This window comes from Billgrantia sp. C5P2, from assembly GCF_051062895.2.
The window spans coordinates 57,149-169,843 of the sequence record NZ_CM128542.1; the positions used below are offsets into that span (position 1 = coordinate 57,149).

Annotated in this window: 103 protein-coding genes (1 of these 103 running past the window's edge); 61 read left to right on the top strand and 42 right to left on the bottom strand. The window is 65.6% G+C overall.

The annotated features are described in order from the left end of the window. Positions 1–42: 42 nt before the first annotated feature. The 3 genes from ACRWQA_RS00260 (at position 43) to ruvX (ending at position 2,161) form a co-directional block, all read left to right on the top strand. Positions 43–948, top strand: coding sequence for an energy transducer TonB (locus ACRWQA_RS00260; RefSeq protein WP_434229662.1), 906 nt, complete (start codon positions 43–45; stop codon positions 946–948). Positions 949–976: 28 nt separating this feature from the next. Beyond that, positions 977–1,549: a YqgE/AlgH family protein gene (locus ACRWQA_RS00265; protein WP_263581915.1), complete on the top strand. Its 573-nt coding sequence runs from the start codon at positions 977–979 to the stop codon at positions 1,547–1,549. A 159-nt stretch (positions 1,550–1,708) separates the two neighbouring features. Continuing rightward, positions 1,709–2,161, top strand: coding sequence for a Holliday junction resolvase RuvX (gene ruvX / locus ACRWQA_RS00270; RefSeq protein WP_434229659.1), 453 nt, complete (start codon positions 1,709–1,711; stop codon positions 2,159–2,161). Positions 2,162–2,218: 57 nt separating this feature from the next. Here ruvX and ACRWQA_RS00275 read toward each other — a convergent pair whose 3' ends face one another. The 3 genes from ACRWQA_RS00275 to ACRWQA_RS00285 form a co-directional block, all read right to left on the bottom strand. Then, positions 2,219–2,866: a hypothetical protein gene (locus ACRWQA_RS00275; RefSeq protein WP_263581925.1), complete on the bottom strand. Its 648-nt coding sequence runs from the start codon at positions 2,864–2,866 to the stop codon at positions 2,219–2,221. A gap of 192 nt (positions 2,867–3,058) precedes the next feature. Then, on the bottom strand, positions 3,059–4,087 hold the full coding sequence (locus tag ACRWQA_RS00280; protein WP_263581926.1) for an aspartate carbamoyltransferase: 1,029 nt from the start codon (positions 4,085–4,087) through the stop codon (positions 3,059–3,061). Positions 4,088–4,168: 81 nt separating this feature from the next. Then, on the bottom strand, positions 4,169–4,885 hold the full coding sequence (locus ACRWQA_RS00285) for an IclR family transcriptional regulator (RefSeq protein WP_434229656.1): 717 nt from the start codon (positions 4,883–4,885) through the stop codon (positions 4,169–4,171). A 154-nt stretch (positions 4,886–5,039) separates the two neighbouring features. Between ACRWQA_RS00285 and ACRWQA_RS00290 the strand changes: the two genes are divergently transcribed. From ACRWQA_RS00290 to ACRWQA_RS00300, 3 genes are all read left to right on the top strand, one after another. After that, on the top strand, positions 5,040–7,385 hold the full coding sequence (locus tag ACRWQA_RS00290; RefSeq protein WP_434229654.1) for a cytochrome P450/oxidoreductase: 2,346 nt from the start codon (positions 5,040–5,042) through the stop codon (positions 7,383–7,385). An 83-nt stretch (positions 7,386–7,468) separates the two neighbouring features. After that, positions 7,469–8,524, top strand: a complete 1,056-nt coding sequence (locus ACRWQA_RS00295; RefSeq protein ID WP_434229652.1) for a TRAP transporter substrate-binding protein — start codon at positions 7,469–7,471, stop codon at positions 8,522–8,524. A gap of 161 nt (positions 8,525–8,685) precedes the next feature. Further along, positions 8,686–9,111, top strand: coding sequence for a hypothetical protein (locus tag ACRWQA_RS00300; protein ID WP_434229650.1), 426 nt, complete (start codon positions 8,686–8,688; stop codon positions 9,109–9,111). A gap of 16 nt (positions 9,112–9,127) precedes the next feature. On the opposite strand, the gene chrA is transcribed toward ACRWQA_RS00300, so the two are convergent. Both chrA and ACRWQA_RS00310 read right to left on the bottom strand, forming a co-directional pair. Continuing rightward, positions 9,128–10,492 (bottom strand): chromate efflux transporter, encoded by a 1,365-nt coding sequence (gene chrA, locus ACRWQA_RS00305; RefSeq protein WP_434229648.1) that lies wholly within the window; start codon positions 10,490–10,492, stop codon positions 9,128–9,130. 117 nt (positions 10,493–10,609) lie between these two features. Beyond that, entirely contained in the window at positions 10,610–12,541 is a 1,932-nt protein-coding gene (locus tag ACRWQA_RS00310; RefSeq protein WP_434229647.1) for a sigma-54-dependent Fis family transcriptional regulator, read from the bottom strand. A 239-nt stretch (positions 12,542–12,780) separates the two neighbouring features. On the opposite strand from ACRWQA_RS00310, the gene ACRWQA_RS00315 reads away from it, so the two are divergent. The 3 genes from ACRWQA_RS00315 (at position 12,781) to qhpG (ending at position 17,021) form a co-directional block, all read left to right on the top strand. Continuing rightward, complete coding sequence (locus ACRWQA_RS00315; protein ID WP_434229646.1) at positions 12,781–14,265, top strand: aldehyde dehydrogenase family protein; 1,485 nt, start codon at positions 12,781–12,783, stop codon at positions 14,263–14,265. Between the two features lie 93 nt (positions 14,266–14,358). After that, positions 14,359–15,672, top strand: coding sequence for a hypothetical protein (locus ACRWQA_RS00320; protein ID WP_434229645.1), 1,314 nt, complete (start codon positions 14,359–14,361; stop codon positions 15,670–15,672). Next, positions 15,672–17,021 (top strand): flavin-dependent monooxygenase QhpG, encoded by a 1,350-nt coding sequence (qhpG, locus tag ACRWQA_RS00325; protein WP_434229644.1) that lies wholly within the window; start codon positions 15,672–15,674, stop codon positions 17,019–17,021. The genes ACRWQA_RS00320 and qhpG overlap by 1 nt, the downstream gene beginning before the upstream one ends. On the opposite strand, the gene ACRWQA_RS00330 is transcribed toward qhpG, so the two are convergent. From ACRWQA_RS00330 to peaA, 6 genes are all read right to left on the bottom strand, one after another. Beyond that, positions 16,946–17,605 (bottom strand): S8 family peptidase, encoded by a 660-nt coding sequence (locus ACRWQA_RS00330; RefSeq protein ID WP_434229643.1) that lies wholly within the window; start codon positions 17,603–17,605, stop codon positions 16,946–16,948. The two genes, qhpG and ACRWQA_RS00330, sit on opposite strands and share 76 nt — an antisense overlap. Further along, positions 17,596–19,287 carry an ATP-binding cassette domain-containing protein gene (locus ACRWQA_RS00335; protein ID WP_434229641.1) on the bottom strand — a complete coding sequence of 564 codons (1,692 nt, stop codon included), beginning with the start codon at positions 19,285–19,287 and terminating at the stop codon, positions 17,596–17,598. Before ACRWQA_RS00335 ends, ACRWQA_RS00330 begins: the two co-directional genes overlap by 10 nt. A gap of 72 nt (positions 19,288–19,359) precedes the next feature. Beyond that, positions 19,360–20,448 carry a quinohemoprotein amine dehydrogenase subunit beta gene (gene peaD, locus ACRWQA_RS00340; RefSeq protein WP_434229640.1) on the bottom strand — a complete coding sequence of 363 codons (1,089 nt, stop codon included), beginning with the start codon at positions 20,446–20,448 and terminating at the stop codon, positions 19,360–19,362. An 11-nt stretch (positions 20,449–20,459) separates the two neighbouring features. Next, positions 20,460–20,813, bottom strand: a complete 354-nt coding sequence (gene qhpC, locus ACRWQA_RS00345) for a quinohemoprotein amine dehydrogenase subunit gamma (protein WP_263581939.1) — start codon at positions 20,811–20,813, stop codon at positions 20,460–20,462. Further along, the gene (gene peaB / locus ACRWQA_RS00350) at positions 20,810–22,237 is read right to left on the bottom strand and encodes a quinohemoprotein amine dehydrogenase maturation protein (RefSeq protein ID WP_263581940.1); all 1,428 of its coding nucleotides are present in this window, start codon (positions 22,235–22,237) and stop codon (positions 20,810–20,812) included. Before peaB ends, qhpC begins: the two co-directional genes overlap by 4 nt. A gap of 21 nt (positions 22,238–22,258) precedes the next feature. Continuing rightward, entirely contained in the window at positions 22,259–23,818 is a 1,560-nt protein-coding gene (gene peaA, locus ACRWQA_RS00355) for a quinohemoprotein amine dehydrogenase subunit alpha (RefSeq protein ID WP_434229670.1), read from the bottom strand. Between the two features lie 642 nt (positions 23,819–24,460). Between peaA and ACRWQA_RS00360 the strand changes: the two genes are divergently transcribed. Both ACRWQA_RS00360 and ACRWQA_RS00365 read left to right on the top strand, forming a co-directional pair. Further along, positions 24,461–25,519 (top strand): TRAP transporter substrate-binding protein, encoded by a 1,059-nt coding sequence (locus ACRWQA_RS00360; RefSeq protein WP_434229638.1) that lies wholly within the window; start codon positions 24,461–24,463, stop codon positions 25,517–25,519. A 176-nt stretch (positions 25,520–25,695) separates the two neighbouring features. Continuing rightward, the gene (locus tag ACRWQA_RS00365; protein WP_263581942.1) at positions 25,696–26,079 is read left to right on the top strand and encodes a hypothetical protein; all 384 of its coding nucleotides are present in this window, start codon (positions 25,696–25,698) and stop codon (positions 26,077–26,079) included. A 48-nt stretch (positions 26,080–26,127) separates the two neighbouring features. Here the strand turns inward: ACRWQA_RS00365 and paaZ are convergent, their stop codons facing one another. The 9 genes from paaZ to paaG all read right to left on the bottom strand — a co-directional run bounded on the left by paaZ (position 26,128) and on the right by paaG (position 34,951). Further along, positions 26,128–28,173: a phenylacetic acid degradation bifunctional protein PaaZ gene (paaZ, locus tag ACRWQA_RS00370; protein ID WP_434229637.1), complete on the bottom strand. Its 2,046-nt coding sequence runs from the start codon at positions 28,171–28,173 to the stop codon at positions 26,128–26,130. Positions 28,174–28,256: 83 nt separating this feature from the next. Then, entirely contained in the window at positions 28,257–29,336 is a 1,080-nt protein-coding gene (gene paaE / locus ACRWQA_RS00375) for a 1,2-phenylacetyl-CoA epoxidase subunit PaaE (RefSeq protein WP_434229636.1), read from the bottom strand. 12 nt (positions 29,337–29,348) lie between these two features. After that, the gene (paaD, locus tag ACRWQA_RS00380; RefSeq protein WP_434229634.1) at positions 29,349–29,924 is read right to left on the bottom strand and encodes a 1,2-phenylacetyl-CoA epoxidase subunit PaaD; all 576 of its coding nucleotides are present in this window, start codon (positions 29,922–29,924) and stop codon (positions 29,349–29,351) included. Continuing rightward, entirely contained in the window at positions 29,908–30,684 is a 777-nt protein-coding gene (gene paaC, locus ACRWQA_RS00385; RefSeq protein ID WP_434229632.1) for a 1,2-phenylacetyl-CoA epoxidase subunit PaaC, read from the bottom strand. The genes paaD and paaC overlap by 17 nt, the downstream gene beginning before the upstream one ends. A gap of 11 nt (positions 30,685–30,695) precedes the next feature. Further along, positions 30,696–30,977 carry a 1,2-phenylacetyl-CoA epoxidase subunit PaaB gene (gene paaB / locus ACRWQA_RS00390; protein ID WP_263581947.1) on the bottom strand — a complete coding sequence of 94 codons (282 nt, stop codon included), beginning with the start codon at positions 30,975–30,977 and terminating at the stop codon, positions 30,696–30,698. 13 nt (positions 30,978–30,990) lie between these two features. Next, positions 30,991–31,986, bottom strand: coding sequence for a 1,2-phenylacetyl-CoA epoxidase subunit PaaA (gene paaA / locus ACRWQA_RS00395; protein WP_434229630.1), 996 nt, complete (start codon positions 31,984–31,986; stop codon positions 30,991–30,993). 274 nt (positions 31,987–32,260) lie between these two features. Beyond that, positions 32,261–33,574: a phenylacetate--CoA ligase PaaK gene (gene paaK / locus ACRWQA_RS00400; RefSeq protein WP_263581949.1), complete on the bottom strand. Its 1,314-nt coding sequence runs from the start codon at positions 33,572–33,574 to the stop codon at positions 32,261–32,263. A gap of 93 nt (positions 33,575–33,667) precedes the next feature. After that, positions 33,668–34,135 (bottom strand): hydroxyphenylacetyl-CoA thioesterase PaaI, encoded by a 468-nt coding sequence (gene paaI / locus ACRWQA_RS00405; RefSeq protein WP_263581950.1) that lies wholly within the window; start codon positions 34,133–34,135, stop codon positions 33,668–33,670. A gap of 24 nt (positions 34,136–34,159) precedes the next feature. After that, the gene (gene paaG, locus ACRWQA_RS00410; protein ID WP_434229628.1) at positions 34,160–34,951 is read right to left on the bottom strand and encodes a 2-(1,2-epoxy-1,2-dihydrophenyl)acetyl-CoA isomerase PaaG; all 792 of its coding nucleotides are present in this window, start codon (positions 34,949–34,951) and stop codon (positions 34,160–34,162) included. A gap of 643 nt (positions 34,952–35,594) precedes the next feature. On the opposite strand from paaG, the gene paaY reads away from it, so the two are divergent. Next, positions 35,595–36,203, top strand: a complete 609-nt coding sequence (gene paaY, locus ACRWQA_RS00415) for a phenylacetic acid degradation protein PaaY (RefSeq protein ID WP_263581952.1) — start codon at positions 35,595–35,597, stop codon at positions 36,201–36,203. Positions 36,204–36,237: 34 nt separating this feature from the next. Here the strand turns inward: paaY and paaX are convergent, their stop codons facing one another. Together paaX and ACRWQA_RS00425 are read right to left on the bottom strand one after the other, a co-directional pair. Beyond that, complete coding sequence (gene paaX / locus ACRWQA_RS00420; RefSeq protein ID WP_434229626.1) at positions 36,238–37,164, bottom strand: phenylacetic acid degradation operon negative regulatory protein PaaX; 927 nt, start codon at positions 37,162–37,164, stop codon at positions 36,238–36,240. Between the two features lie 177 nt (positions 37,165–37,341). Further along, a complete protein-coding gene (locus tag ACRWQA_RS00425) occupies positions 37,342–38,127 on the bottom strand; it encodes a helix-turn-helix transcriptional regulator (RefSeq protein WP_434229624.1) in 786 nt (261 codons plus the stop codon). A 102-nt stretch (positions 38,128–38,229) separates the two neighbouring features. Here ACRWQA_RS00425 and ACRWQA_RS00430 point away from each other — a divergent pair, with 102 nt between their 5' ends. The 3 genes from ACRWQA_RS00430 to ACRWQA_RS00440 all read left to right on the top strand — a co-directional run bounded on the left by ACRWQA_RS00430 (position 38,230) and on the right by ACRWQA_RS00440 (position 40,694). Next, positions 38,230–39,909 (top strand): FAD-dependent monooxygenase, encoded by a 1,680-nt coding sequence (locus ACRWQA_RS00430; RefSeq protein WP_434229622.1) that lies wholly within the window; start codon positions 38,230–38,232, stop codon positions 39,907–39,909. 1 nt (position 39,910) lies between these two features. Next, the gene (locus ACRWQA_RS00435; RefSeq protein ID WP_434229620.1) at positions 39,911–40,129 is read left to right on the top strand and encodes a DUF2783 domain-containing protein; all 219 of its coding nucleotides are present in this window, start codon (positions 39,911–39,913) and stop codon (positions 40,127–40,129) included. A 118-nt stretch (positions 40,130–40,247) separates the two neighbouring features. Then, a complete protein-coding gene (locus ACRWQA_RS00440) occupies positions 40,248–40,694 on the top strand; it encodes a hypothetical protein (RefSeq protein ID WP_434229619.1) in 447 nt (148 codons plus the stop codon). A 27-nt stretch (positions 40,695–40,721) separates the two neighbouring features. On the opposite strand, the gene ACRWQA_RS00445 is transcribed toward ACRWQA_RS00440, so the two are convergent. Beyond that, entirely contained in the window at positions 40,722–41,075 is a 354-nt protein-coding gene (locus tag ACRWQA_RS00445; RefSeq protein WP_434229618.1) for a MerR family transcriptional regulator, read from the bottom strand. A gap of 98 nt (positions 41,076–41,173) precedes the next feature. On the opposite strand from ACRWQA_RS00445, the gene ACRWQA_RS00450 reads away from it, so the two are divergent. Further along, on the top strand, positions 41,174–42,079 hold the full coding sequence (locus tag ACRWQA_RS00450) for an alpha/beta hydrolase family protein (protein ID WP_434229617.1): 906 nt from the start codon (positions 41,174–41,176) through the stop codon (positions 42,077–42,079). A 1-nt stretch (position 42,080) separates the two neighbouring features. Here ACRWQA_RS00450 and ACRWQA_RS00455 read toward each other — a convergent pair whose 3' ends face one another. Continuing rightward, positions 42,081–43,511: an aminotransferase-like domain-containing protein gene (locus tag ACRWQA_RS00455; RefSeq protein WP_434229616.1), complete on the bottom strand. Its 1,431-nt coding sequence runs from the start codon at positions 43,509–43,511 to the stop codon at positions 42,081–42,083. 167 nt (positions 43,512–43,678) lie between these two features. Here ACRWQA_RS00455 and ACRWQA_RS00460 point away from each other — a divergent pair, with 167 nt between their 5' ends. Both ACRWQA_RS00460 and ACRWQA_RS00465 read left to right on the top strand, forming a co-directional pair. Then, positions 43,679–43,843, top strand: a complete 165-nt coding sequence (locus tag ACRWQA_RS00460; protein ID WP_434229614.1) for a YjiS-like domain-containing protein — start codon at positions 43,679–43,681, stop codon at positions 43,841–43,843. A 55-nt stretch (positions 43,844–43,898) separates the two neighbouring features. After that, on the top strand, positions 43,899–44,327 hold the full coding sequence (locus tag ACRWQA_RS00465; protein WP_263581962.1) for a SpoIIAA family protein: 429 nt from the start codon (positions 43,899–43,901) through the stop codon (positions 44,325–44,327). On the opposite strand, the gene ACRWQA_RS00470 is transcribed toward ACRWQA_RS00465, so the two are convergent. The 8 genes from ACRWQA_RS00470 to ACRWQA_RS00505 form a co-directional block, all read right to left on the bottom strand. Then, complete coding sequence (locus tag ACRWQA_RS00470; RefSeq protein WP_434229611.1) at positions 44,322–45,530, bottom strand: MFS transporter; 1,209 nt, start codon at positions 45,528–45,530, stop codon at positions 44,322–44,324. The two genes, ACRWQA_RS00465 and ACRWQA_RS00470, sit on opposite strands and share 6 nt — an antisense overlap. Before the next feature lie 2 nt (positions 45,531–45,532). Next, the gene (locus ACRWQA_RS00475) at positions 45,533–46,747 is read right to left on the bottom strand and encodes a multidrug effflux MFS transporter (RefSeq protein WP_434229610.1); all 1,215 of its coding nucleotides are present in this window, start codon (positions 46,745–46,747) and stop codon (positions 45,533–45,535) included. Between the two features lie 142 nt (positions 46,748–46,889). Beyond that, complete coding sequence (gene maiA / locus ACRWQA_RS00480; RefSeq protein WP_434229609.1) at positions 46,890–47,534, bottom strand: maleylacetoacetate isomerase; 645 nt, start codon at positions 47,532–47,534, stop codon at positions 46,890–46,892. Positions 47,535–47,567: 33 nt separating this feature from the next. Further along, positions 47,568–48,587 (bottom strand): fumarylacetoacetate hydrolase family protein, encoded by a 1,020-nt coding sequence (locus tag ACRWQA_RS00485; protein WP_263581966.1) that lies wholly within the window; start codon positions 48,585–48,587, stop codon positions 47,568–47,570. A 124-nt stretch (positions 48,588–48,711) separates the two neighbouring features. Further along, on the bottom strand, positions 48,712–50,019 hold the full coding sequence (gene hmgA / locus ACRWQA_RS00490; protein WP_263581967.1) for a homogentisate 1,2-dioxygenase: 1,308 nt from the start codon (positions 50,017–50,019) through the stop codon (positions 48,712–48,714). 13 nt (positions 50,020–50,032) lie between these two features. Continuing rightward, positions 50,033–50,254 (bottom strand): DUF2783 domain-containing protein, encoded by a 222-nt coding sequence (locus tag ACRWQA_RS00495; RefSeq protein ID WP_263581968.1) that lies wholly within the window; start codon positions 50,252–50,254, stop codon positions 50,033–50,035. Then, entirely contained in the window at positions 50,241–51,953 is a 1,713-nt protein-coding gene (locus ACRWQA_RS00500) for an FAD-dependent oxidoreductase (protein ID WP_434229607.1), read from the bottom strand. Before ACRWQA_RS00500 ends, ACRWQA_RS00495 begins: the two co-directional genes overlap by 14 nt. Positions 51,954–52,047: 94 nt before the next feature. Beyond that, positions 52,048–53,016: an MBL fold metallo-hydrolase gene (locus ACRWQA_RS00505; protein ID WP_263581970.1), complete on the bottom strand. Its 969-nt coding sequence runs from the start codon at positions 53,014–53,016 to the stop codon at positions 52,048–52,050. A gap of 382 nt (positions 53,017–53,398) precedes the next feature. On the opposite strand from ACRWQA_RS00505, the gene ACRWQA_RS00510 reads away from it, so the two are divergent. From ACRWQA_RS00510 to ACRWQA_RS00525, 4 genes are read left to right on the top strand one after another with little or no spacing between them, the layout of a single operon-like run. Then, on the top strand, positions 53,399–54,454 hold the full coding sequence (locus tag ACRWQA_RS00510) for a TRAP transporter substrate-binding protein (protein ID WP_434229606.1): 1,056 nt from the start codon (positions 53,399–53,401) through the stop codon (positions 54,452–54,454). 27 nt (positions 54,455–54,481) lie between these two features. Next, a complete protein-coding gene (locus ACRWQA_RS00515) occupies positions 54,482–55,036 on the top strand; it encodes a TRAP transporter small permease (protein WP_434229604.1) in 555 nt (184 codons plus the stop codon). Continuing rightward, complete coding sequence (locus ACRWQA_RS00520) at positions 55,029–56,324, top strand: TRAP transporter large permease (RefSeq protein ID WP_263581973.1); 1,296 nt, start codon at positions 55,029–55,031, stop codon at positions 56,322–56,324. Before ACRWQA_RS00515 ends, ACRWQA_RS00520 begins: the two co-directional genes overlap by 8 nt. Before the next feature lie 34 nt (positions 56,325–56,358). Continuing rightward, a complete protein-coding gene (locus ACRWQA_RS00525; RefSeq protein ID WP_263581974.1) occupies positions 56,359–56,877 on the top strand; it encodes a MarR family winged helix-turn-helix transcriptional regulator in 519 nt (172 codons plus the stop codon). Between the two features lie 13 nt (positions 56,878–56,890). Here ACRWQA_RS00525 and ACRWQA_RS00530 read toward each other — a convergent pair whose 3' ends face one another. The 3 genes from ACRWQA_RS00530 to ACRWQA_RS00540 form a co-directional block, all read right to left on the bottom strand. Further along, positions 56,891–57,400 carry an Lcl C-terminal domain-containing protein gene (locus ACRWQA_RS00530; RefSeq protein ID WP_263581975.1) on the bottom strand — a complete coding sequence of 170 codons (510 nt, stop codon included), beginning with the start codon at positions 57,398–57,400 and terminating at the stop codon, positions 56,891–56,893. Next, the gene (locus ACRWQA_RS00535) at positions 57,397–58,242 is read right to left on the bottom strand and encodes an IclR family transcriptional regulator (protein ID WP_263581976.1); all 846 of its coding nucleotides are present in this window, start codon (positions 58,240–58,242) and stop codon (positions 57,397–57,399) included. Before ACRWQA_RS00535 ends, ACRWQA_RS00530 begins: the two co-directional genes overlap by 4 nt. A 144-nt stretch (positions 58,243–58,386) precedes the next feature. Next, on the bottom strand, positions 58,387–59,178 hold the full coding sequence (locus tag ACRWQA_RS00540; RefSeq protein WP_434229603.1) for an enoyl-CoA hydratase: 792 nt from the start codon (positions 59,176–59,178) through the stop codon (positions 58,387–58,389). Positions 59,179–59,297: 119 nt separating this feature from the next. Here ACRWQA_RS00540 and ACRWQA_RS00545 point away from each other — a divergent pair, with 119 nt between their 5' ends. After that, the gene (locus ACRWQA_RS00545; RefSeq protein ID WP_434229601.1) at positions 59,298–60,536 is read left to right on the top strand and encodes an amino acid deaminase; all 1,239 of its coding nucleotides are present in this window, start codon (positions 59,298–59,300) and stop codon (positions 60,534–60,536) included. Here ACRWQA_RS00545 and ACRWQA_RS00550 read toward each other — a convergent pair. Next, positions 60,533–61,435, bottom strand: a complete 903-nt coding sequence (locus tag ACRWQA_RS00550) for a DMT family transporter (RefSeq protein WP_434229600.1) — start codon at positions 61,433–61,435, stop codon at positions 60,533–60,535. The two genes, ACRWQA_RS00545 and ACRWQA_RS00550, sit on opposite strands and share 4 nt — an antisense overlap. 142 nt (positions 61,436–61,577) lie before the next feature. On the opposite strand from ACRWQA_RS00550, the gene ACRWQA_RS00555 reads away from it, so the two are divergent. Together ACRWQA_RS00555 and ACRWQA_RS00560 are read left to right on the top strand one after the other, a co-directional pair. Then, positions 61,578–62,324: a maleate cis-trans isomerase family protein gene (locus ACRWQA_RS00555; protein WP_434229598.1), complete on the top strand. Its 747-nt coding sequence runs from the start codon at positions 61,578–61,580 to the stop codon at positions 62,322–62,324. A 65-nt stretch (positions 62,325–62,389) separates the two neighbouring features. Further along, entirely contained in the window at positions 62,390–62,731 is a 342-nt protein-coding gene (locus ACRWQA_RS00560) for a hypothetical protein (protein ID WP_263581981.1), read from the top strand. Positions 62,732–62,829: 98 nt separating this feature from the next. On the opposite strand, the gene serA is transcribed toward ACRWQA_RS00560, so the two are convergent. Beyond that, positions 62,830–64,080 carry a phosphoglycerate dehydrogenase gene (gene serA / locus ACRWQA_RS00565; protein ID WP_263581982.1) on the bottom strand — a complete coding sequence of 417 codons (1,251 nt, stop codon included), beginning with the start codon at positions 64,078–64,080 and terminating at the stop codon, positions 62,830–62,832. A gap of 199 nt (positions 64,081–64,279) precedes the next feature. Between serA and ACRWQA_RS00570 the strand changes: the two genes are divergently transcribed. The 25 genes from ACRWQA_RS00570 (at position 64,280) to ACRWQA_RS00690 (ending at position 97,787) form a co-directional block, all read left to right on the top strand. After that, entirely contained in the window at positions 64,280–64,576 is a 297-nt protein-coding gene (locus tag ACRWQA_RS00570) for an exodeoxyribonuclease VII small subunit (protein WP_263581983.1), read from the top strand. Next, complete coding sequence (gene ispA / locus ACRWQA_RS00575) at positions 64,560–65,450, top strand: (2E,6E)-farnesyl diphosphate synthase (RefSeq protein ID WP_263581984.1); 891 nt, start codon at positions 64,560–64,562, stop codon at positions 65,448–65,450. Before ACRWQA_RS00570 ends, ispA begins: the two co-directional genes overlap by 17 nt. Before the next feature lie 36 nt (positions 65,451–65,486). Further along, positions 65,487–67,397 (top strand): 1-deoxy-D-xylulose-5-phosphate synthase, encoded by a 1,911-nt coding sequence (gene dxs / locus ACRWQA_RS00580; RefSeq protein ID WP_263581985.1) that lies wholly within the window; start codon positions 65,487–65,489, stop codon positions 67,395–67,397. 501 nt (positions 67,398–67,898) lie between these two features. Further along, positions 67,899–68,408 carry a type VI secretion system contractile sheath small subunit gene (gene tssB, locus ACRWQA_RS00585; protein WP_263581986.1) on the top strand — a complete coding sequence of 170 codons (510 nt, stop codon included), beginning with the start codon at positions 67,899–67,901 and terminating at the stop codon, positions 68,406–68,408. A 66-nt stretch (positions 68,409–68,474) separates the two neighbouring features. Next, positions 68,475–69,956 (top strand): type VI secretion system contractile sheath large subunit, encoded by a 1,482-nt coding sequence (tssC, locus tag ACRWQA_RS00590; RefSeq protein ID WP_263581987.1) that lies wholly within the window; start codon positions 68,475–68,477, stop codon positions 69,954–69,956. 15 nt (positions 69,957–69,971) lie between these two features. Then, the gene (gene tssE, locus ACRWQA_RS00595; protein ID WP_263581988.1) at positions 69,972–70,403 is read left to right on the top strand and encodes a type VI secretion system baseplate subunit TssE; all 432 of its coding nucleotides are present in this window, start codon (positions 69,972–69,974) and stop codon (positions 70,401–70,403) included. Between the two features lie 38 nt (positions 70,404–70,441). After that, positions 70,442–72,205, top strand: coding sequence for a type VI secretion system baseplate subunit TssF (gene tssF / locus ACRWQA_RS00600; RefSeq protein ID WP_434231724.1), 1,764 nt, complete (start codon positions 70,442–70,444; stop codon positions 72,203–72,205). Beyond that, on the top strand, positions 72,169–73,188 hold the full coding sequence (gene tssG, locus ACRWQA_RS00605; protein ID WP_263581990.1) for a type VI secretion system baseplate subunit TssG: 1,020 nt from the start codon (positions 72,169–72,171) through the stop codon (positions 73,186–73,188). The genes tssF and tssG overlap by 37 nt, the downstream gene beginning before the upstream one ends. A gap of 4 nt (positions 73,189–73,192) precedes the next feature. Further along, entirely contained in the window at positions 73,193–74,575 is a 1,383-nt protein-coding gene (tagH, locus tag ACRWQA_RS00610) for a type VI secretion system-associated FHA domain protein TagH (protein WP_263581991.1), read from the top strand. A gap of 26 nt (positions 74,576–74,601) precedes the next feature. After that, positions 74,602–75,168: a type VI secretion system lipoprotein TssJ gene (gene tssJ / locus ACRWQA_RS00615; protein WP_263581992.1), complete on the top strand. Its 567-nt coding sequence runs from the start codon at positions 74,602–74,604 to the stop codon at positions 75,166–75,168. After that, entirely contained in the window at positions 75,168–76,502 is a 1,335-nt protein-coding gene (tssK, locus tag ACRWQA_RS00620; RefSeq protein WP_263581993.1) for a type VI secretion system baseplate subunit TssK, read from the top strand. The genes tssJ and tssK overlap by 1 nt, the downstream gene beginning before the upstream one ends. A gap of 3 nt (positions 76,503–76,505) precedes the next feature. Beyond that, complete coding sequence (gene icmH, locus ACRWQA_RS00625) at positions 76,506–77,348, top strand: type IVB secretion system protein IcmH/DotU (RefSeq protein ID WP_263581994.1); 843 nt, start codon at positions 76,506–76,508, stop codon at positions 77,346–77,348. A gap of 8 nt (positions 77,349–77,356) precedes the next feature. Then, the gene (gene tssH, locus ACRWQA_RS00630; RefSeq protein ID WP_434231730.1) at positions 77,357–80,092 is read left to right on the top strand and encodes a type VI secretion system ATPase TssH; all 2,736 of its coding nucleotides are present in this window, start codon (positions 77,357–77,359) and stop codon (positions 80,090–80,092) included. A gap of 3 nt (positions 80,093–80,095) precedes the next feature. Beyond that, entirely contained in the window at positions 80,096–81,697 is a 1,602-nt protein-coding gene (locus tag ACRWQA_RS00635) for a sigma-54 interaction domain-containing protein (RefSeq protein ID WP_434231733.1), read from the top strand. Further along, the gene (vasI, locus tag ACRWQA_RS00640; protein WP_434231735.1) at positions 81,694–82,350 is read left to right on the top strand and encodes a type VI secretion system-associated protein VasI; all 657 of its coding nucleotides are present in this window, start codon (positions 81,694–81,696) and stop codon (positions 82,348–82,350) included. The genes ACRWQA_RS00635 and vasI overlap by 4 nt, the downstream gene beginning before the upstream one ends. Positions 82,351–82,357: 7 nt before the next feature. Continuing rightward, positions 82,358–83,788 (top strand): type VI secretion system protein TssA, encoded by a 1,431-nt coding sequence (gene tssA / locus ACRWQA_RS00645; protein ID WP_434231738.1) that lies wholly within the window; start codon positions 82,358–82,360, stop codon positions 83,786–83,788. Positions 83,789–83,840: 52 nt separating this feature from the next. Beyond that, positions 83,841–87,506 (top strand): type VI secretion system membrane subunit TssM, encoded by a 3,666-nt coding sequence (gene tssM / locus ACRWQA_RS00650; RefSeq protein ID WP_446326236.1) that lies wholly within the window; start codon positions 83,841–83,843, stop codon positions 87,504–87,506. Continuing rightward, on the top strand, positions 87,490–88,065 hold the full coding sequence (locus ACRWQA_RS00655) for a GNAT family N-acetyltransferase (RefSeq protein WP_434231744.1): 576 nt from the start codon (positions 87,490–87,492) through the stop codon (positions 88,063–88,065). The genes tssM and ACRWQA_RS00655 overlap by 17 nt, the downstream gene beginning before the upstream one ends. Before the next feature lie 36 nt (positions 88,066–88,101). Then, on the top strand, positions 88,102–89,016 hold the full coding sequence (locus ACRWQA_RS00660; protein ID WP_434231747.1) for a type VI secretion system PAAR protein: 915 nt from the start codon (positions 88,102–88,104) through the stop codon (positions 89,014–89,016). Further along, a complete protein-coding gene (locus tag ACRWQA_RS00665) occupies positions 89,010–89,489 on the top strand; it encodes a hypothetical protein (RefSeq protein ID WP_263582002.1) in 480 nt (159 codons plus the stop codon). Before ACRWQA_RS00660 ends, ACRWQA_RS00665 begins: the two co-directional genes overlap by 7 nt. 54 nt (positions 89,490–89,543) lie before the next feature. Then, positions 89,544–91,661, top strand: a complete 2,118-nt coding sequence (locus ACRWQA_RS00670; protein ID WP_446326237.1) for a type VI secretion system Vgr family protein — start codon at positions 89,544–89,546, stop codon at positions 91,659–91,661. Beyond that, a complete protein-coding gene (locus ACRWQA_RS00675) occupies positions 91,658–92,464 on the top strand; it encodes a DUF4123 domain-containing protein (protein ID WP_434232303.1) in 807 nt (268 codons plus the stop codon). Before ACRWQA_RS00670 ends, ACRWQA_RS00675 begins: the two co-directional genes overlap by 4 nt. After that, a complete protein-coding gene (locus ACRWQA_RS00680) occupies positions 92,461–96,015 on the top strand; it encodes a hypothetical protein (RefSeq protein ID WP_434232301.1) in 3,555 nt (1,184 codons plus the stop codon). Before ACRWQA_RS00675 ends, ACRWQA_RS00680 begins: the two co-directional genes overlap by 4 nt. After that, on the top strand, positions 96,005–96,997 hold the full coding sequence (locus ACRWQA_RS00685; protein ID WP_434232298.1) for a hypothetical protein: 993 nt from the start codon (positions 96,005–96,007) through the stop codon (positions 96,995–96,997). The genes ACRWQA_RS00680 and ACRWQA_RS00685 overlap by 11 nt, the downstream gene beginning before the upstream one ends. Positions 96,998–97,193: 196 nt before the next feature. Further along, complete coding sequence (locus ACRWQA_RS00690) at positions 97,194–97,787, top strand: hypothetical protein (protein ID WP_434232296.1); 594 nt, start codon at positions 97,194–97,196, stop codon at positions 97,785–97,787. A gap of 634 nt (positions 97,788–98,421) precedes the next feature. Here ACRWQA_RS00690 and ACRWQA_RS00695 read toward each other — a convergent pair. Next, on the bottom strand, positions 98,422–99,282 hold the full coding sequence (locus ACRWQA_RS00695) for a dienelactone hydrolase family protein (RefSeq protein ID WP_263582009.1): 861 nt from the start codon (positions 99,280–99,282) through the stop codon (positions 98,422–98,424). Between the two features lie 122 nt (positions 99,283–99,404). Beyond that, positions 99,405–100,751 carry an acyltransferase family protein gene (locus ACRWQA_RS00700; protein WP_434232294.1) on the bottom strand — a complete coding sequence of 449 codons (1,347 nt, stop codon included), beginning with the start codon at positions 100,749–100,751 and terminating at the stop codon, positions 99,405–99,407. Positions 100,752–100,919: 168 nt separating this feature from the next. Here ACRWQA_RS00700 and ACRWQA_RS00705 point away from each other — a divergent pair, with 168 nt between their 5' ends. The 4 genes from ACRWQA_RS00705 to ACRWQA_RS00720 are packed head-to-tail and all read left to right on the top strand — an operon-like array spanning position 100,920 to position 104,140. Next, on the top strand, positions 100,920–101,489 hold the full coding sequence (locus tag ACRWQA_RS00705; protein ID WP_434232293.1) for a diguanylate cyclase: 570 nt from the start codon (positions 100,920–100,922) through the stop codon (positions 101,487–101,489). After that, on the top strand, positions 101,486–102,589 hold the full coding sequence (locus ACRWQA_RS00710) for a beta-ketoacyl-ACP synthase III (protein WP_434232291.1): 1,104 nt from the start codon (positions 101,486–101,488) through the stop codon (positions 102,587–102,589). Before ACRWQA_RS00705 ends, ACRWQA_RS00710 begins: the two co-directional genes overlap by 4 nt. Positions 102,590–102,591: 2 nt before the next feature. Next, complete coding sequence (locus ACRWQA_RS00715; RefSeq protein WP_434232288.1) at positions 102,592–103,275, top strand: iron-containing redox enzyme family protein; 684 nt, start codon at positions 102,592–102,594, stop codon at positions 103,273–103,275. Beyond that, positions 103,268–104,140 (top strand): DUF6999 family protein, encoded by an 873-nt coding sequence (locus ACRWQA_RS00720; RefSeq protein ID WP_434232285.1) that lies wholly within the window; start codon positions 103,268–103,270, stop codon positions 104,138–104,140. The genes ACRWQA_RS00715 and ACRWQA_RS00720 overlap by 8 nt, the downstream gene beginning before the upstream one ends. On the opposite strand, the gene trhA is transcribed toward ACRWQA_RS00720, so the two are convergent. Continuing rightward, a complete protein-coding gene (gene trhA / locus ACRWQA_RS00725; RefSeq protein ID WP_434232283.1) occupies positions 104,110–104,796 on the bottom strand; it encodes a PAQR family membrane homeostasis protein TrhA in 687 nt (228 codons plus the stop codon). The two genes, ACRWQA_RS00720 and trhA, sit on opposite strands and share 31 nt — an antisense overlap. Before the next feature lie 23 nt (positions 104,797–104,819). Beyond that, on the bottom strand, positions 104,820–105,455 hold the full coding sequence (ribA, locus tag ACRWQA_RS00730) for a GTP cyclohydrolase II (protein WP_263582016.1): 636 nt from the start codon (positions 105,453–105,455) through the stop codon (positions 104,820–104,822). A gap of 167 nt (positions 105,456–105,622) precedes the next feature. On the opposite strand from ribA, the gene hemE reads away from it, so the two are divergent. Both hemE and ACRWQA_RS00740 read left to right on the top strand, forming a co-directional pair. Next, on the top strand, positions 105,623–106,705 hold the full coding sequence (gene hemE / locus ACRWQA_RS00735) for a uroporphyrinogen decarboxylase (RefSeq protein WP_263582017.1): 1,083 nt from the start codon (positions 105,623–105,625) through the stop codon (positions 106,703–106,705). Continuing rightward, positions 106,698–107,087, top strand: coding sequence for a VanZ family protein (locus ACRWQA_RS00740; protein WP_434232281.1), 390 nt, complete (start codon positions 106,698–106,700; stop codon positions 107,085–107,087). Before hemE ends, ACRWQA_RS00740 begins: the two co-directional genes overlap by 8 nt. Before the next feature lie 96 nt (positions 107,088–107,183). Here ACRWQA_RS00740 and ACRWQA_RS00745 read toward each other — a convergent pair whose 3' ends face one another. Further along, positions 107,184–107,705, bottom strand: coding sequence for a peptidylprolyl isomerase (locus ACRWQA_RS00745; protein ID WP_434232306.1), 522 nt, complete (start codon positions 107,703–107,705; stop codon positions 107,184–107,186). 366 nt (positions 107,706–108,071) lie between these two features. On the opposite strand from ACRWQA_RS00745, the gene ACRWQA_RS00750 reads away from it, so the two are divergent. The 5 genes in view from ACRWQA_RS00750 to ACRWQA_RS00770 are tightly spaced (at most 8 nt apart) and all read left to right on the top strand, a layout consistent with a single transcriptional unit that may run on beyond the window. Further along, positions 108,072–110,072: a heme lyase CcmF/NrfE family subunit gene (locus ACRWQA_RS00750; RefSeq protein WP_446326238.1), complete on the top strand. Its 2,001-nt coding sequence runs from the start codon at positions 108,072–108,074 to the stop codon at positions 110,070–110,072. 8 nt (positions 110,073–110,080) lie between these two features. After that, positions 110,081–110,632, top strand: a complete 552-nt coding sequence (locus ACRWQA_RS00755; RefSeq protein WP_434228839.1) for a DsbE family thiol:disulfide interchange protein — start codon at positions 110,081–110,083, stop codon at positions 110,630–110,632. Next, on the top strand, positions 110,629–111,120 hold the full coding sequence (locus tag ACRWQA_RS00760; RefSeq protein ID WP_434228841.1) for a cytochrome c-type biogenesis protein: 492 nt from the start codon (positions 110,629–110,631) through the stop codon (positions 111,118–111,120). Before ACRWQA_RS00755 ends, ACRWQA_RS00760 begins: the two co-directional genes overlap by 4 nt. After that, on the top strand, positions 111,117–112,046 hold the full coding sequence (ccmI, locus tag ACRWQA_RS00765; protein ID WP_434228843.1) for a c-type cytochrome biogenesis protein CcmI: 930 nt from the start codon (positions 111,117–111,119) through the stop codon (positions 112,044–112,046). Before ACRWQA_RS00760 ends, ccmI begins: the two co-directional genes overlap by 4 nt. Next, positions 112,043–112,695, top strand: partial view of a Crp/Fnr family transcriptional regulator gene (locus tag ACRWQA_RS00770; RefSeq protein ID WP_263582024.1) — the 5' portion only. It continues 112 nt past the right edge of the window; only the first 653 of its 765 coding nucleotides appear in the window; its start codon is at positions 112,043–112,045; the stop codon falls past the right edge of the window. The genes ccmI and ACRWQA_RS00770 overlap by 4 nt, the downstream gene beginning before the upstream one ends.

Genomic DNA, 112,695 nt, shown 5'->3' on the forward strand with positions numbered 1-112,695 from the left:
TAAAACCAGCGTTCTGTTAGGAAAGGAGGTTGGGCTCCATTCATGGCGGCCTCGATCAGCGACTCCATTCACTACGCTCCGGTCACGCGGCCCTACCGCCGCTGGCTGGCGCTGTCGGCCGCGCTATTGCTGCATCTGGCACTGATCGGCGTGGTGGCGAGCTGGCAGTTTGCCCCGGCTCCGGCCGAGCGCACGAGCCTTGACGTGGTGCTGGTGACGCGCCCGGCGGAGGCGCCGGTGGAGGCCGAGGCCATCGCCGAGGCGGATCAGCAGGCGGCCGGCGAGCAGGCCGAGGAAACTCCCGCCGAGCGCCGGGCGGCACCGCTGGACGAGCTACCCGTACTCGAGTCGCCGGAAAGCACCGTGGAGCCGGCCACGCCAGCAGATGTCGAGACAGCTGAGCGCCCTTCCGCCGAGCCCGAGCCCGCCGAATCCGAGCAAGCCAGTGAAGCAGCGTCGACGGAGCCGCGCGAGAGTGAGCCCCAAGCGTCGGAATCGGCCTCGGCGCCGACCGCCGCAGCGCCTTCGGCCTCGGGGCGTGACCTGCTGGCCCAGGCCACCAGCAGCATTCGTCAGCAGGGGCTCGACGCCGGCCTCGCCGGTTCGGCCGACGACTCGCCACGCTCGGCGGCCCAGCGCGCTGCCGAGGCGCGCTACATCGACGACTGGACACGGCGCGTCGAGGATTACGGCAACCGCGTCCATCCCGCCCCGCTCCACCTGCACGGCCAGTTGCGCATTCGCGTAGTGATCGGACGAGATGGTCAGCTTCGCCAGGCGGAGGTGGTACAATCCTCAGGACATACCGAACTCGATCAGGCGGCACTGGATACCGTGCACGGTGCCGGGCCCTACCGGCCCTTCGACAGCACCATGGGGGAGCTGGACAGTCTCTCCATCACCCGCGTCTGGCGGTTCGGGGAAGGTAATCATTTTGGCGTGCGCTAGGGTCATTGGTTCGCCGCCCGGGAGTCCCATGCAATCCGTGCAAAACCTAGGCTTGAGACATCATTTTCTGCTGGCGATGCCGCATCTGGAAGATCCCAACTTTGCCGGCACCCTCAGCTATCTCTGTGACCACGACGAGAACGGCACCATGGGCGTGATCGTCAATCGGCCGCTGGAGATCAACCTGGATGCGTTGTTCGAACAGCTCGAACTCGACGGTGAGGAGAGCCCGCATCGCAGTGCGCCGGTCTACTACGGCGGCCCGACCCACAAGGATCGCGGCTTCATCCTGCACCGGGGCTCCAGCGAGCCTTGGGATTCCAGTATCCAGGTGGACGACGACATCGCCCTGACCACCTCCATGGACATCCTGCTGGCACTGGCCGCCGGCAACGGGCCGGAGGAGTTCCTGGTGTGCCTGGGCTGTGCCGGCTGGGAGGCGGGCCAACTCGAGCAGGAGCTCAAGGACAACGCCTGGCTCACCGTCGAGGCGGAGGGCGACATCCTGTTCAAGATACCGCCGGAGCAGCGCCTGAGCGCCGCCGCCGGCATCCTCGGTGTGGACCTCAACTTGATGTCGCGGGAGGCCGGGCACTCGTGACATTCGCGCTGCAACGGCCTGCACTCGGCCATACTGCGTTGCTCAGAGACAAGAAATGCTCATTTACACCCAAGTAAACTCCGCTTCCTTGCCTCTGAGCGCCTTGTCTGACCTTCGTTCGTCGCGTTGCAGCATCGAATGTGGGGTCGAGGGGGCAAGATGTCCGGCCAGCGCCTGATCCTGGCCTTCGACTTCGGCACCCGCCGTATCGGCGTGGCGGTGGGCAACGAACTGCTCGCCAGCGCCCGCCAGCTCGAACCGCTGCCGGCCCGAGACGGCATTCCCGACTGGAACGTCGTCACGCGGCTGGTCGAGGAGTGGCAGCCGGACCTGTTCGTGGTGGGGCTGCCGCTCAACATGGACGGCAGCGAGTCGGAGATGAGCTTGCGTGCGCGCAAATTCGGCAAGCGCCTCTATGGCCGCTACGGCAAGCCCTGCGAGATGGTCGACGAGCGCGGCTCCACGCGAGAGGCCAAGGCCATCGCCCGCGAATCGGGGTTGCTGCGCAACCCCAACAAGAGCTACCGCGACGAAGGCGTCGACGGCATCGCGGCGGTGCTGATCCTGGAGAGCTGGTTCGCCCGCCGGGAGGGTCTGCCGTCGCGGTGGTGACGGCAGGCCTGGGTAGAGCCCTTGGAGCTTAGTCAGAGCCCCTGTTAGAGGATTGACTCAGGTCGTCAGCACCTGCTCTTCGTCGTACTGCGCGGCGATGTCGCTCACCGAGATGCAGGTGTACTTGATGATGAAGAAAGCCAGGGTGGCGGGGCAAGTGAAGCTCTCCTCGAAGCGCTCTACATGGGCGCCTCGTCCACGGGTGACGCTGGCGCGGTAGCTATTGCCCGCCTTGGTCAGCCTGACCGTGGCCTGGCTGTCGGCTTCCTGCTTCTCCAGCACCAGCTCGCGCTGCCTGGCCAGCAGCTCGTCGAGCATCTTGCCGCCCTCGCGCTCCTCGGGCGTAGCCCATACCTCCTGGTCGCGCTTGCCGTACTGGAACAGCATGATGGCCGGCAGCACCGAGAAGATGGCGCCGGTCAGCAGCCAGGTGAGCTCGGCGCCGGGAGGGTGCAGCGCGAATACGGCGAACATCTGCACCAGGAAGCTGGCTGCTAGAATGCCAGCCAACGGGCGCCACATGCGCGGGTTCATCACCGGCTTGCCGAGGGTGTGGCCCCACAGGCCGGCCGCTACCAGTGCCCCCAGCACGACCGATGCCACCCCCCAAAGAGGGCCGCCGCCCACCAGCAGGGCAATGACGCCGATCGCCACCAGGACGCTGTAGAACACCGCCAGCAGTATGTACGCTCGTTCCAGGGTCATGCGTCGCATCTCCTTTCTACCGGTTGCCTGGGCGGCAACGCCGTTGTTATTCGAGTTGGCTATCCGAGTCGTCGTTCGTCAGTCGGCTCTCTCGAGCCTTGTCGTCAAGGGTGGCAGCCAATGGCTGCCATGACAGCTTCGCATATTCCACGATCGCCATCAGCATAGCGATGCCCAGCGTTGGCTGCATAGTCACAGGGCGGGATCGTCCACCCCGACCCGCTCGGGCACGAACCAGCGCACCTGGCGCAGGTCCTTCTCGATCAGCTCCTCCACTTGGAGCAGGGTGGCGAAGATCGCCATGCGTACCGGGATGCCGTTGTCGGTCTGGCGGAAGATCGCCAGGCGCGGGTCGCCGTTGAGGTCGACGTCGAGATCGTTGGCATCGGGACGGCTGTCGCGCGGCAGCGGGTGCATGACGATGGTATTGCGGCCGCAGCGCTTGTCCATGAAGGCACGGTCGACGGTGAAGTCGCGCGACAGGCTGAAGCCCTCGCTCATCTCCGCGGTGAAACGCTCCTTCTGGATGCGGGTGGTGTAGACCACATCGACGTCCGCGTAGTCATCGCTCAGGCTGGCGCGCTCCTCGATGCGGTGGCCGCGGGAGGCGACCAGGTCGACCAGGTAACTCGGCATCTCGAGCCCGGGCGGCGCCACCAGGGTGATGCGCATGGGATCGTAGAGCGACAGCAGCTTGATCAGCGAATGCACCGTGCGGCCGTACTTGAGGTCGCCGGTCAGCAGCACGTGGGCGCCGGCAAGCTTCTTGCCCAGCCGAGTGAACTCCTTGTCGATGGTATAGAAGTCGAGCAGTGCCTGGCTGGGGTGCTCGCCGGGGCCATCGCCGCCGTTGATCACCGGCACGTGGGTGGCGGCGGCGAACTCCGCCACCGAGCCCTGGTCGGGGTGGCGCATGACGATGGCGTCGCAGTAGCCGCTCATCACCCGGCTGGTGTCATAGAGCGACTCGCCCTTGGCCATCGAGGAGAAGGTGAAGCCGGTGGTGTCGCACACGCTGCCGCCCAGGCGGCAGAAGGCCGCGTGGAAGCTCACCCGGGTGCGGGTGCTGGCCTCGAAGAACAGGTTGCCGAGTACGGCCCCCTCCAGCACCCGGGTCACCTGGCGGCGTTGGGCGATGGGCTCCATGCGGGCGGCGACGCGCATCAGGTGGTCGACGCGATCGCGGGACAGGGAATCAACGGAGAGCAGGTGGGGACTCATCGAAGGCCTCGAAGTGGCAGCGAAGGGTGGCTCGTAGTGTAACGCTACCGGCCCCTCGCTTCACGAGGCGCGATGCTGCGCTCAACGGCCGACCAGCTCGGCCAGCCTGAGTGCGTGAGCCTTCACTTCGCGAATCGCCCGCTCGGTATCGAGGTCGTCCATCGCCACTACGCCCACGCAGGCCTCGACGCCGGGGCGGAACTGCGGCGTGGCGATGGGGCTCGCCACGCCTACCGCGCCACGCTGCAGCTGGCCCCGGGTCAGGCTGTAGCCGTCGGCACGGGCCTGGCGCACCTCCTCGCTGTCGTCGTTGCGCGGGGCGCGTCCGGCCAGTATGGCGATACCGGCGGCCCCGCGGCTCAACGGATGGCGGCTGCCGACCCGGTAGCTCACGCGCAGCAACCCCTCCTCCGGTTCCGCCACGAGAAGCACCACGCACTCCTCGCCCTGGGCCACCGAGACGAAGGCGGTGGCTCGTGTCGCCTTGGCCAGCGCTTGCAACAGCGGCTGGGCCACGGCGCGCAGCTGTGGTTCGAAGCGTGAGGCCAGCAGTGAGATGCCGGCGCCCAGGCGCAGCGAGCCCTCGCTGGAGCGTGCCACCAGTCCGTGCTGCTCCAGGGTGGTGACGATGCGGTAAGCGATGGCGCGATGTACCTCAAGCTGCTCGGCGAGCTCGGCGACGCTGATGCCATCGGCATGTTCGGCGACGAGTTCCAGCGCGCGCAGGCCGCGATCCAGGGTTTGCAGGGTAGTGGCCATCGAACGGCAGCCCTCGAGTCGTTGGTGATGGCTGGGCATGGTAGCGCAGACGTCCGGGATTGACGTCCCCGTCGAAAGTGCCTATGTTCAGCCATGTGTTCGCTGAACGATACCAAGTGTGCGATAAAAGTAAAACAAGGCACTGCAACACATGACAGTCACGATTCCGGATGACAGCCCCGCGGGAGGCCCCATGACATCAGCCATTCACCGGACCCAGGCCGGTGCCGTCGGCTGCCCCTTCCACTCACCAGGAGAGCCGCCGCTGGCGCCCAACGGCTGCCCCGTGTCGCCCCGGGCGGCGGCCTTCGACCCCTTCGACCGCCCTTACCAGCTCGACCCCGCCGAGGCGCTGCGCTGGTCCCGCGAGCAGGAGCCGGTGTTCTACAGCCCCAAACTCGGCTACTGGGTCGTGAGCCGCTACGACGACATCAAGGCGATCTTCCGCGACAACCTCACCTTTTCGCCGTCGATCGCGCTGGAGAAGATCACCCCGGCAAGCAAAGAGGCCCAGGCGGTGCTCGAGCGTTACGACTATGGCATGAACCGCACCCTGGTGAACGAGGACGAGCCGGCCCACATGGCGCGGCGGCGCGAGCTGCTCGAGGCCTTTACGCCCGAGGCGCTGGAGGCTCATGCGCCGATGGTGCGCCGCCTGGTGCGCGAGAAGCTCGACGCCATCATCGACCGCGGCCGTGCTGACCTGGTTGCCGAGATGTTCTGGGAAGTACCGCTCACCGTGGCGCTGCACTTCCTCGGCGTGCCCGAGGAGGACATGGAGCAGCTGCGCCGCTTCTCCGTCGCCCATACGCTCAATACCTGGGGACGCCCCTCACCGGAGCAGCAGATCGAGGTGGCCGAGGGGGTCGGCAAGTTCTGGCACTACTCCGGCGAGGTACTCAGGAAGATGCAGGCCCGGCCGGAGGGTCACGGCTGGATGTACGACATGATCGAGAAGAACCGCCACAAGCCGGACATCGTCACCGACAACTACCTGCACTCGATGATGATGGCGATCATCGTCGCCGCCCACGAGACCACCGCGCTGGCCACCGCCAACGCCTTCCGCCAGCTGCTCTCGCGTCCCGCGGTGTGGGCCGATCTGTGCGACAACCCCGAGCTGATTCCCGCCGCGGCCGAGGAGTGCCTGCGCCACTCCGGCTCGGTGGTGGCCTGGCGGCGCATCGCCACCCGCGAGGTGGAGGTGGGCGGCGTGACCATTCCCGGAGGCGGCAGGATCCTGATGGTCACGGCCTCGGCCAACCACGATCCGGCCCACTTCGAGAACCCCGACGAGCTCGACATCTACCGCGACAACGCCGTCGACCACCTCACCTTCGGCTACGGCAGCCACCAGTGCATGGGCAAGAACCTGGGGCGCATGGAGATGCGCATCTTCCTCGAGGAGTTCACCCGCCGCCTGCCGCATTTGGAGCTCGAGGAACAGGAATTCACCTTCCTGCCCAATACCTCCTTTCGTGGCCCCGAGGCGCTGTGGGTGCGCTGGGATCCGGCACAAAATCCCGAACGCCGCGACCCGGCGGTGCGCAGCGCCCAGCGCGATTTCCCGGTGGGGGCGCCCTCGCGCCAGGACATTGCTCGGGAAATGGTCGTCGCCAAGATGCAGGCAGCGGCGCAGGGTGTGCTGCAGATCGCTCTGGAAGATCCCCGTGGGCGCCGCGTGCCGGAGTGGAGCCCCGGCTCCCACGTCGAGCTGGTCGTGGGCGACTACGTGCGCAAGTACTCGCTGTGCGGCGAGGTGGACGATCCCTACTGGCTTCAGATTGCCGTGCTGCGTGAGCCCCAGGGGCGAGGTGGCTCGGCCTGGATCCACGAACACCTAGAGCCGGGCATGACCCTGCGCCTGCGCGGGCCCAAGAATCACTTCCGCCTCGATGAGTCGGCCGAGCACTACGTGTTGATTGCCGGCGGCATCGGCATCACGCCGATCCTCGCCATGGCCGACCGCTTGAAGCGGCTGGGCAAGTCCTACGAGCTGCACTATGCCGGGCGCGCGCGGTCCAGTATGGCCTTCGTCGAACGGCTCGCGCGCGATCATGGCAAGACGTTGCATCTTTACCGCAAGGAGGAGGGCGAACGACTCGATCTCGCTGGCCTGCTCGCCGAGCCAAGCGAAGGCACGCTGCTCTACGCCTGCGGCCCCGAGCGGCTACTCGCGGCGCTCGAGGCCGGTACCGCCCACTGGCCGGGGGGTAGCCTGCATGTAGAGCACTTCTCGGCGGAGGGAGCACTGCTGGACCCGGCCAAGGAGCACGCCTTCGAGGTCGAGCTTGCCGACTCCGAGCTAATCGTCGAGGTGGCGCCGGACCGCACCCTGCTGCAGGCGCTGCGCGCCGCCGGTGTCGACGTGCCCAGCGACTGCGAGGAGGGGCTTTGCGGCTCCTGCCAGGTCGACGTGGTAGAGGGCGAGATCGATCACCGCGACAAGGTGCTCACCGCCGCCGAGCGCGCCGGCCAGGACCGGCTGATGAGCTGTTGTTCGAGAGCCAAGGGCAAGAAACTGGTGCTGGCCCTCTAAAGATGGCTGCGCTTGCACGCCTTTCACCATGGCAATGATAAAAGTACGCCAACCCTGACAATCGGGACTCACGAGGAACGACAATGAAAAAACTCGCGACACTGGCCGCGCTCGCCGCGATCTCCCTCGGCGCCTTCCAGGGGGCCGCCGCCACCGAACTGACGGTGAGCACCTGGGCGGGCCCCAACCACGGCGTCAACACCATCGTCTGGCCGACCTGGGGCAAGTGGGTCGAAGAGGCCACCGACGGGCGCGTCAGCGTCAACGTCGTCCACGACATGGGTCCGCCGGGTGCCCAGATGGAGCTGATCGCCGACGGCGTGGCCGACGTCACCTGGCTATTCCACGGCCTGATGCCGGGGCGCTTCGAGCTGACCAAGCTCCCTGAGCTGCCCACCTTCGAGAACTTCTCCTCGGAAGCCGCCTCGGTGGCCTACTGGCGTACCCACAACGAGTACTTCGCCGAGGCCGGCGAGCATCGTGGCGTCGAGGTGATCGGCGTGGGCGTACACGGTCCGGGCTCGCTGTTTCTCAATGAATCGATCGACAGTCTGGATGACCTTCGTGGCAAGCGCGTGCGCATCGGTGGCGGCGTGATGGGCGATATCTCCAATGCGCTGGCGCTCACCGGTGTGGCGTTGCCGCCGGCCAGCACCTACGAGGCGGCGACCCAGGGCGTGGTCGATGGCGCCATGCTGACCCTGGAGGGTCTCAAGAGCTTCCGCCTGGCCGAGGTATTGCCCTATACGGTGCAGATGCCGGGCGGCTTCTACCGTGGCAGCTTCTCGCTGGTGATCAACCCCGACACCTGGGCCTCGCTCTCCGAGGAGGATCGAACGGCGATCCAGGAAGTTTCAGGCGAGCGTCTCTCGCGCCTGTTCGGCTACATGATGGACGTGGTCGACGTCCGCGGCATCGAGTTCGCCGAACAGCAGGACAACACCTTCATCGAACTGCCGGCCGAGGAGATCGAGCGCTTCCAGCAGATGGCGGCCGATCTGCCCGGGGCCTGGATGGAAGCCGCCGGTGCCAGGGGCGTCGACGGCGAGGCCGCGCATGCCTACTTCTTCGAACAGCTTGATGCCGCCGAGGGCGAAGAGGGCCTGTCGGCCGACGAGGTAATCGACCCCGAAGCCTGAGTTGTGGCGTACCTCTATTCAGCGAGCGCGGCCCAGCCGCGCTCGCTGCGTTATGGGTAGGCACATTTTAAGTTTCAAATGAAACTATTTTGACCTCCGTCAATGCTGTCCCGCGGTGGGAGAACGATACTGGGGAAAACACACCGGGAAGGAGAGGCAGCATGAACCAGGCATCCAGGAACTCATGGTGGCACCGTCTCTGCGAGGGCAGCTACCGCGCCTCCACGCGGCGGCTGGTACGCGAGATCGAGACGGAATCGCCGCAGGTCTATAGCGAGATGCTCCGGGATCTCGAGACGCCGCTGGAGCCCGCCTTCGAACGTGAGATGGCACGCCATCTCGATCGCGGCGGCTTTCGCGCCTTCGTCCCGGCCGAGACCCTGATGCCGGTCATGCTGCAGCGCTTCGGTCTCGATCAGGCCAGCGTCGCCGGGCATGCCAGCTACCCGAGCTTGCGCGGCAACTGCAACGCCTGCCCGGTGGCCGGCCACTGCTGGGGTGCCATGCGCCGCGACGCCGGGATCGACGAATGCCGCGCCTTCTGCCCCAACGCAGCGGCCTTCGAGCGGCTGGCCGAGACCGCCTGACGCACCGGCCGGCGGTTTACCGCAGGGCCAGCAGCATGCCGGCCAGGGCGCAGGCACCCAACACCTTGAGCATGCCCATGCCGAAGCGGAAGATCGCCAGCAGGGCGGCCACCGAGAGGGCCAGGGCGGCCACGTCCAGGCTGGCGACGTCGGGAATCAACAGGCGCAGCCCCGCGCCGCGCCATTCGCCTACCTCGGCGAATACCACATGCAGGCCGAACCACACCGCCAGGTTGAGCACCACGCCCACTACCGCAGCGGTGATCGCGGTCATGGCGCCACTCAGCGCGGCATTGTCGCGCAGGCGCTCCACGTAGGGGGCGCCGAGGAAGATCCACAGGAAGCAGGGCACGAAGGTGACCCAGGTGGTGAGGATTGCCGCCAGGGTGGCGGCCAGCCAGGGATCGAGGGGGGCGGCCTCGCGAAAGGCACCCATGAAGCCGACGAACTGCACCACCTGGATAAGCGGGCCGGGGGTGGTCTCGGCCATGCCCAGGCCGTCGAGCATCTCGCCCGGTGCCAGCCAGCCGTAGCTCTGTACCGCGGCCTGGGCCACGTAGCTCAGCACCGCGTAGGCGCCGCCGAAGGTCACCACCGCCATCTGGCTGAAGAAGGTGGCGATCTGACTGAACACGTTGTCCGGCCCCAGCGTCAGCAGCAGCAGAGCCACCGGCGTCAGCCACAGCGTCAGGCAGATGCCCGATACTTTCAGCGACCAGGCACGGTTGGGCCGCGCGTGGTCGGGTAATTCGGCGCCCAGCAGGGAATCGCCGTCGGCCAGGCCGTTCGCCCCCTCCGCGCCATGGCCGCCGCCGACACGAAACAGCGGCGAGCCGGCCTTGCCGCCGACGAAACCGATCAGCGCCGCGCCCAGGATGATCAGCGGGAAGGCGATATCGAGAAAGAAGATCGCCACGAAGGCGGCTGCGGCAATGCCCAGCATCACATTGTTGCGCAGGGCGCGCTTGCCGATGCGCACCACCGCATTGATGACGATGGCCAGCACCGCCGCTTTCAACCCGAAGAACAACCCCTCCACCATGCCCACGTTGCCCAGCGCGGCATACAGGTAGCTGAGCGCCAGAATGGCAATGAAACCGGGCAGCACGAACAGCGTGCCGGCCAGCAGCCCGCCCTTGGTGCGATGCATCAGCCAGCCGATATAGATCGCCAGCTGCTGCGCCTCAGGCCCCGGCAGCAGCATGCAGTAGTTGAGCGCGTGCAGGAAGCGATGCTCGCCGATCCAGCGTTTCTCCTCGACCAGGATGCGATGCATCACCGCTATCTGCCCGGCGGGGCCGCCGAAGCTGAGTAGTGCAATGCGCAGCCAGACGTGAACGGCCTCGCGAAAGGGAACGTCGTGGGGCAGGGGCGGTGGCATGCTGTCTCCAGTCAGGGCAGGGCTCGAGTCGAGGCCAAGCCTATCCTAACTGCTGGGGATGACGGCGTCGTGATGTATGCCCGCCCATTCCCGCAGTAGTGCTAGCACCAAAGAGAACTACCCCAGCCGTCGGTAGAGCGTCGAGCGGCTGATGCCGAGAGCGCGAGCGGCGGCAGTCATGTTGCCGCCGTGGGCCTCGAGGGTGCGTACCATATGGTTATGCTCCAACTCACGCAGCACTTGAGGACCTCCGGTGAGCTCCTCTGTCGCTTTCGGTGCAGCCGTGGGGCTGCCGGTGACGCTTGCCTGAAGTTTGCGCTGCCAGCGCGGCGAGAGCCCTTCCAGGGTCAGGCGGTGGCACTGCGTTTCGGTGCCCACCAGGGCAGCCTCCAGGCAGTGTTCCAGCTCCCGCCAGTTGCCGGGCCATGGGTAAGCGGCCAGACGTTCGACCAGGCTTTCATCCAGGATCACGTCGCGGCCATGGCGATGGCACAGCGAATTCCAGCGTTCACGAATCCGGCCTGCGAGATCGGCTTGCTCGTCAAGGGTGGGAAGCTCCACGACCACCCCGGCCAGACGATAGAAGAGATCTTCGCGGAAGTCACCGGCCGCCACCAGAGCCTCCAGGTCGCGATGGCTGGCGGCGATTACGCGGCAGTCGATGGGCACCTCGCGGTGATCACCGAGCGGTGTCACCACCCGCTCCTGTAGCACCCGCAGCAGCCGGGCCTGTAGCGCCAGGGGCATGTCGCCGATCTCGTCGAGCAACAGGGTGCCGCCATTGGCCTGCACCAGGCGACCGCCGTAACCTCCCTTGCGGGCCCCGGTGAAGGCACCGTCGCCGTAGCCGAACAGCTCCGCTTCGATCAGGCTCTCGGGCAGCGCTGCGCAGTTGAGCGCTACGAAAGGTCGTTGTCCACCCAGGCTGGCGTGCAGCGCCTGGGCCAGTTGCTCCTTGCCGGTCCCGGTTTCACCCTGTAGCAGTACCGGCAAGCCCGCGGACAGGGCTCGTGCGGCGCGGTGTGCCTCCCGAACCAAGGGTGTGGGCCAGCCCGCTATCAGGTCGTCCAATTGTCGGCCAACAGGTGTCGTGGCGGGTTGCGGAGACGGTACGCGAACGACCTCGGCCGGCTGCCACTGCTCGGGAGGATTGAGACGACCGAATAGCCGGCCGCCGGTCAGCTCCAGGCCCAGGAGTTCCGACTGCCCTTCGCACTGCTGCTGAAATGTCGGCCAGGGGCTGCCCAATAGCTCCTCGATCGAGCGTCCGACCAGAGAGGCGGCGGTATGCTCCAGCCACTGAGCGGCCTGAGTATCCACCGCCAGTATCAAGCCGGCATCGTTGATCGCCACCAGGCCGCAGCTCACGCTGTCCAGTTTCGCCAGCGAGGCGTGCACCTGAAGTATCCAGCGCTGCTGGTAATGGTGGAGGAAGAGCCGCTGCTCCAGTGCCCCGGTGAGCTGCTGTACCCGGCGCAGGAAAATCTCGGGTCGCGGATGGTTGGCCTCGAAGGTGAGGTCGATCAGGCCCAGGCAGTCACCGCTGAGGTCGAACAGCGGGGCGGCCACGCAGGAGACCGGGTTGTCGGGGAACAGCAGATGCTCGCAGGACTTGACCAGTACCGGGGCCCGTTCGATAAGCGCCAGGGCCGGCGCATTGGTACCGAACCGGCGTTCGTCCAGGTTGATGCCTGCCCCGATGCGTAGACGTTCGTCGATGACGAAATTGCGACCGTAGCTTTTCAGTATGGTGGCATCCGGGGTGGCGAGCAGCAGCTGGCAGCCGCGCAGATCCTCGGTCATCTGGCTGACCAGAGGGTCGGCCAGTTCGATAAGGTGGCGATGCTGCTCGCATTGGAGGCGCAATTCGCGACTGTCGAGTCGCGGCAGGTCGAGCCGAATGCCCGGGCTAAGGCCATGTTCCAGGCAGCGCTGCCAGGAACGGCCGATGCTGGCATCGAGCAGATCCATTGGCAACTGGCCACGGCTCAGATGCTCACGGGCTTGGCGGATCACGTCGGGGGTTCTCAGGGCGGCTCTGGTGTTCATGGGCCTCTCCCAGCGAGTCGGCGAACTGTCCCAGGATGCGACAGCCGTCGTGTCCGGCGACGCGACCGCGCTGCTGCGATTACCAAGGTGTTCCACAACTCGCTGATAATATTATGTTTGTTCTGTTCGGTTTCAGATGGCACGGGGCTTGCTAACACTTTGCTGGAGACGTCATAAGACCCTGCGGCGCCTGGCATGGTCTTCCGACAATCATAATTCAGCCCCATAGGAGCACAACCATGACGCAGCTCTCCAGCACTATCCAGTCCTGGCTGGACAAGAGCCACGCCCATTTCATCGGTGGAGAGTGGCTTCCCGCTGCCAGCGGGCGAACCCTGGACGTCTACAACCCCGCTACTGCCGAGGTGATCAGTCGGGTTCCAGCGGGCGATGCCGCCGATATCGACGCTGCGGTTGGTGCGGCCCGGGAGGCCTTTCGCGACTGGCGCAAGTCGCGACCGGCGAGGCGCGAGAAGTTGCTGCTGGATCTCGCCGATGCCCTGGAGGCGCGCGCCGACGACTTCGCCCTGCTCGAGACGCTGGACAACGGCAAGCCGGTAACCTTCTCGCGGCATATGGATGTGAACCTGGCCATCGATTTCATTCGCTACACCGCCGGTTGGGCCACCAAGATCGAGGGGCGCAGCATGACGCCCTCGATGCCCTTCGTGCCTGACGACAAGCAGATCGTCGCCTATACCCGGCGCGAGCCCATCGGTGTGGTGGGGGCGATCATTCCGTGGAACTTCCCGCTGCTGATGGCGGCCTGGAAGGTGGCGCCAGCGCTGGCCGCCGGCTGCAGCATCGTGCTCAAGCCCGCCGAGGACACTCCGCTCACGGCCCTGTTGCTGGCCGAGCTGGTCGAGCAGGTGGGTTTTCCTGCCGGCACGTTCAATGTCGTCACCGGGCTAGGCCATGAAGCGGGTGCGGCCCTGGCCGGTCACCCTGGCATCAACAAGGTAGCCTTCACCGGCTCCACACCGGTAGGCAAGCAGATCGGCCATGCCGCGATGGAGAACCTGACCCGCACCACCCTGGAACTGGGCGGCAAGTCACCGGTGATGGTGCTGGCCGATGCGGATGTCGAGGGCGCTGCCGCCGGCGCCGCCCAGGCGATTTTCTTCAATCAGGGCCAGGTGTGCACCGCCGGCTCGCGGATCTATGTTCACGAGTCGATCCACGACGCTTTCGTCGCCAGGCTCGCCGAGCAGGCCCAAGGCCTGACCCTGGCGCCGGGCTGGGAACCAGCCTCTACCCTTGGCCCGCTGGTCTCCGCCAAGCAGCAGAAGCGCGTGCTCGATTATATCGATCAGGCACGCGGCGACGGCGGTATTATCGTGACTGGCGGCGGCACGGGGCGCGATACCGGCTACTTCGTCGAGCCCACGGTGATCACCGGCCTGGCGCAGGACAGCCGCTGCGTGCAGGAGGAGATCTTCGGTCCGGTAGTGGTTGTGCAGACTTTTCGTGAGCTGGACGAGCTGGTGACCCTGGCCAACGATTCGCCCTACGGATTGGCCGCCAGTATCTGGTCCAACGACCTCTCGGCAGTCAATCGCCTGGTGCCGGAGATCGAGGCCGGCAGCGTCTGGGTCAATGGCCATAACCTGCTGGATGCCTGCATGCCCTTCGGTGGCTTCAAGCAGTCGGGTATCGGTCGCGAGCTCAGCGACTCCTTGATCGAGCATTACATCGAGCAGAAGTCCGTCGTCATGATCGTTTGAGATAGGTCGTTGGAGCTAGTTCGTTTGAGATAGGTCGTTTGAGGCAACCGGGCCCTGACACCGGTCGGGGCCCTTCCATGCAAGGGGAAGAGAATGAACAAGAACAACACCTCACCACGTCTGTGCGGGACGCTGGGCGGTATGCTGCTGGCCGCCACCCTGCCTGCTCATGGCTACGAGATGGCCGATCTCGGCCACTCCACGGTGGACATCGACATCCAGGCGCTGCTGGGCGCTTTCCATAGCGATCGGGGCTATGCCAACGGGGCGGCCGAGGCGCGCCGCTACCGCTGGCAGGAGGGTGTGCTGACCCTGGGCGCCGAACTCAACCCCAAGGAGGGCGGCCTCTATGGCCGGGTCAGCACCGTGGGCACCGCCACCTGGGGGGATGGCGATGCCGCCGGCTTCACTTCCGGCAACGAGCGCGAGCTGGAGCTGGAGGACGCCTTCCTTGGCTACCGCAGCGAGTCGCTGGGCGATCCGGGCTCGCCCTGGCGCCTGGATGTGTCCGCCGGGCGCCAGCCGATCACCCTTGGTGACGGCTTCCTGGTGGCAGGCGATGCCACCAGCCTGGGGGACGCCCTGGGTGACGAGCTGGACCGCGGCGGTGCCTACTATCTGGCCGGGCGACAGGCCTTTGACCGCACCGCCATGGTGACGTTGGGTCGCGAGGGCTGGCAGGGCCAACTGGCCTGGTTCGAATCGGACAACACGGCCCAGGCCAGTACCGAGATGGCCGCGCTGACCCTGTCTCACGATCACGGCAGCGGCCTGGTGGAGGCCACCTACCTGCGTGGCCTGGGCGTCGACGAGGCCCAGGCCGACGAGTTCCTGGCCCAGCGCGATGGCATGGACGTCTATGGGCTGCGCGTCGAGCAGCGCCTGCTGGACGAGGCGTTGAGCCTGCGCGGCGAGCTCGCCCACCAGCGCAAGGACACCCGTGAGAATGCCTGGGCCGTTGAGCCGGCATGGACCTTCAGCGAACTGCCCGGCCAGCCTACCCTGTCGCTGCGCTACAGCCGCTTCTCCGAGGGCTGGGATCCGCTCTTCTTCGGCGCCACTCGTGGTTATGGCACCTGGTTCCAGGGCGAGGTGGCGGCCAACTACGCCGGCCCCTTCAACAGCAATGCCGAGGTCTGGCGGCTGGGCCTGGAGGGCTCGGTCAACGAGAGCCTGAACCTGGGGCTGCTGGCCTACGACTTCTCCAGCCGCGATACCGTCGACCAGCCCGACATGGGCGGCCGGGAGTACAACCTCTATCTCGAGTGGCTGCCCACCGACTGGCTCTATGTCTCGCCGCTGCTGGGCTGGTACGCCCCCGACAGAAGCGCGGAGCAGGGCGGCACCCAGCTTGGCGATGACGATACGTCCTTCTATGCCCAGCTGCTGGTGGGGGTTTTCTTCTGATGAACCATGACGCGGCCAGCGAGGTGCTGATCGCCGGAGGCGGCCCTGCCGGGGCCGCCTTGGCGATGTTGCTGCATCGCGCCGGCCGGCGGGTCACCCTGGTAAGCCGCTGCCGCGATTATCGTGCCATCGAAGGTATCTCACGCCGAAGCCTTCAGGCCCTGCAGGGCCTGGGGTTGGCTCGGGCCGCCGCCCATGCAGTGGGGCCCTTGCCGCGCCGGGTTACCTGGGCGGGCGAAGCGCGGGCGCCCAATGCCGAGTGGCTGCTGCCCCGGCCCGATTTCGACGCAGCCCTGCTGGAGGACCTGCGCGCAGCCGGCATCACCGTGATCGAGGGGCGTATAAGCGGACTCGCCAGCAGTGGCGAGAAAGTGCGGCTCACCCTGGCGGACGGCCGGGTGCTGATGGCCGACTGGGGCGTGGAGGCGCGAGGCAGGGCGGCGGCGCGGCACCATTTTCGCGACACTGCTCCTTGGTCGGTTCCGGCCTGGATCCTGCGCGGCGAGGCCGCGGAGGTCGCGCCGGCCAGCGCCGCCTTGTCGCTGCCCGATGGCGGTTGGGCCTGGTGGTCGCGCCTTTCCGGCCAGCAGTACCTGCAGCTGGCGTTACCGGAACCGACCCTGACGCTGGCTCGCCGCGATCCGGCCGTCTGGCTGGCGGCTCAGCCGGCCTTGGCGGAACTCTGGGGCGAGAGCCCCATCCAGCATCACTATCAGCGCCCCAGCATGCTGGGGCGCACCCGCGTGCGGGAGGGTCGAGTGTGGCGGCTAGGGGACGCTGCCATGGCCATCGATCCCCTCTCCGGCCAGGGCATCTTCAATGCGCTCTCCTCTGCCCATGGCCTGGCGCCGGTTCTCAATAGCCTGGTTGAAGGAGCCAGCCTCGCCCCTCTGGAGCGTTTCCACCAGCGGCGTCAGGACGCCCAGTACTGGCGCTTCGCGCGGGCCGGGCGGGACTTCTATCGCCAGGCCATGGCTGCCGACCCCGCCCCCTACTGGGCGGCGCGCTGCCACTGGCCCGATCTCCGGCCGCTGCACGTGCCGGAGCCTTGGGCACACGTTCGGGTCGGCCGCGGGCTGGCTGTCGTCGGCACCCGCCTGGCCGAGCGGGACCTCGTCTTTACCCCGGATCAGCCCTTGGGGATCCAGGCGGTGGCAGGAGTGGCCCTGGCGCCGCTGGTCGGGGGCATGCAGGCCGAGGATAGCGCCCGGGTGGCTGCGCTACTGGCCGAGGCGGGTTCTGCGGCCCCTGCGGTGAGCCGTTGGTGGTCGGATCACCTTGATTGGCCGGCGTTGCCGGCTGTAACCCCTGCCACTGCCGTTTCGCCGGCCGACTCCGTCAGCCAATAGCCCAAGGCGTGGGCCGCGGCGAAGCTGGCACCGCCCAGGGGCGGCGGTGTTCCTGGTGGTGCTGGACCCATCATCCAGGGCTGCCAGGCCGTTTCCCGAGCTCCCCAGACGCAGGCGTACCAGCGTCCGTCATGGCCCTGGCGCGGTGGGCCGGGCGGCAAGCCCGCGGCACCGCTGACTGCCAACACCCCGGGCCAGGCCGCCGGATAGACCGGCGCCCCGAAACGTGGGCTCGCGGCAACGATCCGTGTTCCCGCGGCCTGTAGGCGTTCCACCGCCACCTGCAGCCGCTCGTCGGCACGGGGCAGGCCCAGGCTGCACAGCAGCCAGGCCGGGGGTGCCTCGGCCTGCCACTCGAAGGCCGCTGCCAGGGAGGCAGCATTGGCAGTCAGACGCTCCTCGAAGAGTTTGTAGAGGGCAATTTCCAGCCGTGTGAGGGGCAGGTAATGGCCCAGGGTAGCGAAGATGGTACGACCATGACCCAGGCGATCCTCGGGGCCGTCGCGGGAAGAGTGGAAGCGTGCCAGGGCGGTGCCTGTCGGCACGCCGCTATCGATTACGCCCAAGGTCGGCGTCAGGAGCATGCTGCCGCCTCCATGACGATCAGCCGTCCTCCTCGGAGATGATAACGGGCATCCAGGTTACTGAAGTGCCCCCCCTGGTGGCTGATGATCAGCCGGGTGGTATCGCCCAGCACTTCGTCGAGCAGGATATCGAAGGCCCGCGCGGCCTCGGGATCCAGGGCCGCGGTGGGCTCGTCCAGCAGCACCAGGCGCGGCCGCTTGAGCAGTGCCCGGGCCAGGGCCAGTCTCGCCCGTTGGCCACCGGAGACCTTGCCGCCGAGGTCGCCCAGCTCGCTGTCCAGCTCCTCCGGCAGGGTGGCCAGCCAGTCGGCCAGGCCTACCCGCGCCAGCACCTCGCGCAGTTCGCCGTCGCTGGCCTCGGGGGCCAGGGCGCGCAGGGTTTCCGCCAGACTGCCGCGCAGCAGGCTGGGGTGCTGTTCCACCCAGGCAACCTGCTTCAACCAGTGGCGGCGGGAGAGCGCGGGGAGCGGTACGCCATCCACGTGGATCTCGCCCGCCTCGGGTGTTTCCAAGCCCAACAGCAGACGGATCAGGCTGCTCTTGCCGGCTCCCGAGGGGCCGTCGATGAGCACCTTGCGGCCCGGCGCAAGCGTGAGGTCGACACCGTCCAGCAGCCAGTCGGCCAGTCCCGAATGGCGGAAACGTACCCCTTCCAGACGAAGCGCCCCGGGCCCCGATGGCAGCGCGCCCCGGTAGGGATCGCTCATGGTGGGTTCGGCGAAGAGTTCGGCGAGACGAGTCGCGCTGACCCGGGCTCGCTGCCACCCCCCGTAGAGCCCGAGCAGGCCGCCGATGGGCGCCATTACCATGCCGAGATAGGCCAGCAGGGCCACCAGCTCGCCGAGCTGCAAGCGCCCCTGGGTTACCAGGTAGCCGCCCAGCAGCAGCAGGCCGGCCCGGGCAAGGGAGAGGATCAACTGGGGTCCCAGGTCGCTGAGGAAACCCACCCAGCGGACTGCCAGCAGGCGCCTCAGCTGCTCGTGGCCGAGCCCCTGGAGGCGGTTGAGCCGCGAGGCCTCCAAGGCCTGGCCCTGGAACCAGGGGCCATGCGCGAGGGTGTCCTGCCAGAAGCCGGAGATATCGCCGCTCTGCTCTCTGAGCGCCTGCTGGCGGCGGGTCAGCGCCGGGCGCCAGGCACGCAGCCACAGCCACTGGATCGGCACCAGCAGTGCCACCAGAACCATCAGCATGGGGCTGAAGAAGCCGATCATGGCCAGTGCGCCCACCAGCCCCAGCAGGTTGGAGAGCCCGCTGAGCAGGCCGTCCAGGGCAAAGCCCTGGAGGATCGACAGGTCGCCGTCGAGACGGCTCATCAGGTCGCCCCGCCCCCGGGCCTGCCAACGGGCGGGGGCCAGGCGCAGCAGATGGCGCAGCAGGGAGCGGCGCAGCGACAGCAGGAGCCGGGCGGAGAGCGCCACATGCTGAAGGCGCGTCAGTCCCTGCAGGCCCAACGCAGCGAGCCCTACCGCTACCAGGGCGCCGACATAGGCAGCCACCGTGGTGAAGTCGCCCTGCATCAGGCCGTGATCGATCAGTCGCTGGGTGAGCAGCGGGGGCAATAGCGCAAGCAGGGTAGCCACCAGGCTCAGCGCCAGCAGCCGCACGAGCGCCGGACGCCGCACCCTGAGCGGGTGGTAGAGCCAGCTCCAAGGCAGCGACCGGGACGTCTCAGGCTCGCTCATCGGCATCTCCTCAGCGAAAGTGGCCGGCGACTCTCGGGGAGCCCCGGCCAAAGAGCACTACGCCGCGGCAATCTAGAAGCGTGCCACCTTCAGCGTTGCCGTGCTCATGTCACCGGGCAGGCGGATGCGTCCCAGGTCGTTGAAGTCGTCATCGTAGATGGCGATATCGCTGGAGGCACCGCCCACATAGATGCGCGAGCCGTCGTAGGAGGTATTGATGACATAGTAGGTGTGGTCGAGGTCGATCACCCGGACAATCTCCCGCGTTCTGGCATCCAGCTTGCTGAGCTGGGTGTAGACGCCGTAGAAGACGTCGCGCTCCCGGGGATCCGAGACCATGGAGAAGATGATGAACTCGAAGGGAGCGATCTCCTTGGTCTCGGTCTCGCCGCTGGTCAGGTCGATCCGGCTGATGCCCCAGTGCCAGGCCTCGTTCTCCTCGCCGGGACTCTCCGCCACCGTGTAGGGACGCACGAGCTCGTCCGTGACCTCGCCGATGGACCACATCGCCAGGGAGTCGGGAGGACTGAAGTCGGGGCGATCCCAGTTGCGGTTGGCGATGGCGATCTCGGTGTCGCCGTTCTGCGGGTCGACCCGGTAGATGTCGGCTCCGGCAAGGTAGAGGTAGCCATCTGCGGCGGCGCCCATGGTGGTGACCTGGCGCGGAGCGGGGAAGGTAGCCAGGGGCTTGGCGTCGAGGCCCGCCGAGGTGTCATAGACCGCCAGCTGCGGTTCCAGTACCTCGTAGCGATCGCGGTGGAGACGTACCCGATCCTGCACCGTGTAGAGGCGGCTACCGTCTGGGCTCACTGCCAGTGAGGCGAGCACCTTGGCGCGCACGTCGCCCTCGGACTGCCGGGCGCGGAACACCTCCTCGCAGCTGGTGAGATCGATGCCCACCACGTCCTCCCAGCGGTTGTGCAGCACATAGGCGATGCGCTCGTCCGGCGAGAGCTGCAGGGTGCCGGAGCCGAAGTCGCCCTCCACATCGCAGCTGCGCACCACCTCCCGGGCCTCGGGGTCGATCACGTAGAGCTGGTTGGGGTGAGCCATGGTCACCAGGTACTCGCGCGCCTCGCCGGTACCGGTCTCAGTGGCAAGAAGCGGTTGGGCCGAGAGAGCCAGCAGGCCCGCCAGGGCCAGGTTGAGTCGTTTCGTCACGGAGCTTTTCATCACTTCTCGCCTCCCGGGTAGACGCTGTCGAGCTTGCGCCAGTCATCCTCGGCACGGTCGGCCCCGTCCCCCCAGCGGGGGTAGGTGTTCATGGTGTCCGGCACCTGGGCGGGCCACCAGCAGGGGTCGGCGCAGCCGTAGAGGTCTGCCTCCATGGGCTGGCACAGCGAGGCCACGCCGCCGAAGGGGTCCACCTCCCAGCCCGGGTCGAAGCTGGAGGTACAGCCGGCAATGGTCTGCATGGCCTGGACCTCTTCCAGGGCCTCCGGGGTCGCGGCCCGCTCCATCTCGCGGGCCTTGCGGTTGAGGGGCGCCAGCCCCAGCTCGGTCAAGCTCTTCTTGTTATGAGTCATGCGCTCTGCCTCCCGGCCAGGGGGCCGTCGAGAAAATCGGGGTTGTGACGCAGGATGCGGGCATAGGCCTGGATGCCGAAGTCGACCCAGTCGCGCATCAGATCGCAGTAGTGGTAGGTGGGGGTCATGACATCGCCGTAGCGGGCGTAGCTCTCGTGGTAGCAGCCCCCGGAGCAGAGGTTGCGGATGCGGCAGTTGCTGCAGCCGCGCTCGGAGCGGTCGCTCCTGGCCTCGATGAACTGCTTGAGGCCGGCGTGGTCGAGCCCCTCGCTAACACTGCCGAAGGTGGGCATCTCGGAGCCGGTAAAGCGATGACAGAGATGCACGTCGCCGGCATGGTCGACCGACACCAGCCCCAGCCCGGCGCCGCAGGGCACCGCCTTGCTGCGCCCCTCCCAAAGATCGGTGAGCAGCTGGTTGAAGTTGCCGAAGCCGATGTCGCGGCCCTGGATGGCAGCCTCGACTGCACGCTCGCCGAGCTCGACCATGCCGTCGAAGACCTGCTTGAGCTCCTCTGCGGTGAGGTTGTAGGCGGCCATGTCGCCGGAGGTGACCGGGGCGAAGCCCGCCTCGGCGAAGCCCAGCTCGTTGACCAGATGGTCGTGGATACCGACCACGTCGGTGATGCCACGGGTCAGGGTGACCCGGGCGCCCACCGGCCGCGAGCGGTAACTGGCCAGCAGCGGCGCGATACGCTTGGCCACCAGGTCGTAGGTGCCCTGGCCGTTGACGGCGATGCGGTTCTTGTCGTGGATCGCCTTGGGGCCGTCCATGCTCACCGTCAGGCCGAAGCGGTGGGCGTCGAAGAAGGCGATCTTCTCCTCGCTGAGCAGGGTGGCGTTGGTGGTCAGGGTGAAGTCCACCGCCTTGCCGAGCCCGTGGATGCGCGCCTCGGCCCAGTCGACCACCTGACGGATCAGCGGCATGTTGCTGAGCGGTTCGCCACCGAAGAACACGATGTTGTAGCGGTCCCGCTGCGGAGCCTCGCGCAGCATCATCTCGATGGAGGCCTGGGCGGTGGCCAAGGCCATCTTCTTGCCGTCTCGAGGATTGTCCAGGTCTTCCTTGTAGCAGTAGCTGCAGCTCAGGTTGCAGCCCGTGTTGACGTTGAGCACCACGGTGGAGAGCGGGAACTGCTCCACCTTGACGCTGGGGTTGTAGGCCTGGACGGAGCCGTCGGTGATCAGCTTCAGCGCCTTGAGCTGCTCCAGGCGCGCCTGGATATCGTCGTCGCTGGCGCGGCGGGTCAGGTTTTCCGGCAGTTCCCCACTGTCGAGCCCCTCGCCACGCCCGGCCAGGGCCAGCAGCTCCTCGCTCAGGGCATCGGGGGCGAACAGGCTGGTGGTAGGGATGTGAAACCACAGCGGCTGGCCTTCCACTTCCACCCGATGCAGGTTCTGGGGGATCGCTTGCAAGATTCCCATGATGATCTCCTGGTTCTGGTGTCAGCGAAGCGGGGGATTGTTCCAGCGCTGCACGGTAACGATCAGTTGGGCCTCGTCCTGTATGGCTTCCTGGCCCAAGACGCTGGCGGTGACACGAAGGTTGCCCACGCTGTTGGCGTTGTACTGGCGCAGCGGGTTGGGCCCGGCACCGGCCGGCGAGAAGATGCCGGTGGCGGCGTCCATCACGCCGGCGAACTTGGCGTCCTCGTCGCGCTCGGCGACCTCGTCCCAGGGGGCGACGCTCCAGCGTACCGGCACCTGGCCCAGGGGGATGCTCTCCACGCCTTCACCCAGATAACCCATGGCGCTGAAGACGCCGCTGACCGGCGGGGTCTTGTCATTGCCGATACGTGCCACGCCGAGAGGAGGACTCACCTCGAGGCGATCCACCTGGCGGTAGCCAGCGAGCAGCTGCTCGTGTGTCTGTCCGCCGACACGAAGTGGCAGCCAACCGGGGGTCAGGTCGGCGCTCGCCTCGACGTTCAGCACCAGGCGGTGGTTGCTGCGTTCCACCACCTCACGCACGGTCACGTCCGCGCCGAGGTTGATCTCACCTTCGTCAAGGCCCTGGCCCAGCAGTACCAGGCGGCTGCGCTCGCCGGCCTTCAGCGAGGCGGGAAGGCTGGCCACCAGGCCGGGCTCGTTCCCGTCACGGGGCACCATTTCCACCATCATGCCGACGGCCTCGTCGCGGTCGTCGAAGATGCGTCCGCTGGGCCGCTCGCCGGAGAGGTCCAGCACCTGCTTGAATTCGTGGTCGTTGAGGCTCAGGCTGGCGCGCCACTCGTAGCCGGTATAGACGATGGCCTGGCCCTCGCCGGTCAGCGGGCGGCCGTTGGTAAAGGCGCCGTCAAGACGCATGGAGTAGGCATCCTCGCCCGCGGCGGCGGTGATGGTCACGTCGGCATAGAACTCGCCCTCGCCGGGCCAGTGGCCCCACAGCTGCCAGTCGCCTTCGGGAGAAACCGCCTCGGCCGCCTGCCAGGTGTCCCAGGCCTCGCTTTCAAGGCCCTGGGTTTCGGCCAGCCAGGGGGCGATCTCGTGCAGGGCAATGTCCAACCAGTCCCGGTCCCGGGCCATGGCCTGGTACTCGATGGTCTGGAACTGGCCCACGTGGAAGTGCACCAGGTGCTCCCACTCCTCCAGAGGGCGCTGCTGCAGCTGGGCGCGGCCGCCGGTGTGGCAGCGAGCACACATCTCCTGGTAGCTGGGGTGATCGAAGGACTCGATGCGGTTTAGCCGACGCTCGATCAGCTCGCGCTGGGAGGCGCTCTCTTCAGGGGCGAGCCCCTGAGTGTCTGCCAGGTACTTGACGATGTCGCGGCGCGCCTCGGCGGGTAACTCCAGACCATGCATGATCTGCATGCGCGCCAGCGTCATGTCCCAGCCCTCCGGGGTCTTGCGCTGCTGGCTGATGCGGCTCCAGTTCTCGGGGCCATCCTGGGACTGGTGGCAGGCGGTACAGTAACGATCGATGGCCTCGCTACCGGGGGAGGCTTGGGCCAAGGCCGGTAACAGCAAGGCCAGGCCGCACAGGCTAGCGGGTAGTGCTGGTCTCATCACGGGGAGTTCTCCTCGCGTTGTTATTGTCTTGATGCACGCCTGCAGTCGACGCGGGCGGCACCGGGGTCGAGGTGTAGTGCCTTTGTCCTCCACTTGCACACACTGAGCCTGACAGAAAAAATTATTTAATTTTCAAGATCTTAAGGTTTTTCTTTGGGCTTTCCTTTGCCATTTTCCCGGTTAGCGGGGCTGAGCGATGCTTCAAGCTGCGACAGTGGCGTCTTGCCTTGAGACACTCGGTTTCCTCGCCTCCCACAGTCTGCGTTGGTAGCTCCTCCCTCCGCCAGCAGTGCTTGAGTTCGTCCTGCCTTCGGCTTGCCTGGTGATCTGATACCTATCCATTGAAGCCAATGATTGGCTTCGTGTCTTTTATCTCATGATTTCTCGTGTCGCAGGCATTTTGCCGATGCTGGCCCTTGCCCGTGATCGTCCACCTGAAAGTAGCTCTACCTGGGCTTGCAACTTATGTCTGATGGCGTTGGATGGAAAAGTCGTTGCGCTCGACAGTGTGAGATAGCATCGTTCATTATTGCGTTTCAATAAGAGAAGCAAGAGGTATACTTTCCGTGTCATAACGTGGGCTCTACCATCGCTAACAATGCCAATACCGTCGCCCCGTGGCGAAAGGAGGGAATGACCATGCGCAAGACCGCTAACCTATTGATCGGCGCCTTGGCCGCCGCGTCTCTGAGTGTTGCTGCCCAAGCCCAGACCACCATTACCGTCAGTACCTGGGCGGGGCCCAACCACGGCATCAATACCATCGTCTGGCCTACCTGGAAGGCGTGGATCGAGGAAGCTACCGAGGGGCGTGTCACCCTGGACGTGGTGCACGACATGGGGCCACCGGCCTCGCAGATGGAAATCGTGGCCGATGGCATCGCCGACGCTACCTGGGTTTTTCATGGCTACAACACTGGCCGCTTCGAGCTGACCAAGCTGCCGGAATTCCCCACCTTTGAGGATTTCTCCTCCGAGCACGCCTCTGCCGCCTACTGGCGGACGCACCAGGAGCACCTGGCCCAGGCCGGTGAGCATCGAGGCGTCGATGTGGTAGCAGCCGGCGTGCATGGACCGGGCTGGATCTTCAGTCGTGAGCAGTACTCCACCCTCGATGACTTGATGAGCAAGAGAATCCGGGTCGGTGGCGGGGTGATGGGGGATCTCTCCAATGCCCTGGAGCTGACCGGTGTGGCACTGCCGCCCACCAGCGTCTACGAGGCGGGCTCGCAAGGCGTCATCGACGGCGCGATGCTGGTGCCGGAGGGGCTGCGCAGCTTCCGCGTGGCGGAGGTCTTCCCCCATACCCTCAAGGTGGATGGCGGCTTCTATCGCGGCAGCTTCACCATCGTGGTCAATCCGACGATCTGGGACCGGATCTCGCCCGAGGATCGTGAAGCGATCGAGGCGGTCTCCGGTGAGCGCCTGTCGCGCCTGTTCGGCTACATGATGGATACCGTGGACGTGCGCGGCGTGGCCTTCGCCGAAGAGCGCGGCCATACCTTTACCGAACTCAACGGCAGCGACCTCGATACTCTGCGCGACATCAGCGATGCCTTGGTCCAGGAGTGGGCGGAAACGGTCAGCGAAAGCCGAGGCGTCGATGGACTGGCGGCCATGCAGTACTTCCATGAACAACTGGCCGCTGCCGCCGAGGAGGAGAGCGTGGCCTCGCTGGTGCCGCAAGAGTTCCTGTGAGCCAGTTCCGGGGGCGATCATGTCGCCCCCTTTCCTTTGATGCGATACGTTAATTAATTTGTTGTATAAATAATGGTATCCAATAATGCTCTGTTTTGACTCCGGTCAAATAGGGCTTTTTCTTTTTCGCTATGATGAAAATACAGAAGAGATGATACCAGAGTGGGGAGGGCAAAATGGAAAGGCTGCCGGATTACATTCAGGGTGAGCGCGTGGTGCGCGACCTTCGCCGCCACGCTCCCGAGGCGCTTGAGATGTTGGCCTGTGATCTGGAACAGCCGCTGAATCGGCCGCTGGAGCGTGCCGTGGCGCGCAGTCTCGATGACGGCCGTGTGCCAGCCTTCCGGGCCGCCGAGGTGCTGATGCCGGCAATGATGACGACCTTCGCGGTGTGTTCGGCCGCCATCGCGGAGGAGGTCCTGTCCGAGCTGAAGGCGAGCTGCAACCGCTGCGAGGAGGTCGGCCGCTGCTGGCAGGCCATGCGCAATGACGCAGAAGCCGAGGCCTGCCAGGCGTTCTGTCCCAACGCCGAGGCCTTCATGGGGCTTGGCGGTAAGTAGCATCGGCAAGGGGGCGGAATGCGCCCCCTCATCATACTGATGCGGGGGTTACTGCCGCTTCGCCACCAAAGTCAGAATGTCATAGCTGGCCACCAGCTCGTCATCCTGATTGGTCACTGCCACGTCCCACATCACGACGCCCTGGGGATGCCCATCCGGTGAGGTTCGGCCCTGGTCGATCTTGCGCTTGCATGTCAGGCGGGCGCGGATGGTGTCGCCGGGGGCGACCGGGGCGATGAAGCGCAGGGTGTCCAGGCCGTAGTTGGCCAGTACGGGTCCCTCGCCCGGGTAGACGAACAGGCCGGCCACAGCCGACAGCACGAAGTAGCCGTGGGCGATTCGCTTGCCGAACTGGGTCTTGCGAGCGGCGATGTCGTCGAAGTGCATGTAGAAGTGATCGCCGGAGAGGCAGCCGAAGTTGACGATGTCGGCTTCGGTGACGGTGCGGCGGTGGGTCAACAGGGATTCGCCCACCTGCAGGTCATCGAAATGGCGACGGAACGGGTGTATATCGTTCTCGATCACTCTGGCGCCTCGGACGTATTCCCGGGTAACTGCCGCCAGCATGGTCGGAGACCCCTGAATGGCTGTCCGCTGCAGGTAATGGTGTACCGCTCGGATGCCCCCCAGCTCTTCGCCGCCGCCGGCACGACCCGGGCCGCCGTGCTTGAGGATGGGAAGCGGGGAGCCGTGGCCGGTGGATTCCCTGGAAGCCTCTGCGTCCAGGATCTGCAGGCGGCCGTGCTGGGCTGCCAGTACCGGGATCATTTCCGCGGCGATGGCGGGGTCTTTGGTGGTGAGGGTGGTCACGAGGCTGCCCTTACCCTTGGCGGCAATGGCCAGAGCCTCCTCGATGCCGTGGTAGGGCATCAGGGTGGCGACGGGGCCGAAGGCTTCGATATCGTTGGCACCACCGTCTTGCAGCGGGTTATAGGCGATCAACAAGTGCGGTGCGATGAAGGCGCCGTGTTCCACACCCAAGCCCACAGGCTTGAAGCTATCGTCCTTGCCGTAGACACATTCACAGGTTTCCAGCAGTCGGTTGATGGCGTCCTGGACGTCACGCCGCTGGTCGCAGGATGACAGGGCACCCATGCGAACGCCCTCCTCCTTGGGGTCGCCTGCAACGATCCTGGACAGCCGCTCCTTGATCTTGTCCGCCAATGCATCCAGATGTTCGGCGGGTACCAGCACCCGGCGAATGGCCGTACACTTCTGGCCTGCCTTGGCGGTCATCTCCTTCACCACTTCCTTGGCGAAGATCTCGAATTCCTCGTCTTCAGGCGACACGTCCGGCGCCAGGATGGCGCTATTGAGGGAATCCGCTTCGGCATTGAACGGAATGCTCCGCGCCATGATGTTGGGATGGTTCCTCAGTCTCAGGGCGGTATCGGCGGAGCCGGTAAAGGTGACGAAGTCCTGCTCTTCCAGCCGGTCGAGCAGATCTCCCGTGCCACCGATGATCAGTTGCAGCGCACCTTCCGGCAGCAGGCCGGAGTCGTTGATCACGCGTAAGGCGGCTTCCGCCAGGTAGCTGGTCGCGGTGGCCGGCTTCACGATGCAGGGCATGCCTGCCAGGAAGGCCGGCGCGAACTTCTCGAGCATGCCCCAAATGGGAAAGTTGAAGGCATTGATGTGAACGCATACGCCACGACGGGGCACCAGGATATGGGTGCCGTTGAAGTGGTTGTTCTTGCCCAGTTGGGCGACCGGACCTTCGTGAGCCACGTTGCCGGAAGGCAGTTCCTTGCGGCCGATGGAGGCATAGGCAAACAGGGTGCCGAAGCCGCCCTCGATATCGATCCAGGAGTCCGCCCGGGTGCAGCCGGCATGGTGGGAGATGGCGTACAGCTCCTCCTTGCGGCCTTGGATGTAAATGGCCAGCTCCTTGAGGAGGGCGGCGCGCTGTTGAAAATCGAGAGCCAGCAGATTTTTCACGCCGGTATGACGGGCATAGTCGACGGCTTCACCGAAATCGATGGTTTCTTCGTGGGTATAGGCCACGGTCTCGCCGTTGATGGCGCTGCGCAGTGCCCGGGCTTCGGTCTCACCGAACCAGTGGCCTGCAACGTAACTCTGTAGAACTGACGACATTGGGCGTTCTCCCGGGAATCTGTCGTTATCACGGTAAGCGAAGCCGGCGCTGAGGCCGGCTCTGGGAAGAGGGTGAGCAGGCCTCAGACTTCGTCGTAATCCAGCATCACCCTGTCGCTGATCGGGTAGCACTGACAGGACAGCACGTAACCCGCCTCGACCTCGTAGTCTTCCAGGGCGTAATTGGCATCCATCTCTACTTGCCCTTCGACCACCTTGGCCTTGCACGTGGAGCAGACCCCTGCCTTGCAGGAGAAGGGCAGGTCGGCGCCCATCTCGTTGCCGGCATCGAGGATGCTCTGGGTGTTACGCGTCAGGTCGAAGGTGAGGGCCCGGCCATCGGCACGAACGGTCACTCTGCTTACCGCCTGCGGATCCACGGTGATTTCCGCCCGGTCCTTGCGGGGAGGTTTGCCGCCGCCAACCGGCGTGAACAGTTCGTAGTGGATCTTGGCCTTGTCGAGGCCATGGCGCTGAAGCGAATCACGGACGGTTTCGGTCATGCTCTGGGGGCCGCAGATGAACGCGGCGGTGAGTGCTCCCGCGTTCAGCCAGCGATCAAACAGGGCGTCGCACTTGTTGGAATCGATGCGGCCGTTGTACAGGTCGATGTCCTGCTCTTCACGGCTGAACACGAAGATCAGGTTGAAGCGACTCATGAAGCGGTTCTTCAGGTCTTCCAGGCTCTCCCGGAACATGGTGCTGGCGGTGGAGCGGTTGCCGTAGAACAGGGTGACCTTGCTTTTCGGCTCGGTCTCCAGGGTGGTCTTGACGATGGACAGAATCGGCGTGATGCCACTGCCCGCCGCTACCGCCAGGTAGTCGCCTTCCCGCTCCGGATCCAGCTCCACGTGGAACTGACCCTGGGGCGGCATCACTTCCAGTGTCTGGCCGGGCCTGAGCTGTTCGTTGGCAAGGGTCGAGAAGCGGCCGCCGGGAACCTTCTTGACGGCGATGCGCAGCTCCCGGTCGCCGACACCGGTACAGATGGAGTAGGAGCGACGTACTTCCTCGCCATCGAGGTAAGTACGCAAGACCAGGTGCTGGCCCTGGCGGTAGCTGAAAGTGTCCTGCAGCTCTTCCGACAGGTCGAAGCACAGGGACACGGCGTCCCGGGTTTCAGGCCGGACTTCACGAATGGTGAGAGGGTAGAACTTGTTCATGATTGTTCTGCTCTAGAGGCATTTGAAGTAGTCGAAGGGCTCACGGCAATCGAGGCAGCGGTACAGTGCCTTGCAGGCGGTGGAACCGAACTCGCTGACTCTCTCGGTGTGATCACTGGCGCAATGCGGGCATGAGATGGTCTCCACTACGCCCTTGAGGGTCAGCTTGCTGGCGCTGCCCACCGGGGGCGCAATGCCGAAGGCCTGCAATTTCCGGCGCCCGGCCTCGGTGATCCAGTCGGTGGTCCAGGCCGGGGACAGCACTCGGTGGACTCGGCCATTGCGCAGGCCCGCCAGGCGCAGGGCCGCTTCGATGGACGCTTCGATCATCTCGGTTGCCGGGCATCCGGAATAGGTGGGAGTCACATCCACCACCCACTCGCCGCCCTCTTCGGCAATGCGCCGGACCATGCCCAGTTCCACCACGCTGACCGCAGGTACCTCGGGATCCTTCACTTCGTCCAGAAGAGCCCAGAGCTCTGCCTCGGTAACCGGTTGGCTGCCGTCACGGGCAGGAATGCGATCGCTGGCGATGACCGGCTGGTCGTCCAGCAGCGACCGGGGTTCGGGTCTACCAGGTCTTTGCATCCGGATAAGCCCTCTGCAGAAACTGCATCTCGGCCAGGATATAGCCCAGGTGTTCAGTGTGGTGGCCGGCCTTGGCGCCCCGGTACATCCAGGCGTCTTCAGGCGGCGGAGTCAGGGTGGCTTCGGTCAGAACCTCGTTCACCAGGCCTTTCCAGTCCGCTGCCAACTGCTGCGGGTCGGGGCCGATACCGTTCTCGAACAGGGCCTGCTCGACTTCGTCGGCTTCGATCATCTCTCCGGTGAAGCGCCACAGGTCATCCACCGCGGTCTGCATGCGCCGATGGCTCTCCTCGGTGCCATCGCCAAACCGCTTGACCCATTCCGAGGAGCGGCGCAGGTGGTACCGGACCTCCTTGGCGGCCTTGGCGGCAATACCGGCGATGCGCTCATCCGGTGCCTCGGTCAGGGCGGTGATGGTGAAGTAGTGCCAGGCGTCGTAGAAGAACTGCCGGCCCATGGTGACGGCATAATCGCCGTTGGGCTGTTCTACCAACAGCGCGTTGCGGTAGTCGCGGGCGTCACGCCGGAATGCCAGGTCGTCGGCGCTGCGGCTGTCGTCGATCAGCTCGGCGGCGTACTCGTACCAATTGCGAGCCTGGCCAACGAGATCCAGGGCTACGTTCATCAGCGCCATTTCCTCTTCCAGCGCCGGTGCCTTGCCGCACAGCTCGCACAGGCGCTGGCCCAGGATCATGTCGGAATCCGCCAGGCGTAGCAGAATCTCCTGCAGTGCCTCTTGCCGTGTCATTGCCTTGCTCATGGAAGTCTCCCTTACATGTGCCCGACTTCGTCGGGCAGCTCGTAGAAGGAGGCGTGGCGGTAGATCTTGTCGTCGGCCGGGTCGAACAGGACTTCCTTCTCGTCCGGCGAGGAGGCGGTGATGGCAGACGACGGAACGACCCAGATGGAGACGCCTTCGCTGCGGCGAGTGTAGAGGTCGCGGGCATTTTCCATGGCCATGTCGGCATCGGTGGCGTGAACGCTGCCGACGTGCTTGTGGTTGAGGCCATGCTTGCTGCGAACAAAGACTTCGTAAAGGGGCCAGTCAGCCATGACGCTTCTCCTCTCAGGCAACTTTCTGATTCTTGTGCTGCTGTTTCTCGGCATAGGCCTTGGCGGCCTCGCGTACCCAGCGGCCGCCTTCGATGGCGTTCCTGCGGGTTTCGATGCGTTCCCTGTTGCAGGGACCGTTGCCCTTGAGGACGTCGAAGAACTCCTGCCAGTCGATTTCGCCGAAGTCGTAATGGCCCCGCTCCTCGTTCCACTCGAGCTCCGGGTCCGGCGCGGTACAGCCCAGGAACTCCAGCTGGGGCACGGTCTGGTCGATGAACATCTGGCGCAGTTCGTCGTTGCTCTTGCGCTTGATCTTCCAGGCCATGGACTGCTGGGAGTTCGGTGACTGTTCGTCGGAGGGGCCGAACATCATCAGCGCCGGCCACCAGAAGCGATTGATGGAGTCCTGCACCATTTGCCTCTGCTCCTCGGTGCCTTCACGCATCAGATCCAGCAGGATCTGGTAACCCTGGCGCTGGTGGAAACTCTCCTCCTTGCAGATCCGGATCATGGCCCGTGAATAGGGCCCGTAGGAGGTGCGCTGCAGGACCACCTGGTTGACGATGGCCGCGCCATCCACCAGCCAGCCAACCGTGCCCATGTCCGCCCAGTTCAGTGTCGGGTAGTTGAAGATGGAGGAGTACTTGGCCTTGCCCTGGTGAAGCTTGTCGATCTCTTCGTCGCGGTCGGCGCCCAGGGTCTCCATGGCGCTGTAGAGGTAGAGGCCATGGCCGGCCTCGTCCTGGATCTTGGCCATCAGCTGCAGCTTGCGCTTGAGGGTCGGTGCGCGAGTGACCCAGTTGCCCTCCGGCAGCATGCCGACCACTTCGGAATGCGCGTGCTGGGAGATCTGTCGAATCAGCGTCTTGCGGTACGCCTCCGGCATCCAGTTCTTGGGCTCGATCTTGATCTCGTCGTCGATGCGAGTCTGAAAGGCGCGCTCCTCGGGGCTCATCTCCTCGAGGGTCTTGAGCTTCTTGGTACCGGTCTCGACTAGCTGCGCGTACATGGTGACCTCCGCGTCGTCTCAATCAGGGGAACGCTTGTCGTCTTACCTTGGAGTATAATGACACAGTATTTTTTATCAATTGCGTTTATTACGTGTCGCTTTATACCTTGGCATGACAAGGTGTCGTCATGACATGACAAATAAAGTGATTGAATGAGCAGGCGAGAGTCGCACGGCGTAGCGCTGTCCTAGAATTGATACAAAAAAGCCCCGCGGAGGGGCTAGAAAGAAATGCATTGGCGACAAGCGGGATCGCGAAAGCAGCGTGCTCGGCTCAGCGCAGATCCTTGACGCGCTTGGCCTTGCCCACGGAACGCATGACTTCTTCGACACCGCAAACGTCGACCTGGGTACTGATTCCCACATAGGTCTTGATGGCGTGCTGCAGTTGGCCGGCCAACTGCTCGCAATCGATGGGGTCGCGGGCGACATCGTTGCTGCATGCCTCGACGCGCACGCACACCATGTCCAGGTTGCCTTGACGGCTCACTTCGATTTCGTAATGGGGCGAGAGCCGCTCGATCTTGAGGATCTGCTCCTCGATCTGGGTCGGGAAGACGTTGACGCCACGGATGATCAGCATGTCGTCGCTGCGGCCGGTGATCTTGTCGATACGGCGCATGGGGCGTGCGGTGCCGGGCAGCAGGCGGGTCAGGTCGCGGGTGCGGTAGCGGATCACCGGCAGCGCTTCCTTGGTCAGGGTGGTGAACACCAGCTCGCCGTACTCGCCGTCCGGCAGCAACTCGCCCGTTACCGGGTCGATGATCTCGGGATAGAAATGATCCTCCCAGATGGTCGGGCCATCCTTGGTTTCCAGGCACTCCATGCCGACGCCGGGCCCCATCACCTCGGAGAGGCCGTAGATGTCCAGCGCATCGATGCCCAGGCGCTTCTCCAGCGCGGTTCGCATGTCGTTGGTCCAGGGCTCGGCACCGAAGATGCCGGCGCGCAACGGCAACTGGTGGGGGTCGATGCCTTGGCGCTCCATCTCATCGGCGATGTTGAGCATGTAGGAGGGGGTGACCATGATGATGTCCGGCTGGAAGTCACGGATCAGTTGGACCTGTTTCTCGGTCTGGCCCCCGGACATCGGAATCACGGTGCAGCCCAGGCGCTCGGCGCCGTAATGCGCGCCCAGGCCGCCGGTGAACAGGCCGTAGCCGTAGGCCACGTGCACCTTGTCCTTGCGGGTGCCGCCAGCGGCTCGGATGGAGCGTGCCACCACGTCGGCCCAGGTGTCGATATCCCGCTGGGTATAGCCCACCACGGTGGGCTGACCGGTGGTGCCGCTGGACGCATGCACGCGCACGATGTCGCTCATCGGCGTGGCGAACATGCCGAAGGGGTAGTGGTCGCGCAGGTCGGCCTTGGTGGTGAAGGGGAGCTTACCGAGGTCCTCGAGGCTCTTGACGTCTTCGGGGTGCAGGCCGGCGCTGTCGAAGGAGCGACGATAAAAGGGCACGTTGTCGTAGGCGTGCCGAAGGCTCCACCTGAGCCGCTTGAGCTGGGTGGCGCGCAGCTCATCGATGCTGGCGAGTTCCATCTGATCGAGAGCCGAGTTGTTGAGGCGTTCGACGGTCTGTGTCATCAGGCTTCTCCGGTCGGAGGATTGTTATAGTCGTTGCGCTGTATCAGAGGCACGCCGATGCAAAGGCCTGCTTGGCGATGATCAGGGCGTCTTTCATGCTTGGCTCTCTGCTGCAGTCTCTTCCAGGCGACGCACGCTGCCGCGGATCTTGTAGGAGCGGCCGCGGAACAGGGCGACTTCGTGACCGTGCTGGTTGCGCACGGTGATGTCGTAGATGCCGGTACGGCCGCGACGGCTGCGCTCCTCGGCGGTGGCGGTGAGCACGTCGCCAAGCTGGCCCGGCCCCAGGTAATCGATGCTGCAGCCGGCGGCCACGGTGGCCTCGTCGTAGGTGTTGCAGGCGAAGGCGAAGGCGGAGTCGGCCAGGGCAAAGATGAAGCCGCCGTGGCAGTTGCCGTGCCCCTGCACCATATCCTCGCGCACCGTCATGGTGAGTACGGCTCGCCCCGGGGCCACGCTCTCGATGCGCATGCCCAGCCCCTGACTGGCGTTGTCGCGGGAAAACATGGTTTCGGCGCAGGCCTCGGCCAACTGCTGCGGGTTCAGCTCTGTATCTGACATGAATGGTCTCCGAGGACAGTCATCTCACTTCCCCTTGAAGCTGGGCTTGCGTTTTTCCATGAAGGCGCTGACGCCCTCGCGATAATCGTCGGTGCGACCGGCGAGACGCTGAAGATCACGCTCCAGGTCCAGTTGGGCGTCGAAGTCGTTGTCTGCGCTGGCATGCAGGGCACGCTTGATCAGTGCCAGGCCGCGGGTCGGCTGGGTGGCCAGATGCCGCGCCAGGGTCAGCGCCTCGTCCTGCAGTGCCTCGTCATCCACCACTTTCCAGATCATGCCCCACTGCTCGGCCTGCTCGGCGCTGAGCTTGTCGCCCAGCATGGCCAGCCCCTTGGCGCGGGCCATGCCCACCAGGCGCGGCAGGGTCCAGGTGCCGCCGGAATCCGGAATCAGGCCGATCTTGCAGAAGGCCTGGATGAAGCTGGCCGAGCGTGCCGCCAGTACGAGGTCGCAGGTCAGGGCGATATTGGCGCCGGCGCCGGCGGCCACGCCGTTTACCGCGCACACGGTGGGGAAGGGCAGGTCGCGCAGAGCGCGTAGCATCGGGTTGTAGCGCTTCTCCAGGGACTCGCCCAGGTCCGGTGCTTCAGCGCCGGGGGCCACGGCACGGTCGGAAAGGTCCTGCCCCGCACAGAAGCCGCGGCCGCTGCCGGTCAGCAGCAGAGCGCGCACGCTGTTGTCCTGGCGAACCGCCTCGAGTGCCTCACGCATGGCGGCATGCAGTTCGGCGTTGAAGCTGTTGAGGCTGTCAGGCCGGTTCAATGTGAGGCGGGCGACACCGTCTTCCACGGTATGGAGCAGGGGCGTTTCACTCATTGTCGTTTTCCTGTGTTCAGTGCTCGTTGGTGATGGAGCATCATCCTGCGGCCCACTCTGCTGCCTGGATGGGAGCGTTCAGCCACCTCCGGGCGACGCAGGTTGGTGTGTAGGTGCCCTCGCCTTGGGTACGGATAGGCGCGGCAATGGCTCGCGGCCTGCATGGGCGAGCCGAGCATGGGATCGAGTATAGATTTTTTTTGATACGCATCAACTTTGCTAAGGCATATTAATCGTATCGTTTTTCGATAGAGAGGATTTTTTCTGTCTTTGGGTCAATGGTTTGTCCTGGGCAGCCATCACTGGTGTGGATAAGTTAGACCATGGTCTAAGGCTGGCCGCTCCATGCGACATTACCTCTCTAAACCGTTAATAAGATTATTTTTTACGACGCTTCGGTAGCACTATGCCAGGAGCGGGAGCAGTCGGATGGTTTGATGTTTTATTACGCAATGAATAATCTGCTGTGCTATCTCGTATCGGATTGAGGCAGAGTCGCTCATGCCTCGGCAAGTCCGGCAAATGCTCGGCCGTCACGCGAGATCCTGGATACAACCGTCGATATAGGCGGCCAGGCCTTCGGTTCGCCGCTTCGTGGTGTGCAGGGCCATCGCCGCGGCCAGCTCAACTGAGGAAGCGCGTCATGCCCTGTTATCGACTCGAAGGAGTGACTCCGGTGGTTCACCCCACCGCTTATGTGCACCCCACCGCGGTGCTGATCGGCGACGTCATCGTCGGCCCCGGCTGCTACGTGGGGCCCGGCGCAGTGATGCGCGGCGACTTTGGTCAGCTGGTTCTGGAAGAGGGTGCCAACCTGCAGGATACCTGCGTGATGCACGGCTTTCCCGGTTGTGTCACCAAGGTGGAGAAGGATGGCCATATCGGCCATGGCGCCGTGCTGCACGGCTGCGTGGTGGGGCAGGACGCCATGGTGGGTATGAACGCCGTGGTGATGGACAACGCCGTGATCGGTGCGCGCTCGATCGTCGCCGCCGCGGCCTTCGTCAAGACCGGCTTCGAATGCCCGCCCCAATCGCTGGTGGTGGGTGCGCCAGCCACGGTCAAGCGTGAGCTGAGCGACCAGGAGGTAGCCTGGAAACAGCAGGGCACCCGCGAGTACCAGCGCTTGACCGAGCGCTGTCGGGACAGCCTGGAGCCCTGTGAACCGCTGGCCGAGCTGGATAGCGATCGGCCGCGGCTCAATGCCGGCGATACCCAGCCCAAGCAGCAGACCCTCGGCAAGGAGCGGTAACGCTGCCATGCCGGTAGGCGAACTCGGGCTCGATCTACTCCAGGCCGCCGAAGCGCTGGTAGAAACTGGGGCCGGGGGCCGGCAGTGGGCCTTCGGCGGTTTCCAGGTGGCGATCCAGCCAGCGCTCGGCGCCCTGATAGATCTCACGATAGATGTTGCGGCAGAGCTGGCGAGCGTTGCGCCCTTCCCAGGCGGTGGGCAGCAGCTCTTCGGGTAGCTGAGGGTCGCGCAGTTGCACCTTGCGATATTCGTGGATCAGTAGGGTGCGGGCGATGAAGGCGTCCTGATCGCCTATCGGCTGTGCCTCACCCAGGCTCTTCCACAGCGGCCGGAACTGGGCGAGAAAACGATTGTAGCTCTCCGCCAGCTGATCCAGGTTCCAGCTTTCACGTACCTGCAGGCGCAGCGCCTTGGGGGCCAAGGGCTCGCTGGTCTCGCTATGCAGGATGATGGCATCTTCCGCTATGCCGAGTTCCTGAAGGAGGCCCAGAACCTCACCGCGATGCCGGCGCGGATGAGCCAGTACACCATTGGCGAAGGCACCGAAGCCCAGCCATTCAAGCTCCTCCTTGGCACGGGTGCGCTCGGCTGCGTCCAGCTGACCCAGGAAGACCAAGGTCCAGCCCCCGTCCCAGGCCTCGCCGTTACCGTAGTAGACACGCTTGAAGGCCTGTTCGAAGCGTCTGCGCCCCGGCCCGCTGAGGCTGTAGTAGCTGCGTCGTCCGACCTTTTCCCCCTGTAGCCAGGTTTCCTGGGTCAGGCGATAGACCGACGTTCGCACCAGGCGCTCGTTGACGCCGATGGGCTCCAGCAACTGGGAAATGCTGCCCAGCCACACGGTGCCTCCGCGGGGTACGATGGCATCGCCGTAGAGCGTGATGATCAGCGAGCCTGAGCGCAGCGGCCGACGGCTCTGAAAGTTGTCGATCAGAGAAGCAACGCACTCGGTAGCAGACGACATGGAAAGACGACCCCGGCAAGATGATGGATCCGCCAGTGATACTGGCAAGCAATATTGAAGATCCAGAGAGTATCACAACCAGGCTTACTGAAGATCGGGCCCAGTGCTTGAAGGGAGCATTCCAGCCGAATAAATGGTGATACGGGTGGATAATCGTATCGTTTCTGTTTCTCTCGCTCACCGCCGCCGGCACAGTGCCACCAGCCGCGCCTTGGAGGGCACGCCGAGCTTGGCATAGGCGCGCTTGCGGTAGGTTTCGGCAGTGGAGAGGGCGATATCGAGTTCGATGGCGGCGGTCTTGAGGGTATGGCCACGCAGGAGATACAGGCACAGCTGACGTTCGCGTTCGGAGAGCGGGGCGAGAATGGCGGCTTCCTCGGCGCTGGGTCGCTGTGGTGAGTCGGGGCGGGCCTGGCCGTAGTGGCGGCGGATCAGGCTCGCCAGCAGCGGGGCCAGGGCATCGAGCCGGGCCAGGTCGTCGTGGGTGAATGGACCGGCCGCGCTGCCGCGGTAGAGGTTGAGGTAGTAGACGCTCTGCTCGCCGGGTAGGGTGAGCGAGACTTTGTCGACCAGGTCGGGAAAGGCGAACAGGTGGCTGCGGTAGGCCTCCGGCATCGCCTCGGCCTGCATCGGGGTGACTTCGGCGGCTGCATCTTCGTTGTCCCCACCCATCAGCTGGCGCAGGCGCTGATAGTTGGGGTCCTGGCGGAACAGGCCGCCGGTGTAGAGCTCAGCCAGGCGACCGGCCACCCGCGGCGCCCGCTGGTTGTCGGCCAGCAGGCAGTCGACCTCGTCGCGGCCATCGAAGGCGAACACCATGCACTGCTCGATGCGCACCGCCCGGCGCAGCAGGGCCAGCAGCGCCTCGTCGAAGCCCGCCTCGCCCAGGCAAGCCACGCACTCCGCCATGGCCGGCATCAGGCGCGGCCAATCGGCGCTCTGCTCATCGCTGACTGCTGCCATCTCTTCCTCCGCCTGCAAGCGCCTTGTCCCGGCTTTTACGGGACAGTCGCCGTGCCCCCTTCGGGATAGTCTGTCAGTACGACAACGCCAATAGGAGCTGCCATGCGACCCGCCGGACGCGCCGAGACCGACTCGCTCTACTTCGATTATCCCCACTTTCCATTCGTGCGTCCCGCCGAGCTCGACGGGCAAGCGGCGCGTCACCGCGTTGCCATCGTCGGCGCCGGCCCGGTGGGCGTGACCGCTGCCCTGGAACTGGCGCGCCATGGCATCGCCTCGGTGGTGCTCGACGACAAGGCCACCGTCAACGACGGTTCGCGGGCGATCTGCATCTCCCGCCACAGCCTGGAGATCCTGCAGCAGCTCGGCGTCGAGGCTCCCTTCGTGGCGAAGGGGCTGGGCTGGACCCGGGGGCGCACCTACTTTCGCGACCGCGAGATCTTGCGCTTCGAGATGCCCCATTCCGCGCAGGAACGCTTCCTGCCGATGATCAACCTGCAGCAGCAGTACATTGAACGGTTCCTGATCGACAAGGCTGCCGAGAGCGATCTCGTCGAGCTGCGCTGGCAGAGCGCGGTGACCGCCGTGAGCCAGGATGCGGATGGCGTGATCCTCGAGGTGACCACCTCCGAGGGCGACTATCGCCTCGAATGCGACTACCTGCTGGCTGCCGACGGCGCGCGCAGCGTGGTACGCAAGGCGTTCGGTCTCGCACTGCACGGCGAGGCCTACGAGGGGCGCTACGTGATCGCCGATATCCGCCTGCGCTCCGACTTTCCCACCGAGCGGCGCGCCTTCTTCCACTCTCACGCCCTGCCCGATACCACCCTCCTGGTGCACAAGCAGCCCGACGACATCTGGCGCATCGATTATCAGCTCGGCCCTGACGAGGACCCGGAGCAGGCGGTGGAGGAGGCAAGCATTCGCAAAAAAGTTGGCCTGATCGTGCACAAGGTGCTGGGCGAAGGCGACGACTGGGAGCTGGAGTGGTGGAGCCTCTACAAGGCCCACACGCTAGCCCTCGATGATTATCGGCATGGAAGGGTACTGTTTATTGGCGACAGCGCCCACCTGGTGCCGATCTTCGGCGTGCGGGGGCTCAACAACGGCTTCGCCGACGCCGCCAACGCCGGCTGGAAGCTTGCCTGGGTGCTCAAGGGGCTGGCGCCGGAGCGGCTGCTCGACAGCTACAGCCCCGAGCGGCGCGGCGCCACCCTGGACGTCTTCGCCAACGCCGGCAAGAGCACCCGCTTCATGACCCCGCCGAGCCGCGGCTACCGGTTGATGCGCGATGCCGCCCTGGTTTTGGCCCTGCATAACGACTACGCCAGCGGCTTCGCCAATCCACGCCAGGTCACGCCATACACCTACGCCGAGAGCCCGCTGACGCTGACTGAGGCGGATGACTTCGACACCGGGCCGATGCCCGGCGCGCCGCTGTTCAATCATCGCCTGGGCGAGGGCAACTACCTGCTCGACCACTTGGGTAGCGGCTTCACCCTGCTGCACTTCAACCAGGCTGGTCGGGTCGACGCCGAGCTGGCCGAGCAGCTTGAGGCGCTGCAGGCCCGCGGCCAGCAAATCGGGCTGCTGCGCGTGGCCCGCGAGCCTGGGGCCGAGGGAGCTTTGGTCGACACGGATGGCAGCCTGTTCGGCGCCTATGGCGCCGAGCCGGGCAGTGCCTACCTGGTGCGCCCCGACCGTCACGTGGTGGCACGCTGGAAGCGCCTTGACCCTGTCGACCTGGAACCTGCCCTCGTTACTGCCTTGGGAGGAGAATGAAATGAGCGATACGACACTGAGCGATATGACACTGCCCTTTGCCGACTTGGAGCGGGTCTACGAGCAACTGGCGCAGGCCCTGGACGACCTGCCGGAGGAGCAGGAGCGGCTGTTTCTCGCCCAGTTGGCGCTGGCGCTGGCCCACCGCGTAGGCGACGTCGAACGGGTGATGGCGGCCATCGAGGAGGCGCGGCAGGGAATCGCGGACGTCTCCCGTTGATGGCGACGGCTAGCCTCGAGTAAGTGAGGACTTACTTCTTTGGCCATATATTGAGCGGGGTCAAGGCGAACCATGGCAGAGGCGCTACGGTAAGAACTGGCCGTAGAGGAACGCCTTGATGAGTAAACCTCGACCTCCCCAAGAGTCCCGCCCGCCGCCACGTGACGAGAAGCAGCTGCACGACTTTCTCGAAGGCGAGCGGGCCCTGCTCGAGCTCAGGTGCTGCGAGCCCAAGACACTGAGCGTGCTGATTCATGACTTGGCTCATCCCATGAGTCCATCGCTGGAGCAGGCGATTGCGCGCAGCCTGGCCAGTCGGGAGTTGGCGGATTTTGCTCCCGCTATCTCCCTGCTACCCGTGATGATGCGACGCTTCGGCCTCGATCCGGTCGCCTGCAGCCGCGACCCGGCCATCCATTCCCTGCGTACCGTTTGCAGTGCTTGCCCCAAGGTCGCGACCTGCTGGTTGGCGCTACGCCACGATGCCCCTCGGGAGGAGTGTCGTGAGTTCTGCCTCAATGCCGAGTCCTTGGAGAAGTCGCTACTTCCTCCGCAGAACGATTGAACGGATCGTGAGGCGCATTGCAACGGATCAGGTGGTGACCGCCCCCAGCCGCGCGAGCAAGTCATCAATCATGCCGATCTTGGCCTCGGCCTCACGGATCTGGGCGCGAAACGCTTCTCGCTTGTGCAACAGCCGGGCCTCCAGCTCGTCGCAAAACGGTGGCTCGGGGCGGAAGTGGGGCATCGCTTCGCGGATCTCGTCGATACTGAATTCCAGCTCACGGGCGCGGCGCACGAAGCGCAGCTCGGCCAGAGTCTGCTCGGTGTAGTCGCGGTAGCCGTTTTCGCGCCTGTGCGGGGGTGTGATCAGGCCGCGCTTCTCGTAGAAGCGAATGGTGTCGCGGCCAAGCCCGCTGGCCCTTTCCAGCTCGCCGATCAGCATGTGTAAAAACTCCTTGACTGTGGAGTTGGCTCCACACCTTACCATGGTTTGGCGAGCCCGCACGGTGGCAGCCCCGACATGGCAAGGGAGGCAGCGAGATGGAACCCAGGATCGAGGAGCGGCAGGTAGAGACCAGTGATGGTGTGGCCATCGCCGCCCGCTTCGTCACGCCCGCGGCGCCCAAGGCGGCGGTGTTGATCGCACCGGCCATGGGTGTGTCCCAGCGCTTCTATGCGCCCCTGGCCCAGTGGCTGGCGGAGCAGGGGCTGGCCGTGGCCACCTTCGACTACCGCGGCATGGGGGCGTCGCGTCCTTCGCGGCTGAGCGGCTTCCAGGCCACCATCATGGACTGGGCGCGCTTTGATGCCGCGGCGATGATCGAAGAGCTGGCGTATCGTGCTCCCCAGGTGCCGTTGCACTGGATCGGCCACAGCCTGGGCGGGCAGATCCCGCCGCTGGTGCCAGGACACGAGCGGCTCGAGCGCATCGTCACCGTGGCCTGTGGCAGTGGCTACTGGCGCGAGAACGCGCCGGCGCTGAAGCGACGGGTGTGGCTGTTCTGGTTCGGCGCCGTGCCGCTGCTCACACCGCTGCTGGGCTATTTCCCTGGGAAGCGGCTCAACATGGTGGGTGACCTGCCGCGCGGCGTGGTCGAGCAGTGGCGGCGCTGGTGCCTCGATCCGGAATACGCGGTGGGGGCGGAGCCCGGCGTGCGCGAGCGCTTCGCCGCCGTGCGCGCGCCGGTGGTCTCGCTCTCCTTCAGCGACGACGACTTCATGTCGGCGCGCAACACCGAGTCGTTGCACGGCTTCTATGCCAATGCGCCGCGCACGCTGCTACGCATCCGGCCCCAGGAGGCGGGCCTGGACCGCATCGGCCACTTCGGCTTCTTTCGCGCCGAACACCAACAGGCGCTATGGCAGCGCTACCTGCTGCCGGCACTGCAGGGGCGCGTGACGGAGGCTGCTGCAACGGCGAAAGAGAGCACGATGACGAGACCGTGAGTCAGGCCGGCACTTCCTGGCCCAGCAGTTCGGTTACCGTCTCGCCGACATGCCTGATGCCGGCTTCGACGGAGGGCGTCATCGCGGCGGCGTAGTTCAGGCGCAGGCAGTGGCGGTATTTGCCCGAGGCCGAGAACAGCGAACCCGGTGTGACATGCAGCCCTTCGCCGACCAGGCGTTCCTTGAGGCGTACGCAATCGATATTTCCCGGCAACTCCAGCCATAGCAGGAAGCCGCCCTGGGGATAGCTGACCCCGGTGCCGGCCGGGAAGTAGCGCGTCACCCAGTCGATCATGATGTCGCGATGCTGGCGATACTGACGGACCATCTCGCGCAGGTGGCGCTCGTAGTGACCGTGCTGGACGAATTCGGCCACCGCCAGCTGCGGCAGCGTGGCCGAGGCGCCGGTGGAGACGTACTTCATGTGCAGCACCTGGTCGCGGTAACGCCCCGGTGCCATCCAGCCGACCCGCAGCCCAGGCACCAGGGTCTTGGAGAAGGCGCTGCACAGCAGCACCCGGCCATCGTCATCGAAGCTCTTGAGGGTGCGTGGCCTGGGCGTGTCGAAGGAGAGATCGCCGTAGATGTCGTCCTCGACGATGGCCACGTCGAAGCGCTGGGCCAGGGCGACCAGGGCCCGCTTGCGCGCCTCGGGCATGGTATAGCCGAGCGGGTTGTTGCAGGTGGGCGTGACCTGGATCGCCTTGATCGGCCACTGTTCCAGCGCCAGCTCCAGCGCCTCGAGGCTGATGCCGCTGCGCGGGTCGGTGGGGATCTCCAGCGCCTTGAGCCTCTGTGCCTTGAGGATCTGCATGGTGCCGTAGAAGCTCGGTGAGTCCACGGCGACCACATCGCCGGGCTCGGTCAGGGTGCGCAGGGCGAGTGAGAGCGCCTCCTGGCAGCCGGTGGTAATGATCACGTCGTCGGGATGCAGCAGGCAGCCCGACTTGTCGGCCAGCCGCACGACCTGCCGGCGTAGTTCGAGGCTGCCCTGCAGGCTGTCGTAGTTGAGCCCATGGGCTGCCACATGCCGATGTAGGGTACTCAGTTGGCGGTGCAGGGGGCGCAGGCTGGCGGCATTGAGGTCGGGAGTGCCGCGCCCCAGCATCAGCAGGCGATCCTCAACGGGGGAGCGTGCCACCAGCTCCAGCACCTGGTCCCACTGGGACACGTCCAGCGGACGCTGGGCGGGGCGCGATGCCTTGGGTAGCACACCCGGGGTTGGCCGGGGCAGCACATAGTAGCCCGAGCGCGGGCGCGCTTCTGCGAGGCCGGACTCCTCGAGCCGCCGGTACGCCTCCTGCGCCGTGGAGACACTGACGCCCAACTCGCGGCAGAGCGCACGCACGGAGGGCAGCCGATCGCCGATGCGATACTGCCCTTGCTCGATGCGCTGGGTCAGGGTCTGCGCGACCTGGTCGTAACGCTTCATGACAGTTTCACCGGACTATTCCCCTCTTCAGTACAGAAGGCGCATAAGTGGGCGATACAGCGACAGGATAGACGAATCTGTATCGTAAAACTATTTTTGTTCTGAATCTGTATTGGTTTTCCGCGTAATCATAGCCTGTCAGAACCCACCGACAGGAGATATACGCCATGATTATAAAACGCCTTCTTCATCTGTCCCGTTTATACAGGGACCAGCAGCAGCGCCACCGTTCACGGCGTGATCTGCGCGATCTCGACGATCATTTGCTGGCCGACATCGGGTTGGATCGGGACACAGTCAAGCGTGAGGTGAGCAAACCGTTCTGGCGATAATAGCCGGCACGACGCGGGAACCCCGGGGCGTCGCGGGAAACCTAAGAGTAAGCAGATGAGCGACCCGGCAGCCAAGGAGGAGCCAGCCATGATCGAGATACTGCCCGCCCCCGCGTACGTGGCGGCGTTCCGTATAACAGGCACGCTGCACAGTGCGGACTACGACGAGTTGATTCCTGCAATCGAATCGAAGCTCGAGCACAACGAGCATATCGGTGTGCTGGCCGACATGACCGACTTCGACCACATGACGGCTGGTGCCCTGCTGCGTGACCTGGGCTATGCCATCAGCAAGCTGGGCGAATATCACCGCTTCAAGCGTGCCGCGGTGATCGCCGACAAGCGCTGGATCGAGACCACCACCAAGCTGGCCGGCAAGCTGTTCCCCAATACCGAAGCGCGCCTTTTCCATGCCGGAGAGCTGGAGGAGGCAATGCGCTGGGTCGCCGGCTTTCGCAGCGACTTGATCAACGGCGGGCTATGACAATGCGGTAGCCGCCGCCTGTTCGCTGTGCCATTGGCGCAGCAGCCAGGCGAAGATCAGCCCCAGGGCGAGCAGCCACAGCCCGGCGGCGGCCAGTAGCCATACGCTATCGGCCAGGCGAAGCACCAGCCCGCCGAGGCTGACTCCCACCGACTGGCCCAGGAACAGGCAGCCGGCGAATACCGCCATGGCGGTGCCGCGCATGGCGGGCGCCATCTGGGTGGCGTTGATCTGCAGCGTGCTGTGCATCATGTAGAAGCCGAGGCCGGCGCAGAAGGCGCCGGCGGTGGCCAGGGCCGGCTGTGGCGCCAGTGCCAGCCCGACGAAGCCGAGCCCCATCAGCACGCCGCCGCCCGCGGCCAGGCCCGGTTCGCCCAGCCGGGCCACCAGCGGCCGCGCCAGGGCGGCGAAGATCAGCCCGCCCACGCCGAACAGTGCCACCATCAGTCCCGCCTGGGTTAGCGAGACCTCCAGGCTGTTATAGAGGTGGCTGGCGACGAAGGCCAGGGCGCCGAAGGCGGCGATCCCCTCGAGGAACACCAGTGCCAGGATGCGCCGGGCGCGGGCGATCAGCAGCACCTCGCGAATGCGTGAGAAGAAGGCGATGCGGCCCTGGTCGGCCTTGGGCGGCGACAGGGCTGGCTGGCGCCGCAGGGCTGCGAGCAGCAGCCCGCCTGAGGCGACGAACAGCAGGGTGAGCAGGGCGAATGCGGCCTGCCAGCCCAGCGTGTCGGCCAGAAAGCCTCCCGCCACCTGGCCGCTGATCAGCCCCATCACAGCCCCTGAAAGCATGTGTGCCAGCGTCACCTGGCGCCTCTCGTAGGAGACGTTGTCGCCGACCCAGGCCATGGAGAGCGGGATGATGGCGGCGGCGGTGGCGCCGTTCAAGGTACGAAACGCCAGCAGCATCGGCAGCGATTCGGCCAGCGCCGAGCCCAGCGCGCCCAACGCGCAAGCCAGGGTGGCCAGGCCGATCACCCGCAGGGTGCCGTGGCGATCGCCCAGTGGGCCGTAGGCGAGTTGCATCACGCCGTAGGCGATGGCGAACAGGGTGATGTTCTGCGCCACGTCGGCCACTGGCCGGGCGAAGGCCTGCGACAGCGCCGGCAGCATGGCGTCGGTGACGCGCATCGAGGCCATGCTGGCGAAGCCGGCCAGGGCCAGCAGCAGGATGACCAGGCGGTGAGGGGCGGTGTCACTCATCGCTACGAGCGTGCCTGACTGGCGGCGGCAGCCTGGCTGGCCGGACGTACCAGTATCAGGTAAGCCACCAGGGAGAGCACGCCGCCTAGGCCGATGGAGATGGCCATGGTGAGCGAGGTGCCGTCATGAAACCGGCCGACCAGCGCCCCGCCGAGGGCGGCGATGGTCATCTGCAGGAAGCCGAACAGCGAGGAGGCCGAACCGGCACACTGCGGATTGGGCGCCAGCGCCCCGGACATGCTCTGTGGCATCACGATACCGAAGCCAACCAGGAACAGGATATGCGGACCGATCACCGCCCACGGCGTATAGACACCTGCCGCGGCGAGGCCCGCCATGATCGTACCGGCCAGGGCGCAGATTGCCGTGGCCAGCAATAGCAGGCGATCGCGCCCCAGGCGATGGCTGTAGCGACCGCTGACCAGGGTGCCGCTGAAGAAGCCGGCGACGATCAGGGTGAAGCCGATCCCGTAGCCGAAAGGCGTCATGCCCATGAACTCGATCAGTACGAAGGAGGAGCCGGAGAGAAACGCGAACAGGCCGGCGAAGCCGCTGGCGTTGACCAGCGTATAGCCCATGAAGGCGCGCTGGCCGAGTAGCATACGGTAGTTGCTCAGGATGGTGGCGGGATGCACCGACTGGCGATTTTCCCGCGCCAGCGGCTCCGGCATGAGCAAGGCGAGGACCAGGAGCATCACCGCGGCATACAGCGTCAGCAGCAGGAAGATCGAATCCCAGCCGAAGAACAGCAAGAGCCCCGCGCCGACGATGGGTGCCAGTGCCGGCGCGAGCGCCATGGTACTCGCCATGTAGGAGAGCACGCGCCCGGCCTCGAGGGGGCCATGGATGTCGCGCACCGCGGCGCGGCCCAGCACCGGGCCGGCGGCACCGCCCAACGCCTGAAGGAAACGCCCGGCCAGCAGCCACTCGATGCTGGGAGCGAAGGCGCAGAGCAGGCTTGCCAGCAGGAACAGGCCGAAGCCGGCGACCATGACCGGTTTGCGGCCGAAGCGATCGGAAATCGGGCCGCAGAACAGCTGCGCCAAGGCGAAGCCGGCCATGTACAGGCTCAGCGTCAGTTGAATCTGGTCGGGGCCGGTATCGAGCGCCTCGGCCATCGCCGGCATGGCGGGCAGGTACATGTCGGTCGCCAGCGGGCCCAACGCGGTCAGCGCCGCGAGGGTGATCACCATGGCGGGGGACTTCAGCCTCAGCACATCGATGTCTCCAGAGCGAGTGTCCAGAACCAGTAATCAACGGCCGACGGGCATCGCTCTCCCGGCTCGATTCTCGAGCCCGGGGAAGCGACGCCCGCCAGTCGTTAGCTTGCTTATTGTAGCCGAAATGGGCCGCGATTGCTCAGCCCGCGTCGGGCTGCTCGCTCGGGGCCGCTTTGGCGAAGGCCTCCAGCTCGCGGCAGTGCGCGGTGATGCGCTGGATTCGCGGATAGGCGGAGAGATCGCACTCGAAGCGCTCGGCGTTGAACACCTGAGGCACCAGGCAGATATCGGCGAGCGTCGGGGTGTCACCGTGGCAGAAGTCGCCGCTGCCCGCCTCCCGGGAGAGCATTGCCTCCAGGGCGTCGAAGCCGCCGGTCACCCAGTGGCGGTACCAGGCCAGCTTGGCCTCTTCATCCAGTTTCAATTCGTGGACCAGGTACTTGAGCACCCGCAGGTTGTTGAGCGGGTGGATCTCGCAGGCCACCATCTGGGCCAGGGCGCGTACCCGGGCCCGCTCTGCCGGCTCGAGCGGCAGCAGCGCAGGGCTGGGGTGGAGCTCATCCAGGTACTCGCAGATCGCCAGAGACTGGATCAGGGTGGTGCCGTCGTCGGTAACCAGCGCCGGCACAAGCCCCTGGGGGTTATGTGCACGGAAGGTCTCGCTGCGCTGTTCGCCCTTCACCAGGTTGACCGTGGCCTGGTCGTACTCCAGTCCCTTGAGGTTGAGCACGATGCGCACCCGGTAGGCCGCCGACGAGCGGAAATAGCCGTATAGCGTGGTCATGGTTGCCTCTCCTAGCCGTTCACTTGGGCTGGTTTATTTTGGCTGGTAGGGCACTACCTGCTGGTCGATGGCACCGAAGATGCTGTTGCCTTGGCGGTCGAACATCTCGATGCGTACGCGGTCGCCGAAGCGCATGAAGGGTGTCTTGGCCGCACCGTGCAGGATCTGTTCCACCATGCGTACCTCTGCCAGGCAGCTATAGCCCACGCCGCCGTCCGCCACCGGCTTCCCGGGACCGCCGTCGGGGTCGGGATTGGAGACGGTGCCGGAGCCGACGATGGCACCGGCGCCCAGGTAGCGGGTCCTGGCCGCATGGGCGACCAACTGCGGGAAGCTGAAGATCATGTCGGGGCCGGCTTCCGGCTCACCGAACTTCTCGCCGTTGAGGTGCACCGTCAGCGGCAGGTGGACCTTGCCGTCCTGCCAGGCATCGCCCAGCTCGTCGGGGGTGACGCAGATCGGCGAGAAGGCGGAGGCCGGCTTGGCCTGGAAGAAGCCGAAGCCCTTGGCCAGCTCGCCGGGGATCAGCCCGCGCAGGCTGACGTCGTTGACCAGCATGATCAGCTTGATGTGGCCGGCGGCCTGCTCCGGCGTCACCGCCATCGGCACGTCGTCGGTGATCACCGCAATCTCGCCCTCGAAGTCGATGCCGTGCTCCTCGCTGACCGCCTCGATGTCCTCGGTGGGGGCGAGGAACTTGTCGCCGCCGCCCTGGTACATCAGTGGGTCGGTCCAGAACGTCTCGGGCATCTCGGCGTTGCGCGCCTGGCGCACCAGCTTGACGTGATTGAGGTAGGCGGAACCGTCGGCCCAGTGGTAGCTGCGCGGCAGCGGCGAGTGCAGTTGGTTCTGGTCGAGCGCGAAGGCGCCTGCGGCGCTGCCGTCGTTGAGTTCGGCGTAGCGCGCTTCCAGCTTGGGGCTCACGGCGTCCCAGTGCTCGATCGCCTGCTGCAGGGTGGTGGCGATGTCGGCGGCGGAGACGGCCTGGCTCAGGTCGCGGGAGACCACCAGCAGTTCGCCGTCGCGGCCATTCTTGAGAGTAGCGAGTTTCATCGTCGTTGAATCCTTTTCGTCAGGGGCGGGGCTCGTCGGCCCCGTCCGGTTCGGCTGTCTCGTCGCTCAGCTTTCCTGTGTCGCTCAAGGCTGTCCTGTGTTGCTCAGGGCTGTCCTGTATCGCTCAGGGCTGCTGCGGATCGAAGTGCGAGCGCAGGGTCGACCAGACGTCGACGTAGTCGCGCTGGCGGATGTCCGCGTTCAGCGCCGCCTCGGTGGGATGGTAGACATAGCGGCTCTCGAACATGAAGGCCAGGGTCGCATCCAGGCGCTGCGGTGTCAGCTCGGCGTTGGAGGCCTTCTCGAAGGTGTCGGCGTCGGGGCCATGGGGCGACATGCAGTTGTGCAGGCTGGCACCGCCGGGCAGGAAGCCCTCGGCCTTGGCGTCGTACTCGCCGTGGATCAGGCCCATGAACTCGCTCATCAGGTTGCGATGGAAGTAGGGTGGGCGGAAGGTGTTCTCGGCCACCATCCAGCGTGGCGGGAAGATCACGAAGTCGATGTTGGCCATCCCCGGGGTGTCGGAGGCCGAGGTCAGCACGGTGAAGATCGAGGGGTCGGGGTGGTCGAAGCTCACCGTGTTGATGGTATTGAAGCGCGCCAGGTCGTACTTGTAGGGCGCGTAGTTGCCGTGCCAGGCCACCACGTCCAGCGGCGAGTGGCCGAGCTGGGTCACCCAGAAGCGGCCCGAGAACTTGGCCACCAGTTCGAAGTCGCCCTCCACGTCTTCGAAGGCTGCCACCGGGCTCTCGAAATCGCGCGGGTTGGCCAGGCCATTGGCGCCGATCGGGCCGAGGCCGGGCAGCTCCAGCGGACTGCCGTAATTCTCGCAGATGTAACCGCGCGCGGCATCGGAGCCGGGCGCCAGGCGCACCTGGAACTTCATGCCGCGAGGGATCACCGCGATCTCGCCGCCCTTGACCTCGAGCTCGCCCAGTTCGGTGCGCAGGCGCAGGGTGCCCTGCTGCGGCACGAGCAAGAGCTCACCGTCGGCGTCGTAGAAGAAGCGCTCGGTCATGTCGCGGTTGAAGGCATAGACGTGCACGCCGCAGCCGGCCTGGGTGCCGGCATCGCCGTTCACCGCGATGGTCAGCAGGCCGTCGATGAAGTCGGTGGGCTCGGCGGGAATCGGCAGCGGGTCCCAGCGCATCTGGTTGGGATCGGCGGCGGGTCTGGCCAGCGGAGACGTCGCCACCCGACGGTTATCGAGCGGTGTGTACGCGCTCTGTACCACCGAGGGACGGATGCGGTAGAGCCAGCTACGCAGGTTCTCGTGGCGCGGCGCGGTGAAGGCCGAGCCGGTGAGCTGCTCGGCATAGAGGCCGTAGGCGCATTTCTGGGGCGAGTTCTGCCCTACCGGCAGCGCGCCGGGCAGCGCCTCGCTGGCGAAGTGGTTGCGAAAACCGCTCTGGTAGTCGAGTTTGGTCGTCATGGGAAGGTCCCTCTTATTCGTCTGTTTGCCCGTCAGCTGTCCCGGCGGCCTGGCCGGCAATGGCCAAGGCCTCCTCCAGCACTTGCTGGTCGCCGATGTGATTGGCCAGCAGCAGGATCAGCCGGGCATTGATGCGTTCGCTCTCCGCCTCGCTGCGCTCGCGATGCACTTCGGTCAGCGCGGCATAGAAGGCGTCCGGGTCGGTGAAGTTGGGGTCTAGTTCAAGCCGTGGCATGACGCACCTCCTCGGCATCAAGATGGCGGCCCAGGGCACGAGCCAGCGCTTCGTCGACGGCGCTGGCCGTCACCTCATGCCAGCGGGCAGTGACGTGCTGATCGGGACGAATCAGGTAGCCGGTGCCGCCGGTCAGGCCATAGCGTTCGCCGACGAGGTTTTCCACGTCCTCGATCTGACGGCTGCGCGGCAGCTCGGCCAGCGCGTGGAGGGCGGGTCCGACGATCAGCAGGTCGAGATCGGCATGGCGCTCGAGCAGTGGCTCGAGTTCATTCTTGAGCGCCTCGGCTCGGATGCTGTCGACGCGGCCATCGAGTAGCAGCACGAAACGCTCCCCCAACTGGTTGAGCAGCCAGGCACGCTGGCCGGCGAGGGCGATCGGGGCGTCCTTGGGAGGGCTGCCGGGGCGTAGTTCGAGCGGCAGTGCTTCGGTCTCGTGGCCGTTGAGCGGCGAGTCGTCGTAGTGGCACGGTATCGACAGACGGCCGCTATTGACCAGGCGGCGGGCGAAGGGGTAATGCTCGGCCAGCTCCAGCACGCTGTCGCGGAACAGCCGGCTGATGCGACTCTTCGGCGTGATGAAGTCGGTGGCGCGAGTCGAATTGAGGATGTTCTCGGCGGCGCCGTGCTGACGCTCGTCGTTGTAGGTGGCGAGCAGCGCCTCGGGGGCCTGGCCTTTGAGCACCCGGGCCAGCTTCCAGGCCAGGTTCTCGGTGCTCTGCAGCGCGCCGTTGGCGCCGCGGGCGCCGAAGGGTGAAACCTGGTGGGCAGCGTCACCCATGAAGAACACGCGGTTGTGGATGTAGTCGTCCATCTTGCGGCAGCGGAAGGTATACACGCTTGCCCACTCCAGTTCGAACTCCACATCCTCGCCGAGCATCGCCTGCACGCGGGGCCGAATGTTCTCCTCCTTCTTCTCCTCCTCCGGATCGGCGTCCCAACCCAGTTGGAAGTCGATGCGCCAGACGTTGTCCGGCTGGCGGTGCAGCAGCACCGACTGGTTGGGGTGGAAAGGCGGGTCGAACCAGAACCAGCGCTCGGTGGGAAAGTCCGCCTTCATGATCACATCGGCAATCAGGAAGCGATCCTGGAAGATCTGGCCGCGGCTTTCCAACCCGAGCATGTCGCGGATCTTGCTGTTGGCGCCGTCGGCCACCAGCAGGTAGTCGCAGGAGAGGCGGTAATCGCCATCCTCGGTGCTGACCAGAACCTCGCTGCGCTCGGGGCGGCTGTCGACCTCGGTGACCTTGTGCTTCCAGCGCAGGTCGATGCGATCGGTGAGTTCGTCGGCGCGGTTCACCAGATACTCTTCGAAGTAGTACTGCTGCAGGTTGATGAAGGCCGGCATGCGATGGCCCTCTTCCGGCAGCAGGTCGAAGTCGTAGACCTCGCGCTGCTGGAAGAACACCCGGCCACGCTGCCAGGTCACGCCCTTGTCGACCATCGGCTGGGCGCAGCCCAGGCGGTCGAGGATCTCCAGCGTGCGCTTGGCGAAACAGATCGCCCGCGAGCCGACGCTGACGGTATTGTTGTCGTCGAGCACCACGCTCTCGACGCCCTGCTGGGCCAGGTCGATGGCCATGGCCAGGCCGGTGGGACCGGCACCGACGATCACCACCGGGCAGTGGCGCACGTCGTCACGGTCCAGCTCCGGCGCGCGCCGGTAAGGGTAGACGGGATTGTTATAGGTAGTTGGCATGCTTCCTCCGACCGCGGCTGCTGCGGGGACAAGGCCGTCGCGAATGCTGCGACCTGTCCCCGGCGCCGCTCGCCAGGCATTTTTGAACAGCGCGTTACTGGTTCTCGACGACTTCCTGCAGCGAATGCCACATCTGGGTATCGCGCTCGGCGGTCCAGATGCGCGGGTCGGGGTATTCGCCGCCGGCCTCGTCATAGCAGCGGGTAATATCGAACGGTACGCAGTGATCGAAGATCACCCAGTGGCCGTACTTGGGCTTGAGCAGGGCGTAGGTCTCGGCGTAGCACTCGGAGAGCGACTTGCCGGCGGCCTTGCCCGCCTTGACGCTTTCGTACATGTCGGCGAGGAAGTCACGGGTACCCTGGATCGCTTCCTGGCATTGCTCGGGCGTGGTGAGCGCTTCGCCGCGGCCCGGTACCAGCTTCTGTGGGTTCATGGCCTGCAGGCGATCGAGGGTGGAAGGCCAGTCCTCGTGGTAGGCGTCGCCGGTATAGGGAGTGGCGCCGTACTCGACCAGGTCGCCGGAGAACATCACCTTCTCCTCGGGCAGCCAGACGACGGTGTCGCCCTTGGTGTGGCCGCGGCCGAGGTGAATGATGCGTACCTCGCGCTTGCCCATGAACACCGTCAGTTCTTTCTGGAACACGATGTTGGGCCAGGTCAGGCCGGGCACCGAGTCGACGCCCTTGAACAGGCGCGGGAAGCGGCCGACTTCGGATTCGTAATCCTGCTGGCCGCGCTCGACGATCAGGTCGTAAGTGTTCTGGCTGGCGTAGATGTTCTCGGCATCGTAAGCCGAGGCGCCGAGTACGCGCACGGCGTGGTAGTGGCTCATCACCACGTGCTTGATCGGCAGGTCGGTGACCTCGCGAATCCGGCGGATCACGTCCTGGGCCATGATCGGCGTGGCCTGGGTGTCGATCACCATCACGCTGTCGTCGCCGATGACCACACCGGTATTGGGATCGCCTTCGGCGGTGTAGGCGTACAAGCCCTCCGCCAGCTTGGTGAAGCTGATCTGCTTCTCTTCGGTATCGGCGTGGGAAGCGAATTTCTTGCTCATGTTTCCTCCGGGGTCGTCAGGGGCATCGCATTGAGGACGCACTGGCCAGATTACGGTCCATGGTAGCTCGGGAATGGCTGCAGCATAGTTGTAATTGAAACTATAAGTCCAGCAAGCCACGAGCCAATCGATGAAGCAAGCGGGGCTGGATTGACAAAAATTTGCCTGAGATCATGGGTTTTTGGTGAAATTCATACTTAAGTCTAGTGCCCGTTGGCGCCAAATTAGTTGCAGAAGAGATTAACTGGCGGCATGGTGACAGCGTGAAACGACAGGCTGTCGCGCTCTTGCTTCCACCGTCGGTGAGCGCTCAGCCGCTAACAACAACGCAGGTACACAACGTGGCGCGAGCACGCCTCCCGTGACGACCCAGGAGCACGCAATGAAACACACCAATCGCCTCATGATCGGCGCCGTGGCAGCGTTCGGTCTCAGCCTCACCGCGCCTGTGCTGGCCCAGCAAACCATTACCGTCAGCACCTGGGGCGGCCCCAATCACGGCATCAACACCATCGTCTGGCCCACCTGGAAGGCCTGGATCGAAGAGGCCACCGAAGGCCGCGTGACCGTCGAAGTGGTGCACGACATGGGCCCGCCCGCCGCCCAGATGGAGATCGTGGCCGACGGTATCGCCGACGCCAGCTGGATCTTCCACGGCCATATGTCGGGGCGCTTCGAGCTGACCCAGTTGCCGGAGTTTCCCACTTTCGAGGCGTTCTCGTCGGAAGCGGCTTCCGCCGCCTACTGGCGCACTTACGAGGAGTACCTGGCCCAGGCGGAGGAGCATCGCGGCGTCGACGTCATGGCCATGGGTGTGCACGGGCCGGGGCAGATCTTCACCCGCGATCAGGTCGACTCCCTCGACCAGCTTTCCGGCAAGCGTGTTCGCGTCGGCGGCGGTGTGATGAGCGATCTGGCTACCGCCATGCAGGTGTCCGGCGTGGCGCTGCCGCCGACCGGCGTCTATGAAGCCGCCTCGCAGGGCGTCATCGATGGCGCAATGCTGACTCTCGAGGGGCTGCGCAGCTTCCGCGTGGCCGAGGTGCTGCCGCATACCTTGACGGTGGATGGCGGTTTCTACCGCGGCAGCTTCGCCATCGTCATGAATCCGATGTTCTGGGATCAGGTCTCGCCCGAGGATCGCGAAGCAATCGAAGCCGTCTCCGGCGAGGATCTCTCGCGTCTGTTCGGCTACATGATGGATGCCATGGACGAGCGCGGCGTGGCTTTCGCCGAGGAGCAGGGCAATACATTCACCGAAGCGTCGGATGAGGACATCGAGCGCCTGCGCGAGGTGACCGACGAGCTGATCGCCGAGTGGAATGATGCGGTGCAGAACCGTGGTATCGATACCGAGGCAGCTCTCGAGCACTTCCGCGAGCAGCTCGCCCTGGCCACCGAAGGCGAAAGTATCGCCGATCGTGTCGTGCGCCAGTAAACCCTTTCGACCCGCGGAGGCTTGACCATGCCGACCTCTTCCCCGTTCCTGTTGCGGGTCGGCCGTATCATGCAGCTGATGCTGGAGGGGGTGGCAGGCGCCACCCTCTTCGCCATGATGCTGCTGACCACGGCGGACGTGACCGGACGCTACTTCTTCAATTCACCGATTCTCGGCACCGTCGAGCTGACCCAGCTCATGCTGGCCGCGCTGGTGTTCCTGTCTCTGCCGGTGGTGTGCTGGCGCGAGGAGCACGTCAGCGTCGACCTGCTCGACAGCGTGTTCCCTTCGCGGCTGATCTGGATCCGCCAGGTGATCGTCAACCTGATCGTCACCGGCGCTCTGTGGCTCATGGCCCGGCGGGTGTGGGCGCTGGGCGAGCGCGCCATGCAGTGGGGCGACGTCACCGAGTTCCTGCGTATCCCCAACGGCTACCTCATCTACCTGATGGCGATCATGCTGGCCGCCTCGGCCGCCCTGACCCTGCTGCGCGCGCTGTTCTATCTGCTCGAAGGCGTGGGCGTGATAGAGCGCGGCGGCCCGCTCAGTCCTGCGAAAGACCAGGGAGACAGTCATGACTGAAGCACTCTACGGCTTCGCCGCCCTGTTGATCCTGGCGTTCCTGCGGGTGCCGCTGGCGTTTGCCATGGGCATCGTCGGCTTCGCCGGCTTCTACTACCTGACCGGCAACTGGAACGCCGCCGAGTCGATGGCCGCGCGGCGAGTGATCGACACCGCCATGGACTATGGTCTGTCGGTGATCCCGCTGTTCATCCTGATGGGCAACCTGGTCTCCCACGCTGGCCTGTCGGACGCGCTGTTCCGCGCCTCCAACGGTTTTCTCGGCCACCGCAAGGGCGGCCAGGCCATGGCCACCATCGTCGCCTGCGGCGGGTTCAGCGCCATCTGCGGCTCGAGCCTGGCCACCTGCGCCACCATGGGCCGGGTCGCCATGCCGCAGATGCGCAAGTACGGCTACAAGGACACCCTGGCCTCGGCCTCCATCGCCGCCGGCGGCACGCTCGGTATCCTGATTCCGCCCAGCGTGATGCTGGTGATCTACGGCATCCTCACCGAGACCAGCATCCGCGAACTGTTCGCCGCCGGCTTCATCCCCGGCATCCTCGGCATCGTGCTCTACCTGGGCTCGGTCAAATGGGTACTGTGGCGCGACCCCGAGGCCGGCCCCGCCGGCGAGCGCGTGGCTTGGCCCGAGCGCATGAGGGCGCTCAAGAGCGTCGGCAGCACCCTGGCGCTGTTCGTGCTGGTGATCGGCGGCATCTACCTCGGCGTGTTCACCCCCACCGAAGCGGCCGGCATCGGTGCCATGGGCGCCTTCCTCATCGCCCTGTGGCGTCGCGCGCTGACGCCCCAGGTGCTGATGAACGTACTGATGGATACCGTGCGCACCACCGCCATGCTGTTCGCCGTGGTGCTCACCGCGCTGATCTTCGCCAACTTCATCAACCGCGCCGGGCTGCCCAGCGACCTGCTGGCCTTCGTCAACGGGCTCGACATCGCGCCGTTCCTGGTGATCCTGGTGATACTCGCCATCTACGTGCTGCTCGGCTGCGTGTTCGAGAGCATGTCGATGCTGCTGCTCACCGTGCCGGTGTTCTTCCCGGTGGTGGCGGGGCTCGGCTTCGACCTGGTGTGGTTCGGCATCCTGGTGGTGATCGTGATCGAGATCAGCCTGATCACCCCGCCGGTGGGGATGAACGTGTTCGTGCTGCGGGCGGTGCTGCCGGATGTCTCCACGGGGACGATTTTCCGCGGCGTGACGCCGTTCTGGGTGGCCGGTATGGCGCGTGCGTTGCTGGTGCTGGTGTTCCCGGGTATCGTGCTGTTCCTGCCGCAACTGCTCTATTGACCGCTGCCAAGCGTAGGGTAAGGAGTCTCGAGAAATGAACACGGAAGAGCCCCGGGCCGGCTTCGCCAAGGAGGGCGACGAGAGCCGGGTCGAGCCATCGACGAAGCCGGAGCTGGATCTCAATCAGTTCCTGCCCTACCGGCTCAACAGCCTGGCCGATCGCATCAGCCAGGCGCTGGCCGAGCTTTACGAGGAGCGCTATCAGCTCAACATCGCCCAGTGGCGGGTGCTCGCCTGGCTCAGCCACTGCGACGAGCTGACGGCGAAGAAGATCTGCACCTACACCAACATGGACAAGGCCCGCGTGTCGCGGGCGATCCAGGCGCTGGAGGAGCGCGGTCTGATCAGCCGCACGCCTGCCCCCGAGGACCAGCGCCAGCAGGACCTGCACCTCACCGCCGCGGGACAGGCACTGCTGACCAAGCTGATTCCCGAGGCCCAGGGCTGGGAGGCGGAGCTGGTGGCCACACTCACCGCCGGCGAGTATCGCGACCTGCTCAACGTGATGCGCAAGCTGGAGCGCCAGCTGGAGCGGATAGGCGAGAAGGGCTAGTGGCCCGCCTGGATCATGGCGCCAGGCAGTGGGAAGCGGCGTCACCCAGCGACATCACCGGGCGCAGGTGGAACTGTCCGGCCATGTTGCAACGCGTACGCCCTTCGCCGGCGAAGTCGACGAAGCAATCCTGCTGCGAGTGTCCACCGGCGCTGACCTGATTCCAGTACCAGCCTGAGGGCGTGTCGGGAAAGGCCTCGCTATCGATCGCCACGTCCCGATCATTGCCTGGCTGCATCAGGCCGCGCAGTTCGAAGAAGCGCGGTAGGCGCCATGGGCAGTCGGCCGTGGCCAGGGCGTCGATGCGCGCCTCGGCGTCGCTCAGATGCAGGCGTTCGGCCTCGCCGAGGCAGCCACCATCGCGAAAACGCTGGCCCAGGCTGCAGCGCATCCAGACGAGCTGTTGGCGCGAATCCACCACCAAGCCAGCATGGCGGGTGTCATATCCTGCCGCGCCGTCACCGTGAGCGCTGCTCCAGGCCAGCAGGAGACCCGCAACGAGCAGCGCACGGCTTCGGCTCATGCTTCGACCGAGGCCTCGGTCGGGCTGGGAACCTTCCCGCCCAGGCGGGCGGTGATCTCGGCGGCGGTCTCGCGCACCAGTTCGCCCAGCTCCAGCAGCCGCGCTTCGGGGATGCGCGCCACCGGTCCCGACACCGAGATCGCCGCCAGCGGCGTGCCGTACTGGTCGTGCAGGCAGGCCGCCACGCAGTGCAGGCCGATGGCATGCTCCTCTCGGTCGCAGGCGAAGCCTTGCTGGCGTACTTCGGCAAGGTTGGCGCGCAGCGTCTCGGGGGTGTGCAGGGTGTTCTCGGTGACCCGCTCCAGGCCACGTTCGGCCAGTACCCGATCGAACTCGTCGTCGGGCAGCCAGGCCATCAGCGCCTTGCCCACCCCCGAGGCGTGCAGCGGTGCGCGTGAGCCGAGCCGGGTGATCATGCGCATCATCTGCGGCGATTCGCTCTGGGCCAGGAACACGGCCGTGGCGCCGTCGCGGATGCCCAGGTTGGCGGTTTCGCCGGTCTGGGCGGTCAGGCGGCGCAGGAAGGGCCGGCTGGTGGCCACGAAATCACGCGCCTCGAGGAAGCTGTTGCCGATGCGGAAGGTCTTGACATCGATCTTCCACACGCCGAGTTCACCGTCCTGGGCAATGAAGCCCTGCCCTTGCAGGGCCTGAAGCAGGCGGTGGGTGGTGGAGGGGGCCAGGTCGACCATCTCGGCCAGTTCGGACAGCGCCAGGCCACCCGGCGTGGCCGCCAGCCGCTCGAGCAGGTTGAGCCCGCGCACCAGCGATTGACTGTGGCCGCTGGCGCTCTTGCCGGGGCCGGGCGGGCGCCCCGCCGTTCTGCGTTTGACTTCACTCACCTGCGTACTTCCTCTCCGAATGACCTGGCGGACCTTTCTGCGAAGGCCAGCGACAGGATACCGCCTCGCCGTCGGCTTGTCTCGATTGCGGAAATGCCTTCCACTCTTCTTGCCCAACGGTTCTTGTGTAGCGGAGCTCTGCCTTTACCGGTGTCGCCACTGGGGCGGCCGCTTGTCGACAAAGGCGTCGATGCCTTCGGCCACGTCCTCGGCCAGCATGTTGCAGGCCATGGTTTCGCCGGCGAAGGCGTAGGCTTCGTTCAGCGGCATCTGCAGCTGGCGCTGGAACATCGCCTTGCCGGTACGCAGCGCCACGCGGCTCTTGGCGCAGAGGCTGGCGGTAAGCTCCGCGAGCGTCTCGTCCAGCGCCTCGTCGTCGGCCACGCGATTGATCAATCCCCACTCGAGTGCCTGGTCGGCGTCGATGAACTCGCCGGTGAACAGCATTTCCATGGCGCGTTTGCGGCCGATGCTTCGCGACAGCGCCACGGCAGGCGTCGAGCAGAACAGGCCGACATTGATGCCCGATACCGCGAAGCGCGCCGACCTGGCTGCGACCGCCAGGTCGCAGCTTGCCACCAACTGGCAGCCGGCGGCGGTGGCCAGTCCCTGGACCCGGGCGATCACCGGCACCGGCAGGTTGACGATGCGTTGCATCACCTCGCCGCAGCGGGCGAACAACTCCTGGTAATAGGCCTTGTCGGGGTTGGCGCGCATCTCCTTGAGATCGTGCCCGGCGCAGAAGGCGCGTCCCTCGGCGGCGATGACCACGCAGTGTACCGAGTCATCGTTGGCCAGGCGGGCGAGCTCGCCGCCCAGTGCTTTGAGTATCTCTTCCGACAGCGCATTGAACTGGCGCGGCCGGTTCAGCGTGAGGGTGGCAACGCCGCGTTGATCGCGACGAATCACCGGGCGCTCATCGACGGTTGTCGTCATTGTCGTATCCTGTAGAAACGTGCCCGCCACCAGCCTAGCCTGTCGTGCACGTTTTTCGTCAGCCCTGCGACCAAAGACGATATGGCCCGCGACCTGCGGCTACCCAGCGAGAGCGAAGCATGAACGATTCGATCCCCGACCCCGAGGCCCTGCACAAGGGCATGCCGCAGACGGGCAATCGCCTATTGGCCGATATCAGCCTGCCTGCCGCGGTTATCCACGAGCCGGCGCTGGCCCACAACCTGGCCTGGATGCAGCGCTTCTGCGATGACCATGGCGCACGCCTGGCGCCTCACGGCAAGACCACCATGTGCCCCGAGCTGTTCCAGCGCCAGCTCGCCGCCGGCGCCTGGGGCATCACTCTCGCCACGGCCTCCCAGTGCCGGGCGGCCTTCCGTCACGGGGTCCATCGCCTGCTGATGGCCAACCAGCTCGTCGGCGAGGCCAACATGGCGATCATCGCCGAACTGCTGGAAGCCGGTGCGGACTTCTACTGCGTGGTCGACAGCATCGCCAACGTCGAGCAATTGGCGCGCTATTTCACTGCCCGAGGCCTGCGCCTCAAGGTGTTGATCGAGCTGGGGATACCCGGCGGACGCTGCGGTTGCCGCGATACCGACGAGGTGATGGCGCTGGCCGAGCGCATCGACAGCGAGCAGGCACTGGTGCTGGCCGGGCTGGAGGGCTACGAAGGCGTGGTGTACGGCAATGAGCCAGGGCGATCCGTGCGTGGCTATGCCTGGCAACTGGTCGAGGCGGCCCAGGCGCTGGAGCGCGATGCCCTGATCGAGACGCCGCAGCCGCTGATCACGGCGTCCGGCTCGGCCTGGTACGACCTGATCGCCGGGGTGTTCAGCGAGGCACGACTGGGCGCCCGGTTCGTGCCGGTGCTGCGCCCCGGCTGCTACGTGGTGCACGACCATGGCATCTATCGCCAGGCCCAGCGCGAGCTTCTGGGCCGACAGCCCCAGATCGAGCTCGGGCTGAAGCCGGCGCTCGAGATCTTCGCCCAGGTGATATCGCTGCCCGAGCCGGGGCTTGCCATCATCGGCATGGGCAAGCGCGACATCGGTCACGACCAGTTGCCCGAGCCGCTGCGGCGCTATCGTGAAGGCGACGAGAGAGGTCGTACTTTGCCGGTTCAGGGCTGGCGCTTGACCAAGCTGATGGACCAGCACGCCTTCGTCCAGCTGTCCCCAGATGAGGATGAACCTGGCGCCGGCAATGGCCGGGTACGAGTGGGCGATATCGTCGCCTTTGGCGTTTCCCACCCTTGCCTGACCTTCGACAAGTGGCGGCGGATCTGCCGCGTCGACGAACGGCTCGAGGTGGTCGAGGTGATGCAGACCTGCTTCTAGCCCAAGGGGGAGCGCTCGCGGGCGGCCTTGAGCCGCGCCAACCTGTCGCCGAACAGGTAGGCCCCCAGCGCCACCAGGATCAGCACGGCGCCTGCCAGCATCGACGAGGAAGGCTGCTCCTGGTTGAGCGTCATGCCGAGTCCCAGCGCCAGTATCGGGGTGATCAGCGTGACCAGCGCCACGGTAGCGGCGGTCAGCCGCGAAAGAATCAGGAAATAGCACAGGAAGCCGAGCAGCGAACCGAATAGCGCCAGGTAAATGACCGACCACAGCCCGCGTGGGCTGAGCGGCACCGCCAAGGGTTCGCCGCTGGCCAGCCACAGGATGAAGAAACACGGCAGGCTCAGGCCCAGTGCGCCAAGCGTCTGCTCGAGCGGGCCGAGGCCTGCCGCCACGCGCTGCACGGTGATGCCGCTGGCGCTGAACAGGGTCACGGCCAGGAGCATCATCAGCAGGGCCGGCAACTGGTCACTGCCCAGCACCAGGCTGTCGGCGAATACCACTGCCAGGCCCGCCACGCCGAGCGTGCAGCCGAACCAATGCCAGCGGCGCAGCTTCACGGCACCGGGCAGCAGCTGTAGGATGAGGCCCGAGATCAGCGGCGCCATGCCGAAGATCACCGACATCATGCCGGAAGGCAGCGTCATCGAGGCGTGATAGCTCAATGCCATGGCGCCGAACACCCCGGGAACCGCAGCCGCATAGCTTTTCATGGCACGGACGTCCCGGCGTAGACGCCGACGCATCAGCAGCAGCACTACCATCCCCGCCAGGAAGGCAACCAGCATGCGCAACATCACGCTGCCCACCGGCGCGCCGGCCTCGGCGCTCCATTTGATGGCCAGTGGCGTGGTGGCCCACACCAGCACTACGATCAGGTAGGCGGCGGCAGTCGGCATGCGGGTCTTCCCTGAGAGCGGAGGATGCTTCGGAAAGTAACCATTAGCATAACAAGAACTACCGCGTCGAATCGGCGAGGCTGCCGCAAGACGCCGGTGATGACATCTCAGCCAAACAAGTCATGATCGACGAGAGGTACCGATGCAAAACGCACACTGTCTGGGTATTCTGCTGCCTGAGGACGGCCCGCCCGATTATGAGTGGTACGAACTGAACGAGCGTGCCGGCCTCGGCGAGGCGCTGCCCGCCATCGCGGTAGGAAAGATACTCAGCGACGGCCACCATGAACACACCGCCCTGATGGCGCTCGGCGCTACCGATCGCCTGGCGGCGGTGGGTGAGGAACTGATCAAGGACAGCGGCGCCCAGGCGGTGGTATGGGCCTGTACCAGCGGCAGTTTCATCGGTGGGCTGGAATGGTCCCTGGCCCAGTCGCGTGAACTCTCGCGGTGGCTGGGGGTTCCCGTCACCAGCACCGCGCTGGCGTTTCGCGATGCCCTGTCGGCCTTGCGCTATCGCCGGGTCGACCTGTTGAGCCCTTATCCGCCGGAAGTCACCGAGCAACTGGTACGGTTCCTGCGCGACAGTGGCGTGGAGGTGGAGAACCACCAAGTCCTGGATTGCCCCTATGCGGCCGACTCCCATCGGCTCGATATCGTCGCGGCCGCGCGTGACTTCGCCAGGAGGCATGAATCGGATAGTCCGATACTGGTGCCCGATACCGCCATCAATACTCTCGAGCGGGTCGAGACGATGAATCGCGAGGCCGGCCGAGCGGTACTGACGGCGAATCAGGTGAGCCTGTGGGCGGGCCTGCGGCTAATGAAGCGCCAGGGCGGCCCGGCCCGTTACCTGCAAGCGCTTGCCGCAGTGGATAACCTGGGTTAAGCAAGGGAATCAAGGAGTTCTGCTATGTTCCGAACGAGGCGGGAATCTCAGTCATTGGAGGATGAATGAGCGACGAACTGAGTGAGTTCGAGCAGAGCGTCAAGCGTGAGATCGACGCCTTTTTGAAACCCGGCCACGAGCCTTCCCCAGCCACCGTGCTGCCTGGTGAAAAGCGCTCCGGGAAAAAGCACTCGAAGCCGGTCGGCGGCAAGCAGTCCGCCGAGTCCTACAAGACCGGGCACCTGGTCCGTCTCGCGGTGAGAACGCGCAAGCTGGAAGCCGATACCGTCTTCGAACATCGCTCCACCAGCATTTCCAAGCTGGAAGCCCAGTTGGAGGCCGAGAAGGCCGCCAGGAAAGCCGGCTACCCCATCGTCGGGTACGTGATCGATATCCAGAGCCTCTGAGTGCTTGTCGATTCACTTCGTTGCCGCTGAGCGTAAGCGCCCTCCAAACGAAAGCCGCCGCGCCTGGCGGCGCGGCGGCTCGAGGCACGACGAAGCGTTTATCCCTCGAAATTGGTCTCGGAGTAGAGCACCCGCACGCGCAGAGTATGCTCGACCTTGCGCAGCGCCTCGAGGGCCTGCTCGCCGTAGGCCTTGTCCACGTCGATGACCACGTAGCCGACCTTCTCGTTGGTCTGCAGGTACTGGCCGGAGATGTTGATGCCGCTCTCGGAGAGTACCCGGTTGATCTCGGAGAGCACGCCCGGCACGTTGTCGTGGATGTGCAGCACGCGATGCTTGTCCGGGTGGGCCGGCAGTGCCACCTCGGGGAAATTGACCGAGGTGACGGTGGTGCCGTTGTCGGAATAGGTGATCAGCTTCTCGGAGACCTCGATACCGATGTTCTCCTGGGCCTCGAGGGTGGAGCCGCCGACGTGCGGGGTGAGGATCACGTTGGGGATCCCGCGCAGCGGGCTGACGAACTCCTCGTTGTTGCCCTTGGGTTCCACCGGGAAGACGTCGATGGCGGCGCCGTAGAGGCGGCCGGCCTCGAGCGCTTCGGCCAGGTCCTCGATCACCACCACGCTGCCGCGGGAGGCGTTGATCAGGATGCCGCTGGGCTTCATCAGCGCCAGTTGGTCCTTGCCGATCATCCACTTGGTGGAGGGCAGCTCCGGCACATGCAGGCTGACCACGTCGGCCCGGGCCAGCAGCTCCTCGAGGCTTGCCACCTGGTTGGCATTGCCCATGCCGAGCTTGGTCACCACGTCGTAGAAGATGACGTTGAAGCCGAGCGACTCGGCCAGCACCGAGAGCTGGGCGCCGATGTTGCCGTAGCCGACGATGCCGAGCGTCTTGCCGCGGGCCTCGTGGGAGTTCTTGGCGCTCTTCAGCCAGCCGCCCTGATGGGCACGGGCGTTCTTCTCGGGGATGCCGCGCAGCAGCATGATCGCCTCGGCGAGCACCAGTTCGGCCACCGAGCGGGTATTGGAGTAAGGGGCGTTGAATACCGGGATGCCGCGCGTAAGCGCCGCGCCCAGGTCGACCTGGTTGGTGCCGATGCAGAAGCAACCCACGGCGTTGAGCTTCTCGGCGGCGGCGAACACCCGCTCGTTGAGCTGTGTGCGCGAGCGAATGCCGAGGAAGTGCACGTCGCGGATCTTCTCGAGCAGCGACTCTTCGTCGAGCGAGGTGGGCAGGTGCTCGATGTTGGTGTAACCGGCATTCAGGAAATTGTCCACCGCGCTCTGGTGGACGCCCTCGAGCAGCAGGATCTTGATCTTGCTCTTGTCCAGGGACGTTTTGGCCATGGTCGAATCAACCCCTTCTTGGTGCGCCGCATGCTGGAAAACAGGGCGCTCATGTTAACACAAGCGCTGCGCGCGAAGATGAAAATGCCGCGTCGCGAAAATGAGAACGCTGCACGTTGCACGGCGCAGGCAGACGACCCCCGGGGCAGTGCGTGTATACTGTGGCTCCTGAAAACAGCGGCGACGAGCTAGAGGTGTCATGGCCGAGCGTGACGAGCAAGCGACGGGCGAGATGGCGGCGAGCGATGAGGCCGAAGTCGATTTCGCGGCGACCGTGGAGAGACTGGAACGGCTGGTGGAGCGGTTGGAGTCCGGCGAGCTGACGCTGGAAGGCTCGCTCGCCGCGTTCGAGCAGGGCGTGCGCCTGACCCGTGACGCCCAGCGCCGCCTGGACGAGGCCGAGCTGCGCGTGCGCACCCTGATCGAGCGCCCCGACGGCAGCACCGACTTCGCCCCCTTCGAGGCCCCGGCAGTGGAGGATGACAGTGAACTCTGACTCGCTCGCGGCGCATCTGGCCGCCGACCGGGCGCGTATCGATGCCTTCCTGTCCCGGGCCTTCGAGCAGCGCCAACCTGCGGCGCCGCGGCTGGAGCAAGCCATGCGCCACGGCTTGCTGGTGGGGGGCAAGCGCCTGCGTCCGCTGCTGGTCTACCTGGCCGGTCGAGCGCTGGGCGCCAGCGATGAGGCGCTCGACGCACCGGCCGCCGCCGTCGAGCTGATCCATGCCTATTCGTTGGTGCACGACGACCTGCCGGCGATGGACGACGACGACTTGCGCCGCGGCCAGCCGACGGTACATCGCGCCTTCGACGAGGCCACGGCGATACTCGCCGGCGATGCGCTGCAGACGCTGGCCTTCGAAGTGCTTGCCCAGGCCGCTCACCCGCGGCTGCCGGCGCTGATCCACACCCTGGCCACGGCTGCCGGGCGAGACGGCATGGTAGGGGGTCAGGCGCTGGACCTGGCGGCCGTTGGCGGCCACCCTGACGTCGAGGCCCTGGCCACCATGCATGCCCACAAGACCGGTGCACTGATTCGTGCCGCGGTACGCATGGGGGCGCTGACGGCGGTGGAAGAACAGGATCCTCGCGTCGCGTCGCTGGATCGTTACGCCGAGGCGCTCGGCCTGGCCTTCCAGATCCACGACGACGTTCTCGACGTCACCGGCGACACCCAGACCCTGGGCAAGGCGTCGGGCGCCGACGCCGCGCGCGACAAGCCCACCTATCCCGCCCTGCTGGGGCTGGAAGGCGCCCGGCGCAGGGCCAGCGAACTGACCGAGGAGGCGCTGGCGGCACTGGCGCCGCTGGGCGAGGCGGGCGACCCGCTTGCACAGCTGGCCCGCTACATGATCGAGCGCGACCACTAGCCACATGGCATGACAGCCAGGACGACCGAATCGCACATGAAGCTCTACGACGTAATTCCAGTCGAGCGCCCGGTGACCCCGCTGCTCGACTCGCTGGACACACCGGCGGCACTGCGGGCCATGTCCGGTGCCCAACTGCTGCAGGTGGCCGACGAGCTGCGTGCCTACCTGCTCTACAGCGTAGGGCGCAGCGGCGGCCACTTCGGTGCCGGCCTGGGCGTGGTGGAGCTCACCGTGGCCCTGCACCACGCGCTGGAGACGCCCCACGACCGACTGGTGTGGGATGTCGGCCACCAGGCCTACCCGCACAAGATCCTCACCGGCCGGCGCGAGGCGATGCCCAGCATTCGCCAGTACGGCGGCCTGGCCGCCTTCCCGCGCCGTGCCGAGTCGCCCTACGACACCTTCGGTGTGGGCCACTCCAGCACCTCGATCTCGGCAGCGCTGGGCATGGCGCTGGCCAGTGCCACGCGCGGCGACAGGCGCCGGGTCTGCGCGGTGATCGGTGATGGGGCACTGACGGCGGGCATGGCCTTCGAGGCGCTGGCGCATGCCGGACACCTGGACGCCAATCTGCTGGTGGTGCTCAACGACAACGAGATGTCGATCTCCGAGAATGTCGGCGGCATCGCCAGCTATCTGGCCGGTATCCTGTCCAGCAAGCCCTATCTCACCTTCCGCGAAGAGGGCAAGCGCGTGCTTTCTCGCCTGCCCGGCGCGCTGGAGCTCGCCCGACGCACCGAGGAGCACATGAAGGGCATGGTCAGCCCGGCCACGCTGTTCGAGGAGATGGGCTTCAACTACATCGGTCCGCTCGACGGCCACGACCTGCCCACCCTGATCCAGACCCTGCGCAACATACGTGATCTGGACGGCCCACAGTTCCTGCACGTGAAGACCCGCAAGGGGCGCGGCTTCCTGCCTGCAGAGGCCGACCCCATCGGCTATCACGCCATCACCAAGCTGGAAAAGAATGGCGAAGCGCCAATCAGCAAGCCCGCAGCACCGGCCAAGAAAAAAGCACCCAAGTACTGCAACGTCTTCGGTGAGTGGCTGTGCGACATGGCCGCCGTCGACGAGCGGCTGATCGGCATAACCCCGGCGATGCGCGAAGGCTCAGACCTGATCCGCTTCTCCAAGGAATATCCCGAGCGCTACTACGACGTTGCCATTGCCGAGCAACATGCGTTGACGCTGGCCGCCGGCATGGCCTGCGAGGCGATGAAGCCGGTGGTAGCGATCTACTCCACTTTCCTGCAGCGCGGCTACGACCAGTTGATCCACGACGTGGCGGTGCAGTCGCTCGACGTCACCTTCGCCATCGACCGCGCCGGCCTGGTGGGCGAGGACGGCCCCACCCACCACGGCAGCATGGACCTCTCCTTCCTGCGCTGCGTGCCAGGCATGGTGGTCCTGGCGCCGGCCGACGAGGCCGAGTGTCGCGCCATGCTCAGTGCCGCCTACCACTATCCCGGTCCCGCCGCGGTGCGCTATCCGCGCGGCACAGGCCCGGGGGTCGAGATTCCCACCCATCTCGAGCCGCTGGAGATCGGCAAGGCACAGCTTCGCCGCAGGAGTGGCGCCGAGGCTGGCAAGCGGATTGCGCTGTTGGCTTTCGGCAGCCTCAACGGCCCGGCGGCCGAAGTGGCAGAGACTCTCGATGCCACCCACCTCAACCTGCGTTCGGTCAAACCGCTCGACCGTGAGGCGATTCTGGCCGCTGCCGGCGACCACGACCTCCTGGTCACCCTCGAGGAAAACGTGGTAGCAGGAGGCGCCGGTAGTGGCGTCAATGAGCTGCTCGCCGCCGAAGGTGAGAAGGTCGCCATTCTCAACCTGGGCCTGCCCGATGCCTTCGTCGAGCACGGCAAGCCGGCCGAGCTGCTGGCCGAGTGTGGACTTGACAGCGCCGGTATCGAGTCGGCAATTCGCGCTCGCCTCGGCTGAAATTCGCCTCGATGGCCACTCACGCTACCGGCCGGGCACTGCCCGGCCGAATTTTTTCAGACTCACTCCCTGACGTTTCTCACCCTTTCGGCGCCTCCAGTATGGCGCCTGGCCGAGGTGATTGGCGCATCAGCTTGCCCTATATCTCTTATATTGTTGTAGCTAATTTCCTACACGACTTGTAAGACATTGACGACCTCGCGTGTCGTCCAGAGCCTGCGTCAAGGATTGGACCCGCACCGCTTCGGCACTGGCAGCGGAATCGTGTAAGCCAATGCGGCATCGCGTTATGCCTTTGTAACCGTCATGGGCGCCAAAGTGCCGTTTGGCACATGCGCCCTGGCTGTTTACCCTCTCGCCTCACGAGCAAGGGTGAAACGTTTCTCACTTGACCGCTGACGCATCTGCCCGCATGACGCCGGGCCGGTGCGAATGGCTCGTGGGGCGTTGTCGGCTCTGCAAGGCGATTCCAAACAAGGCGGCTCACCAGGGAGCTTCAGCATGGCGAAGGAAGGAACCGTTGCGCCGAAAGAGCGCATCAATATCAAGTACGTGCCGGCCACCGGCGACCAGCAGGCGGAAACCGAACTGCCGCTCAAGCTGCTGGTGGTAGGCGACTTCAAGGGCGGTGCCGAGGCCACGCCGATCGAGGCGCGGGAAAAGGTCTCGGTAGACAAGAACAACTTCCAGTCGGTAATGCGCGAAGCCGGCCTCGGGTTGACGGCCAGTGTGCCCAATCGCCTCGAGGAGGGCGAGAGCGCCGGCGAGTTGGGCGTCAATCTCGAATTCAAGTCGCTCGAAGACTTCACTCCGGACAGCGTGGCGCGCCAGGTGCCGGAGCTGCGCAAGCTGGTCGAGCTGCGCGAGGCGCTGGTGGCGCTCAAGGGGCCGCTGGGCAACGTGCCGAATTTCCGCGACCGCCTGCAGAAGCTGATGGAGAGCGAGGAGGCGCGTGCCCAACTGCTCGCCGAACTCGAGCTGCTGGATTCCCGGGACGAGTCCCGCGACTGACGCATCCATCGACAACGCACCCGGAGGCGACGAGCCCGGGCAGGCAAAGGATTCGAGGCAAGTACAATGAGCGAAATGGCACAGACGCAGGGGCAGGCCGCCGAGGCCCAGGCCGAGGGATCGCTTCTCGATCAGGTGATGGCGCAGACCCGCATGGCGCCGAGCGAGGAAGGCTACGACATCGCCAAGCAGGGCGTGGCCGCCTTCATCGCCGAGCTGTTGCAGAGCAAGGACGACACCCCGCAGGTGAACAAGGCGGTGGTCGACCGCATGATCGTCGAACTCGACCGCAAGATCGGCAGTCAGGTCGACGAGATCCTCCACGACCAGGGCTTCCAGCAGATCGAGTCGGCCTGGCGCGGCCTCAAGCTGCTGGTCGATCGCACCGACTTCCGTCAGAACATCAAGCTCGACCTGCTCCACGCCACCAAGGAGGAGCTGCTCGAGGACTTCGAGTTCGCCCCCGAGCTCAGCCAGAGCGGGCTCTACCAGCACGTCTATGCGGCCGAGTACGGCCAGTTCGGCGGCGAGCCGGTGGGTGCCATCATCGGCAACTACGACTTCTCTCCCTCGACGCCCGACATCAAGCTGCTGCAGTTCACCGCTGCGGTGGGCGCCATGGCCCATGCGCCGTTCCTGTCCTCGGTGGCGCCGAGTTTCTTCGGCATCGACAGCTTCCAGGAGCTGCCCAACATCAAGGACTTCAAGGCGATCTTCGAAGGACCGAAGTACGCCCGCTGGCGCAGCCTGCGTGAGTCCGAGGACGCCCGCTACCTGGGCCTGACGGCGCCGCGCTTCCTGCTGCGCATGCCCTACGATCCGGTAGAGAATCCGGTCAAGACCTTCCACTACCGCGAGACGGTCAACGAGAACCACGAGCACTACCTGTGGGGCAACACCGCCTACCTGCTCGCCGAGCGCCTCACCGACAGCTTCGCCAAGTACCGCTGGTGTCCCAACATCATCGGGCCGCAGAGCGGCGGCGCGGTGGAAAACCTGCCGGTGCATACCTACGAGGCGTTGGGTCAGCTGCAGGCCAAGATCCCCACCGAGGTGCTGGTCACCGATCGTCGCGAGTTCGAGATGTCCGAAGAGGGCTTCATCTCGCTGACCATGCGCAAGGGTAGCGACAACGCCGCCTTCTTCTCCGCCAACTCGGTGCAGAAGCCCAAGGTCTTCCCCAACACGCCCGAGGGCAAGGCTGCCGAGACCAACTACAAGCTCGGCACCCAGCTGCCCTACATGTTCATCGTCAATCGCCTGGCGCACTACATCAAGGTGCTGCAGCGCGAGCAGATCGGCTCCTGGAAGGAGCGCCAGGATCTCGAGCGCGAGCTCAACGTGTGGATCCGTCAGTACGTCGCCGACCAGGAGAACCCGCCGGCCGAGGTGCGCAGCCGCCGTCCGCTGCGGGCCGCCTCGATCCAGGTCTCCGATGTCGAGGGCGATCCGGGCTGGTACCAGGTGTCCTTGGCCGTGCGTCCGCACTTCAAGTACATGGGCGCCAACTTCGAGCTGTCGCTGGTGGGTCGCCTGGACAAGGAGTAAGGGGAGGACGCGGCCATGACGCTTCACCGTGGCGGCGTACTCGGCAACCGGCTGTTCGAGCGCCTGGCGGCTCCCGGACGGTCGGAGGAAGTCGTCGCCGAGGCCAGCCTTGCCGAGATCGTCGAGTCCATCAAGCGCCACCTGGTCGACCTGCTCAACAGCCACCCGGGGCACAGTGAATGCGCCCCGGAGCTGGGACTGCTCGACTTCAACGACGCGACCATCGGCGTGCTCGATCTGGAGCGCAACATCCAGCGCGCCATTCGCCAATGTATCGAACGCTTCGAGCCGCGGGTGCGGCAGGTGGAAGTGGAGTCGCTGCCGCGCGGCAGCGACCCGCTACAGCTGCGTTTCCAGGTGCATGCCACGGTGGATCTCGGTCGCGACCATGGCCAGGCCACCATCGATCTGCTGCTCAACGACAAACGCTACCAGTGCTTGAACTGAGCACCTAGGCATCCAAGCACTCAGGGAGTGAGAAGCGCATGCTCAATCGTTATTACCGGGATGAGCTCGACTACCTGAAGCTGCAGGGGCGGGAGTTCGCCGAAGCCAACCCCGGCCTCAGCCGCTTCCTCTCCGAGCGCAGCACCGACCCGGACGTCGAGCGCCTGCTGGAGGGCTTCGCCTTCCTCACCGGTCGTATGCGCGAGAAGGTCGAGGACGAGTTCCCCGAGCTGACCCACTCGCTGATCGCCATGCTGTGGCCCAACTACCTGCGCCCGGTGCCGAGCATGACGATCATGCAGTTCACGCCCAAGGAGGGGGCGCTGAGCGGCCGCCAGGACGTGGCTGTCGGCACCACGCTGGCATCGCGACCGATCGACGGTACCGCCTGCCGCTTCCGCACCTGCCACGACGTGGCGCTCTACCCGCTGCTGCATGGCGGCGTCGAGGCTCGCCACTCGCGGGAATCCTCGATCGTCGAGCTCGCCCTCGACGTGGACGGCGACCAGCCGCTCGATGCCCTGGGCATCGATCACCTGCGCCTGCACCTGGGTGGTGGCGGCTATACCGCGCGCAGTCTCTACCTGTGGCTCGGTCACTACCTGTCGCGCCTGGAGCTGGAGATCGACGGCATCGTCATGCCGCTGCCCCGCGACATGCTGGTGCCGGTGGGCTTCGAGCCCGGGCATGCGCTGTTGCCCTATCCGCGCAACGTGCACCAGGGCTATCGCATCCTGCAGGAGTATCTCTGCTTCCCCGAGGCCTTCCACTTCGTCGATCTGGTCGGGCTGGGGCGTCAGCTGCCGGCGCGGCAAGCCTCGCGGATCGTGCTGCGCTTCGTCTTCTCGCGCACGCTGCCGGCCGATGCCAAGGTGCGCGACGAACATCTGGCGCTCTACTGCACGCCGGCGATCAACCTGTTCAGCCACGATGCCGACCCCATCGACCTCAACGGCGAACGCAGCGAATACCGCATTCGGCCCAGCAGCCGTGCGCCGGAGCACTACGAGGTGTTCAGCGTCGACGCGGTGCAGGGCTGGCTGGAGAGCGACAGCGGCAAGATGCGCGGCGAACCGCGCCAGTACGTGCCGTTCGAGAGCTTCCAGCACCAGATCGAGCGCGACCGCGGCCGCGAGGCCCGCTATTTCCGGGTGCGGGTGCGCGACAGCCTGCGCGGCGACGGCTTCGATCACGACATCGCCTTCGTACGTGGCGACGAACAGGCTTGCCTGGGCATGCGCGAAACCATCTCGCTGCGCCTGAGCTGCAGCAATCGCACCCTGCCCGAGCGGCTGGCGGTGGGCGATATCAGTGCCTCCACCGACACCAGCCCGGTGTTCGCCGACTATCGCAACATCACTCGGCCCACGTCGGCGCTGCGCCCGACCCTGGACGGCAGCCTGCTGTGGACGCTGATCTCCAACCTGTCGCTCAACTACCTGTCGCTGCTCGAGCGCGATGCCCTGTGCTCGGTGCTGCGCGCCTACGACTTCCGCGCCCTGGTCGACCGTCAGGCCGAGCGCGTATCGCAGAAGCGCCTGGCCGGGGTAGTGAACATCGAGACCCGCTCCATCGATCGGCTCAAGCGCGGGCTGCCGGTGCGCGGGCTGCGTTCGGTGATGACCCTGGACCAGGAAGCCTTCGGCGACGAGGGCAGCCTCTATCTGTTCGGCAGCGTGCTGGCGCGCTTCTTCTCGCTCTACGCCAGCATCAACTCGTTCCATGAGTTGCACGTCGTCAATCGTCATAACCAAGAGCGTTACGCATGGACCTTACAGTCGGGCCAACAACCCCTGATCTAGCCCCCGTGGCCCTGATCGAGGGGGCCCGGCGCTATGACTTCTACCAGCTCGTCGAGCTGCTGCATCGTCACCACGACGACGACCTCGAGCGTATCGCCAACGTGCGTCCGGGCCGCGAGCGGGTGCGCTTCAGCGCCTCGGCGTCGCTGGGTTTCCCCGGTAGCGACGTGGTGGCGCTCGAATCCCGCCCCAGCGGCGAGTACGCACTGGAGGTCAGCTTCTTCGGCCTGCAGGGCGCCCAGTCGCCGCTGCCCGGTTACTACCTGGAGTCGCTGGCCCACGAGGCGGCTCACCACGAAGGCGTCGCCCGCGACTTCCTCGACTTCTTCAATCATCGCCTGCTGACCCTGGTGCATCGCAGCTGGCGCAAGTATCGCCACTACGTGCGCTACCAGGACGGCGCCAGCGACGGGTTCTCCGCCGCGGTGTTCGCCCTAGTGGGGCTGGCCGATGAGGAGCTGCGCGGCGAGACGCCGATCAACTGGGGCAAGATGCTCGCCTACGCCGGCCTGCTGGCGGGGCGTTCGCGTTCGCCGGAGGTGGTCGAGAGCGTGGTCGGCCACTGTTTCGATCTCGACGACGTGAGCGTCGAGCAGTGGGTACACCGCTGGGTCGAGATTCCCGAGGACCAGCGCAGCCGCGCCGGCCTCTCGGGCATGACCCTGGGCGAGGATATGGTCGCCGGGGAGCGGGTCGCCGACGTGGGCGGCAAGTTCGCCCTGTGCCTGAAGGGGCTCGGCCTCGCCCGCTTCCGCGATTTCCTGCCCGACGGCCGCGAGCATGCGCCGCTCAAGACGCTGGTGAGCTTCGTGCTGCGCGAGCCGCTGGCCTACGACCTGGAGCTGGAGCTGCTGGAGAGCGCGGTGCAGCCCATGCGGCTCGGCGACCACGGCTGCTGTCAGCTCGGCTGGACCACTTTCGTCAATCCCGAATCCGGTGCCGCCTCTCGGCGGCGCCGGGTGCGCATACAGATGACAGGGTAACGCGATGTCTAACTTCACCCGGCCCCAGGTCGCCGCAAGCGCCGTCACCCTGGTGGTGATCAACAGCGAGCGGCTGGAAGGGCGCTCCACCAGCAGTCACGTCTTCCCGCTGGCGGGCGGCACCCTGGGCAGCGCCGAAAGCGACGACTGGCTGCTGCAGGACCACGCCGGGCGTATCCGCCCGGCACATGCCGAGATCCGCCAGATCGACGGCCAGTTCTGCCTGGTCGATCGCAGCGGCCATACCTTCATCAACCAAGCCACGCTGCCGCTGGGCCGCGACCGACGGGTGGCCCTTCGCGATGGCGACGAACTGGGCTTCGGCGAGTATCGGGTGCGCGTGCACCTCGGTGACCGCCAGGCCGGACTGCCTGGCTCCCAGCCGCTCGCCGCGCTGATCGACGAAGAGCAGGAGGCGCTGGCCGGGCAAGGCGTGGTGCCCTACCGCGTCACGCCGGCGGCGGCTTTTCCGCCGCCGCGCCGCGACGACCCCCTCGAGGCGCTGGGCGAGGCCACGCCCGGTGCCAGCCAGCGCGACCCGCTTACGGCGCTATCCCATGAGGGTGAGCTGAGTGCCGAAGACGGCACGCTGCTCGACACCTTGGAGGAGCCGGGCTGGAGCGAGGGCACATCACATGAACTGCAGGCACGGCGCGAGGCGGCGCCGACGATTCGACGTTACGAGGACGACACAACGATGAACCGGGAAATGGACGAAGGGCTGTTGAACGATCTGGAACGCTCGGTCGGCGAGCAGCTCGAGGAGCGCTGGCAGGATACCGTGCCGGCAAGCGCCGGTCCCGCCGGCACCGACCCGCTGCTGCGGGCCCTGGGGGCCGAACTGCGCTTCGCCGACAGCGAGGAGCAGCTCAACTTCGTCGCCGAAGCCGGCCAGACCCTGCGTGCCGCCATCGAAGGCCTGCAGGCGCTCCACCGCGCCCAGGACGACAGCCGCTACCCGCTGCGGGATCGCCGCCTGCAGCCGATCGAGGACAATCCGCTGCGGCTGGGCCAGCCCTACCGCGACACGGTGGAGACCATGTTCTCCGCGCGCCGCAGCCCGGTGCACCTGTCGGCGCCGGCCGCCGTGGCCGAGTGCCTGGCCCATCAAGGGCAGCACCAGGCGGCGGTGGAGGAGGCCATCGGCGAGGCGCTGCAGGCGATTCTCGACGCTTTCGCCCCGGAAGCCCTGTTGAAGCGCTTCCACGCCTACCGCGGCGCCGGCAATCGCCTGGAAGACGAAGGCAGCTGGGCGTGGGAGATGTACCGCCACTACTACCAGGAGCTCAACTCCGGCCGCCAGCAGGGCTTCGCCAAGCTGTTCTGGGAGGTGTTCGAGCAGGCCTACGACCAGTCGGTGCGACGCCAGCAGCGCGAAACAAAATGAACACAACAAGACGGGACGCAGGAAGCATGAGCACAAGACATTTGCGCACTAGCCCGGTTTCAAGACGCACCCTGCTGTGGGTTGCAGTGGTGCTGCTGGCGCTCCTTCTCAGTGGCTGCGCCTCGACCCGCGAGGCCGCCGGCAAGGCCTGGCAGGTGATGCGAGATCCGTCGATCCCGGTGGGTTACCCCGAGGATCGCCCGACCACGGTCGACCTCGCCATGCTGGCCGAGCCGGACGTCAACCCCAACTTCGAGGGCGACGGCACGCCGCTGCGCTTCCAGATCCTGCAGCTCAAGGACGACTCGATGCTGATGGCAGCGGACCACTATCAGCTGCGCGATGACCTCGAAGGCGCCCTGGGCACCAACTACCTGGACCATGACGACTTCACCCTGCTGCCTGGCCAGTGGAAGTTCTACGAGCCGTTCGAGATCGACGAGGAGACCCGCTACATCGGCCTGATTGCCTTCTACAGCGATCCCGATCAGGCCGAGTGGAAGAAGGTGGTGAAAGTGACGACGCGCAGCGAGGACTACCACCTGCTGGTGCACCTGCGAGCCAACGAGGCCGAGCTGAGGAAGGAAGACTGATGGCCAGCCGCAACCGAGTGGTATGGAGCGAAGGGCTATTCATCAAGCCGCAGCACTTCCAGCAGCAGCAGCGCAGCCTGGAAGGGCTTATGGAGGCGCGCCTGCGCGGCGTCAGCCATACGCTGTACGGCTTCCAGACGCTGGAGCTCAACGCCGAATACCTGAGTTTCGGGCGTATCGCCATCAGCCGGGCCAGCGGCGTGATGCCCGACGGCACGGCGTTCCAGCTGCCCGACGACGACATCGAGCCGCAGCCGCTGGAGATCGACGACGCCAGCATCGCCAACCAGCTCGTCTACCTGTGCCTGCCGCTGGCCACCGATGCGGTGGGCGAGGTGCGCTGGCCCGACGACGACCTGCCGACCCGCTATCGCCTGGCGCAACGCAGCGTGCGCGACCTGCACTCCCGCGACGGCGACACCGCCATGCTCGATGTTGCCCGGGTCGCCCCCCGGCTGCTGCTCGAGCGCGACGACCGCAGTGCCTACACCTGCCTGGCGGTGGCGCGCATCCACGAGCGGCGCCCCGACGGCAGCCTGGTACTCGACGAGCAGTTCATCCCCACCCTGCTCAACGTGCAGGCGGCACCGGTATTGCAGCGCTTCGTCGGCGAGATGGCCGGGCTGATGCGCGAGCGCGCCCGCAACATCGCCCATCGTCTCGCCTCGCCCCACCAGGCCGGGGTGGCCGATGTCTCCGACTTCATGCTGCTGCAGCTGCTCAACCGCGCCCAGCCGCGCTTCCAGCACCTGGCGCGCCTGGGCCACCTGCACCCCGAGCGGCTGTTCGCCACCATGCTCGAAACCGCCAGCGAGCTGGTGACTTTCACCGACGAGTCGCGGTTGCCGCCGGAATACCCGGCCTACGACCACGACCACCCCGAGCGCGCCTTCCGCCAGCTCATGCAGAGCCTGCGCCAGGCGCTCTCCACGGTACTCGAGCCGCGCGCGCTGGCGATCCAGCTGCAGTCACGACGCTACGGCCTGCTGGTGGCCCCGCTCGCCGACCCGGCCCTGCTCGACAGCGCCGACTTCATCCTGGCGGTGCGCGCCGACATGCCCCACGAGCGGCTGCGCAAGCTGTTCCTGCAGCAGACCAAGGTGGCCAGCGTGGAGCGAATCCGCGACCTCATCAGCCTGCAGCTGCCCGGCGTACCGCTGGAGCCGCTGCCGGTGGCCCCGCGCGAGCTGCCCTACCACGCCGGCTACAGCTACTTCCGCCTCGACCGGCAGAGCCAGGCCTGGAGCATGCTCGACGGCGCCAGCGGCTTCGCCTTCCACGTGGCTGGGGAATTCCCCGGGCTTGAAATGCAGTTCTGGGCGATCAGGAGCTAAGCCATGCAAGAACTTGCCACGCAATACGAATCGAACCCAGGCTCGGTGGCGCGCTTCAGCCCCAGCCGGCACGAAGACCGCATCGACGAACGCGGGCTCGATCATCTGATTCATAGCCACGCCGAACATCTCGATGCCGACGAGGACTACTGGTTCCGCCTGCGCGGGTACAACCTCAACCCGCTGGTGGATGCTGCCAGTTCGCTGCTGGGCATGGTGGTGCGGGTACGTCAGCTCGACGGCATGAGTGATCTCGACCGGCTCTACCGCCAGGTGGTCGACGAGATCTCGGCGATCGAAGTCGAACTCACCGAGCAGGGCTACGACCGGCCCACGCTGCTGGCCTTTCGCTACGTACTCTGCTCGTTCATCGACGAGGCGGTGATGGGCACGCCCTGGGGGCAGCAGAGCAGTTGGGCCGAGCACTCGCTGCTGACGCGCTTCCACAACGAGACCTGGGGCGGCGAGAAGGTCTTCTCGATCCTCTCGCGCCTGCAACAGGAGCCCCAGCGTTATCGCGACATGCTGGCGTTTATCTACCTCTGCCTGTGTCTCGGCTTCGAGGGGCGCTACAAGGTCATGGACCACGGCCGCGAAGAGTACGAGCACATCGTGCGCACCCTCGGCGACCAGTTGGCAGCGCTCGGTGATACCCCGGAAGACAGCCTGACCCGGCCGCTCGACAACGTCATGCCGGGTCGGCGTCACCGCGGGCGCGGTTTGCCGGTATGGGCGGTCTTCGCGCTGTTCGCCGTGGTCATGGCCGGCACCTACCTGGGCTTCGCCTGGACGCTCGATCAGCAAGCGGCCCAGGTCGGCACCCTTCTCGACCAGATTTACCGTTAGGAGATCCCATGCTCAGGGTAGAGCTTCCCGCGCTCATCGGCCGCCTCAATGCCGTATCCCGCCAAGGCCTGGAGCAGGCCGCGGTGCTGTGTGCCGAACAGCAGGCCCCCGAAGTCACCGTCGGCCACCTGCTGCAGGCGCTGATCGACCAGCCGCTGTGCGACCTGCGCTGCCTGCTCGAAGGGCAGGGCGTCGACGTCTTCGAGCTGCGTGCGCGCCTGGCCGAGGAGACCCGGCCGCCGCGCGACCTCGCCGTGACCACGCCGAGCTTCTCGCCGCTGCTGGTCGAGCTGCTGCAGGATGCCTGGCTGCTGGCTACCACGGAGTTCGCCTACGACAGCCTGCGCAGCGGCCTGATCTTCACCACCCTGCTGCACAACGCGGGGCGCTACCTGGGGCCGAGAAGCGCCGCGCTGCTGGCCGAGATCAATCGTGAAGGGCTGCGTCGCGGCTTCGAGCGACTGGCCGCCGACTCCGCCGAGGCGCCGCGCGCCGAGCCGAACGAGGGCGGGCGTCGCCAGGCCCAGGCCACCCAGGGCGACAGCGCCCTGGCGCGCTTCGCCACCTCGCTCACCGAGCAGGCCCGACGCGGCGAGCTGGACCCCGTGCTATGCCGCGACCCCGAGATCGACCAGATGCTCGACATCCTCGGTCGGCGGCGCAAGAACAACCCCATCGTCATCGGCGACGCCGGGGTGGGCAAGAGCGCCGTGGTGGAAGGGCTTGCCGCGCGGATCGTCGAGGGCCGCGTGCCTGCGGCGCTGGCCGACGTCGAGCTGATGAGCCTCGATCTCGGTGCGCTGCAGGCCGGCGCCGCGGTGAAGGGCGAGTTCGAGAAGCGCCTCAAGGCGGTGATCGAGGAGGTCAAGTCCGCGCCCCGGCCGATCCTGCTGTTCATCGACGAGGCCCACACCCTGATCGGCGCCGGCAACCAGGAGGGCGGCGGCGATGCCGCCAACCTGCTCAAGCCGGCCCTGGCCCGCGGCGAGCTGCGCACCATCGCCGCCACCACCTGGCGCGAGTACAAGAAGTACTTCGAGAAGGACCCGGCGCTGTCGCGGCGCTTCCAGCCGGTGGCCCTGGCCGAGCCCAGCATCGACCAGGCGCTGGTGATCCTGCGCGGCCTGCGCGATACCTACGAGACCGCCCACGGCGTGCTGGTCGGCGACAGCGGCCTGCGCGCCGCCGCCGAACTCTCGGCGCGCTACCTGGCCGGCCGCAAGTTGCCCGACAAGGCGATCGACGTGCTCGATACCGCCTGCGCGCGGCTCTCCCAGGCGCTGGATACCCCGCCGCGCCGGCTCAGCCACCTCAAGAGCGAACATATCGCCGCCCAGCGCGAGCGCGAGCAGCTCGACCGCGAGCGGCTGCTGGGGCGCAGCCCCGACGCCACCCGCGAGGCCGAGCTCGACGCCCGCCTGGCGCGGCTGGAAGAGGAGGTCGAACGGCTCGAGTCGGCCTGGGCCGACCAGCGCGAGTGCGTCGATGCCATCATCGCCCTGCATCGCCAGCTGCTTGATGCGGGCAACAATGAGGCCGCCGTCGAGCAGGCCAGTGCCGAGGCCGAGGCTGGTATCGACAATGCAGTCGTCGGTGAAATCGACACTGACAGCGAAATCGACGGCGAAGCAGCGGCTGACGCGGTTGAACCGGATGACTCTGCCGCTGATGTCGATCTGCATGCCCAACTGGCCGCCCACGAGGCGCGCCTGGCCGAGCTGCAGCAGGAGTTCGCGCTGGTTAACGCCAGCGTCGAGGAGGCGCAGATCGCCCAGGTCATCGGCGACTGGACCGGCGTGCCGGTGGAGCGCATGACCAGCGACGAGCTGACCCGCCTCACCGAGCTGCCCGAGCATCTCGGCCGGCTGGTGCAGGGCCAGGACACGGCCATCGAGCGCGTGCATCGCCACCTGCTTACCGCCCGCGCCGACCTGCGCCGCCCCGGCCGCCCGCTGGGCGCCTTCCTGCTGGTCGGTCCCAGCGGCGTGGGCAAGACCGAGACCGTGGTGCAGATCGCCGAGCGGCTCTACGGCGGGCGCCAGTTCCTCACCACCATCAACATGTCCGAGTACCAGGAGAAGCACACCGTATCGCGGCTGATCGGTTCTCCGCCGGGCTACGTGGGCTTCGGCGAGGGTGGCCTGCTGACCGAGGCGATCCGCCAGCGGCCCTACTCGGTGGTGCTGCTCGACGAAGTCGAGAAGGCCCACCCGGACGTGCTCAACCTGTTCTACCAGGCCTTCGACAAGGGCGAGCTGGCCGATGGCGAAGGGCGGCTGATCGACTGCAAGAACGTGGTGTTCTTCCTCACCTCGAACCTGGGCTATGAAGCCATCGTCGCCCATGCCGACGAGCCCGAGGCGCTCGACGATGCGCTCTACCCGGTGCTGGCCGCCTTCTTCAAGCCGGCGTTGCTGGCGCGCATGGAGGTGGTGCCCTACTTCCCTCTGGGCGCCGACACCCTGCGCGACATCGTGGCGGCCAAGCTCGACACCCTGGCCGAGCGCATCCGTGCGCGCCACCGCCAGGCCGAGGTGGTACTCGACGAGGCCCTGCGCGATGCCATCTGTGCCCGCGCCACCCGCAGCGAGAACGGCGCACGCATGCTCGAGTCGGTGATCGACGGCGAGCTGCTGCCGCCGGTGTCTCGGGCGCTGCTCGACCGCCTGGCGCGGCAAGAGCCGGTCACCCGGGTGGCGCTGGGCGTCGACGCGGCGGGCGCCTTTACCGCGGAGGTGGTGTAGGCGATGACGGCGAAGGCGATCGACATGCGCTGGTGCGAGGGTGGCTTGCCGACGGGGCCCGGCCTCGGCGGCATGGCACGCGCGCTGGCGCTGGTCGAGAGCACCTCGCCCGCCGGGCTGCGCGCCTGCGCCGGCGGTATCCTCCAGGCCAGCCATGGCCTGGCCTGGGCTACCTGCCTCTATCTCGACGGTAGCGGCCGCTGGCTGGGTGGCGACAACGACGACGTCCGCTTCGATTGCGACGATTTCCGTCACCCCTATGCCCACGCCATTCGCCAGGGCAAGCCGCTGCGGCTGGGGTTGGTGGAGGCGCGTTCGCGGCTCGACCATCCCGGCTTCCAGGCCCAGGTGATCCAGCTTCCCGGCGCGCTGCAACTAGTGGTGCGGCCGCTGCGCGCCCTGGATGGCAAGCGCGAGTGGCTCGGCGCGCTGGCCATGGCCGGCGAGGCGGAAACCCTCGCCCGGCTCGAGGCGGACCTCGAGTTCGCCGCCTTCGAGGCGCTGCTGTGCCGGCTGTGGGCGGGGCTGGCCCGGCACCAGGGCGAACGCCAGCGCGAGGCGAGCCTGCGCCAGTCACTGGCCCAGCTCAACGATGGCGCCCGGCGCCAGGCGCTGGCAGAGCGGCTGGCCGGCGACCTGCTCGGGGGGTCGCCCGCCATGCAGACGCTGCGCAGCCAGGTGGTGCGCGCGGCCGAAACCAGCCTGGCGGTACTGCTGCAGGGCGAGACCGGCACCGGCAAGGATCGGGTGGCACGTGCCATCCATCAGCTCTCGGCGCGCAGCCAGGGCGCCTTCATGGCGATCAACTGCGCGGCGATCCCCGAGTCTTTGCTCGAATCGGAGCTGTTCGGCCACGCCAAAGGCGCCTTCTCCGGCGCCGATCAGGCGCGCGAAGGGCTGATCAGCCAGGCCGACGGCGGCACCCTGTTCCTCGACGAGATCGGCGACATGCCACTGCCGCTGCAGGCCAAGCTGCTGCGGGTGCTGGAAAACGGCCGCTACCGGCCGCTGGGGGCGAACGAAGAGCGGCGCGCCGACCTGCGCCTGGTGGCGGCCACCCATCAGCCGCTGCGCGAACGGATTCGCGACCAGCGCTTCCGTGCCGATCTCTACTACCGGCTGGGGCAGTTCCCGCTGACCCTGCCGCCGCTGCGCGAGCGCAGCGAGGATATCGCCGAGCTGGCCGAGGCCTTCGTCGCCGACTTCTGCGCCCGCGAGGGGCGCGACGAGATGGGGATCACCCCGGCCGCGCTGCGCCTGCTGCGCGAGCGCGACTATCCGGGCAACGTACGCGAGCTGAAGAACCTGATCGACTACGCCTGCGCCATGACCCGCCCGGGAGAGGATGTTGCTCCGGCGGCACTGCCCGAACGGGCCGACGCGGAGACGAGCGATTCCACCGTCGCCATGGCGGCAACGCCGCTCAGCGTGGCCAACGATGGCGTGCAGGACCTGCGCCGCGCCCTGCGTGACTACGAGGCGGAACTGATCCGCCAGCGATTGCAGCTGTTCGGCGGCAATCGCGCCCTGGCGGCCGAGAGCCTCGGCCTGCCCAAGCGCACTCTGGCACACAAGTGCCGACAGCTGGAACTGGATGCCAAATGAGTTCGACCCTGATATTTCGCCGGGCGCCGTGGCTGGCGCTGGCCGCAAGCCTGGCCCTGGTGGCCGACGCCTGGGGCGACACCGCCGCCGAGTCATTGGTGGCCGAGGCCCGCGAGTGCGCCATCGAGCCCTCGCGCCTGGATAGGCTGGGCTGTTACGACGCGCTGTTCATGACCCGTGACGAGCCGGTGGCCAGCGAGGACCTGCGACCCGCGCTGTGGCATGCGATCCATGTCCAGGAAGCCGAGCGCGCTGGCGACGACATGGGCCTGCTGGTGCGCGAGCGCAGCGACGGCGTGCTGATCAGCGTGCCGGCACTGGGCAGCGTGCCGCCACGCCCACAGCTGGTCATCGCCTGCGAGAAGACCATCACTCGTTTCCAACTGCACCTGCCCCAGGCGCTGGACGTGCCGCGGGTGCAGATGCGGCTGCGTGCAGGGGGACGCGAACTGGAGCAGGTCTGGCAGGCCCGCGACGGTGGCTACGTGGTCAGCGGTGGCCGCGGGTTGCCGGCCATCGCCACGCTGCAGCAGCTGCTGGACGCCGATGAGCTGACGTTCGGCAGCGATCAGGCCGCACTCGACGGCCTGCGCTTCGAGATCGCCGGGCTGCGTCAGGCGGTTCAGCCGCTGCGCGACGCCTGTCGCTGGTGAGGTGAGCATGCGAATCGTCAACCAGACACAGCTGACGGAACTGCTGGCCGCGCTCCCCCCGGAGGGCGTTGGCAGGCCCCTCGACGACAGCGCCGACTACGCCTGGCTCGACGAGGAGATGATGAAGATCGGCTCGTTGCAGCATGGTGGAGTCGACTGGGAGGGCGCCGAGACCCGGGCAGTGCGCCTGCTGAGCACCACGGGCAAGGACCTCAAGGTGCTCGGCCACCTGCTGCACTGCCTGCAGCGCGACGGCGACGGCGTGCGCTTCGCCCTCTCGCTGCGCCTGCTGGCGGGCAGTCTCGAACAGTGGTGGGAAGCCGCCTATCCCTACGGTGGCGTCCAGGGCGAGCGGCTGCGGCCGCGGCTGTTCCGGCAGTTCACCCAGCGCGCCCTGGCGCTGGCGGAAGCTCTTGATTTCGACAATGCCGCCGACGAGCAGCAGGCCTGCGAGGGAGCCCTCGAGGCGCTGCTGGAGGTGGCACGGGCACGCCAGCTGCCGGACGAGGCCCTGGTCGACCTGCAGCGCCAGCTGCGCCAGGCCCGCCCCAGCCAGGCGGGTTCAAGCGCCACGTCCGCCACTCGCGGTGCGGCGGCGGAAAGCGCTACGCCGGCCAGCACCGCATCGCCCACGGCCAAGCTGCCCGAGATGCGCCTGGAGGCCGGCAACGAGCGCGGCAATCGCCAGACCCTGCTCAAGATGGCCGACTTCCTCAACGAGCAGAGCCCGGGCGACCCGCTCGGCTACCGGCTCCGACGCCATGCGATCTGGAGCGTCATCCAGGCGCTGCCGGCCACCCGCGACGGCGTGCGCTCCGAGCTGGCGCCGCCCGCCGCCGACCGGGTGGCGGAGTATCGCGAGGCGCTCTCGCGCGGTGCCGACAACGCGCTGTGGAAACGCATCGAGAACAGCCTGGCAGTGAGCCCTTACTGGCTGGAGGGGCATCGCCTCAGTGCGGGTGCCGCCGAGCGCCTCGGTCAACCGCGCTGTGCCGCCGCCATTCGTGACGAGGCGAGCCGTTTCGTCGAGCGCCTGCCTGGCATCGAGTCGCTGACGTTCAACGACGGCAGCGCCTTCGTCGACGACGAGACTCGCCAATGGCTGCAGGCCACGCCGGGCAGTGCCGCGGGTGGCAGCCAGGAAGCCGGCGGCGACCCCTGGCAGGAGGGTCTTGCCGAAGCCCGCGAGAGACTGGCCGCGGAAGGGCTGGAAGCGGCTCTGATGGGTCTCGATCGCGGCCTGGCCGAGGCCCGTTCGCCGCGTGAGATCGCCTACTGGCGGCTGGCCAGCGCCGATCTGCTGCGCGATGCGGGGTTGGCGGCGCTGGCCGGCCAGCACTATCGCGCGGTGCGCGAGTCGCTGGCGGGCCTTGACCTCGAACAGTGGGAGCCGGCGCTGCTCAAGCGGCTCGAGCGCGCGGTGGAGAAGGGCAAATGAACATCACTACCTACAACATCATCATCATCGACAGGGACGAGGGCTAAGGCTCATGTGGAAAAGTGTGAAGTCCGGTCTGAGTCGCTGGGTACCCGGCGCCTCACGGGCACAAAGCAACGCCAACCTGGCCAAGGCGCACGGCAACAAGGCCCAGGGCATCGGCAAGCGGGCGAGCAAACTCACCGTCGTGCTCTGGTGGCTGCTGCTGGGCGCCCTGGTCGTCGCCATCTGGTGGCTGGGACCGATGTGGCAGGTGCGAGACACCTATCCGTTGGCGCCATGGCTCAATCGGCTGCTCGCCACCTTGGCACTGGTCACCCTGGCAGCCGTGATATGGGGCATTCGCCTGGCTCGCCGACTGCGCGAGGTGGACGACGAGCGCCGCCAGAACGAACGACGGCAGCTCGACCCGGTGCTGAGCCAGGTGGAGCAGCAAGAGGCAACGCTGAACGCCACCCTGCATGAGCTGCTCGACAATCTCGGTGCCGGCCCCGGGGCGCGCTACAAGTTGCCCTGGTACTTGGTGATGGGCGTGGAGAACGCCGGCAAGACCAGCCTGATCAACCGCTCCGGGCAGAACTTCTCGCTCACCCACGTGATGAAGGCGTCGGGCCAGGGCAAGAAAGGCAACCAGTACGGCTTCGACTGGTGGATCGGCGACAAGGCGGTGCTGATCGACCCGGACGGCGAGCTGCTGACCCAGGGTGCGCTGGAAGGCGGCGAGCCCCAGGAACTGCAGAGCCGGCTGTGGGACCACTTCGTCGGCTGGCTGGAGCGCAACCGCGCCCAGCGCCCGCTCGACGGCGTGGTGCTGGTGCTCGACCTGGCGCGCCTGAGCGACGCCCGGGTGGCGGTGCGCAAGGCCTACGCCTCGCTGCTGCGCGCGCGGATGCGCGAACTGATGGAGCGCCATGGTGCGCGGCTGCCGGTCTACGTCACCTTCAGCAAGATGGACCTGCTGCACGGCTTCGACGACTTCTTCCGCCACTACTCCCGCGCCGCGCGGCGCGCACCGCTGGGCTTCACCTTCAGCGCCGAGAGCGTCGAACGCGTCGACCAGTGGGCCGACGAGTTCGCCGACTCCTACGACGCCATGCTCGAGCGGCTCAACCGCAGCCTGCCCACGCTGCTGGCCGAATGCCGTGACCGCGAGGAGCGCGAATCGGTGTTCCGCTTCGTGCGCCAGCTCGCCGGCCTGCGCGACGTGCTGCTCGGCTTCCTGAGCGAGGCGCTCTCCAGCGACCGCTACTCCACCGCCGCCATGGTGCGTGGTACCTACTTCACCTCGGTCTACCAGCAGGGCGTGCCGGAGGATCCCTTCGTCGATGCCGCCGCGCGCCGCTACGGCATGGCCGATACCACCCAGCCGGCTCATCGCGCCGCACGCAGCGCGCTCTACTTCACCGAGGAACTGTTCGACAAGGTGATCTATCCCGAAGCGGGGCTGGCCGGCGACAACGCCCGCGCCGCCCGGCGTCGTCGCCGCCTGCGCCGGGTCAGCGCCTTTGCCTGCCTGGTGGGCGGGCTGGCGCTGGTGGGTGGCTGGAGCCACTTCTATCAGAAGAACACTCAGGCCTTGGCGGCGGTCGAGGAGAAGGCCCAGGACTTCCTGGCTGCCCAGCCCGACGAGCTGCACAGCGACGACCCCACCGGCTATGCGCTGCTGGAGCCCCTCGATCGCCTGCGCGCCGCCACCCTGGAGTTCGGCGACTATCGCGAGCACCTGCCGTGGCTGGCCGACATGGGCCTCTACCAGGGCCATGCGGTGGGCCGCGAGGTGGAGAACGCCTACCTGGCAATGCTGAGCTACCATTTCCTGCCTTCGCTGATGGTCGGCATCATGGATGACATGAACCGCGCCGAGGCGGGCAGCAACGACAAGCTGGCCCTGCTGCGCGTGCTGCGCATGATGTCTGATGCCAGCGGGCGCCAGCCCGAGCGGGTCGAGGCGTACATGGAGCGGCGCTGGCAGCGTGCCTTCCCCCAGCGCGGCACTGTGCAGGAGCGCCTGCTCGACCACCTCGCCTACGCCATGGCGCATACCGATCTCGAAGGGCGCGTGGCGGCCGGCGATCGTCATGCCGAACAGGCCATGGCGGCGCTGCGCGGCAGCCTGCAGGCCGCCCAGGAGGAACTCTCGCGCCAACCCATGGACGAGCGCGTCTATGCCACCCTCAAGGCCAACAGCGGTAGCCGCAGCGGCGCGGCGCTCGACCTGCACCAGGGCGTCGGCCCCTCCTTCAACGCCGTGTTCATGGCCCGCGACGACGAGCTGGAGCGCCTGCGCCTGCCGACCCTACTGACTCGCGACGGCTTCGAAGGCTACTTCCTCAAGGAGATCGAGCAGGCCACCGAGCTGGCATTGATCGACCTCTGGGTGCTGGGCCAGCGCGACGACATCGTCTTCAGTGCCGCCGACGAGCGCCAGCTGCGGGACGCCCTGCACGAACGCTACGTCAGCGACTATCACGTGACCTGGCGCCAGGCGCTCGACGACCTCTACCTGGTGCCGTTGCCCGACATCGACCAGGCGGTGGTGGTGGCCGACACCCTGCTCGGCGCCAGCCGGCCGCTGGACCGTCTGCTCGGCGAAGTGGCGCACCACACGCAGCTCTATCCCGAGCTGCCGGTGGACGACGAAGTCGCACGCCAGGCGCTGGAGCGCTCGCCGCGCTACCGCCTGGCCGGCGAGATCGAGCGTAACTTCCGCGACCTCAACGGCCTGCTCGAGGCCCGCGGCGACAACCCCGCCGACATCGCCGAGATCAAGGTCGCCATCGGCGAGCTGCGCGACTACCTGCGCGAGGTGCAGGGCGCCAGCGACCCGGGCCGTGCGGCCTTTGTCAGCGCCCGTGACCGCCTGGCGCTACGCGGCGGCGATCCCATCCACAACCTCAAGCGCATCGCCGAGAACACCCCGGCCCCGGTGGACCGCATGCTCGAGAGCCTGGCCGACCAGAGCTGGCAGCTATTGATGGCCAGTGCCATTCGCCATCTCGAGCATCAGTGGCTCGACGAGGTGGTGGCGCCCTACCAGGAACGCCTGGCAGGCCGCTACCCGCTGGTACCCAGCGCCTCGCGTGAGGTGGCCCTGAACGACTTCGAGGCCTTCTTCGCCGACGGCGGCATTCTCGACCGCTTCTACCAGGACAACCTGCGGCCCTTCATCGAAGAGGCACCCGAGTACCTGGTCGATGCCGAGGGCAGCCCGCTGCTGCGCGACAGCGTCTTCACCGCCATCCAGCGTGCCGAGCAGATCCGCCAGGCCTACTTCGGCCGCGACGGCGTGCTCGACGTGGAGTTCGCCCTGGAGCCGGTGAGCCTCAGCCCCGACAAGCGCCGCAGCGTGATCAACATCGACGGTCAGATTATCGATTACGCCCACAGCGCCAGCTCGCGGGTCTCGATGATCTGGCCAAACGCCCTGCGCGGCGGCAACGAGAGCCGCATCACCCTGGTGCCGAGCCAGGTCAACCGCTCGCCGCGCAGCCTCAGCCGCGACGGTGCCTGGGCCTGGTTCCGCCTGCTCGACGAAGCCGAGATCACCAGTGCCAGCGAGCGCGACCTGGAGCTGCGCTTCCAGGTCGACGGCGGCTCGGCGCGCTACCGCCTGTACGCCACCGGCTCGCGCAACCCGTTCACCCGCCCGCTGGTGGCCGGCTTCCAGCTTCCCACCGCGCTGTATGCCGAAGGAGGTTTCGATGTTGGCAGCCTTTAAGCGCCTGTTCGGCAGCGAACGCCACAAGGCGGCACCTGCCAGCGCGGTAGAGGAGACGAAGGGGCTGGAAGCGGCCGCGATGGAAGACATCGAAGGCTTTCTCGAGGCCGCCCGGCGTGCCGATACCCAGGGGCACTCGCCCTGGGTGCTGCGCGACGAGGCCCGCCTGACCACGCTGCGCCGGGCACTGGAGTTCACCGTGCAGCGCGGCCAGTGGCTGCAGCGTGACGGCGGCAACATCTCCCGCTGGCAGGGCCGACTGCTCAAGCTGCGCCACGGCGAAGGCCCCTCCCTCGGCATGCTGCTGGCTTGCCGGCCGGATGACGAATCGGCCTGGCAGCTGCGCTTCTTTTTCGTCGAGAAGGAGTGGCAGGGCAGCGGCCACGGCGCCCGCCTGTTGCAGGCGGCGCGCCACAGCCTGAGCGGCGTGCCGCTGAACGTGCGGCTGCCCCTGGCCTGCCAGGCCGCCGTACGCAGTCTGGAGGAAGCCGGCTTCAAACGCATGCATGTCAACGCCTTCGAGGTGGCCAGCTTCGAGGCGCCCGCGGAGTGGGACTAGCCCGCAAGCCAGCTCGCATAGACAGGAGAACGATAGATGGGACGCAAATTCGTACTCGTGGGTGATATCGGCACCGACCACGACGGTTTCCCGCCGACGCCGGTCACCGCTGGCAGCCCGACCGTGCTGATCGACGGCAAGCCGGCGGCGCGCCTGGGCGACCCACTGGCGCCGCACGACAAGCCCAAGCACCCCACCCACCCGCGTGCCATCGCCGAAGGCTCGGGCAGCATCCTGATCGACGGCAAGCCCGCCGCCCTCACCGGCCACGCCGTGGATTGTGGCGGCGTGGTGATCGGCTCCGCCAGTTCAGTAGGCGGCGAATCGGGAGGAGGTGCATTTGTTGCAGCTGTTGCAGCAATGCCTCCTACAACCTCACAGACTTCCGCTTTCTCGGCCGCTGATTCGGCTGAGACAGCACTTGATACCTCTGGGATAGCTGGAGGGCAGACAGCAGAACTTACCATGAGCGAAGCTGGCAAACAGTGGCTGAAGGACGTCGAACAGCTTCGTTTGTTGCCCTACGACGATCAGACCGGACGCGAGATTACTTCTTGGGTAGAAGGAGCCACGATTGGTTACGGCTATCTTATACCCGATTATGAGTGGCATTTATATCGTGAAGGTATCGATAGCGAAGAGGCAGGTCGTCTATTTGAAGAAGATTTACTTGAGTACGAGCAAGCGGTAAATTCTGCGATTACGACTCAGATGGCTCAGCATGAATTCGATGCAGCTGTCGCTCTGGCCTATAACATAGGGCAAAGGGCTTTTGAATCTTCCTCTGCAGCTAAGCTGATAAATGATCCTGCTGCAGTGACCTCCTATCCAACTCTTGAAGAAGCTTGGAAGGCCTGGAATAAATCGCAAGGATTAATAAACCGAGGCTTGATCAATAGGCGTGCTGCGGAATGGGAAATGTATACCAAAGGAGATTACATAAAATGGTAAGGAAATTTCCTTTGTTTTGTTTATTGTCAGTACTGTTGTGCTTTTTTTCGGTGAAAGTTTATGCAGGCTGTGGTTGTCCTGATTGGCGAGAAGTGGTCGGAGAATATATTACGGTAGAGGTTGAGCGTTATCGTGGTGGTCAGACGCCTCGCGAAAAAGCTATAGAGAAAATAGATGAAAAAATAGTGATTGATGAAAATCACTTCTCTATATGGGGCGATATGATCTACAGCGATCCAGTTTATGAGATCAATTGCTATCCTGTCCCTCAAGAAGAGGGAGAGGTTACGCCACCCTCGGAAAGGAGAGGGGATTTCTATGGTTTTGGTATGGATAGAGACGTTATTGATGTGCTTTATGTTAATTCTCTAAGAGAAGAGGGACCGCGCTATCACTTCGAGGTGGTAGGTGACGAGCTGTGGTTCTTTTACGATGGGTGGTTTTACCGAACGAGGCGAGTCTCGGACCAATAAGATTGTTCACTTGGCTGGCTTGAGCCAGATTGAACTTATTGATGGATACGGACTATGAATGGATTGCAATTCACCCTCGAGCTCGCCGGGGCTGACTCGGCCGACCTGGCGGTGGTCGACTTCTCCCTGGAAGAAGCGCTCTCGGCGCCCTTCACCCTCACGGTGCGCTTCGCCAGCCGCGACGGCAGCCTCTCCGCCAGCGCGCTGCTCGATCGCCCGGTGACCCTGACGATCTGGCAGGACGGCGAGGTGCTGCGCCGGGTCAACGCCATCGTCAGCGAGTTCGGCCGCGGCGACCGCGGCCACCGCCGCACCATGTACTCGCTGGTCGCCCACCCGGCGCTGTGGCGCCTCGGCCTGCGCCAGAACTCGCGCATCTTCCAGCAGGTCTCGCCGCTCACGGTCATCAACACCCTGTGCGACGAGCGCAGCCTCACCGACGTGGCCTTCGCCGCCACTCGGGAACCGCAGGAAAGGGAGTACCTGACGCAGTACCGCGAAACGGACCTCGCCTTCCTCCAGCGCCTGGCCGCCGAAGAAGGCCTGTTCTACTTCCACGAGTTCTTCGAGACCGACGGCGACACCCCCAGCGCCGCCCACCGCCTGGTGTTCGCCGACGCGCCCCAGGCGCTGGCCCACCTGGGCGAGCGCAGCTACCACGGCCGTGCCGGCGGCACGCCGCCCCAGCGCCATGTGCGCAAGCTCGAACAGCTCGCCCGGGTCGCCCCGGCCTCGGTCACGCTCAAGGACTACTCGTTCAAGAACCCGGCCTACGCCCAGTTGCATGAGCACGCCGCGGACGGCCTGGAAGAACACGCCCAACGGGACGACTACGAGCACTACGACTACCCCGGCCGCTACAAGGCCGACGCCTCCGGTGAGGCCTTCACCCGCATTCGCCTCGAGCACCTGAGAAGCGACGCCCTGACCTGCCGCGCCGAAAGCGACCTGCCCGAGCTCGCCCCGGGCACGCGTTTCACCCTCACCGACCACGACCTCAGTGAGCTCAACCGCGACTGGCAGGTGGTCTCGGTGACGCACCACGGCAGCCAGCCCCAGGCGCTGGAGGAGGACGGCTTCACTCAAGGTGATGCGGCAGGGCTGGGGCAGATGACCAAGTTCGACAACACCCTGGTGCTGACCCCCGCCGACCGCGCCTGGCGCCCCGAACCCAACGCCAAGCCCCGGGTCGACGGCCCGCAGATCGCCTTCGTCGTCGGCCCCGAGGGCGAGGAGATCTATTGCGACGAGCACGGCCGGGTCAAGGTGCAGTTCCCCTGGGACCGCTACGCCGAACCCAACGAAACCGCCAGTGCCTGGGTGCGGGTCTCCCAAGGTTGGGCCGGCGGTGGCTACGGCAGCATCGCCATCCCGCGGATCGGGCACGAGGTGGTCGTCAGCTACCTGGAGGGCGACCCGGATCAGCCGCTGATCACCGGGCGCACCTACCACGCCGTCAACACCTCGCCCTACGAGCTGCCGGCGCACAAGACCCGCACCGTCATCCGCACCCAGAGCCACCAGGGTGAAGGGTTCAACGAACTTCGCTTCGAAGACCAGGCCGGCGAAGAGCAGATCTGGCTCCATGCCCAGAAGGACCTGGAGCTGCTGACGAATAACGACCGCACCGAAGAGATCGGCAACGACAGCTTCCTCACCGTGCATCACGACCGCATCGGCGAGATCGACGGCGACGATCACCTGACGGTGCACGGCAGCCGACACACCCAGATCGACGGCGACGACCACCTGATCGTCGACGCCAGCCGCCACGAGAAGTACGGCCGCGCCCAGCTCGTCGAGGCAGGCCAGGAGATCCACCACAAGGCGGGCATGAAGGTCGTGATCGAAGCCGGCGCCGAGATCACTCTCAAGGCCGGCGGCAGCTTCGTCAAGCTCGACCCCAGCGGCGTGACCATCGTCGGCAGCCAGGTCAAGATCAACTCCGGCGGCAGCCCCGGCTCCGGCTCCGGCCAGGCCGCCCAGGCACCGGTACTGCCGCGAGAGGCGGTGGGGGAAGTGCACGAGGATGTCACCATGGGCCCGGTTTTCGGCAAGCGCCTCGACCAGGCAATGGCTAATGATATCCCCATGATCGAGCGCTGCCAGATGCAGCGTGATGGAAGCTGCCCTCTGTCCGACTGTCCTTGCAGGGGGCGTGCAGCGTCATGAGGGTGATCCGCGCCGATACATTATCCGAGCTGCTTGGTGGACAGAGCCGCCACTTGAGCCACTGGCTGATTCTCGAAGAGACCGGACAGACCCTCGCCTCTCTGTACCAGCAAGTACCGAAGCTCGAATACGAGTGGCTGTTTCTGGAAACGCCTTATGCCGACTTCCTGAAGCGAAGCCCCGTGGTACTGCGCGTGAACGATGCGATTGGCGATCTGCTACAGGAGTTTGCTCAGGATCCGCGAAAAGGCATCTCGCCGGGTATCGTCGTGGCTAGCCAAGCGTCGGAAGAAGAGGTTCTAGCGCACCTACGCCGCTGTTTGAGCGTTGCCTTCTATGGCAATCGCAAAGGCATGCTGCGGTACTACCACCCTGACGTTGCGGCAGCGCTGTTTGCCGCTTCCGAGCACGTCAGCCAGGCCTGGTTCGGTCCCATTGAGCGTTGGATATGGCACGGCGAAGCGCATCCGCGAACGCCTGCGACTTCTGCCTGGCATGCGCTATGTGCCGATGATGCAGCGTCAGAGCACTATGTTGATCCAGCCAACTCCACACAGAGTCAGGCAGGAGCGTCACCGACGCTTGCCCTCTCTAGCGGGCAGGAAGCCGCGCTCGAGCGCTATATCCGGGTGATGAGGGCCTGGAAGGAATTTCGCCAGCCGGGCGAGAGCCTTGAAGACCCGAAAACCTACCGTCGATTCCTTGCCAGCGCCCGCCTGGAACAAGAGCTGGGCCAGCAAAGCGATCCGGCAGTTGTTCTTGAAGAGCCTATGCAATCCCCCAGTCAATGGAGTGCCACATGAGCCAGGAATTGAGCCAGCACAAGGCGTGTGAAGAACCCAAGCTCTTCATTCAGGTCATGGGCAAGGAACATCCTGAGGGCCACCGCTTCGTCTTCTACGATCTGGAAGACCAGCAGGAGCAGACGGCCCTCGCCGAGGCGGTCGAGGAAGAGGACTTGCCGGAGCCGCTGAGCCGCATCCATGGTTGGGCCTGGGAAGAACAACCTCGGCGAAATGTCTGGCTGGAGATCGCCAGCGAAGAAGGCGAGCCGATACGGGTGCCCCTGTTCGGCAACGTAGGCGTCACGCCATGGCAAGAGCATGAGCGGAATACCGTTCATCAACATTACGTCGTGCAGCCCGTCATACCGTTGGCCCTGTGGCAATCGCTGCTGGACGATGCTACACACGCCTTGCCGTGTCGCCCCGGTTACCTGTACATCCACTATCAGGGCGCCATATGGCGAGAGATTGAGGTGGGCGTCTCCGATTCGGGTGAGTGGCAGTTCCGCGATGTCGATCTAGCTCAGCACCGCAGCGAGGCAGATGGCTATGCGGAAGACCGACGCCCCGCCGTTAGCCAGCCGCTGACGGAAATCTGGCTGCCGGCGCGACGCGAAATGAACTGGATGGGCCGCGAGGTCAAGGTCGCGTTCTCGGACGTTCAATGGTCGGCTGCCAGGCTGAATCATCTGGAAGACAACCCTACGGCACTCAATCAGCGCTTCCAGTCCGTCTCCCTGCGTGATCCGTCCGAGCGCGTCGTGAATGGCCGACTTCTCGCCGCCGAACGATTGATACCGCAGCGCGAACGGAGCGCCAGTCTTGAAAGCCAACTCGCGCACCCCCCACTCTGGACCGAGGACCTGTCGGGTAGCGTCGTATCTTCGCGCTACCAGCAGGCTTTGAGCGAGCAGCAGCGCTTCGATGGCGGTGGGTCGGATGCGGTGAATGGTGCCTGGAATGAGGCCAACAGGGACGACTCGCCCTTGAAACGGGAGGTTGGCCTGCGCGCGGCTGCCGCTGAAGTGGTATGTCAGGCAAACCGCAACTCGCCAGCCATGGCGCAGGCCGAAGAGGCCGGCGAGCCACCGGTTTGGGAGGAACTGCCCGAAGGCAGTGACATTCTGGAAGACGCACGGCAGCGGGAGATACCTGGGCTCGTCATTCACGACCCCCTGTTCGAACTGCGCCACGCCCTGAGCCAGACACAGTTGGCCCAGAACTATCTGGCGCTGCTGCTCGAGCGCTGTGCTGCCCGGCCACACTATCGCAGCGCTGTCATGATACAGAAACGCGTCATGCCCGAGCGCATCGGCGGCGAGAACAATCCGCTGCGCCGCTTCGCTTCGGAGCAGGCGCTTAGCTATCTCGGCGGGGAATTTCACACCAATGTGGCCACGCTGGCGCGTGATATTGCCCATCGACTTTGGGAGTTCCACCAGACGCGCCTGGCTGACCTGCTGGGCAGCGCGGCCTACCAGCGAATACTGGTGGATTACTTCAGCTTGGAGGGTAGCGACTACGTCGGCGGCTTCTACCTGGCACAGCAGTGCTTCACCGCGCTGAGCCTCGATCCGAAGCGCCTCGATACCTTGGTGGATCAGGATATCTCCAGCCTGTTCCATACTGCCAATGCGGCAAAGGCCCAGCGCACCCTGCTCTCTTTGCTCGAAGACGGCAGCCGTGAGCCGCTGCACGCCATGTGCTTTCCAGATAGCGTGGCCCACCCGGCCGAGCAGCCTTTCGTGCTGCCAGAAGAAGAAATCAATGACGGAAGTGGTCTTTTCCGCGCCAAGGCGCTGGCCGAGGAGGGAGAGCGCAACGATGTGCCGGAGAAGGACGACCTGCAAACGTTCGAAGCCTCAATGCTCGCAGCCATGGCACGCACCAGTACAATGGGTGAGCTACAGCGTTGGGGTGGAGCGCTCGATACTCTATTCGGCAAGATAGCCGAGAGTGGCAGGAACCTGCTGGGCCAGGTAGCAAGTGAAAGTCAGCGCACGGCTATGACGGCCAAAATCTACCTCCCCGCTTTCAATGCCTCGCGCGGCGCCCTGCATACTCTGCTGGGCGATCTCACTTTTCGCCCACTAGATGGGCTCACTTTGGATCGCATGGTATTGCTCGGTGTTGAGGATGTCGCAACGGGCATGACCTTCGGTCTCGATAAGGCGGATCGCGAGCATCTTCAGCGATACCAACGGGGTAAATTCTATGGTGAGGTTTATCGCACCTCGGACGGCCAGTTACTGGGCGGCACCAATAAACAGCGGTTGAGTTCCATGGCCGAGGTAGGCGAAGCCCGAGAGGTGCGCTTCGTGTTTGCCCCTGCCGACTCACGCGCCGCCGACCTTGTACGTCGTGGTAGCAGTCGTATCGGCTTTGTGGAGCGCGCCACCGATGCTACCCGGCTGCCCTATATCATGGCCGTCGTGCAGGCGGTGAATTTGGGGCAGAGCTTTGCAGCACTTCGTAAGCTTGAAATGAAAACAGGTGTGGGTTTTGCTGCTGCCTCTGTTGATTTTGGGTTGGCTATTCTTAATCTCAGTGATTATATTGCTCGCCGCCATCAAGCTCTGCAGCCAGTTGTTAATGTCAGCAATTTTAGTCAGGCGGTGCTGGTGCGAAATGGCCAAGCCAATATGGTCAGTCGCCTCTTTCCAAGCTTGATAAGAGTCAACTGGCTGGTTACCAAGAGTGCGGCATTGTTAATGGCGATATCTATGGTTTGGGAAGCTGTCGAACGCCTCCGTGAAGGCGATACCGATGCAGCCATGGCCTTTGGGGTGGCGGCGGCCGGTGCCACGATGCTGATGCTATTTAGCGGCCCGGTGGGCTGGGTCGGCCTGGCGTTGCTCCTGGGCGGCGCGGTGGCCGGTATATTGTTGACCGATGGCCCGCTTGAGCAGTGGATCAAGCATGGCCCCTTTGGAGATCAGCGCGGCCGCGCCCCATGGCTGGAGGAGCCGGAAGAAGCCTATTATCGCCTGCAGGGTATTTTCGCCAATATTCAGGTCTCACTGCGCAGGGTCAGCCCCGTGGAGCGTGACGCCTTGTTGGCGAGGCTGGGCAAGACCCACACCTCGCCAGTGGAAACGGCTGTTCCGATGGGGCATCTCTGGCAAGCCCAGCTCGACCCGCGTCAGGCCATCAATACCGCTATCGAGGTGCGCAGTGCCCTACCCGGTATGGGGATTGAATTGAATGATGTCACGGTACTGCGTTTGGTACAGGGGTCGCACTATCGTTCGCCAGCTGGCAGCGCATGGACGGCGAGATCCTCGACGCGTTTTCAGCCTCTCCTCACACAGTTGGGCGCGCAGCACATTACCTACTTTGTACACTCTCCCGCCAACGAGCCCATGCGTGGCTTTGGTAGCAGCACCGAGTATCGCTGGGACGTTCAGGTACAATTCCGCGAAGCGACGCAGATACCGCTGCGCCCAAGTAGACGCATCTACCCGGCGCCTGCCCCGCTGACGGCCATGCCGGAGGATATGTCCAACGTCCTCAGTGTCGAGAGAGCTGAAGATGACTATTGGATCAAGGAAAGACTCAATGTCCGCTAAAGAAAACCTCGGCGGCTACTACGCCGATAGCGCCTATACCCCCACCAAGCGCCAGCAATGGGAGGCGGCGAACCCTGAGCGGGATACCATTATCGGGTCACGGTTATCGTGGGATCGGCGAAGTCGAGATAATGGAACGAGAGAAGAGTATGGCTATAACAATATTGCCGTTTCACAGAGCTGGGAATCACAACGTGCCGAGAAAGGGCTAGAAGGTGATGATATCTTCAAGGGAATGAAGGTGCATTACGATAATCAGAGAATTATGCCGCCCAACTATAAGGGAAGTGCAAGGCTTTTTTTCATGGTAATGGCAATTGGGAAGGGAGGTTTTTTTTTAAGCCTTTGGGTGATGGGGTTGGCCATCTTTGGAATGTTGGGGATGGCCGTCTTTGATGGAGAATATAGGCAGTCTTTCGCAGCTATTAAAATGATGGCTAAGCTTATATTTCCGGTGTTGCTGTTTATGGTTTTTTTATGGAAGGGAGGTAGGTTTTTAGAGCGTAGGTGGCCTAGTGTATTTTATGGGATGCAAAAATCCCCCATGTGGCAACTGAATCGCCAAGCAGGCCTATTCACGATTTATGATCCTAAGCATGCGTGGAAGCCCCGCCTGGAAGCACCCTTCCATGAATACGATGCCTTTCTGCAGAGTTCTCCCGATACCCAGGGCAGCGCCACCTACTCGCTGATTCTCTATCACCCCTTCCAGCGAATCCGGCAGAAGCTGGATGCTCAGTTCCCGCCGACCAAGATGCCTGGCGAGCTCGTGGCCGCCTGGCAATTCCTGCAGCGCTACATGGACGTCTCCCAACCGCTGCCCGATGTGCCGGGCCTGGAGATTCACCGCCATAAGGACCCCACCACGGCCGCGGCGGATCAGCAGCAGGGTCGCAATCCGCGTTACTGGCGGGACATGGACGAAGCCAGCGTGAAGAAGATCCAGGAAGAGAAGTACCGCAGGAACATCCGCCTGCGCTAAGCCGCAGTCATCGAGTCATCACCGGGCCTTCACAGGAAGGCCCTGGCCCCGCTATTGCCTGAAACCGCTAAGCGGGGCGGAAAAATTCATCTATCAGGGCAGGCGCGGGGCGTCTACCTCGGCGGTAGCGTGGAGCTATTGCTCGCGAAACAGAGCTTGTTGTAAATCTTAAGTAATAATTTAACATGAGGTGGGTATGCTTTCCTTTCGTTTCAAAAGAAATTTTGATGCTGAAATTATTGCTTCGCTCTATCAGGAGCTTCGCGGACAAGACAGTGGGGTAACCCTAATCCTGCGTTCTCCAAGCGGGCAAAAGGTAGACGATGCTGACAAAGCAGGGATCGGGGAAATCCGAGGAGCTGATGGAAAAGGAATTTTCTTGATGAATGCTAAAGAGGGTGTTGTTTACTTGAATAGAGCCGGTGCCCTCAAGGCTCCGCTTATGGAATTTCTAAAAAGAAAAGGGTTTGGACAGGAAGAAGTTGAGGCCGATCTTGCTATTGTTTGTGTCGTGATTTTTATCGCGCTAGAGGCGTTTTTTGGGTTTTATTATTCAGCCAGCGCGCATCTGTCTTTCCTTTATCCTGTTATTTTAATCTGCTTAGGGTTGGTACTTTTTGGTTTGTTCCTGCTCTCCTTCTCCAGCAAGCCAGGCCGGGAGGTTTGGGGGGTGCCAGCAATGGCAATTCTCTTTTTAGGTGCCTTGCCCACTGTGCCTGCTTGCTTTCTAGTGAACCCTATGATCAAGGTTTTGGAGCGAAAAAAGTTACAATGCTACCTTAGACAGTAAGTTAGCACCTTTAGAAAGTTAAATATTGGCACGCTTCATACGCTGCCAAGTTGCTCGATAAGCATGTGGGAGTGGTTATTGCGTAATACCGGAGGGGCGTTCACAAGGTGCCCTCTGCTAGCTTGGCTCGATCAGGAAAAGCCAGCAACAAAAAGCCCGGCCTTGCGGCCGGGCTGGATCTTCGCTTCCTTACATCCTCCTCGGGTATCCTTCCGCCCCGAGCGTCCTTGGATAGGAGTCTTCCTGACTCGTCGTCCCTGGCTGAGCCTCCGTGCTCAGTACGCCTTCACTGTGCCAACCTGGGTAGCCTTGTGACGTTAACCTGGCGCAAGTGGCGTGTAAGATATTGCCGATAGAATTTGTAGGATATGGCTTACAAGACATTCGATTCGGCTTCTATTGGTCGGGCCCGGTGCGGCCCAGCGGTTCTCTTGTCGGCATCCGACGAGCACGCAGCAGCCTGCATGTAGCCGCAGCGCGACCAGGCTCAGGAGGGTATCGGGTGGTGCCGAGGGTTGAGCGTAAGATTCGTGTTGATTGACGGCTGGCAGCGCGGGCGCCTCTCGCGCTTTCAAGCCGTCAATAACATGGGGGCGAAGCCTGCCGTCCGTTGGTGTTGAGGTAAGCGCAGCAATTATTGATTGAGGGTTCTGTCCAGCAAGAGCAGCGCAGACTGCCAGGAGGAGGCGTCGGCGGCGGCGTTGTAGCCAACCGGCAAATTGTGCTCCTTGCTCATGGCGTCGGCGCCGGGGTTCGTGAAGCCATGGAGGGCTTGGGGATAGGTGATGACATCCACATCGGCACCCTGGGCCTCGAGCGCGCGCGCCATGTCGGCCAGGGTTTCGCGTTCGACGAGCGAGTCCGCGCCGCCATTGTGGATCTGCACTGCACCGCTGAAATTCCCGCGAGCGGAGGCTGCCAGCGTGGGGTCGCCGTGGAAGCTGATGGCGGCTTCGAGCGGCATGCCGGACAGTGCCATGTTCATGACGACGCTACCACCAAAGCAGTAACCGATGGCCGCCATGCCGGTGTCTGCCACGGCAGGGTGTTGGCGTAATTGAGTCATGGCCGCTTCGAACCTGGCGCGCGCGGCTGGCCAATCCTGCATGACTTGCGAGGAGAATTCACCCGCTTCATCGGGGTGCGTGGCGACTTGACCGCCGCCGTACATATCCACCGCCAATGCCACGAAACCCAGCGCGGCGAGCTGGTCGGCGCGTGCGCGAGCATACTCATTGAGCCCCCACCATTCGTGCACCACCAGTACTGCCGGCCGTGGTCTCTCGTCATTGACGTTGCGTGCCAGGTATCCTTGATAGGTCTCACCACCGGTCGAATACTCGAAAATCTCGCCTTCGACGCGTGGCCCCCAGGCCGTGACGAATGCCGTCTCGGATTCAATTTCGAGCTCTGGCGGTAGATTGACCTCCTGGGCCATTGCCGAGCCTGCCATCAACCCAGTCACCAGGCACAAGAGCGAGAATAGTGTGCGCATGTGTAGCTCTCCTTGCTCATTTTTCTTTGTCGGGTCTCGCAGGCAGATGCATATGTCTCCCCACCCTTTACTAACATAGCTGCCCACGGAGGCCCGCGTATACCGCTGCTGGCTGAAGCCCTTCAGGTGGACGTGCTCCGAGAGGTCGATGTCGCTTTCGGCTGCGGATGGACACGCAGCAGCCAGGAAGCGGCCGCGACGCCGACCAGGCCGAAGAGAGCACCGGGCAGGGCGCCGAGGGCCAGACTGGCGATGATGCCGCCCAGGAGTGCCGTGCCGCCGACGATAATGGCCGGGGTACTGGTGGCGGAGACCACATCGCGCGTGCGGCTCATCTCGAAGGTCACCACCGCGACCATGACCGGGGCAACGGAGACGATGCACAGCACGATCCACCACAGGCGGCCGAGCCAGAAGCCCACCTCGCCCGGTATGCCGGCATCGATGGGCAAGCCGAGGCGTTCCCCCAGCCAGGCGGCCGGCAGTTCGGCGAGCTTGTGCCAGAGGTAGAGCGGCATGCCCAGCGCGCCGAGGATGGTCACCACCCTGTCGATGCGGCGGCGCTCCAGCAGGCGGCGCACGGGGCCTTCAAAGGTCAGTACGAACCCGACCTGCACCCACATCACGCCCACCAGGGCCAGGGTGGGAGGAAGCAGGTTGCTGGGCACGCCGAAGGCGCCATCGACCATGGCCACGGGGTAGCCGGAAGCCACGGCGGCAGCCAGCCACAGCAGGCCGAGCAGCAGCAGGGCGAGGCCGGTGCCCAGGCCCGAGAAGCGGCCGCGCTTCCAGGCAATGCCGAGCTGTTGCGGCAGCAGCCAGACGACGATGGCATTGAGCCAGCCGATGCCGCCGCCATTGGCGGTGACGCGGGTACCAAGCTCCAGCAGCTCGCCGGGCGCGGTGATGCCGGCACGCAGGAGGTCGACCGCGGCGGCGATCAGCAACAGGCCCACCACGGCCTTGAGTCCCCAGCGGTTGTCGGCCCAGACGCTGAGCGGCAGCAGCGCCTGTATGCCCAAGAGCATCATCAGGAACCAGAGATGGACGGTCAGCGAGTGATTGAGGGGGCCGAGTAGGCGCCCTCCGGTATAAGCGGCGAGGATCACGAAGGCCACCAGTACCGCCAGGTAGGTGACGGTGGGGCGAGCCAGGCCAAGTGCCCGGCCCGCCCACCAGTGCAGCTGGCGATGCCCCTGCTCCAGCCGGCGTTGGGCGCCGTCTGCGCTCACCGCGGCCGAGACGAACACGAACAGTGGGACGACCTGCAACACCCAGGTGAGTACGCCGGCGCCTGTCCACACCAGCAGCAGGTGGTCGGTGGTGGTCATCAGGCCGTTCTCGAGCCGCGGCAGGGTGGCGATCCAGTGGCCGAACACGACGACGAGCAGCGCGCCGGCACGCAGGGCATCGGGGTAGCGGTCCCGGCTTGCCTGAGGTTCGCCGTCGTTTCTCGATGACGAGTCCAACTTTTGCGTTCCCTGTTTCATAATGTCTCGTTTCCATTCGATCGGCGCTTGCATCTGTCGTTCGCCTGGTGGATATTAGTTATCGAACAGTGTTTCCTAACATCATCCATGAAACGCCAGCGCCTTGCAAGCACGTCGTGAGCGTCGCTGAAACCGAGGGAAATCGCCATGGATACCCACACGCTGCTGGTCCATGTCCTGCTGTACGTCTTCCTGCCGCTATGGGGAATTGCCGGCTTCGTCGACTGGTGCTGCCACCGCGCCACGCATATCGAGGAGACCTCGGGGCTGAAGGAAACCCTGATGCACTCGGCGATGGGCATCCAGGTGGGCATTCCCATTCTCATGTGCCTGCTCTATCGCATCAACGTGCTGGTGCTGTTGATCTGCCTGCTGGCCTGGGTGCTGCACGAGGCTGTGGCCCACTGGGACGTGCACTACGCCGCGCCGCGGAGGCACATCAGCATCTGGGAAATGCATGCGCACAGTTACCTGGCCAGCCTGCCGTTCTACATGCTGGCCATGATCATGGTGATCAACTGGCCGGTGGTGTTGGACCTGGTGACCCTCAACTGGACAGGGCAGATGCGTCTCGTACCCGTTGAAGTGCCCCACGGCGGGGAACGCTACCTGCCCTATTACCTGGCCTTCATGGCGCTGCTGTGCGTGTTCCCCTACCTGGAGGAGAACCTGCGCTGCCTGCGCTATTACCTGAAGCACAGGGGAGAGCCGGCGTGAGCGTCTATATCACCAGTACCGGCCACTACCTGCCGGGCGAGCCCGTGGACAATGAGCGGATCGAGGCGGTGCTCGGCCTGGTGCATGGCAAGCCGAGCCGGCTAAAGCGACGGATTCTGCAGTCCAACGGGATTCGGCAGCGCCACTACGCCATCGATGCCGAGCACAACACCCTGATCAGCAACGGCGAGATGGCCGCCCGGGCGGGGCAGGCCTGCCTCGACCAGAGCTTTCTCGGCAAGTCGCGGCTCGACATGCTCAGCGTGGCCACCAGCCAGGGCGACCTGGTGCTGCCGGGCTTCGGCAGCATGGTGCAGGCGGAGCTGGGCGTGGCCGGCGTCGAGCTGCACAGCAGCCATGGCATCTGTTCCAGCAGCATGATGGCGCTCAAGGCGGCCTACACCGGACTGAAGGCCGGGGAGCACGGCAATGCCCTGGTGATCGCCAGCGAGCTGGCCTCGAGGTTGTTCAAGGCCAGCCGCTACGAGGCGGTGGCCCAGGAGGTCGACTTCAACGCCGAGTTCCTGCGCTGGATGCTCTCGGACGGCGCGGGTGCGCTGTTGCTGGAAACCGTGCCGCGCCGGCGCTGCTTTCGCATCGACTGGATTCGCGGCTTCTCCCACGCCGACGCCTATCCGGTATGCATGAGTGTCGGCCGGGCAGCCGCTGGCGACGGGAGAAGCTGGCAGGACTTTGCCACCTATGCCGAGGCGGAGGCCGCCGGCGCCCTGCTGATTCGCCAGGATGTCCGCCTGCTCGACAACATCGTCAAGCTCGGGGTGGACGGGCTGCTGCGCTTGATCGACGAGGGGCGGGTCGAGGTGGGGAAGGTCGACCACGTGCTGTGCCATTACTCGTCGCACTACTTTCGCGGCAAGATCTTCGACATGCTGACCCAGGCAGGCGCCGCGATTGCCGAAGAGAAGTGGTACACGAACCTCTATACCCGCGGCAACACCGGCTGCGCCTCGATGTTCATCATGCTCGACGAGTTCCGTCGCACCCAGGACTACCAGGCTGGCGACACCATCCTCTGCATGGTGCCGGAAAGCGGCCGCTTCAATAACGTCTACATGCAGCTTACGGTCGTGGAGGAGTAATCATGGAAAGCAAGGTCACTACCCAACTGGGGCAGGAGTGCCTGCAGGGACTGATGCGAGTGTGGTTCGACTTCGAGCGCCAATTGGGCCGGGTGCCGGTCATCCAGCGCCTGGAACGCGGCAACTTCACCCGCGAGGATTACCGCAACCTGCTGCTGCACCTGCGCCAGCAGGTGATCGAAGGGGCGCGCTGGATCACCCGTGGCGCTTCCAGCTTCGAACGCGACTTTGCCGACGTGCGCTCGGAAGTGATCGGCCACGCCAAGGAGGAGCATCGCGACTACGAGATGCTGGAGGCGGACTTCGTGGCGGCGGGCGGCGAGCCGGACGAGATCCGCGCGGGGCAGCGCAATGCCGGCAGCGAGGCGCTGCATGCCTTCATGATGTACCGCGCCAGCCAACCCAACCCGGTCGACCTGATCGGCGCCATGTGGATCATCGAAGGGCTGGGGCAGAAGATGGCCGGCGACTGGGCCCGGCGGATCGACGAGGCCACCGGCGGCGATGGCCGTTACACCTGCTTCATGCGCTACCACGGCGAGAACGACGATGCCCACCTGGACAAGCTCTACTCGCTGATCGACCGGGTGTGCCGCACGCCGGAAGACCAGCGGTCGATCCTGCGCACCGCGCGGGTGGTGGCGCGGCTCTACGCCCTGCAACTGGAGGAGGTCGACCATGGCTGACAGCAGGGCAAGGCCACGCAGCCCCTTTCTTCGCGCGCTGGAGTTCGACGACTCCCTACCGATTCAGCCCGAGGCGGTGCGACTGTGGCTGAACGACATCGAGAGCCCGACGCGCTGGTCGCTGCGCCCGCTGCTGCAGTTCCTGCTGGCGATGCTGCTGCATCTGATCTGGTTCGTGAAGCGTCTGCCGCTGCCCCAGTTCCGCGCTCATGGCCTGCTGCAGCGGATGATCTGCTGGTTCTGTACTCACTTCGTCAGCCCCAGCGCCAACCAGCTGATCCTGCGCCACTTCGCCACCGAGTCGAACATCCTCAACTTCCTCATCGACAACAGCCCGGAGGTGACGGTCGAGCCCTTGGCGCTCTACCCCCGGTGTATCGACGACATGCTCGATGCCAGCTTCGTCAAGCACGACCAGGAGCTGTTCCGGGTGATCGAGGAGATGGGCCATTGGCGTGAGCGCCCGGCACCGCTGGCGCCGGATGCCATCAACTGGGCGAACTGGCGCCCGCTGGATGAGGGCGCCTTCGAGACGGCGCCCCGGCGCACCCAGGTGCTGGACTTCGAAAGCGCCCATGCGCTGTTCATGTGCCTGTTCTGCCTGCTGCTGACCCGCGAGGAGTACCGCGACGCCATCAACGGCTTCAACCTCGACCAGTCGATCGCCATTCGCATCGGCCAACTGATCGGCGACCCGACCCTGGCCGAGATGGCCTACAACAAGTATCCGCACTACCTGGTCGGCCCCTGGAATCTGGGCCAGCGCTTCCTGATGCACGGCTTCTTCACCGAGTACCTCTACGCGCGACTGGAGCGGCTAAGGCTGGCCGCGTATCACCCCGCGAACGGCAACACCGAGGCGTAGACCGCGAAGTAGTGGCAGGTGCTGCCGCCGAGCACGAACAGGTGCCAGATGGCGTGGTTGAAGGGAATTGCGCTGATGGCGAAGAAGATCACGCCCAGGGTGTAGGTGATGCCCCCGGCAGCGAGCAGGGCGATGCCGGCCGTGGGCAGGCTGGCACTCATCTCGCCGCTGGCGAAGACGATGAGCCAGCCCATGATCAGATAGATCGCCACCCGCAGCACGCTGAAACGGTGGGGCCAGGCCAGCTTGCAGGCGATGCCGGCCAGCGCCAGGCCCCAGACGATGGCGAACAGCGTCCAGCCGGTGGGGCTGCGCATGTTGACCAGCAGGAAGGGCGTATAGGTGCCGGCGATCAGCAGGTAGATGGCGCAGTGATCCAACTGCTGGAAGGCACGCTTGAGTCGTGGGTGGCGAATTCCGTGATAGAGAGTCGAGGCGGTGTAGAGCAGCACCAGGGTCACGCCGTAGAGGCTGAGGCCGACGATCTTCCACGGGTCCACGTGGGCGGCCATGCTGGCCAGCACCAGCAGCACGATCACGCCGGCGAGGCTCAGTGCCGCACCGATGCCGTGGCTGATGCTGTTGAGCAGCTCCTCGATGAGGTGGTGGCGATGACCGCCTGAGCTTTCGGTGGGTGGGATGGGCGTCTCCGTCATGGGCGCCCCGATGCCGTGTCGGCTCAGGGCTTGCGTTCGATATCCACATCGCTGGCCTGGGTAAAGTCGCCCAGCGCCATCATGTGGCCAAGCTTGCCGGCCTTGGTCGAAAGATATTGCTCGTTATGAGGATTGAGACCCGTGGTCAGTGGCACTCGTTCCGCGATGGTGACGCCGGCCTTGGTCAGGGCATCGACCTTGCGCGGGTTGTTGGTCATCAGCCGCAGTCCGTTGACGCCCAGATGCTCCAGCATCGGCACGCAGAGGTCGTAGCGGCGCAGGTCGGCGCCGAAGCCGAGCTGCTCGTTGGCTTCCACGGTGTCGGCGCCCTGGTCCTGCAGGTGGTAGGCACGGATCTTGTTGAGCAGGCCGATGCCGCGGCCCTCCTGGCGCAGGTAGAGCAGCACGCCGCGGCCTTCGTCGGCAATCCGCTTGAGCGCTTCCTGCAACTGGTAACCGCAGTCGCAGCGCATGGAGAACAGCGCGTCGCCGGTCAGGCACTCCGAGTGCACCCGGCCGAGCACCGGCTCGCCGTCGGCCACGTCGCCCAGCGTCAAGGCGATGTGATCCTTGCCGGTGGCGTCGTCCTCGAAGCCGTGCATGGTGAAGGTGGCCCAGGGGGTGGGCAGCCGGGAGGCGGCGATGAATCGAATGGTCACGGGGTACCTCGGTCAGACCACGGCGATGCCGGAAGTGAATCCCGCATTCTAACAGGAACGCGGGCGGGGCTCACGAATGCGCGGCGTCATCGATCTTGGCCAGGGTCAAGCCGCGCGAAAAATGATGCGCTACAATGGGCCGACATTTCCTGTGGATGACTGCCTGCATGGATCTCAAGAACGATCGCTTTCTGCGCGCCCTGATGCGTCAGCCGGTGGACCGCACTCCGGTATGGATGATGCGTCAGGCCGGCCGCTACCTGCCGGAGTACCGCGCCACCCGCGCCGAAGCCGGTGACTTCATGGACCTGTGCCGCAACCATGACCTGGCTTGCGAGGTGACGCTTCAGCCGCTGGAGCGCTATCCGCTGGATGCCGCCATCCTGTTCTCGGACATCCTCACCATCCCCGACGCCATGGGGCTGGGGCTCTATTTCGAGACCGGCGAAGGGCCCAAGTTCCGCAAGCCGGTGCGCACCGCGCAGGACGTCGAGGCGCTCAAGGTGCCCGATGCCGAGCGCGACCTGGACTACGTGATGCGTGCGGTATCGACCATTCGCCGTGAGCTGAACGGCCGAGTGCCGCTTATCGGCTTCTCCGGCAGCCCCTGGACGCTGGCCACCTACATGGTGGAGGGCAGCTCGAGCAAGGACTTCCGCCATGTGAAGACCATGCTCTACGACACGCCCAGCGTGATGCACGACCTGCTCGACATGCTGGCCAGCGCGGTGACCGATTACCTGAACGCCCAGATTCGTGCCGGCGCCCAGGCGGTGCAGATCTTCGACACTTGGGGCGGTGCGCTCTCCACGCCGGCCTATCTCGAGTTCTCGCTGCGCTACATGGAGCAGATCGTCGCCGGGCTGATCCGCGAGCACGAGGGGCGGCGCGTGCCGGTCATCCTGTTCACCAAGAACGGCGGCCAGTGGCTCGAGGATATCGCCCTGGCGGGCCCGGATGCCGTGGGCATCGACTGGACCACGGAGCTGTCCGACGCCCGAGCCCGGGTGGGTCACAAGGTGGCGCTGCAGGGCAACCTCGACCCCAACGTGCTGTTCGCGCGGCCGGCGGCCATCCGCGCCGAGGTGGGGCGAATACTGGACAGCTACGGTCACGGGCCGGGCCACGTGTTCAACCTGGGTCACGGCATCAGCCAGTTCACCGACCCGGACAATGTCACCGCCTTCATGGAGGCGCTGCACGAGTTGAGCCCGCGCTACCACCGTGCCATCCAGTACCAGAATGCCTGAAGCTCGTTGGCTCCGGCGGCTGGCCTGGGGTGAGGATAGAAAGCGACACCGCCTGTGGGCGGTGTTGGCCGCTCTGGCTGCCGTGGCCATTGCCATCGGCAGCCTCACCCCGGGCAGTGAGATGCCCACCAGCCTGCCGTGGGACAAGTTCAACCACTTCGTCGGTTACGCCGGGCTGGCGGGGCTGGCAGGCCTTGCCGGGCTGCCGCTGGTGCGCACCTTCATTGCGGTGGCGCTCTACGGCATCTGCATCGAATACCTGCAGGTGCCGGTGCCGGGGCGCAGCGGCGGCGACTGGGCCGATATCCTGGCCAATAGCCTGGGGGCGGCCGCGGCCGTGTTAACCCTGGCCGGTGTGCGCCGCTTCCTGTTGCGACCCTAGCCTGGCAGGACTAGTGCAAGACGACGACGCCCCGCCATCGAGAGATGGCGGGGCGTCGCTGCGTCTGGGTGGCTATTCGATCACGGCACTTCTCGTCTACTGCACTTCGGCGCGCTCGATGAGCACTGGTTCGCGCGGCACGTCCTGGAACGGGCCGCGGCTGCCGGTGGGCACTCGCTTGATGGCGTCGACCACGTCCATGCCTTCCACTACGCGGCCGAACACCGCATAGCCCCACGCCTGGCCGGAGTGGGTGCCCTGATGGTTGAGGAAGCCGTTGTCATTGACGTTGATGAAGAACTGCGCGGTAGCCGAGTGCGGGTCGCCGGTACGCGCCATGGCCAGGGTGCCGCGCTCGTTGCGCAGGCCGTTGTCGGCCTCGTTGGTGATCGGCGAGCGGGTCGGTTTCTGCTGGAACTCCTTGTCGAAGCCACCGCCCTGGATCATGAAGCCGTCGATCACGCGGTGGAACTGGGTGCCGTCGTAGTGGCCTTCCTCCACGTAAGTGAGGAAGTTCTCGACACTCTTGGGTGCCTGCTCCTCGAACAGTTCGACGGTGATGGGGCCGTGATTGGTGTGCAGCACCACGTTGGCCGCGTTGGCATGGGCGACGGCCAGCGGCAGGCTGGCGGCGGCGAGCAGAGAGAGAAGGGTTCGCTTCAGCACGGGAGCTCCTGTTGTTCGTGATGGTGTGCGGCGAGTAAAGGGTGCGCCTAGCTTACGTCCAGACGCGCTCGCTGTCAGGCTTTCGTCGCCCGATCAGGGTCGCGACATCCGACCACACCCGATTGTTTGACATGGATCACAACCCGCCCGGGAAAAGAAGTACTGGGTATGGTCTTTTCAAAGCGCTGGCCGGACCATGCGTTCATGCCGGCCGAGGCGGTGCTTCTCCCCTCTCTATTCGCCTCGGCCACGAACCTGGCTCAACGACCGACAGGCGCTCCTGGTGCCGGTGTCGGTGAAGACGGGAGGTGCCGGCCCATGGTGGCGGAACTCGGAAACTTTGCCCTCGTCCTGGCGCTGTGCCTGGCGCTGGCCCAGAGCGTGCTACCGTTGCTGGGCGCCCAGCTCGACGATGCCCGCCTGATGCGCAGCGGCCGCTTCCTGGCCACCGGCCAGTTCGTCTTCCTGGCGCTCTCGTTTGCCGTGCTGACCTGGGCCTTCGTCGTCAGTGATTTCACAGTTCGCTACGTGGCCGGCCACTCGAGCCTCGAGCAGCCGCTGATCTACCGAATCACCGCTGTGTGGGGCGGGCACGAGGGTTCGTTGCTGCTGTGGGTGTTCCTGCTGGGCGCGTGGGGAGCCGCCGTGGCACTGTTCAGCCGGTCGCTGCCCCGCGACATGCTGGCCCGGGTGCTGGCCGTGCTGGGCATGGTCGGCGTGGGCTTCATCGCCTTCACGCTGTTCACTTCCAACCCCTTCGAGCGCGTCATTCCCGGGCCTGCGGACGGACGCGGCATGAACCCGCTGCTGCAGGATCCGGGCATGATCCTGCATCCGCCGTTGCTCTACATGGGCTACGTGGGCACTGCGGTGATCTTCGCCTTCGCCATTGGCGCACTGCTCGGTGGCCGGCTCGATGCTGCCTGGGCGCGCTGGTCGCGGCCCTGGACCACGGTGGCCTGGGTCTTCCTTACCCTGGGCATCGCCGTAGGCGCCTGGTGGGCCTACTACGAGCTGGGCTGGGGCGGCTGGTGGTTCTGGGATCCGGTGGAGAACGCCTCCTTCCTGCCCTGGCTCACCGCCACGGCGCTGATCCATTCGCTGGCGGTGACCGAGAAGCGCGGCGGTTTCAAGGTCTGGACCCTGATGCTGGCCATCCTCACCTTTGCGCTGACCGTACTCGGGGCCTTCATCGTCCGCTCCGGCGTGATCACCTCGGTGCACGCCTTCGCCACCGACCCAGAGCGCGGCGTATTCCTGCTCGGCATGCTGAGCCTGACCCTGCTCGGCGCGCTGACGGTCTACGCCTGGCGGGCGCCGAAGGTGGGGCTTGGCGGCGCTTTCGCCGGGTATTCGCGCGAGTCGCTGCTGCTGGCCAACAACGTGTTGCTGACGGTGGCCTGTACGGCGGTGTTCATCGGCACCCTCTATCCGCTGGCGCTGGATGCCTTCGGCCTGGGCAAGATCTCGGTGGGCCCGCCCTACTTCGATAGTGTCTTCGCCCCGCTGATGCTGCCGCTGTTGCTGCTTGTCGGCCTCGGCCCGGCGGTGGCCTGGAAGCAGGCAAATCCGGGGGAGACCTTCCGCCAGCTGCGCTGGGCACTCCTTGTCAGTGTGGTGGCCGGTGGGCTGTGGCCACTCGCGCTTGGCGCCTGGCATCCCATGACCGCGCTTTCACTGATGCTGGCCGTCTGGATCGTGCTGACGGCGCTGCTCGACGTGCGCAAGCGGCTGGGTTCCGCGCGGCAGCCGTGGTCGACCCGGCTCAGGCGGGTCCTGCGCCCGAGCTTTCTCGGTATACACCTGGCTCACGTGGGGCTGGCACTGGTGGTGGTGGCCATCGCCATGGTCAATACCTACGAGGTGGAGCGCGACGTGCGACTGGCCCCGGGCGAAAGCGCCTCGGCGGCAGGTTTCGACTTCGCCCTGCTGCGCATGGAGAGTGTACGCGGCCTCAACTGGGAGGCCGATCAGGCGGTGGTCGAGGTGACCCGCGAGGGTCGCCCGGTCGCCTTGCTGCAGCCCCAGCGGCGCTACTACGACACCCACGCCCAGACGCCCATGAACCAAGCCTCGCTGCATCGTGCCGTTACTCGCGACGTCTACGTCTCGCTGGGTGAACGGCTGGAGGACGATGCCTGGAGTTTCCGGCTCTACTACAAGCCCTACATGGCCTGGATGTGGTTCGGCGCTATCCTGCTTGCCTTGGGTGGCCTGCTGGCGGCCGCCGACAAGCGCTACCGCCTGGCCTCCAATCGCACGCCCCGCATGCAGTGGCAGCCCTCCGCCAGCCACCCCTTGGAGGTAGCAAGTCAATGAAACTGCGCATGCTGATAACGCTGGCGGCCACGGCCGCCCTGCTGGGGCTGCTGTTCGTTGGCCTGGGCCTGAACAGCCGCGACCTGCCCTCGCCGCTGGTCGGCAAGCCGGCACCGCCGTTCACGTTGGAGGCGCTGGAGGATGCCAGCGTCACCCTGACCGAGCAGGACTTCATCGGCGAGGTGGCACTGGTCAACGTCTGGGCCACCTGGTGCAGTACCTGTCGCTCCGAGAAGCCGCTGCTGATGGAACTCGCACGCGGCGGCATACCGATTCATGCCTTCAACTACCGCGACGAGCGCGACTCGGCGCTGCGCTACCTCAGCGTCAGCGACAACCCCTACCGCACCATTGCCTACGACCCCAAGGGCGACGCCGGCATCGACTGGGGCGTCTACGCCACGCCGGAAACCTATGTGCTCGATGCCCAGGGGGTGATCCGCTACAAGCGCATCGGCCCGCTCACGCGCCAGCTGCTGCTCGACGAGGTGCTGCCACTGGTGGAAAAGCTGCGCGATGAGCAGCGCAGAAGCGAGGGCAGGAGGGTGGCAAGCTCATGAAGAGATTCTTGCTCAACACCCTGCTTGGCTTGCCTCTCTGGCTGGCGGCGGGGCTTGCCATGGCACTGGCCATCGGCCAGCCACTGGAGTTCGACAGCACGGCCCAGCAGCGCCAGTACGACACCCTGGTGCGCGAGCTGCGCTGCACGGTGTGCCAGAGCGAGACCATCCATGAATCCAACGCCGAGCTCGCCGCCGACATGCGTCGCCGGGTCTACGACATGACCCTGGCCGGGCACGATGCCGAGGCGATCGTCGAGTTTCTGGTACAGCGCTACGGCGACTACGTGCGCTATCGCCCGCCGTTGCAGGCCAATACCGCGCTGCTGTGGGCCAGCCCCTTCCTGCTGCTGCTGGGCGGCGGCTTCATCTGGTGGCGTATCGTCGCGGGTCGCCGGCGCATGGAGCAGTGTCCCGAGTTCAGCGCACGGGAGCGGGCCATGCTCGATCGACTTCACCATGGCGATGACCCCGGGAGGTCTCGATGAACGGAACGTTCCTGCTACTGGCCATGGGCCTCTGTCTCGTAGCGCTGGGCTTCGTGGTCACCCCGCTGTTGCGCGCGCCACGCTGCGAGGAGAACCCGTCACGACGAGCGACCAATCTGCTCGTGCACCGTGACCGGGTGCGCGAACTCGAACAGGACATGGCGGCGGGTTTTTTGACCGGCGCCCAGTACGACAACGCCCTGGCCGACCTCGAGCGCGAGCTGCTCGACAGCGGCGCCGTCGAGCCTACCCATAGACAGGCTGCGAGGGGGCCGGGCTCGCGTCGGGCACCGTTTGTGGCTGCCTGCGCGAGCCTGGCGCTGCTGCCGTTCCTTGCCACCGGTCTTTACCTCACGGTGGGTCATGCCGAGGAAGTCTTCGCCACCCCGCTGCCGTCGGGCACGCCGACACCGGGCGAGGCCGCGGGCGAGCCTCGTTCCGGGGCCGACCTGAAGCGCGAGTTCCAGCATCTGGCGCAGCAACTACAGGGGCGCCTGGCGCAGGATCCGACCCAACTAGGGAACTGGACACTGCTGAGCCGCACCCTGGTGTTCCTCGACGACCTGCCGGCAGCGGAGCGCGCCTTTCGCGAGGCGATGCGCCACGGTGGCGACCAGGACCCCGACCTGCTGACGCGATATGCCGACGTCCTCGCCGAGCGCCAGGGCGAACTGGCCGGCGAGCCCCAACGCCTGATCGAGCGCGCCCTGGTGCTCGATCCCGATCACATCCAGGCGCTATGGCTGGCCGGGACCCTGGCGCTACAGCAGAACTCGCCGGACGAAGCGCGAGGCCATTGGCAGCGGCTGCTGTTACTGCTGCCGCCGGAATCCCCCGAGGCCGAGGTGATCCGCGGCAATCTCGGCCAGCTTGACCAGGCCGCCGGCAGCTCCCTCGAAAGGGTGTCGGCAAGGAGCGAGACATGAACAAGACGTTGAGTCGTGAGGCCTTGCAGGCCGTGCGCCAGGTGCCGCTGTTCGCCGGGCTCGAGGATGAGACCCTGGCGCTGCTCACCGGCGGCGCCGTGGAGCGCAGCTACCGTCGCGGTGCGCTGCTGTTCAGCAAGGGCGAACCGGCGGACCGCTTCTACGTGGTGCTCGGCGGCTGGATCAAGCTGTTCCGCGAAAGTCCCGACGGCAACGAATGCATGGTGGGGCTGTTCACCCGCGGTGAATCCTTTGCCGAGGCGGCGATGTTCGACCGGCTGGGGTTTCCGGTCAACGCCGCGGTGGCCGAGGATGCCCGGCTGCTGGTGTTTCCTGCCGAGCATTTCCTCACCACCCTGGAGCGCAACCACGGCCTGGCGCTCAATATGCTCGCCAATCTCTCCGGCATGCTGCGCTCGCTGGTGCGCCAGCTCGACCAGCTCACGCTGCAGCCCACCTACCAGCGCCTGGCGGCCTTCATCGTCTCGCTATGCCCCGAGGGTACCAACCAGGCCACCGTCTGCCTGCCCTGCGACAAGCTGCTGATCGCCGGCCGCCTGGGCATGAAGCCGGAGAGCTTCTCGCGGGCCATGGCGCGGCTGCGTGAGGTCGGTGTCAGCTGCGAGCGCAACTGCGTGCACGTCGAGGA

Bases quoted from the DNA above. Each gene is read 5' to 3' on its own strand.
- ACRWQA_RS00260 (WP_434229662.1), top strand. From the start codon at position 43: ATGGCGGCCTCGATCAGCGACTCCATTCACTACGCTCCGGTCACGCGG.
- ACRWQA_RS00265 (WP_263581915.1), top strand. From the start codon at position 977: ATGCAATCCGTGCAAAACCTAGGCTTGAGACATCATTTTCTGCTGGCG.
- ruvX (WP_434229659.1), top strand. From the start codon at position 1,709: ATGTCCGGCCAGCGCCTGATCCTGGCCTTCGACTTCGGCACCCGCCGT.
- ACRWQA_RS00275 (WP_263581925.1), bottom strand. From the start codon at position 2,866: ATGACCCTGGAACGAGCGTACATACTGCTGGCGGTGTTCTACAGCGTC.
- ACRWQA_RS00280 (WP_263581926.1), bottom strand. From the start codon at position 4,087: ATGAGTCCCCACCTGCTCTCCGTTGATTCCCTGTCCCGCGATCGCGTC.
- ACRWQA_RS00285 (WP_434229656.1), bottom strand. From the start codon at position 4,885: ATGCCCAGCCATCACCAACGACTCGAGGGCTGCCGTTCGATGGCCACT.
- ACRWQA_RS00290 (WP_434229654.1), top strand. From the start codon at position 5,040: ATGACATCAGCCATTCACCGGACCCAGGCCGGTGCCGTCGGCTGCCCC.
- ACRWQA_RS00295 (WP_434229652.1), top strand. From the start codon at position 7,469: ATGAAAAAACTCGCGACACTGGCCGCGCTCGCCGCGATCTCCCTCGGC.
- ACRWQA_RS00300 (WP_434229650.1), top strand. From the start codon at position 8,686: ATGAACCAGGCATCCAGGAACTCATGGTGGCACCGTCTCTGCGAGGGC.
- chrA (WP_434229648.1), bottom strand. From the start codon at position 10,492: ATGCCACCGCCCCTGCCCCACGACGTTCCCTTTCGCGAGGCCGTTCAC.
- ACRWQA_RS00310 (WP_434229647.1), bottom strand. From the start codon at position 12,541: ATGAACACCAGAGCCGCCCTGAGAACCCCCGACGTGATCCGCCAAGCC.
- ACRWQA_RS00315 (WP_434229646.1), top strand. From the start codon at position 12,781: ATGACGCAGCTCTCCAGCACTATCCAGTCCTGGCTGGACAAGAGCCAC.
- ACRWQA_RS00320 (WP_434229645.1), top strand. From the start codon at position 14,359: ATGAACAAGAACAACACCTCACCACGTCTGTGCGGGACGCTGGGCGGT.
- qhpG (WP_434229644.1), top strand. From the start codon at position 15,672: ATGAACCATGACGCGGCCAGCGAGGTGCTGATCGCCGGAGGCGGCCCT.
- ACRWQA_RS00330 (WP_434229643.1), bottom strand. From the start codon at position 17,605: ATGCTCCTGACGCCGACCTTGGGCGTAATCGATAGCGGCGTGCCGACA.
- ACRWQA_RS00335 (WP_434229641.1), bottom strand. From the start codon at position 19,287: ATGAGCGAGCCTGAGACGTCCCGGTCGCTGCCTTGGAGCTGGCTCTAC.
- qhpC (WP_263581939.1), bottom strand. From the start codon at position 20,813: ATGACTCATAACAAGAAGAGCTTGACCGAGCTGGGGCTGGCGCCCCTC.
- peaB (WP_263581940.1), bottom strand. From the start codon at position 22,237: ATGGGAATCTTGCAAGCGATCCCCCAGAACCTGCATCGGGTGGAAGTG.
- peaA (WP_434229670.1), bottom strand. From the start codon at position 23,818: ATGAGACCAGCACTACCCGCTAGCCTGTGCGGCCTGGCCTTGCTGTTA.
- ACRWQA_RS00360 (WP_434229638.1), top strand. From the start codon at position 24,461: ATGCGCAAGACCGCTAACCTATTGATCGGCGCCTTGGCCGCCGCGTCT.
- ACRWQA_RS00365 (WP_263581942.1), top strand. From the start codon at position 25,696: ATGGAAAGGCTGCCGGATTACATTCAGGGTGAGCGCGTGGTGCGCGAC.
- paaZ (WP_434229637.1), bottom strand. From the start codon at position 28,173: ATGTCGTCAGTTCTACAGAGTTACGTTGCAGGCCACTGGTTCGGTGAG.
- paaE (WP_434229636.1), bottom strand. From the start codon at position 29,336: ATGAACAAGTTCTACCCTCTCACCATTCGTGAAGTCCGGCCTGAAACC.
- paaD (WP_434229634.1), bottom strand. From the start codon at position 29,924: ATGCAAAGACCTGGTAGACCCGAACCCCGGTCGCTGCTGGACGACCAG.
- paaC (WP_434229632.1), bottom strand. From the start codon at position 30,684: ATGAGCAAGGCAATGACACGGCAAGAGGCACTGCAGGAGATTCTGCTA.
- paaB (WP_263581947.1), bottom strand. From the start codon at position 30,977: ATGGCTGACTGGCCCCTTTACGAAGTCTTTGTTCGCAGCAAGCATGGC.
- paaA (WP_434229630.1), bottom strand. From the start codon at position 31,986: ATGTACGCGCAGCTAGTCGAGACCGGTACCAAGAAGCTCAAGACCCTC.
- paaK (WP_263581949.1), bottom strand. From the start codon at position 33,574: ATGACACAGACCGTCGAACGCCTCAACAACTCGGCTCTCGATCAGATG.
- paaI (WP_263581950.1), bottom strand. From the start codon at position 34,135: ATGTCAGATACAGAGCTGAACCCGCAGCAGTTGGCCGAGGCCTGCGCC.
- paaG (WP_434229628.1), bottom strand. From the start codon at position 34,951: ATGAGTGAAACGCCCCTGCTCCATACCGTGGAAGACGGTGTCGCCCGC.
- paaY (WP_263581952.1), top strand. From the start codon at position 35,595: ATGCCCTGTTATCGACTCGAAGGAGTGACTCCGGTGGTTCACCCCACC.
- paaX (WP_434229626.1), bottom strand. From the start codon at position 37,164: ATGTCGTCTGCTACCGAGTGCGTTGCTTCTCTGATCGACAACTTTCAG.
- ACRWQA_RS00425 (WP_434229624.1), bottom strand. From the start codon at position 38,127: ATGGCAGCAGTCAGCGATGAGCAGAGCGCCGATTGGCCGCGCCTGATG.
- ACRWQA_RS00430 (WP_434229622.1), top strand. From the start codon at position 38,230: ATGCGACCCGCCGGACGCGCCGAGACCGACTCGCTCTACTTCGATTAT.
- ACRWQA_RS00435 (WP_434229620.1), top strand. From the start codon at position 39,911: ATGAGCGATACGACACTGAGCGATATGACACTGCCCTTTGCCGACTTG.
- ACRWQA_RS00440 (WP_434229619.1), top strand. From the start codon at position 40,248: ATGAGTAAACCTCGACCTCCCCAAGAGTCCCGCCCGCCGCCACGTGAC.
- ACRWQA_RS00445 (WP_434229618.1), bottom strand. From the start codon at position 41,075: ATGCTGATCGGCGAGCTGGAAAGGGCCAGCGGGCTTGGCCGCGACACC.
- ACRWQA_RS00450 (WP_434229617.1), top strand. From the start codon at position 41,174: ATGGAACCCAGGATCGAGGAGCGGCAGGTAGAGACCAGTGATGGTGTG.
- ACRWQA_RS00455 (WP_434229616.1), bottom strand. From the start codon at position 43,511: ATGAAGCGTTACGACCAGGTCGCGCAGACCCTGACCCAGCGCATCGAG.
- ACRWQA_RS00460 (WP_434229614.1), top strand. From the start codon at position 43,679: ATGATTATAAAACGCCTTCTTCATCTGTCCCGTTTATACAGGGACCAG.
- ACRWQA_RS00465 (WP_263581962.1), top strand. From the start codon at position 43,899: ATGAGCGACCCGGCAGCCAAGGAGGAGCCAGCCATGATCGAGATACTG.
- ACRWQA_RS00470 (WP_434229611.1), bottom strand. From the start codon at position 45,530: ATGAGTGACACCGCCCCTCACCGCCTGGTCATCCTGCTGCTGGCCCTG.
- maiA (WP_434229609.1), bottom strand. From the start codon at position 47,534: ATGACCACGCTATACGGCTATTTCCGCTCGTCGGCGGCCTACCGGGTG.
- ACRWQA_RS00485 (WP_263581966.1), bottom strand. From the start codon at position 48,587: ATGAAACTCGCTACTCTCAAGAATGGCCGCGACGGCGAACTGCTGGTG.
- hmgA (WP_263581967.1), bottom strand. From the start codon at position 50,019: ATGACGACCAAACTCGACTACCAGAGCGGTTTTCGCAACCACTTCGCC.
- ACRWQA_RS00495 (WP_263581968.1), bottom strand. From the start codon at position 50,254: ATGCCACGGCTTGAACTAGACCCCAACTTCACCGACCCGGACGCCTTC.
- ACRWQA_RS00500 (WP_434229607.1), bottom strand. From the start codon at position 51,953: ATGCCAACTACCTATAACAATCCCGTCTACCCTTACCGGCGCGCGCCG.
- ACRWQA_RS00505 (WP_263581970.1), bottom strand. From the start codon at position 53,016: ATGAGCAAGAAATTCGCTTCCCACGCCGATACCGAAGAGAAGCAGATC.
- ACRWQA_RS00510 (WP_434229606.1), top strand. From the start codon at position 53,399: ATGAAACACACCAATCGCCTCATGATCGGCGCCGTGGCAGCGTTCGGT.
- ACRWQA_RS00515 (WP_434229604.1), top strand. From the start codon at position 54,482: ATGCCGACCTCTTCCCCGTTCCTGTTGCGGGTCGGCCGTATCATGCAG.
- ACRWQA_RS00520 (WP_263581973.1), top strand. From the start codon at position 55,029: ATGACTGAAGCACTCTACGGCTTCGCCGCCCTGTTGATCCTGGCGTTC.
- ACRWQA_RS00525 (WP_263581974.1), top strand. From the start codon at position 56,359: ATGAACACGGAAGAGCCCCGGGCCGGCTTCGCCAAGGAGGGCGACGAG.
- ACRWQA_RS00530 (WP_263581975.1), bottom strand. From the start codon at position 57,400: ATGAGCCGAAGCCGTGCGCTGCTCGTTGCGGGTCTCCTGCTGGCCTGG.
- ACRWQA_RS00540 (WP_434229603.1), bottom strand. From the start codon at position 59,178: ATGACGACAACCGTCGATGAGCGCCCGGTGATTCGTCGCGATCAACGC.
- ACRWQA_RS00545 (WP_434229601.1), top strand. From the start codon at position 59,298: ATGAACGATTCGATCCCCGACCCCGAGGCCCTGCACAAGGGCATGCCG.
- ACRWQA_RS00550 (WP_434229600.1), bottom strand. From the start codon at position 61,435: ATGCCGACTGCCGCCGCCTACCTGATCGTAGTGCTGGTGTGGGCCACC.
- ACRWQA_RS00555 (WP_434229598.1), top strand. From the start codon at position 61,578: ATGCAAAACGCACACTGTCTGGGTATTCTGCTGCCTGAGGACGGCCCG.
- ACRWQA_RS00560 (WP_263581981.1), top strand. From the start codon at position 62,390: ATGAGCGACGAACTGAGTGAGTTCGAGCAGAGCGTCAAGCGTGAGATC.
- serA (WP_263581982.1), bottom strand. From the start codon at position 64,080: ATGGCCAAAACGTCCCTGGACAAGAGCAAGATCAAGATCCTGCTGCTC.
- ACRWQA_RS00570 (WP_263581983.1), top strand. From the start codon at position 64,280: ATGGCCGAGCGTGACGAGCAAGCGACGGGCGAGATGGCGGCGAGCGAT.
- ispA (WP_263581984.1), top strand. From the start codon at position 64,560: ATGACAGTGAACTCTGACTCGCTCGCGGCGCATCTGGCCGCCGACCGG.
- dxs (WP_263581985.1), top strand. From the start codon at position 65,487: ATGAAGCTCTACGACGTAATTCCAGTCGAGCGCCCGGTGACCCCGCTG.
- tssB (WP_263581986.1), top strand. From the start codon at position 67,899: ATGGCGAAGGAAGGAACCGTTGCGCCGAAAGAGCGCATCAATATCAAG.
- tssC (WP_263581987.1), top strand. From the start codon at position 68,475: ATGAGCGAAATGGCACAGACGCAGGGGCAGGCCGCCGAGGCCCAGGCC.
- tssE (WP_263581988.1), top strand. From the start codon at position 69,972: ATGACGCTTCACCGTGGCGGCGTACTCGGCAACCGGCTGTTCGAGCGC.
- tssF (WP_434231724.1), top strand. From the start codon at position 70,442: ATGCTCAATCGTTATTACCGGGATGAGCTCGACTACCTGAAGCTGCAG.
- tssG (WP_263581990.1), top strand. From the start codon at position 72,169: ATGGACCTTACAGTCGGGCCAACAACCCCTGATCTAGCCCCCGTGGCC.
- tagH (WP_263581991.1), top strand. From the start codon at position 73,193: ATGTCTAACTTCACCCGGCCCCAGGTCGCCGCAAGCGCCGTCACCCTG.
- tssJ (WP_263581992.1), top strand. From the start codon at position 74,602: ATGAGCACAAGACATTTGCGCACTAGCCCGGTTTCAAGACGCACCCTG.
- tssK (WP_263581993.1), top strand. From the start codon at position 75,168: ATGGCCAGCCGCAACCGAGTGGTATGGAGCGAAGGGCTATTCATCAAG.
- icmH (WP_263581994.1), top strand. From the start codon at position 76,506: ATGCAAGAACTTGCCACGCAATACGAATCGAACCCAGGCTCGGTGGCG.
- tssH (WP_434231730.1), top strand. From the start codon at position 77,357: ATGCTCAGGGTAGAGCTTCCCGCGCTCATCGGCCGCCTCAATGCCGTA.
- ACRWQA_RS00635 (WP_434231733.1), top strand. From the start codon at position 80,096: ATGACGGCGAAGGCGATCGACATGCGCTGGTGCGAGGGTGGCTTGCCG.
- vasI (WP_434231735.1), top strand. From the start codon at position 81,694: ATGAGTTCGACCCTGATATTTCGCCGGGCGCCGTGGCTGGCGCTGGCC.
- tssA (WP_434231738.1), top strand. From the start codon at position 82,358: ATGCGAATCGTCAACCAGACACAGCTGACGGAACTGCTGGCCGCGCTC.
- tssM (WP_446326236.1), top strand. From the start codon at position 83,841: ATGTGGAAAAGTGTGAAGTCCGGTCTGAGTCGCTGGGTACCCGGCGCC.
- ACRWQA_RS00655 (WP_434231744.1), top strand. From the start codon at position 87,490: ATGTTGGCAGCCTTTAAGCGCCTGTTCGGCAGCGAACGCCACAAGGCG.
- ACRWQA_RS00660 (WP_434231747.1), top strand. From the start codon at position 88,102: ATGGGACGCAAATTCGTACTCGTGGGTGATATCGGCACCGACCACGAC.
- ACRWQA_RS00665 (WP_263582002.1), top strand. From the start codon at position 89,010: ATGGTAAGGAAATTTCCTTTGTTTTGTTTATTGTCAGTACTGTTGTGC.
- ACRWQA_RS00670 (WP_446326237.1), top strand. From the start codon at position 89,544: ATGAATGGATTGCAATTCACCCTCGAGCTCGCCGGGGCTGACTCGGCC.
- ACRWQA_RS00675 (WP_434232303.1), top strand. From the start codon at position 91,658: ATGAGGGTGATCCGCGCCGATACATTATCCGAGCTGCTTGGTGGACAG.
- ACRWQA_RS00680 (WP_434232301.1), top strand. From the start codon at position 92,461: ATGAGCCAGGAATTGAGCCAGCACAAGGCGTGTGAAGAACCCAAGCTC.
- ACRWQA_RS00685 (WP_434232298.1), top strand. From the start codon at position 96,005: ATGTCCGCTAAAGAAAACCTCGGCGGCTACTACGCCGATAGCGCCTAT.
- ACRWQA_RS00690 (WP_434232296.1), top strand. From the start codon at position 97,194: ATGCTTTCCTTTCGTTTCAAAAGAAATTTTGATGCTGAAATTATTGCT.
- ACRWQA_RS00695 (WP_263582009.1), bottom strand. From the start codon at position 99,282: ATGCGCACACTATTCTCGCTCTTGTGCCTGGTGACTGGGTTGATGGCA.
- ACRWQA_RS00705 (WP_434232293.1), top strand. From the start codon at position 100,920: ATGGATACCCACACGCTGCTGGTCCATGTCCTGCTGTACGTCTTCCTG.
- ACRWQA_RS00715 (WP_434232288.1), top strand. From the start codon at position 102,592: ATGGAAAGCAAGGTCACTACCCAACTGGGGCAGGAGTGCCTGCAGGGA.
- ACRWQA_RS00720 (WP_434232285.1), top strand. From the start codon at position 103,268: ATGGCTGACAGCAGGGCAAGGCCACGCAGCCCCTTTCTTCGCGCGCTG.
- trhA (WP_434232283.1), bottom strand. From the start codon at position 104,796: ATGACGGAGACGCCCATCCCACCCACCGAAAGCTCAGGCGGTCATCGC.
- hemE (WP_263582017.1), top strand. From the start codon at position 105,623: ATGGATCTCAAGAACGATCGCTTTCTGCGCGCCCTGATGCGTCAGCCG.
- ACRWQA_RS00740 (WP_434232281.1), top strand. From the start codon at position 106,698: ATGCCTGAAGCTCGTTGGCTCCGGCGGCTGGCCTGGGGTGAGGATAGA.
- ACRWQA_RS00750 (WP_446326238.1), top strand. From the start codon at position 108,072: ATGGTGGCGGAACTCGGAAACTTTGCCCTCGTCCTGGCGCTGTGCCTG.
- ACRWQA_RS00755 (WP_434228839.1), top strand. From the start codon at position 110,081: ATGCTGATAACGCTGGCGGCCACGGCCGCCCTGCTGGGGCTGCTGTTC.
- ACRWQA_RS00760 (WP_434228841.1), top strand. From the start codon at position 110,629: ATGAAGAGATTCTTGCTCAACACCCTGCTTGGCTTGCCTCTCTGGCTG.
- ccmI (WP_434228843.1), top strand. From the start codon at position 111,117: ATGAACGGAACGTTCCTGCTACTGGCCATGGGCCTCTGTCTCGTAGCG.